The 114,370-nt window shown below is 61.6% G+C and carries 98 protein-coding genes, 1 other RNA gene and 4 pseudogenes; 41 read left to right on the forward strand and 62 right to left on the reverse strand.

What is annotated here, in order from left to right; genetic code table 11:
* Positions 1 to 142: 142 nt before the first annotated feature.
* Positions 143 to 646, reverse strand: a complete 504-nt coding sequence (locus ACZ889_RS02755; RefSeq protein ID WP_054888576.1) for a 2-thiouracil desulfurase family protein — start codon at positions 644 to 646, stop codon at positions 143 to 145.
* Positions 633 to 1,265: a 2OG-Fe(II) oxygenase gene (locus ACZ889_RS02760; protein ID WP_014861370.1), complete on the reverse strand. Its 633-nt coding sequence runs from the start codon at positions 1,263 to 1,265 to the stop codon at positions 633 to 635. The genes ACZ889_RS02755 and ACZ889_RS02760 overlap by 14 nt, the downstream gene beginning before the upstream one ends.
* A gap of 113 nt (positions 1,266 to 1,378) precedes the next feature.
* On the opposite strand from ACZ889_RS02760, the gene ACZ889_RS02765 reads away from it, so the two are divergent.
* Positions 1,379 to 2,131 (forward strand): DUF2059 domain-containing protein, encoded by a 753-nt coding sequence (locus ACZ889_RS02765; protein ID WP_047603666.1) that lies wholly within the window; start codon positions 1,379 to 1,381, stop codon positions 2,129 to 2,131.
* On the opposite strand, the gene bipL is transcribed toward ACZ889_RS02765, so the two are convergent.
* Positions 2,132 to 3,058: a phospholipase BipL gene (gene bipL, locus ACZ889_RS02770; RefSeq protein WP_161773850.1), complete on the reverse strand. Its 927-nt coding sequence runs from the start codon at positions 3,056 to 3,058 to the stop codon at positions 2,132 to 2,134.
* Positions 3,059 to 3,338: 280 nt separating this feature from the next.
* On the opposite strand from bipL, the gene ACZ889_RS02775 reads away from it, so the two are divergent.
* Positions 3,339 to 3,908, forward strand: coding sequence for a DUF6436 domain-containing protein (locus ACZ889_RS02775; RefSeq protein WP_180689110.1), 570 nt, complete (start codon positions 3,339 to 3,341; stop codon positions 3,906 to 3,908).
* Here the strand turns inward: ACZ889_RS02775 and ACZ889_RS02780 are convergent.
* A complete protein-coding gene (locus ACZ889_RS02780) occupies positions 3,887 to 4,453 on the reverse strand; it encodes a sugar O-acetyltransferase (RefSeq protein WP_020193688.1) in 567 nt (188 codons plus the stop codon). The genes ACZ889_RS02775 and ACZ889_RS02780 overlap by 22 nt on opposite strands.
* Before the next feature lie 86 nt (positions 4,454 to 4,539).
* Between ACZ889_RS02780 and ACZ889_RS02785 the strand changes: the two genes are divergently transcribed.
* On the forward strand, positions 4,540 to 6,906 hold the full coding sequence (locus tag ACZ889_RS02785) for a penicillin acylase family protein (protein WP_476257163.1): 2,367 nt from the start codon (positions 4,540 to 4,542) through the stop codon (positions 6,904 to 6,906).
* Between the two features lie 134 nt (positions 6,907 to 7,040).
* Here the strand turns inward: ACZ889_RS02785 and ACZ889_RS02790 are convergent, their stop codons facing one another.
* The 11 genes from ACZ889_RS02790 to ACZ889_RS02840 all read right to left on the reverse strand — a co-directional run bounded on the left by ACZ889_RS02790 (position 7,041) and on the right by ACZ889_RS02840 (position 19,246).
* A complete protein-coding gene (locus ACZ889_RS02790; protein ID WP_003248974.1) occupies positions 7,041 to 7,826 on the reverse strand; it encodes a MetQ/NlpA family ABC transporter substrate-binding protein in 786 nt (261 codons plus the stop codon).
* Positions 7,827 to 8,001: 175 nt separating this feature from the next.
* Entirely contained in the window at positions 8,002 to 8,832 is an 831-nt protein-coding gene (locus tag ACZ889_RS02795; protein ID WP_004575844.1) for a sigma 54-interacting transcriptional regulator, read from the reverse strand.
* A 64-nt stretch (positions 8,833 to 8,896) separates the two neighbouring features.
* A complete protein-coding gene (locus ACZ889_RS02800; protein ID WP_476257164.1) occupies positions 8,897 to 9,478 on the reverse strand; it encodes an alpha/beta hydrolase in 582 nt (193 codons plus the stop codon).
* 210 nt (positions 9,479 to 9,688) lie between these two features.
* The gene (locus ACZ889_RS02805; RefSeq protein WP_003248965.1) at positions 9,689 to 10,678 is read right to left on the reverse strand and encodes a sulfate/molybdate ABC transporter ATP-binding protein; all 990 of its coding nucleotides are present in this window, start codon (positions 10,676 to 10,678) and stop codon (positions 9,689 to 9,691) included.
* Between the two features lie 3 nt (positions 10,679 to 10,681).
* Positions 10,682 to 11,554, reverse strand: a complete 873-nt coding sequence (cysW, locus tag ACZ889_RS02810) for a sulfate ABC transporter permease subunit CysW (protein ID WP_010955698.1) — start codon at positions 11,552 to 11,554, stop codon at positions 10,682 to 10,684.
* Between the two features lie 11 nt (positions 11,555 to 11,565).
* Entirely contained in the window at positions 11,566 to 12,384 is an 819-nt protein-coding gene (cysT, locus tag ACZ889_RS02815) for a sulfate ABC transporter permease subunit CysT (protein WP_003248961.1), read from the reverse strand.
* A 185-nt stretch (positions 12,385 to 12,569) separates the two neighbouring features.
* Entirely contained in the window at positions 12,570 to 13,577 is a 1,008-nt protein-coding gene (locus ACZ889_RS02820) for a sulfate ABC transporter substrate-binding protein (protein ID WP_003248959.1), read from the reverse strand.
* A gap of 50 nt (positions 13,578 to 13,627) precedes the next feature.
* On the reverse strand, positions 13,628 to 13,810 hold the full coding sequence (gene oscA, locus ACZ889_RS02825; RefSeq protein ID WP_003248957.1) for a sulfur starvation response protein OscA: 183 nt from the start codon (positions 13,808 to 13,810) through the stop codon (positions 13,628 to 13,630).
* A 233-nt stretch (positions 13,811 to 14,043) separates the two neighbouring features.
* Positions 14,044 to 17,097 (reverse strand): efflux RND transporter permease subunit, encoded by a 3,054-nt coding sequence (locus ACZ889_RS02830; RefSeq protein ID WP_003248945.1) that lies wholly within the window; start codon positions 17,095 to 17,097, stop codon positions 14,044 to 14,046.
* Positions 17,094 to 18,161: an efflux RND transporter periplasmic adaptor subunit gene (locus tag ACZ889_RS02835; RefSeq protein WP_012054039.1), complete on the reverse strand. Its 1,068-nt coding sequence runs from the start codon at positions 18,159 to 18,161 to the stop codon at positions 17,094 to 17,096. Before ACZ889_RS02835 ends, ACZ889_RS02830 begins: the two co-directional genes overlap by 4 nt.
* Complete coding sequence (locus tag ACZ889_RS02840) at positions 18,158 to 19,246, reverse strand: efflux RND transporter periplasmic adaptor subunit (protein ID WP_012054040.1); 1,089 nt, start codon at positions 19,244 to 19,246, stop codon at positions 18,158 to 18,160. Before ACZ889_RS02840 ends, ACZ889_RS02835 begins: the two co-directional genes overlap by 4 nt.
* Before the next feature lie 344 nt (positions 19,247 to 19,590).
* Between ACZ889_RS02840 and ACZ889_RS02845 the strand changes: the two genes are divergently transcribed.
* Complete coding sequence (locus ACZ889_RS02845) at positions 19,591 to 20,559, forward strand: RHS repeat-associated core domain-containing protein (protein WP_152442327.1); 969 nt, start codon at positions 19,591 to 19,593, stop codon at positions 20,557 to 20,559.
* Positions 20,560 to 20,799: 240 nt separating this feature from the next.
* A complete protein-coding gene (locus ACZ889_RS02850) occupies positions 20,800 to 21,702 on the forward strand; it encodes an RHS repeat-associated core domain-containing protein (RefSeq protein WP_257645136.1) in 903 nt (300 codons plus the stop codon).
* Positions 21,703 to 21,810: 108 nt separating this feature from the next.
* Here ACZ889_RS02850 and ACZ889_RS02855 read toward each other — a convergent pair whose 3' ends face one another.
* The 7 genes from ACZ889_RS02855 to ACZ889_RS02885 all read right to left on the reverse strand — a co-directional run bounded on the left by ACZ889_RS02855 (position 21,811) and on the right by ACZ889_RS02885 (position 30,116).
* A complete protein-coding gene (locus tag ACZ889_RS02855) occupies positions 21,811 to 22,704 on the reverse strand; it encodes an ABC transporter permease subunit (protein WP_003253739.1) in 894 nt (297 codons plus the stop codon).
* The gene (locus tag ACZ889_RS02860) at positions 22,701 to 23,621 is read right to left on the reverse strand and encodes an ABC transporter permease subunit (RefSeq protein WP_003253736.1); all 921 of its coding nucleotides are present in this window, start codon (positions 23,619 to 23,621) and stop codon (positions 22,701 to 22,703) included. Before ACZ889_RS02860 ends, ACZ889_RS02855 begins: the two co-directional genes overlap by 4 nt.
* The gene (gene potA / locus ACZ889_RS02865) at positions 23,618 to 24,760 is read right to left on the reverse strand and encodes a polyamine ABC transporter ATP-binding protein (protein WP_003253733.1); all 1,143 of its coding nucleotides are present in this window, start codon (positions 24,758 to 24,760) and stop codon (positions 23,618 to 23,620) included. Before potA ends, ACZ889_RS02860 begins: the two co-directional genes overlap by 4 nt.
* 70 nt (positions 24,761 to 24,830) lie before the next feature.
* A complete protein-coding gene (locus ACZ889_RS02870) occupies positions 24,831 to 25,925 on the reverse strand; it encodes a polyamine ABC transporter substrate-binding protein (protein ID WP_014592781.1) in 1,095 nt (364 codons plus the stop codon).
* Between the two features lie 156 nt (positions 25,926 to 26,081).
* Positions 26,082 to 27,179 (reverse strand): polyamine ABC transporter substrate-binding protein, encoded by a 1,098-nt coding sequence (locus ACZ889_RS02875; protein WP_010955708.1) that lies wholly within the window; start codon positions 27,177 to 27,179, stop codon positions 26,082 to 26,084.
* Positions 27,180 to 27,347: 168 nt separating this feature from the next.
* Entirely contained in the window at positions 27,348 to 28,709 is a 1,362-nt protein-coding gene (locus ACZ889_RS02880) for an aspartate aminotransferase family protein (RefSeq protein ID WP_003253728.1), read from the reverse strand.
* 48 nt (positions 28,710 to 28,757) lie between these two features.
* Complete coding sequence (locus ACZ889_RS02885) at positions 28,758 to 30,116, reverse strand: glutamine synthetase family protein (protein WP_003253727.1); 1,359 nt, start codon at positions 30,114 to 30,116, stop codon at positions 28,758 to 28,760.
* Positions 30,117 to 30,690: 574 nt separating this feature from the next.
* Between ACZ889_RS02885 and ACZ889_RS02890 the strand changes: the two genes are divergently transcribed.
* Positions 30,691 to 32,067: a glutamine synthetase family protein gene (locus tag ACZ889_RS02890; RefSeq protein WP_003253725.1), complete on the forward strand. Its 1,377-nt coding sequence runs from the start codon at positions 30,691 to 30,693 to the stop codon at positions 32,065 to 32,067.
* 148 nt (positions 32,068 to 32,215) lie between these two features.
* Here the strand turns inward: ACZ889_RS02890 and argA are convergent, their stop codons facing one another.
* Positions 32,216 to 33,514, reverse strand: coding sequence for an amino-acid N-acetyltransferase (gene argA, locus ACZ889_RS02895; RefSeq protein WP_003253723.1), 1,299 nt, complete (start codon positions 33,512 to 33,514; stop codon positions 32,216 to 32,218).
* A 124-nt stretch (positions 33,515 to 33,638) separates the two neighbouring features.
* The gene (argE, locus tag ACZ889_RS02900) at positions 33,639 to 34,781 is read right to left on the reverse strand and encodes an acetylornithine deacetylase (protein WP_020193884.1); all 1,143 of its coding nucleotides are present in this window, start codon (positions 34,779 to 34,781) and stop codon (positions 33,639 to 33,641) included.
* A 116-nt stretch (positions 34,782 to 34,897) separates the two neighbouring features.
* Here argE and ACZ889_RS02905 point away from each other — a divergent pair, with 116 nt between their 5' ends.
* Complete coding sequence (locus ACZ889_RS02905) at positions 34,898 to 36,265, forward strand: CYTH domain-containing protein (protein ID WP_003253720.1); 1,368 nt, start codon at positions 34,898 to 34,900, stop codon at positions 36,263 to 36,265.
* Positions 36,266 to 36,396: 131 nt separating this feature from the next.
* On the opposite strand, the gene ACZ889_RS02910 is transcribed toward ACZ889_RS02905, so the two are convergent.
* Positions 36,397 to 36,867, reverse strand: a complete 471-nt coding sequence (locus ACZ889_RS02910; RefSeq protein ID WP_003253717.1) for an Lrp/AsnC family transcriptional regulator — start codon at positions 36,865 to 36,867, stop codon at positions 36,397 to 36,399.
* Between the two features lie 126 nt (positions 36,868 to 36,993).
* Between ACZ889_RS02910 and ACZ889_RS02915 the strand changes: the two genes are divergently transcribed.
* From ACZ889_RS02915 to ACZ889_RS02925, 3 genes are all read left to right on the forward strand, one after another.
* The gene (locus ACZ889_RS02915; RefSeq protein ID WP_003253715.1) at positions 36,994 to 37,299 is read left to right on the forward strand and encodes a hypothetical protein; all 306 of its coding nucleotides are present in this window, start codon (positions 36,994 to 36,996) and stop codon (positions 37,297 to 37,299) included.
* 185 nt (positions 37,300 to 37,484) lie between these two features.
* Positions 37,485 to 39,158, forward strand: coding sequence for a GspE/PulE family protein (locus ACZ889_RS02920; RefSeq protein WP_476257165.1), 1,674 nt, complete (start codon positions 37,485 to 37,487; stop codon positions 39,156 to 39,158).
* Positions 39,159 to 39,246: 88 nt separating this feature from the next.
* On the forward strand, positions 39,247 to 39,561 hold the full coding sequence (locus ACZ889_RS02925; RefSeq protein WP_003253711.1) for a DUF2388 domain-containing protein: 315 nt from the start codon (positions 39,247 to 39,249) through the stop codon (positions 39,559 to 39,561).
* A gap of 65 nt (positions 39,562 to 39,626) precedes the next feature.
* Here the strand turns inward: ACZ889_RS02925 and gcvP are convergent, their stop codons facing one another.
* The 10 genes from gcvP to ACZ889_RS02975 all read right to left on the reverse strand — a co-directional run bounded on the left by gcvP (position 39,627) and on the right by ACZ889_RS02975 (position 52,099).
* Positions 39,627 to 42,500: an aminomethyl-transferring glycine dehydrogenase gene (gene gcvP, locus ACZ889_RS02930; protein WP_476257166.1), complete on the reverse strand. Its 2,874-nt coding sequence runs from the start codon at positions 42,498 to 42,500 to the stop codon at positions 39,627 to 39,629.
* A gap of 196 nt (positions 42,501 to 42,696) precedes the next feature.
* Positions 42,697 to 43,080 carry a glycine cleavage system protein GcvH gene (gene gcvH / locus ACZ889_RS02935; protein WP_476257167.1) on the reverse strand — a complete coding sequence of 128 codons (384 nt, stop codon included), beginning with the start codon at positions 43,078 to 43,080 and terminating at the stop codon, positions 42,697 to 42,699.
* Between the two features lie 51 nt (positions 43,081 to 43,131).
* Positions 43,132 to 44,214: a glycine cleavage system aminomethyltransferase GcvT gene (gene gcvT / locus ACZ889_RS02940; protein WP_003253703.1), complete on the reverse strand. Its 1,083-nt coding sequence runs from the start codon at positions 44,212 to 44,214 to the stop codon at positions 43,132 to 43,134.
* Between the two features lie 127 nt (positions 44,215 to 44,341).
* A complete protein-coding gene (locus tag ACZ889_RS02945; protein ID WP_180689103.1) occupies positions 44,342 to 45,964 on the reverse strand; it encodes an ABC transporter permease in 1,623 nt (540 codons plus the stop codon).
* Positions 45,965 to 46,116: 152 nt separating this feature from the next.
* Positions 46,117 to 47,118 carry an extracellular solute-binding protein gene (locus ACZ889_RS02950; protein WP_003253699.1) on the reverse strand — a complete coding sequence of 334 codons (1,002 nt, stop codon included), beginning with the start codon at positions 47,116 to 47,118 and terminating at the stop codon, positions 46,117 to 46,119.
* Positions 47,119 to 47,286: 168 nt separating this feature from the next.
* Positions 47,287 to 48,504, reverse strand: a complete 1,218-nt coding sequence (locus tag ACZ889_RS02955; protein ID WP_162996151.1) for a 2-octaprenyl-3-methyl-6-methoxy-1,4-benzoquinol hydroxylase — start codon at positions 48,502 to 48,504, stop codon at positions 47,287 to 47,289.
* Between the two features lie 9 nt (positions 48,505 to 48,513).
* Complete coding sequence (locus ACZ889_RS02960) at positions 48,514 to 48,996, reverse strand: DUF4442 domain-containing protein (protein ID WP_129931907.1); 483 nt, start codon at positions 48,994 to 48,996, stop codon at positions 48,514 to 48,516.
* On the reverse strand, positions 48,993 to 50,192 hold the full coding sequence (gene ubiH / locus ACZ889_RS02965; RefSeq protein WP_476257168.1) for a 2-octaprenyl-6-methoxyphenyl hydroxylase: 1,200 nt from the start codon (positions 50,190 to 50,192) through the stop codon (positions 48,993 to 48,995). The genes ACZ889_RS02960 and ubiH overlap by 4 nt, the downstream gene beginning before the upstream one ends.
* A complete protein-coding gene (gene pepP, locus ACZ889_RS02970; protein WP_003253692.1) occupies positions 50,189 to 51,523 on the reverse strand; it encodes a Xaa-Pro aminopeptidase in 1,335 nt (444 codons plus the stop codon). Before pepP ends, ubiH begins: the two co-directional genes overlap by 4 nt.
* Positions 51,524 to 51,544: 21 nt before the next feature.
* Complete coding sequence (locus tag ACZ889_RS02975; protein ID WP_014592797.1) at positions 51,545 to 52,099, reverse strand: YecA/YgfB family protein; 555 nt, start codon at positions 52,097 to 52,099, stop codon at positions 51,545 to 51,547.
* 181 nt (positions 52,100 to 52,280) lie between these two features.
* Between ACZ889_RS02975 and ACZ889_RS02980 the strand changes: the two genes are divergently transcribed.
* From ACZ889_RS02980 to ACZ889_RS02995, 4 genes are all read left to right on the forward strand, one after another.
* Positions 52,281 to 52,463 carry a TIGR02449 family protein gene (locus ACZ889_RS02980; RefSeq protein WP_029886233.1) on the forward strand — a complete coding sequence of 61 codons (183 nt, stop codon included), beginning with the start codon at positions 52,281 to 52,283 and terminating at the stop codon, positions 52,461 to 52,463.
* Complete coding sequence (locus ACZ889_RS02985) at positions 52,460 to 52,780, forward strand: cell division protein ZapA (protein WP_003253687.1); 321 nt, start codon at positions 52,460 to 52,462, stop codon at positions 52,778 to 52,780. Before ACZ889_RS02980 ends, ACZ889_RS02985 begins: the two co-directional genes overlap by 4 nt.
* Positions 52,781 to 52,797: 17 nt before the next feature.
* Positions 52,798 to 52,977: non-coding RNA, 6S RNA (gene ssrS / locus ACZ889_RS02990), on the forward strand.
* Positions 52,978 to 53,101: 124 nt separating this feature from the next.
* Positions 53,102 to 53,710 (forward strand): 5-formyltetrahydrofolate cyclo-ligase, encoded by a 609-nt coding sequence (locus ACZ889_RS02995; protein WP_010955727.1) that lies wholly within the window; start codon positions 53,102 to 53,104, stop codon positions 53,708 to 53,710.
* A gap of 19 nt (positions 53,711 to 53,729) precedes the next feature.
* Here the strand turns inward: ACZ889_RS02995 and ACZ889_RS03000 are convergent, their stop codons facing one another.
* A complete protein-coding gene (locus ACZ889_RS03000) occupies positions 53,730 to 53,882 on the reverse strand; it encodes a hypothetical protein (RefSeq protein WP_003253683.1) in 153 nt (50 codons plus the stop codon).
* 178 nt (positions 53,883 to 54,060) lie between these two features.
* Here ACZ889_RS03000 and ACZ889_RS03005 point away from each other — a divergent pair, with 178 nt between their 5' ends.
* From ACZ889_RS03005 to ACZ889_RS03020, 4 genes are all read left to right on the forward strand, one after another.
* A complete protein-coding gene (locus ACZ889_RS03005) occupies positions 54,061 to 54,510 on the forward strand; it encodes an EVE domain-containing protein (protein WP_010955729.1) in 450 nt (149 codons plus the stop codon).
* Positions 54,511 to 54,605: 95 nt separating this feature from the next.
* Positions 54,606 to 55,565: an HlyD family secretion protein gene (locus ACZ889_RS03010; protein WP_003253678.1), complete on the forward strand. Its 960-nt coding sequence runs from the start codon at positions 54,606 to 54,608 to the stop codon at positions 55,563 to 55,565.
* Positions 55,562 to 58,282: a ribosome-associated ATPase/putative transporter RbbA gene (rbbA, locus tag ACZ889_RS03015; RefSeq protein WP_476257169.1), complete on the forward strand. Its 2,721-nt coding sequence runs from the start codon at positions 55,562 to 55,564 to the stop codon at positions 58,280 to 58,282. The genes ACZ889_RS03010 and rbbA overlap by 4 nt, the downstream gene beginning before the upstream one ends.
* Position 58,283: 1 nt before the next feature.
* Entirely contained in the window at positions 58,284 to 59,396 is a 1,113-nt protein-coding gene (locus ACZ889_RS03020; protein ID WP_014754797.1) for an ABC transporter permease, read from the forward strand.
* Between the two features lie 55 nt (positions 59,397 to 59,451).
* Here ACZ889_RS03020 and ACZ889_RS03025 read toward each other — a convergent pair whose 3' ends face one another.
* Complete coding sequence (locus tag ACZ889_RS03025) at positions 59,452 to 59,853, reverse strand: flagellar basal body-associated protein FliL (protein WP_180689100.1); 402 nt, start codon at positions 59,851 to 59,853, stop codon at positions 59,452 to 59,454.
* Positions 59,854 to 60,010: 157 nt separating this feature from the next.
* Between ACZ889_RS03025 and ACZ889_RS03030 the strand changes: the two genes are divergently transcribed.
* Complete coding sequence (locus ACZ889_RS03030; RefSeq protein WP_012054058.1) at positions 60,011 to 60,988, forward strand: NADPH:quinone oxidoreductase family protein; 978 nt, start codon at positions 60,011 to 60,013, stop codon at positions 60,986 to 60,988.
* Between the two features lie 165 nt (positions 60,989 to 61,153).
* Here the strand turns inward: ACZ889_RS03030 and ACZ889_RS03035 are convergent, their stop codons facing one another.
* The 5 genes and pseudogenes from ACZ889_RS03035 to trxA form a co-directional block, all read right to left on the reverse strand.
* Positions 61,154 to 61,804, reverse strand: a complete 651-nt coding sequence (locus ACZ889_RS03035; protein WP_012054059.1) for a gamma-glutamylcyclotransferase — start codon at positions 61,802 to 61,804, stop codon at positions 61,154 to 61,156.
* Between the two features lie 246 nt (positions 61,805 to 62,050).
* The gene (locus ACZ889_RS03040) at positions 62,051 to 63,019 is read right to left on the reverse strand and encodes a CDP-6-deoxy-delta-3,4-glucoseen reductase (protein ID WP_003253665.1); all 969 of its coding nucleotides are present in this window, start codon (positions 63,017 to 63,019) and stop codon (positions 62,051 to 62,053) included.
* Positions 63,019 to 64,486: pseudogene (ubiD, locus tag ACZ889_RS03045) on the reverse strand (4-hydroxy-3-polyprenylbenzoate decarboxylase). The gene ACZ889_RS03040 and the pseudogene ubiD overlap by 1 nt, the downstream one beginning before the upstream one ends.
* 207 nt (positions 64,487 to 64,693) lie before the next feature.
* A complete protein-coding gene (gene rho / locus ACZ889_RS03050; RefSeq protein WP_003253661.1) occupies positions 64,694 to 65,953 on the reverse strand; it encodes a transcription termination factor Rho in 1,260 nt (419 codons plus the stop codon).
* Between the two features lie 227 nt (positions 65,954 to 66,180).
* Positions 66,181 to 66,510 carry a thioredoxin TrxA gene (gene trxA, locus ACZ889_RS03055; RefSeq protein WP_003253660.1) on the reverse strand — a complete coding sequence of 110 codons (330 nt, stop codon included), beginning with the start codon at positions 66,508 to 66,510 and terminating at the stop codon, positions 66,181 to 66,183.
* A gap of 253 nt (positions 66,511 to 66,763) precedes the next feature.
* Here trxA and ppx point away from each other — a divergent pair, with 253 nt between their 5' ends.
* Complete coding sequence (gene ppx, locus ACZ889_RS03060) at positions 66,764 to 68,266, forward strand: exopolyphosphatase (RefSeq protein ID WP_003253659.1); 1,503 nt, start codon at positions 66,764 to 66,766, stop codon at positions 68,264 to 68,266.
* Here the strand turns inward: ppx and ppk1 are convergent.
* Positions 68,253 to 70,496 (reverse strand): polyphosphate kinase 1, encoded by a 2,244-nt coding sequence (gene ppk1 / locus ACZ889_RS03065; protein WP_180689099.1) that lies wholly within the window; start codon positions 70,494 to 70,496, stop codon positions 68,253 to 68,255. The genes ppx and ppk1 overlap by 14 nt on opposite strands.
* 213 nt (positions 70,497 to 70,709) lie before the next feature.
* On the opposite strand from ppk1, the gene ACZ889_RS03070 reads away from it, so the two are divergent.
* The gene (locus tag ACZ889_RS03070) at positions 70,710 to 71,354 is read left to right on the forward strand and encodes a DedA family protein (RefSeq protein ID WP_012054060.1); all 645 of its coding nucleotides are present in this window, start codon (positions 70,710 to 70,712) and stop codon (positions 71,352 to 71,354) included.
* A 501-nt stretch (positions 71,355 to 71,855) separates the two neighbouring features.
* On the opposite strand, the pseudogene ACZ889_RS03075 reads toward ACZ889_RS03070, so the two are convergent.
* Positions 71,856 to 72,482, reverse strand: a pseudogene (locus ACZ889_RS03075) (sterol desaturase family protein); the annotation flags it as partial.
* 112 nt (positions 72,483 to 72,594) lie between these two features.
* Between ACZ889_RS03075 and elbB the strand changes: the two are divergent.
* Positions 72,595 to 73,254 carry an isoprenoid biosynthesis glyoxalase ElbB gene (gene elbB, locus ACZ889_RS03080; RefSeq protein WP_180689098.1) on the forward strand — a complete coding sequence of 220 codons (660 nt, stop codon included), beginning with the start codon at positions 72,595 to 72,597 and terminating at the stop codon, positions 73,252 to 73,254.
* Between the two features lie 180 nt (positions 73,255 to 73,434).
* Here the strand turns inward: elbB and ACZ889_RS03085 are convergent, their stop codons facing one another.
* A complete protein-coding gene (locus ACZ889_RS03085; RefSeq protein ID WP_014592810.1) occupies positions 73,435 to 73,887 on the reverse strand; it encodes a YaiI/YqxD family protein in 453 nt (150 codons plus the stop codon).
* 166 nt (positions 73,888 to 74,053) lie between these two features.
* On the opposite strand from ACZ889_RS03085, the gene ACZ889_RS03090 reads away from it, so the two are divergent.
* Positions 74,054 to 76,909 (forward strand): class I adenylate cyclase, encoded by a 2,856-nt coding sequence (locus ACZ889_RS03090; protein ID WP_476257170.1) that lies wholly within the window; start codon positions 74,054 to 74,056, stop codon positions 76,907 to 76,909.
* 90 nt (positions 76,910 to 76,999) lie between these two features.
* On the opposite strand, the gene rnk is transcribed toward ACZ889_RS03090, so the two are convergent.
* The 3 genes from rnk to cyaY form a co-directional block, all read right to left on the reverse strand.
* A complete protein-coding gene (gene rnk / locus ACZ889_RS03095) occupies positions 77,000 to 77,410 on the reverse strand; it encodes a nucleoside diphosphate kinase regulator (protein WP_003253652.1) in 411 nt (136 codons plus the stop codon).
* A 146-nt stretch (positions 77,411 to 77,556) separates the two neighbouring features.
* Positions 77,557 to 77,781, reverse strand: coding sequence for a DUF1289 domain-containing protein (locus ACZ889_RS03100; RefSeq protein WP_003253651.1), 225 nt, complete (start codon positions 77,779 to 77,781; stop codon positions 77,557 to 77,559).
* A 1-nt stretch (position 77,782) separates the two neighbouring features.
* Entirely contained in the window at positions 77,783 to 78,115 is a 333-nt protein-coding gene (gene cyaY / locus ACZ889_RS03105; protein ID WP_004575827.1) for an iron donor protein CyaY, read from the reverse strand.
* A gap of 239 nt (positions 78,116 to 78,354) precedes the next feature.
* Between cyaY and lptM the strand changes: the two genes are divergently transcribed.
* Genes lptM through ACZ889_RS03135 form a run of 6 tightly spaced genes read left to right on the forward strand, consistent with a single transcriptional unit; the run spans position 78,355 to position 82,980 of the window.
* A complete protein-coding gene (gene lptM, locus ACZ889_RS03110; RefSeq protein WP_003253649.1) occupies positions 78,355 to 78,573 on the forward strand; it encodes an LPS translocon maturation chaperone LptM in 219 nt (72 codons plus the stop codon).
* Between the two features lie 9 nt (positions 78,574 to 78,582).
* Complete coding sequence (lysA, locus tag ACZ889_RS03115) at positions 78,583 to 79,830, forward strand: diaminopimelate decarboxylase (RefSeq protein WP_003253648.1); 1,248 nt, start codon at positions 78,583 to 78,585, stop codon at positions 79,828 to 79,830.
* Positions 79,831 to 79,834: 4 nt separating this feature from the next.
* The gene (gene dapF / locus ACZ889_RS03120) at positions 79,835 to 80,665 is read left to right on the forward strand and encodes a diaminopimelate epimerase (protein WP_003253647.1); all 831 of its coding nucleotides are present in this window, start codon (positions 79,835 to 79,837) and stop codon (positions 80,663 to 80,665) included.
* 13 nt (positions 80,666 to 80,678) lie between these two features.
* Positions 80,679 to 81,389, forward strand: a complete 711-nt coding sequence (locus ACZ889_RS03125; protein WP_003253646.1) for a DUF484 family protein — start codon at positions 80,679 to 80,681, stop codon at positions 81,387 to 81,389.
* On the forward strand, positions 81,389 to 82,288 hold the full coding sequence (gene xerC / locus ACZ889_RS03130; protein WP_003253645.1) for a tyrosine recombinase XerC: 900 nt from the start codon (positions 81,389 to 81,391) through the stop codon (positions 82,286 to 82,288). Before ACZ889_RS03125 ends, xerC begins: the two co-directional genes overlap by 1 nt.
* On the forward strand, positions 82,285 to 82,980 hold the full coding sequence (locus tag ACZ889_RS03135; RefSeq protein WP_003253644.1) for an HAD family hydrolase: 696 nt from the start codon (positions 82,285 to 82,287) through the stop codon (positions 82,978 to 82,980). Before xerC ends, ACZ889_RS03135 begins: the two co-directional genes overlap by 4 nt.
* Positions 82,981 to 83,160: 180 nt before the next feature.
* Here ACZ889_RS03135 and sutA read toward each other — a convergent pair whose 3' ends face one another.
* The 3 genes from sutA to glnK form a co-directional block, all read right to left on the reverse strand.
* The gene (gene sutA, locus ACZ889_RS03140; protein WP_003253643.1) at positions 83,161 to 83,490 is read right to left on the reverse strand and encodes a transcriptional regulator SutA; all 330 of its coding nucleotides are present in this window, start codon (positions 83,488 to 83,490) and stop codon (positions 83,161 to 83,163) included.
* A gap of 429 nt (positions 83,491 to 83,919) precedes the next feature.
* The gene (locus ACZ889_RS03145; protein WP_003253642.1) at positions 83,920 to 85,251 is read right to left on the reverse strand and encodes an ammonium transporter; all 1,332 of its coding nucleotides are present in this window, start codon (positions 85,249 to 85,251) and stop codon (positions 83,920 to 83,922) included.
* Positions 85,252 to 85,297: 46 nt separating this feature from the next.
* Positions 85,298 to 85,636, reverse strand: a complete 339-nt coding sequence (gene glnK, locus ACZ889_RS03150; RefSeq protein WP_002555808.1) for a P-II family nitrogen regulator — start codon at positions 85,634 to 85,636, stop codon at positions 85,298 to 85,300.
* 519 nt (positions 85,637 to 86,155) lie between these two features.
* Between glnK and ACZ889_RS03155 the strand changes: the two genes are divergently transcribed.
* Both ACZ889_RS03155 and ACZ889_RS03160 read left to right on the forward strand, forming a co-directional pair.
* Positions 86,156 to 86,422, forward strand: coding sequence for an accessory factor UbiK family protein (locus ACZ889_RS03155; RefSeq protein WP_003253640.1), 267 nt, complete (start codon positions 86,156 to 86,158; stop codon positions 86,420 to 86,422).
* Positions 86,423 to 86,776, forward strand: a complete 354-nt coding sequence (locus ACZ889_RS03160; RefSeq protein ID WP_004575824.1) for a gamma-glutamylcyclotransferase family protein — start codon at positions 86,423 to 86,425, stop codon at positions 86,774 to 86,776.
* Here ACZ889_RS03160 and ACZ889_RS03165 read toward each other — a convergent pair.
* Positions 86,730 to 88,799: a DUF4034 domain-containing protein gene (locus ACZ889_RS03165; RefSeq protein ID WP_257645189.1), complete on the reverse strand. Its 2,070-nt coding sequence runs from the start codon at positions 88,797 to 88,799 to the stop codon at positions 86,730 to 86,732. The two genes, ACZ889_RS03160 and ACZ889_RS03165, sit on opposite strands and share 47 nt — an antisense overlap.
* 262 nt (positions 88,800 to 89,061) lie before the next feature.
* On the opposite strand from ACZ889_RS03165, the pseudogene ACZ889_RS03170 reads away from it, so the two are divergent.
* Positions 89,062 to 89,148 (forward strand): annotated as a pseudogene (locus ACZ889_RS03170) (magnesium chelatase domain-containing protein); the annotation flags it as partial.
* A gap of 328 nt (positions 89,149 to 89,476) precedes the next feature.
* On the opposite strand, the gene ACZ889_RS03175 reads toward ACZ889_RS03170, so the two are convergent.
* From ACZ889_RS03175 to ACZ889_RS03200, 6 genes are all read right to left on the reverse strand, one after another.
* Positions 89,477 to 90,577 carry an SbmA/BacA-like family transporter gene (locus tag ACZ889_RS03175; protein ID WP_180689096.1) on the reverse strand — a complete coding sequence of 367 codons (1,101 nt, stop codon included), beginning with the start codon at positions 90,575 to 90,577 and terminating at the stop codon, positions 89,477 to 89,479.
* Between the two features lie 84 nt (positions 90,578 to 90,661).
* Positions 90,662 to 92,077, reverse strand: coding sequence for a TolC family protein (locus tag ACZ889_RS03180; protein ID WP_180689095.1), 1,416 nt, complete (start codon positions 92,075 to 92,077; stop codon positions 90,662 to 90,664).
* Positions 92,074 to 93,459 (reverse strand): peptidase domain-containing ABC transporter, encoded by a 1,386-nt coding sequence (locus ACZ889_RS03185; RefSeq protein WP_476257171.1) that lies wholly within the window; start codon positions 93,457 to 93,459, stop codon positions 92,074 to 92,076. The genes ACZ889_RS03180 and ACZ889_RS03185 overlap by 4 nt, the downstream gene beginning before the upstream one ends.
* A gap of 92 nt (positions 93,460 to 93,551) precedes the next feature.
* Positions 93,552 to 94,535, reverse strand: coding sequence for an IS5-like element IS2000 family transposase (locus tag ACZ889_RS03190; RefSeq protein ID WP_180689090.1), 984 nt, complete (start codon positions 94,533 to 94,535; stop codon positions 93,552 to 93,554).
* A 42-nt stretch (positions 94,536 to 94,577) separates the two neighbouring features.
* Positions 94,578 to 95,414, reverse strand: coding sequence for a cysteine peptidase family C39 domain-containing protein (locus tag ACZ889_RS03195; protein ID WP_476257172.1), 837 nt, complete (start codon positions 95,412 to 95,414; stop codon positions 94,578 to 94,580).
* A gap of 11 nt (positions 95,415 to 95,425) precedes the next feature.
* A complete protein-coding gene (locus tag ACZ889_RS03200) occupies positions 95,426 to 96,679 on the reverse strand; it encodes an HlyD family secretion protein (RefSeq protein ID WP_180690079.1) in 1,254 nt (417 codons plus the stop codon).
* Positions 96,680 to 96,857: 178 nt separating this feature from the next.
* Between ACZ889_RS03200 and ACZ889_RS03205 the strand changes: the two genes are divergently transcribed.
* The 6 genes from ACZ889_RS03205 to ACZ889_RS03230 all read left to right on the forward strand — a co-directional run bounded on the left by ACZ889_RS03205 (position 96,858) and on the right by ACZ889_RS03230 (position 102,906).
* Positions 96,858 to 97,100: a response regulator transcription factor gene (locus ACZ889_RS03205; protein WP_257645134.1), complete on the forward strand. Its 243-nt coding sequence runs from the start codon at positions 96,858 to 96,860 to the stop codon at positions 97,098 to 97,100.
* Positions 97,101 to 97,242: 142 nt separating this feature from the next.
* On the forward strand, positions 97,243 to 98,976 hold the full coding sequence (locus ACZ889_RS03210; protein WP_180689093.1) for a hypothetical protein: 1,734 nt from the start codon (positions 97,243 to 97,245) through the stop codon (positions 98,974 to 98,976).
* Positions 98,960 to 99,514: a toxin-activating lysine-acyltransferase gene (locus tag ACZ889_RS03215; protein ID WP_180689092.1), complete on the forward strand. Its 555-nt coding sequence runs from the start codon at positions 98,960 to 98,962 to the stop codon at positions 99,512 to 99,514. Before ACZ889_RS03210 ends, ACZ889_RS03215 begins: the two co-directional genes overlap by 17 nt.
* A 479-nt stretch (positions 99,515 to 99,993) precedes the next feature.
* Positions 99,994 to 100,269 carry a bacteriocin gene (locus ACZ889_RS03220; protein WP_161775482.1) on the forward strand — a complete coding sequence of 92 codons (276 nt, stop codon included), beginning with the start codon at positions 99,994 to 99,996 and terminating at the stop codon, positions 100,267 to 100,269.
* A gap of 179 nt (positions 100,270 to 100,448) precedes the next feature.
* The gene (locus ACZ889_RS03225; RefSeq protein ID WP_476257173.1) at positions 100,449 to 100,691 is read left to right on the forward strand and encodes a hypothetical protein; all 243 of its coding nucleotides are present in this window, start codon (positions 100,449 to 100,451) and stop codon (positions 100,689 to 100,691) included.
* A gap of 724 nt (positions 100,692 to 101,415) precedes the next feature.
* Entirely contained in the window at positions 101,416 to 102,906 is a 1,491-nt protein-coding gene (locus ACZ889_RS03230) for a YifB family Mg chelatase-like AAA ATPase (protein ID WP_185279827.1), read from the forward strand.
* A gap of 67 nt (positions 102,907 to 102,973) precedes the next feature.
* Here ACZ889_RS03230 and ACZ889_RS03235 read toward each other — a convergent pair whose 3' ends face one another.
* Together ACZ889_RS03235 and ACZ889_RS03240 are read right to left on the reverse strand one after the other, a co-directional pair.
* Entirely contained in the window at positions 102,974 to 103,342 is a 369-nt protein-coding gene (locus tag ACZ889_RS03235; protein ID WP_173881306.1) for a response regulator transcription factor, read from the reverse strand.
* Positions 103,339 to 104,331: a response regulator gene (locus ACZ889_RS03240; RefSeq protein ID WP_185279828.1), complete on the reverse strand. Its 993-nt coding sequence runs from the start codon at positions 104,329 to 104,331 to the stop codon at positions 103,339 to 103,341. The genes ACZ889_RS03235 and ACZ889_RS03240 overlap by 4 nt, the downstream gene beginning before the upstream one ends.
* Before the next feature lie 239 nt (positions 104,332 to 104,570).
* On the opposite strand from ACZ889_RS03240, the gene ACZ889_RS03245 reads away from it, so the two are divergent.
* On the forward strand, positions 104,571 to 109,619 hold the full coding sequence (locus ACZ889_RS03245; protein ID WP_476257174.1) for a trifunctional serine/threonine-protein kinase/ATP-binding protein/sensor histidine kinase: 5,049 nt from the start codon (positions 104,571 to 104,573) through the stop codon (positions 109,617 to 109,619).
* 54 nt (positions 109,620 to 109,673) lie between these two features.
* On the opposite strand, the gene ycaC is transcribed toward ACZ889_RS03245, so the two are convergent.
* Together ycaC and ACZ889_RS03255 are read right to left on the reverse strand one after the other, a co-directional pair.
* On the reverse strand, positions 109,674 to 110,300 hold the full coding sequence (gene ycaC / locus ACZ889_RS03250) for an isochorismate family cysteine hydrolase YcaC (protein WP_003253573.1): 627 nt from the start codon (positions 110,298 to 110,300) through the stop codon (positions 109,674 to 109,676).
* A gap of 73 nt (positions 110,301 to 110,373) precedes the next feature.
* Positions 110,374 to 110,736 carry a helix-turn-helix domain-containing protein gene (locus ACZ889_RS03255; RefSeq protein WP_012054076.1) on the reverse strand — a complete coding sequence of 121 codons (363 nt, stop codon included), beginning with the start codon at positions 110,734 to 110,736 and terminating at the stop codon, positions 110,374 to 110,376.
* A gap of 180 nt (positions 110,737 to 110,916) precedes the next feature.
* Between ACZ889_RS03255 and ACZ889_RS03260 the strand changes: the two genes are divergently transcribed.
* Together ACZ889_RS03260 and ACZ889_RS03265 are read left to right on the forward strand one after the other, a co-directional pair.
* On the forward strand, positions 110,917 to 111,903 hold the full coding sequence (locus ACZ889_RS03260) for a GlxA family transcriptional regulator (RefSeq protein ID WP_054888384.1): 987 nt from the start codon (positions 110,917 to 110,919) through the stop codon (positions 111,901 to 111,903).
* Positions 111,904 to 112,101: 198 nt separating this feature from the next.
* Positions 112,102 to 113,890 (forward strand): annotated as a pseudogene (locus ACZ889_RS03265) (monovalent cation:proton antiporter-2 (CPA2) family protein).
* Positions 113,891 to 114,370: the final 480 nt, after the last annotated feature.

Here is a 114,370-nt window from a genome sequence, read left to right on the forward strand (position 1 = left end):
CACAGTGCCACGGTGAACGGCAGGGGGAGGTTGGCCAGCAGGGCCGGCCTCTTCGCGGGTAAACCCGCTCCTACGGCGGCCTGGGTCCAACCCTCGATGTGTGTCCACCAGCGAGTTTACCCGCGAAAGGGCCGGCACAGGTTCAAGCAGATATATCAGCCAAAGCCCGCTGCGCCTGGTCCAGTTCCAGCTCGCTGAACACCTGCACCCCCGCCCGCCGCAACAGCGCCGTGGTTACCCCTTCCCCCGCCACTTTCACACCCCTGAAGGTGCCATCATAGGTCAACCGGTTGCCACACGAAGGGCTGCCAGACTTCAGCACCGCTACACGAATGCCATGCCGCCGTACCAGCTCCAGCGCCAACCGCGCACCCGCCAGAAACGCGGCACTGACATCTTCACCCGTCACCGTCAGCACCTGCGTGTCGCCATCGAGCACTGCGCTGCCCTGCCCTCCCGGGATCTCCGCTGGTGGCCGCGGTGTCGGCAAGCCGCCGGCTACCTCCGGGCACAACGGCACTACGCGCCCTTCGGCCTGCCACTGCTGCAACAAATCAGGATGACCGCTTGCCCGGCCGTCATAGCGTACTGGCTGCCCCAACAGGCAGGCGCTCACCAGCACCTTGGGCCTCTCAGAACGGGTCATTGCCACGCCGCCTGAACCAGCCGGTCAACGACAACCGCTCACGCCCGGCCGGCAGGACTTCGTGAGGCACTTCGCCCGACAGGAATACCACCAGGCAACCGGCCACTGGCTCGACATCGTGCTCGACACCGTCGGCCAGGAACATACGCAACTGGCCACCGTCATGCGATTGCCAACCTTCATTGAGGTAAAGCACCGCCGAGACCATGCGACGGTCATCGTCGCGGAAGCGGTCCAGGTGCCGGCGATAGAACGCCCCCGGTGGGTACAGGGCAAAGTGGCACTCAAAGTCTTCCAGGCCCAGGAAAAGGCCTTGGTTGATTGCCAGGCGCAGCTGATCCATGGCCGCCAGGTACTGGTCGCAGGCCTCGGCCTGCCCCGGGTCGATCCACTGGATCTGGTCACCGCGAATGGCTTCGCGCACCTCCTGGGTAGCACCCCGCCCAACCCCTGCGGGGTTCAGTTCGCCTTCGGCATCACGCCGCCGGCACTCGGCTGCCAGCGCGCGTACCAGGTCGGCAGGCAGAAAGTGCGCCTGCTGGGACCAGCCATGGGTGGCCAGATCGTCGACGACGGCCGCAAGCATCGGGTGTTCAGGGGATATGTGCATGGCGCGCATCATATCCATTCGCCCTGTCGCCGCACAGCGCCACTTGGCCGAGAAACACGCGGGTATCTCGACAAACCGGCGCCGGGCCAAGGACAATAGCCACCTGCCGACAGGAGTCCTGAATGCGCCGTCTGTTTTCCCTGATTCTGCTGATGATCTGCACCATGCCTGTCTGGGCAGACAACCTGGATCAACTGTACAAGGCCGCCGGCTGGCCCGACCAGCGCGCCCACTTCAACGATGCCCTGACCGCTGCCCAGGAGCGCTACCGCAACAGTTTGCCACCCGCCGTCTACCAGGCGCTGGTCAACAACAGCAACCAGCGCTTCCAGGCCCAGGCGGTGGACCGTCGCGCCCAGGCAAAGCTGCGCGCCACCCTGGCCAACCCGGCACCGGCCCTGGCCTTCTTCCAGTCACCGCTAGGGCGCAAAGTGGTGGCGGCCGAGCTCAAGGCCACCCGCAAGGACGAACTGGCCAAGAACGCCAAAGGCCTGCCCAAGATCCAGGCCAGCGACGATCGCCTGCTGGTCATCGGCCACCTGGCCCAAGCCCTGCCTGCGCGTGAAGCCGGCGCCGAAGTGAGCCTTGCCATCGCCGGTGTAGCCGCCGACAGCCTCAGCTCGATGATCCCCGGCCTGTTCGGCGGCGGCCAGGCCCAGAGCCTGCTGGATGGCCAGCGCCAGCGGTTGATGGGGCAGATTGGCGAAGACCTGAACAACACCCTGCTGTACGTCTACCGCGACCTGTCCGATGCCGAGCTGGAAGCGTTCGCCACCTTTGCCGAGTCGCCCGAGGGCAAGGCTTACTACCAGGCGGCCCTGGCCGCTGTACGCGCCGGCCTGGCGGTTGGCCAAAGCACCAACGACCTGAAGTGATCAGCCCAGGCGCTGGTCGATGAAGTCGAAGTAGCGCTGGCGGATACCCGGCAACTCGTTGGCCAGGTGGTGACGGGCCTCGGGCAGCATCAGGATCTGCGGCTCGGCAAACTTGGCCTTGAGCACTTCGAGGTTGTAGGGCCAGTCCACCGTGCCATCCGCCTCCCCCTGCACGATCAATGGCCGACGCGCACTGCGCGGCGCGGCCTCGATGCGTTTGACCCAGGCGATCAGTGCGCCCACCCAGGCCGTTGGCAGGCGACGCGGTTGCAGCGGGTCGGCCTCCAGGAACGGCAGGAAGGCCGGGTCGTTGGTGTTCTCACTGAAGCGCCGTTCGATGCCATTGACGAAGTGGCGCAGCACGCAATAACTGAACTTCGACCAGCGCCAGGAACATGGCCGCACCAGCGGGGCCAGCAGGATGACCTGGCCATCGACGGGGCTGCGTGCGCCCTGGTGCAGCAGATGGTCCACGGCAATCGCCCCCCCCGTGCTCTGCCCACAAAGGTGCCACGGGTGCGGCAGTTGCAGCGTGTGCGCCTGTTCGAACAAGGCCTCCAGCACCTGCTGGTACACCGCAAAATCATTGATGCTGGCCCGCTCACCGCTGGACAGGCCGTGGCCGGGCAGGTCACAGCTGATCACGGCGAAACCCTGCTTGAGTGCCCACTCGATCACATGTCGGTAGAGGCCCATATGGTCGTAATAGCCGTGCAGCAGGAACAGCGTCGCGCTTGGCTGCTCGGGCAGCCATGCCTGCCCGACCAGGTCGAACCCCGCTGCCTGAAAGCTGCCCAGCCAGCTGTGTGCCGGCAGGTTCAGGCCATAGAAGCGCTGGTAGTCCTGCGCTTGTGCCGACAGTGGCTGGCGAGTGGTGAACGGCGCCAGGCTGGTGCGCAGGCGGTCGGGGTGAAAGGCAGGGGGCATCGGGTACATCCACATTGATGCAAGTATTGATCTGGAATCTTCAGCTCTGGCCGGCGCCATGGCAAGCTTGCTCACCTCGAACAACCAGCACCGAACTAATTGTGGGAGCGGCCTTGTGTCGCGAGCGGGCCGCAAAGCGGCCCCAGCGATCTATGCATGATGCCGAGATCCTGGGGCCGCTGCGCGGCCCTTTCGCGACGCAAGGCCGCTCCCACAGGGATCGCGCCAGCTTTTAGAAATTGAGCAAGACAGTTGCTACCACAAGGGCCACCGACTCTTCATGAATAGCCGAATCATCAAACCGCTGTGCACGGTCATCGCCTTGTTGGTCGGCGCCGTAATTCTCTGGCAGGCCTACAGCGCCTTTCAGGCTCGCTACCTGCGTCCGTTCGACAACCAGGCCACGCTGTTCGACGGCAGCCAGTTACAGTTACCTGCCGAGCTGGCCGGTGCTGGCCCGATCCGCGTCGTGCATTTCTGGGACCCGGCCTGCCCATGCAACGTTGGCAACCAACAGCACCTGGGCGACCTTATCAGCCAGTTCGCTGGCCACGACGTTACCTTCCATGTGCTGCAAAAGCCCGGCAGCCACGGCCAGCTACCGGCCTATATCGGTAGCTTGCAACCCATCACCCACCTGCCCGGCAGCGAGCACCTGCCTGCGTCCCCGGCCGTGGCCATCTGGGACCGGCAAGGCCGACTGGCTTATTTTGGCCCCTACAGCGAAGGCGCCGTGTGCAACGCCAACAACAGCTTCATCGAGCCAATCCTCAAGGCTTTGCTCGACGGCCGCCAGGTCAACGCCTCCAATACCCTGGCGGTAGGCTGCTACTGCCCTTGGTCGGGCTGACGGACCCTCGCCGGGTTACCCACCACCGTAGCGCCCGCGGGCACATCCCGGGTCACCACACTGCCGGCGCCGACGATGGCGTTATCACCGATGGTCACCCCCGGCAGGATGATCGCCGCACCGCCGATCCACACGTTGTCGCCGATGGTCACCGGCCGCCCACTCTCCAGCCCGCTGCGCCGCACTTCAGGATCGAGCGGATGGTCGGCGGTGTAGATCTGCACGTTGGGGCCGATCTGACAGTCGTCGCCGATACGCACCGGCACCACGTCGAGGATCACGCAGTTGAAGTTCATGAACGTATTACGGCCAACGCTGATGTTGTAGCCGTAGTCGCAATAGAACGGCGGGCGAATCACCGCGCCTTCGCCAACCTGGCCAAAGTGCTCCACAAGCAGCCCGTGGCGTGCGTCGTTGAGCAGTTCGACACTGTTGTTGTAGCGGTGCATCCAGTGCTTGTTGGCGATCTGCTCGGCCTGCAGTTCAGGGCAGCCAGCATGGTAGAGCTGGCCGGTGAGCATTTTGTGTTTTTCGCTGAGGGACATGGAAACTCCTTCCTGGGGCTATGCTCTGTTCGCGAATCCGCCGATGATCGGACCACATTTTTCGTTTGAATGCACAAGGAGTCTGAATGAAGCGCAGCCTGACCCTGCTGGCGGTGGTAGTCACCGTTTCCGCTGGCGCCGCCGGTTACTGGTACGTGCAGGGGAAGCTGCCGCAGCGCGAGGGCGAGGTCGCCATTACCGGCCTGCAAGCGCCGGTCAGCGTGCGCTACGACGCCCGCGGCGTGCCACACCTGCAGGCACAGAGCGAGCCGGACCTTTACCGTGCACTGGGCTACGTGCATGCCCAGGACCGGCTGTTCCAGATGGAGATTTTGCGCCGCCTGGCCCGTGGCGAACTGGCTGAGGTGCTCGGCGACAAGCTGCTGCCCACCGATACCCTGTTCCGCAGCCTGCGCATACGCGAGCAGGCCGCGCTGATGGCCAAGCGGCAGGATCCGCAGGCGCCGGCATGGCAGGCCCTGCAAGCCTACCTCGAGGGGGTCAACAGTTGGCAGGCCAGCCACCCCAAGCCCACGGAATTCGACCTGCTCGGCATCACCCCGCGCCCGTTCACCGCCGAGGACACGCTGAGCATCGCCGGCTACCTGGCCTACAGTTTTGCCGCCGCGTTCCGCACCGAGCCAGCGCTGACCTACATCCGCGACCAGCTGGGGCCTGACTACCTGAAAATATTCGACCTTGGCTGGCAACCCGAGGGCGCACTGGGCACGCCACTGGCCGCTGCCGACTGGCAAAGCCTGGAAGCACTTGCGCGCTTAAGCAATGAGGCACTGGGCGACGCCGGCATCCCGCAGTTCGAAGGCAGCAACGCCTGGGCGGTCGCGGGTAGCCGCACCCGCAGTGGCAAGCCGTTGCTGGCTGGCGACCCGCACATCAGCTTCGCCGTACCTGCGGTGTGGTACGAGGCCGAACTGTCAGCGCCCGGTTTCAATCTCTACGGCTATTTCCAGGCACTCAACCCGTTCGCTCTGCTCGGCCACAACCGTGATTTTGGCTGGAGCCTGACCATGTTCCAGAACGATGACGTCGACCTGATCGCCGAAAAGACCAACCCTGCCAACGCCGATCAGGTGATGGTCGATGGCCAGTGGCGCACACTGGAAAAGACCGAGCAGACGATTGCCGTCAAAGGCGAGCAGCCTGTCACCATCAGCCTGCGCCGCTCGCCCCATGGCCCGATCGTCAACGACGTACTGGGCAGCACCACTGGCCCCACGCCAATCGCCATGTGGTGGGCATTCCTGGAAACCGAAAACCCGATCCTCGACGGCTTCTACCAGCTCAACCGCGCCGACACCCTGGGCAAGATGCGCGAGGCCGCCGCCAAGGCTCACGCGCCGGGGCTCAACCTTGTCTGGGCCAATGCCCGTGGCGACATCGGCTGGTGGGCGGCGGCAAAGCTGCCAATCCGCCCCGACGGGGTCGACCCGGCGTTCATCCTCGACGGCACCAGCGCCCAGGCCGACAAGCTCGGTTTCTACCCCTTCAGCGTCAACCCACAGCAGGAAAACCCGGCCCGCGGCTATATCGTCTCGGCCAACTACCAGCCACCGGCGGCGGTGCCGATACCGGGTTACTACAACCTGCCCGACCGTGGCCGCCAGCTCGATCGCCACCTGACCAACCCAGAGGTGAAATGGGACACCCAAAACAGCCAGGCACTGCAGTTGGACACCGCCAGTGACTATGGCCCGCGCACGCTTGCCCCGCTTCTGGCAACCCTGCGGGCGGTGGCAGAAGGTGATGAAGAGCAAGAGCTGGTCGAGCAACTGGCGGCTTGGGCTGGGGACTACCCGCTCGACTCGACCAGCGCCACGCTGTTCAACCAATTCCTTTATGAACTGGCATTCGCGGCCCTGCATGACGAGCTGGGCGATACCTGGTTCCCGGTGCTGATCAGCACCCGCGCCATCGACGCCGCCCTGCCACGCCTGGCAGCGCAAGCCGATTCACCCTGGTGGAACACCCGTGGTGGCAGCCAGCGAACGGACCGTACCACCGTCGTGCGCACAGCGTGGCAAAGCAGCTTGAAGCACCTGCGCGACACCCTGGGCAGTGATCCGGCCAGCTGGCAATGGGGCAAGGCCCATACCCTGACCCACAACCATCCGCTTGGGGTGAAAAAGCCGCTGAACCTGCTGTTCAACGTTGGGCCGTTCGCCGCACCTGGTACCCACGAAGTGCCTAACAACCTTTCGGCGAAGATCAGCGCTGCGCCATGGCCGGTAACCTATGGGCCGTCGACGCGGCGACTGATCGACTTTGCCGATGCCGGACAGGCCCTGACCATCAACCCGGTCGGGCAGAGTGGCGTGCCGTTTGACCGGCATTACGCGGACCAGGCTGAGGGGTATGTGCAGGGGCAGTATCAGCGGGCGCAGATGGGGGTAATCCCGGCGCAGACTACCTTACGGCTGGTACCCCCAAGGTAAGGGGCTGCTTTGCAGCCCGTTCGCAGCACAAGGCTGTCTCTACAGATGCTGCGTGTGCCTGCCCGTGCAGGGCAAAAAAAAACGCCGACACTATAAGGTGTCGGCGTTGGCGCATACCGGGGTTGCAAGCGAAATCAGAACGCCGGCAGTACGGCACCTTGGTACTTCTTGGCAATGAATGCCTTCACTTCAGGGCTGGTCAGGGCCTTGGCCAGTTTCTGGATGGCTTCGCTGTCCTTGTTGTCCGGGCGGGCAACCAGGAAGTTCACGTACGGCGAGTCGGCACCTTCGATCACCAGCGCGTCCTTGGCCGGGTTCAGGCCGGCTTCCAGGGCGTAGTTGGTGTTAATCATGTCCAGGTCGACCTGGTCCAGCACACGCGGCAGCATGGCCGATTCAAGCTCGCGGAACTTCAGCTTCTTCGGGTTCTCGGCAATGTCCTTTGGCGTGGCCAGGGCGTTTTTCGGGTCTTTCAGGGTGATCAGGCCAGCCTTCTGCAGCAGAATCAGGGCGCGGCCGCTGTTGCTGCCTTCGTTAGGGATGGCAACGGTGGCGCCCTCCTTCAGCTCGGACAGGTTCTTGATCTTCTTCGAGTAACCACCGAACGGCTCGACGTGCACACCGATCACGGTTTCCAGGTGGGTGCCCTTGCCTTCGTTGAAGCTCTTCAAGTACGGCAGGGTCTGGAAGTAGTTGGCGTCCAGGCGCTTCTGGTCCACCTGCACGTTCGGCTGTACGTAATCGGTGAAGACCTTGATCTGAAGGTCCACGCCTTCTTTTGCCAGGGTCGGCTTGATCAGTTCGAGAATTTCGGCGTGCGGTACCGGGGTAGCGGCAACCACCAGTTTCTCGGCAGCAGCGGCCAGGCCGGAGAACGACAGGGCAGCAGCCAGGGCAGTGGTCAGCAGGGTCTTCTTCATGGTGGTCCTTGTTCTGAATCTGGGCCATCGACGATGGCAAATCGGGTGCCCAACCGGTTCACCAGTGGGCTTGAGGCGGACGATACCCAAATTTTTTATTCCGCAACAATATCTTTTACTTAGCTGCTTATTCCAAGAACACAATACCATCAGCCTCTTTACCCATGAGCGATGTCTAACGCGCGGGGTCAGGCAGTTCGAGGTCTTCTGGCAGGATCTCTTCGCCGTCATTGACCAGCAAGGCAAAGTGGATGACGTTCTCCAGTTCGCGGGTATTGCCCGGCCAGAAATGCGCCTCCAGCACCCGCTGCGCCGCCTCGCTCACCAAGGGCACAGGCCGTTGCAGGCGCACGCTGTAGATGCCCACGAAGTACTCGGCCAGCGGCAGGATATCGCCCGGCCGCTCGCGCAGCGGCGGCAGTTCCAGCGCGCCCTCGCGCAGATACTGGTACAGGCGCTCGTTGAAGCGCCCTGCACGTACTACACGGGCCAGGTCGATGCTGGTGGCGGCTACCAGACGCACATCCACCGGCTGTGGCTGCTGCGCGCCCACCCGAGTGACCTCGCGGTTTTCCAGGGCCGCCAGCAGCTTGCCCTGGATGGCCAACGGCAAGTCGGCAATCTCATCCAGGTACAAGGTGCCGCCGCTGGCCGAACCGAACCAGCCGGCGCGGCTGCTGGCCGTACCGCCATGGGTGCCCGCGCTATAGCCAAACAGCTCGGCATCGGCGTAGGTGGGGCTGATGGCCGCGCAGTTGACCGACACGAACAGCCCTCCACGGTCGCTGGTACGGTGGATCTGCCGAGCCAGCAGCTCCTTGCCGGTGCCGGTCTCGCCTCGGATCAGCACCGGCAAAGGTTGTGGCGCCAGGCGCTCAAGGTCCTCGCGCAGCTGCTGCGAGCGCGGGTCGATGAACACCAGCGCCTTGGCACGAATGCTCAGCGGGCTCTTGTCCAGCTCGGGGAAGGTCAGCAGCGGCTGGCCGAACGGGTTTTGAAACGTCATGACGAACTCCCGCCCCAGGCCCGTAATGGCCAGGCGTCAGGCAAAGGGTGAACAGTAAGGGCGATCAGGCGCGGCGCAGTGCACGCTGCTCGATCCGGCTCTGCAAGCGATACAGGTAGGCGAAGCCTTGTTCCCAGCGCTCATGACCGGACTTGACGTTGATGTGCCCGGCATTGCTCAGCAAACCCGCTTCGGCGCCCCATGCCTGGGCCAGGTACAGCGCCCGTGGCACGTTCACGGCCGGGTCGTTGTCCGAGCTGACGACCTGGCTAGGGAACGGCAGCACCTCGGTAGGGATCGGCGCAAAGTTGCGCAGCACGGGTGCACAAGTGGGCCGTTCGACATCTGCCGGCGCCACCAGCAGTGCACCACGCACCTGCCGCAGCAAGGCTGGGCTTGCCTGCGATGCCCAATGGGCGACAGTGATGCAACCAAGGCTGTGGGCAATCAGGATCACCGGCGAGCGCTCGGCGGCAATCGCCTGCTCCAGCGCGTGCACCCAGTCCTGCCGCTGCGGGGTGAGCCAGTCTTGCTGTTCAACCCGAGCACTGTTGGGCAGGGTGCGCTGCCAGTGACTCTGCCAATGGTTGTCTGGCGATCCTTGCCAACCCGGCACAATCAGGTAGCGAATCGACTCATTGCGCATGGGGACGCCTCCAGTAAGTTTGCGTGCTTGGAGACAAGTATAGGGAGGGCGAAATATTCGTAAAGGAATAAGAAGATATTTATTAATACCCATAGGGAATAACAAGTGTGCTACCGCCACTCGCTTGTAAAAGGCTGTAAAGCTGCCCTGTCAAACGTTCAGGCAAGAAAAACCCGGGACCATGCCCGGGCTCTCTTTTCCTTGTGCGACTCAGATATCCGCCACCTTCTGCCAAACCTTCGGCCGGAAGAACAACGTCTCTCCCCGCGCCAACCCGGTCAGGCTGTCATGGTCTTTCACCACCTCGGCCTCGATCAGCTCGCTCTGCCCTTCCACCTTCAAGGTCACCCGCGTGGTCGCGCCCAACGGCCGAATGTCGCGCACCTCGGCCGCATGGTGCCCTTCGGTCTCATGCCGCGACAGCGACACCTCGTGCGGGCGAAACAGCACGTGATGCCCTTCGCTCAAGGCCAGGCGGTTGGAGTCACCGAGGAAGTGATAGACGAAATCGTTGGCCGGCTGATCGTACACCTCACCCGGCGAGCCGATCTGCTCGATCACGCCCTTGTTCATGACCACGATGCGGTCGGCTACTTCCATGGCTTCTTCCTGGTCGTGGGTAACGAACACCGACGTCAGGTTGATATCCTCGTGCAGCCGCGCCAGCCAGCGCCGCAGCTCTTTTCGCACCTTGGCATCCAGCGCACCGAACGGCTCGTCCAGCAGCAGCACCTTCGGCTCCACCGCCAGGGCACGGGCCAGGGCGATACGCTGACGCTGGCCACCGGAAAGCTGCTCGGGGTAGCGGTCGGACAGCCAGTCCAGTTGCACCATGTTCAGCAGCTCATGCACCTTCTCGGCAATCTTGCTCTCGCTCGGGCGCTCGCCCTTGGGCTTCATGCGCAGGCCGAAGGCAACGTTGTCGAATACGCTCATGTGGCGGAACAGCGCGTAGTGCTGGAACACGAACCCGACGTTACGGTCACGCACGTCATGGCCGGAAACGTCCTCGCCATGGAACACGATATTGCCCTGGTCCGGGGTTTCCAGGCCGGCAATGATGCGCAGCAGGGTGGTCTTGCCGCAGCCGGACGGGCCGAGCAAAGCCACCAGCTCGCCGCTGTTGATGTCCAGGTTGATAGCGTTCAGGGCCTGGAAGCTGTTGAAGCGCTTGCTGACGTTACGAACTTCGATCGACATGAATCATTCCTCCGCGGCGCTGTGGCGCAGGCGGTTAATACGGTTCTCGCTCCACTGCTTGAGCAGCAGGATGAAGAGCGCCAGGATCAGCAACAGGCTGGCCACGCTGAAGGCCGCGACGTGGTTGTACTCGTTGTAGAGGATCTCCACATGCAGCGGCAAGGTGTTGGTCACGCCACGGATGTGGCCCGACACCACCGACACCGCGCCGAACTCGCCCATGGCCCGCGCGGTACACAGCACCACGCCGTAAATCAGGCCCCATTTGATGTTCGGCAGGGTCACGTGCCAGAACATCTGCCAGCCGTTGGCACCGAGCAGCCGTGCAGCCTCCTCCTCTTGCGTGCCTTGCTCCTGCATCAGCGGGATCAGCTCACGGGCCACGAACGGTACGGTAACGAAAATGGTCGCCAGGACAATGCCCGGCAGGGCGAACACGATCTGGATATCGTGGTCCTGCAGCCACGGCCCGAGCAGGCCTTGCGCGCCGAACATCAGCACGTAGACCAGGCCGGCGATCACGGGCGACACCGAGAACGGCAGGTCGATCAGGGTGACCAGAATGCTCTTGCCACGGAAGGTGTACTTGCTGACGCACCAGGCGGCGCTTACGCCAAATACCAGGTTCAGCGGCACCGAGATAACCACGGCGAGCAGGGTCAGCTTCAGCGCCGACAACGCATCGGGTTCGAAGATCGCCTCGAAGAAGGTGCCAAAACCGTTCTTCAGCGCCTGCGATACCACGATCACCAGCGGCAGCAGCAGGAACAGGGCGAACACCAGCCAGCCAAGGCCGATCAGGATACGCCGTGACGTGGCGCTGCCACGGCGGGCGGCGTTGGCTGCGGCACTTGCACTCAGGGATGAACTGGACATGCCGGCCTCCTTCAAGGGGTTTCGATGCGGCGCTGCAGCAGGTTGATCAGCAGCAGCAGGATGAAGGAAACCACCAGCATCAACACGCCGATGGCGGTCGCGCCGGTGTAGTCGTACTGGTCGAGCTTGACCATGATCAGCAGCGGCAGGATCTCGGTCTTCATCGGCATGTTGCCAGCAATGAAGATCACCGAACCATATTCGCCCACGCCACGGGCGAAGGCCAGGGCAAAGCCGGTGAGCCATGCCGGCAACAGGGCCGGCGCCAGGATGTGGCGGAACACCTGCAGTGGCTTGGCCCCCAGGCAGGCTGCGGCCTCTTCCACTTCACGTGGGATGTCGGCCAGTACCGGCTGCACCGTACGCACCACGAACGGCAGGGTCACGAAGGTCAGTGCCAGGGTGATGCCCAGCGGGGTGTAGGCGATCTTGAAGCCCAGGTCGGTAGCGAACTGGCCGACCCAGCCCTGCGGCGCGTACAGGGCAGTCAGGGCGATACCGGCAACTGCGGTGGGCAAGGCGAACGGCAGGTCGATCATCGCATCGATGATCTTGCGCCCGGGGAAGGTGTAACGCACCAGCACCCAGGCCAGCAGGGTACCGATCACACCGTTGATGATGGCGGCGAACAGGGCGGTGCCGAAGCTCAGCTTGAGCGCAGCGATCACCCGCGGCGCACTGATGATGGTCCAGAACTGCTCGAAGGTCAGCTGCGAGGCATGGATGAACATGGCCGCCAGCGGTATCAGCACGATCAGGCTGAGGTACACCAAGGTGTAGCCCAGCGTCAGCCCGAAGCCGGGTATGACGGGGGAGATACGACGCGACATAAATATCCCTGGTTGAACGCACTAAGCCCGGAAACAATCCCGGGCCGGTGCAAGCTTTTGAATCCTGGGGCTGCTTGGCAGCCCATTCGCGACACAAGGCCGCTCCCACAGGGGATCATGGTTCCTTGTGGGAGCGGCCTTGTGCCGCGAATGGCCCGCAACGCGGCCCCGCTTTCCTTTGGCCCTTACTGTGCCTGATAGATCTGGTCGAACACACCGCCATCATTGAAGAATTTCGGTTGTGCAGTCTTCCACCCACCAAAGTCCTTGTCGATGGTCACCAGGTCCAGTTTCGGGAACTGCTTGCCGAACTCCGCAGCGACTTTCTCGTCACGCGGGCGGTAGAAGTTCTCGGCGGCAATCTTCTGCCCGGCCGGGCTGTACAGGTGCTTGAGGTATTCGGTGGCAATCTCGGTATTGCCCTTCTTCTCGGCGTTCTTGTCGACCACGGCCACTGGCGGCTCGGCCAGGATCGACAGCGACGGCACGACGATGTCGAACTTGTCGGCACCCCCGTCTTCCTTCAGGGCCAGGAAGGCCTCGTTTTCCCAGGCCAGCAACACGTCGCCCTGGCCATTGTTGACGAAGGTGATGGTCGAACCACGGGCGCCGGTATCCAACACCGGTACATGCTTGAACAGCTCCTGCACATAGGCCTTGGCCTTCTCTTCGCTACCGCCGGCCTTCAGGCCGTACGCCCACGCTGCGAGGAAGTTCCAGCGCGCACCGCCGGAGGTTTTCGGGTTCGGGGTGATGACCGACACGTCCTTCTTGATCAGGTCGCCCCAGTCCTTGATGCCTTTCGGGTTGCCCTTGCGCACCAGGAACACGATGGTCGAGGTGTACGGGGTGCTGGCGTCAGGCAGGCGGGTCTGCCAGTTCTCGGGCAGTGTCTTGCCAAGCTTGGCCACTTCGTCGATGTCACCGGCCAGGGCCAGGGTCACCACGTCAGCGCGCAGGCCGTCGATCACCGCACGGGCCTGCTTGCCCGACCCCCCATGGGATTGCTGGATTTTCACCTTGTCACCCGGATGGGCCTGTTGCCAGTGTTTGATGAACTCAGCGTTGTACTGCTGGTACAGCTCACGGGTCGGGTCGTAGGACACGTTGAGCAGTTCGTAGTCCTTGGCGATGGCGGAACCGGCAAAAACAGCACTGGCCAGAGCGGCGAGCGCATAACGGCGGATGGACATGGTGAAGCTCCCGATTGGCATTTTTCTAGTTTTGGATGTTGTGGCGCCGATCAGCCGGGCTTGTTGCCGGGCTGTTGCAGGCGGAACTTCTCCTTGCGCTCGATCTGTACGACCTGAGCGTTGTGCACGGTGATCTCCACCGCACCGAAACGCAGGTCGCGCAAGGCGCTCTGGATTTCACGCAAGATGGTGGCTTCGTCCTGACCGTCGATGCTACGCAGAGATGCACTCATGCTCGTTCTCCTTGGAGTGAGGGCGCCGGGCAGAGGTTTGAAGGGGATTTGCGCCTGGCTTGAGGGCAATAGTAGTGAGGCGGGATTATTCTTAAAAATACTGTTTAAGAATTTTTATATAACCATTTAAAAGCACACGCCCCTTGTAGGAGCGGGTTTACCCGCGAATACGGTGGTCGATGCACCATCGCATTCGCGGGTAAACCCGCTCCTACAAGGGGCCATATGGGCCTTCAGGCGTGTTTCTGCGGCTCGCGGATCTTGTACCAGGCCACGTACAGCGCCGGCAGGAACAGCAGCGTCAGCAAGGTCGCCACGATGATCCCGCCAATCATGGCGTAGGCCATGGGGCCCCAGAACACCTCGCGTGCAATCGGGATCATGCCCAGGCTCGCCGCCGCCGCGGTCAGCAGGATCGGCCGGCGCCGATGGTTGGTGGCCTCCACCACCGCATCCCACGGCGACAGGCCCTGGGCTTCGAACTCGTCGATCTGGGTCACCAGGATCACCGAGTTACGAATGATGATGCCCGCCAGCGCAAGGATGCCGAGGATCGCCACAAAGCCCATCGGCGTACCCGTAGGCACCAGCGCCAACACCACGCCAATCAGCCCCAGCGGCGCCACGCTGACCACCAGGAACAGCTTCTGCACGCTGTGCAACTGGATCATCAGGAAGGTCGCCATGAGGAACAGCATCAGTGGGATGACCTTGGCGATCGGCCCCTGGGCCTTGCTGCTTTCTTCAACCGTACCCCCCGTGGCCACTTCGTAACCGACCGGCAGCTTGCTGGCGAACTCGTCAATTTTTGGCTTCAGCTGGGCCACCAGGTCAGTGGGCTGGATCTCGCCATTGACTGAGGCCTTGATGGTGATGGTCGGCTTGCGGTCGCGGCGCCACACCAGCGGCTGTTCCAGTTCGTAGCGCACGGTGGCGAACGACAGCAGCGGGATCGACGTGCCGTTAGGGGTGAGAATTTGCAGGTTCTGCAGGGTATCAGGCGAGCCACGCTCGCTGTCTTCGGCGCGCGCGACCACATCGACCAGGTAGATGTTGTCGTTGACCTGGGTGATCTGCACGCCACTGACGATGCTGTTCATCACATTGGCAACATCTTCGGACGACAGCCCCAGCTGGCGTGCCTTGTCCTGGGCAATTTCCACGCGCAGCACCTTACCCGGCTCGTTCCAGTCGTAGATCATCTCGCCGATGTGCTCGTTCTGGTCGAGCAAGGTGGCCAGCTCGATGGCGTGTTTGCGCACCTGGTCGATGTCGGCACCGCTGACCCGGTACTGGATCGGCCGGCCTACCGGCGGCCCCATCTCCAGCGATTGCACGTTGGTGCCGACGCCGACGAACTCTTCGTGCAGGATCTTCTGCAGGCGGTCCATCATGGCCTCACGCTCTTCGAAGCCCTTGCTGACAATCACCAGCTGCGCGTAGTAAGGGTTCTGCAACTGCTGATCGAGGGGCAGGTAGAAGCGGATCGCGCCCTGGCCGATGTAGGTACTCCAATGCACCAGGTCCGGGTCGTCCTTGATCCGTGCCTCGAAGCGGTCGACCACCTTGCGCGTCTCCTCGATCGAGGCGTTCTGCGGCAGGTTGAGGTCGACGAGAATTTCCGGGCGGTCCGAGGACGGGAAAAACTGGTTCTGCACAAAACGCATGCAGAAGATCGCCAGGGCAAACAGCACCACGGTGCCGATGATGGTCAACCAGCGGTTGCGCATGCACCACAGCAACCCGCCTTCAAATGCCCGCCCGACCCGGCCAGGCTCAGCCTCGTGAGCCTTGAGCTTGTCGCCTTTGAGAATATGCACGCCAAGCACCGGCGCGAAGAACACAGCCACCACCCACGACACGATCAGGGCCACGGCAATCACCGCGAACAGGGTGAAGGTGTATTCACCCGCAGAGCTGGCGTTGAGGCCGATAGGCACGAACCCGGCCACGGTCACCAAGGTGCCGGTAAGCATGGGGAAGGCTGTGGAGGTGTAGGCGAACGTCGCCGCCTGCTCCTTGCTTTCACCCATTTCCAGCCGCGTGACCATCACCTCCACGGTAATCATCGCATCGTCCACCAGCAGGCCAAGCGCAATGATCAGCGCCCCCAGCGAAATACGCTGCATGGTGATGCCGCTGTACTCCATGAACACGAACACCATGGCCAGCACCAGCGGGATCGAGCAGGCCACCACCAGCCCGGCGCGCACGCCAAGACTGACAAAGCTCACGGCCAGCACGATCACCACCGCCTCGAACAGCGCGCTGGTGAAACCGCCGACCGCCTGCTTGACCACCACGGCCTGGTCAGAAACGGTGTGTACACCGACACCCACCGGCAGGTCCTGGACCACCTGGTCCATGCGCTTTTTCAACGCCGCACCGAACACCTGGATGTTGCCGCCGGCCTTCATGCCGATGGCCAGGCCAAGGGCTGTCTGGCCGTTGTAACGGAACATTGGCGAGGGTGGGTCGACATAGCCGCGCTCGATGTCGGCGATATCAGCCAGGCGGAAGAAGCGGTCGTTGATCCTCAAGTTGACGGATTGCAGGTCTTTTTCCGAGGCAAACTGCCCGGACGTGCGCACCGAGATGCGCTCCGGGCCGGCCTCGATCATGCCGGCCGGCGTCACCGCATTCTGCGCTTGAAGTGCCTGCATTACCTGGCGCTGGTCAATGCCCAGGGCAGCCAGCTTGCGGGTGGAGAAGTTCAGGTACAGCACTTCGTCCTGGGTGCCGACCAGCTCGATCTTGCCGATGTTGGGTACATCGCGGACCTCGGCCCTTGCCTGTTCCACGTAGTCCCGCAGTTGGCGCAGGGTCAGGCCGTCAGCGGTAAAGGCATAGATCGAACCGAATACATCACCGAATTCGTCGTTGAAGCCCGGCCCCTGGATACCGGCGGGAAATTCGCCACGAATGTCCTGGATTTTCTTGCGCACCTGGTACCAGATTTCCGGGATGTCCTTGGCCTTGGTGGTGTCGCGAAGGTACACGTAGACCGTGGACTCGCCGGGGCGGGTGTAGCTTTTGGTGTAGTCGAGTGAATCGAGTTCCTCGAGCTTCTTCTCGATACGGTCGGTGACCTGGTAGAGGGTTTCGTCCTGGGTTGCACCGGGCCAGCGGGTCTGGATGACCATGGTCTTGATGGTGAACGACGGGTCTTCCTCACGGCCCAGGTTGAAGTAGGAAAAAATCCCCATCAACAGGCCAACGAACATCAGGTACCAGACGAACGATTGATGCTTGAGCGCCCAGTCGGACAGGTTGAAGCTTCCTTTCATTGCGCATCCTCGTCGAAGATGACCTTCTGGCCAGGCTTGAGGCTGTTGACGCCGGCAGTGACCACACGCTCACCGGGCTGCACGCCGGCGCTCAGTACGATGCTGTCATCGGTGCGGTCGATCAGCGCCACGTCACGGGTGGCCACGGTCTTGTGCTGCGTATCGATCACCCACACCTGGGTCTTGCCGTCGCGCTCGAGCAAGGCACTCAAGGGCAGTTCGCTGCGCGGGGACACTTCCGAGCTAAGGGTCACACTGATGGCGGTGCCAAGGTGAAAGGCCGCCGGTGTGCTGGCCAGGGTCAGGCGAGCACGGCGGGTCCGGGTGGTGGCATCGGCCTGGGGCTCCAGTTCGCGCAGGCTGGCCGTGGTGTTGATGGTCGGGTCCAGTTGCGAAGCAACGGTGAAGGTCAGGCCTTTGCTCAACTGCTCGGCCAGATCGATCGGCAGGTCGATTACCGCTTCCTTCACGTCCGGCCGGGCCAGGGTCACCACGGCTTGCCCGGCGGTAACGGTTTGCCCGGCTTCGGCCTGCCACGCGGTAATCACGGCAGCGTGGTCGGTACGCAGGGTGCTGTAGTCGAGCTGGTCGCGGGCCTGGCTGACGGCGGAGCGCGCCTGCTCCAACGCCGCGCTGGTGGTTTTCAGGTTGGTCTGGGCAATATCCAGCTGTGCCTGGGCGCCTACCCCACGGTCATACAGCTGCTGCTGGCGACGGGCATCGGCCTGGGCGTTGATCCACTGTGCCTGCACCTTGGCCAGATCGCCTTCGGCGGCGCGCAGCTGGTTCTGCTGGTCGGTGGGGTCCAGGGTGGCCAAGGTGTCACCCGGTTTCACCTGGGCGCCCACGTCCAGCCAGCGCCGGGCAATGCGCCCGGAAACCCGGAAGCCCAAGGTGCTTTCGAAGCGCGCCTGGATACTGCCGGCGAAGCGGCCCAGCTGCGACTGCACCTGGGGTTCGACCTTGACCGACAGCACTGGCCGGATCGCCTCTGGTGCCTCTTCTTCGCTACTGCAACCGACCAGCAGCACCCCGGCCGACAGCATCAGCAGCAGACGCTTCATAGCTCACCCCCTGGGCCCTTGGCGTCGACCTTCTGTACCTGCATGCCGGGGTGCAGCAACTGGCCGCCATTGACCACTACGGTCTCGCCGGCTTTCAGGCCGCTGGCGACCACGATCTTGCCGGTGAGGTAACGGCGGATTTTGACTTTGCGCAGTTCCACCTTGTCGCCCTCGCCCACCACCCACACGGCAGGCTCATGCAAGGCCTTGGTCAGCGCGGACCACGGCAGCTCGATGCTGGGCCGGCCCTGGGCATTGGTGGTGGCAGTAACCGGTGCCCCCAATTGCATCCCGGGCGGCACGTCCTTGAGCCCCACCTTGACCTGCACGGTGCCGCTTTGCGCCGACACGGTGGGGGTTATTTCGCGCACGAAGCCACGGGCCTGGACCTTGGGATCGTCCAGCAGGCTCACGACTACCCCGGCATCGCTGGGCGGCGCCACCAGCAGCGACTCGTAGACGTTGAACACCGCATCGCGGTCGCCATCGACGGCCAGGCTGAAGATCGGCATGGTCGCCTGCACCACCTGGCCGACCTCGGCCTGACGCTCGGTGATCACCCCGGCAGCCTCGGAGACCAGTGCGGTGTAGCTGAGTTGCTCGTTGGCATTGGCCAGTTGCGCCTGGGCGGCCTTGAGTGCGCTCTGATTGCTGCGCAGCGCGGCCTCGGCAGCATCGTACTCGCTCTGGCTGGTGTAGCCCTTGGGCAGCAGTTTTTGCTGGCGCACGAAGGCCGCACTGGTCTGGGTGACCCGCGCCTGCGCGGCGAATACCTCGGCCTTGGCCGAGTCGACATTGTTCTGCAGGTCTTTCGGGTCAAGCCGGGCGAGCACCTGGTTGGCCTTGACGTGATCGCCCACGTCGACGCTACGCGAAATGATCTTGCCGCCGACGCGGAATGACAAATCGGTCTGCACCCGCGCCTGCACGTCACCGGTCAAAGTGACCCTGGCAGCGAAATCGGTGGGTTGTACCTGCTGCACACCCACCCGAGGCAGCGTCTTGGGGACCTCTTCCTTGCTACAGCCGGTGAGCATGTACAACAACCCCAGACAGATGACCGACAGCGGACGCATCAACGCCATGCTGGCTCCTTGCTTGCGCACAAATGATTTGTGGGATGCGACTGTGAGCGTAGTTCAGGGTTCGATAAACATCACTGGCGGGGGCCATGCTGGCATTTTTGTTGCCGGCCCCGGCGGTTTCATGGCGAAAGGGCCGAGCCGAGCCGAAGCAGCCGCCTCGGAAAGGAAAAATCCGGGGCCTGCAATAGGGCTCGGATTCAGCAAGATGGCTTACTGATGACCTGACATTTCTACCAGTAGCCGGGCACTCCCCGCCACTGCACACTGTGTTCAAACTGATGTTTTCACCTGTGCGAGCAATAACCAGACAGCGCTCGGCTCAATGTCGAATCCCAGGAGGCCCCGTGGCCGCTGCAAAAAAAACACTGCGCTTTTATCAGAACAGCCGTATTGCTACCGAAGTCAAAGACGCTCTGACACATTCGGTCTTCCGGCATGCGGGTGGTCTTTTAGCGCAACGCGCCTCAGTTGCTGACGAAGGTCACTTACTTATGGGCGTTAGCAATACTGACACCGTCATGACCGAGTTAGGGCATGCCGCGCTGAAGACGTATCCCTACAGCCCTTATGGCCACTGCCCCGCCCGTAGCGAATCGAATACCCTCTTGGCATTCAACGGCGAGCCGCTGGACTTGGCAACCGGCTGCTATGCGCTCGGTAATGGGTATCGTCTGTATAATCCCACGCTCGAGAGGTTCTACAGCCCAGATAATCTTAGCCCATTCGGGAAAGGTGGGTTGAACGCTTATATGTATTGTGCGGGTGACCCGGTAAATCGCGTTGATCCCACAGGGCACTTAAGTTACGGCGTCATTTTGTCGGGGCTTCAATTAACCGGACTCGCTGCCATGGTTGCTGGAGTCGGGATGACGATCACTGGGGCAGCGATAAAAGACAAAAAACTAATGTGGGCTGGAGGAGCAGTTTTCGGATTAGGCCTAACGATGATGGGTGCTGGGGATTCTATATTGCACAGAATCCTCCCCCATTACTCTGCCAGGCCAACGCAGCCCCCTCGCCGCAGCCTTAATTCTATGCCTAGGTCGACAAACGATCAGCGAGTTCCAGCCTTCGCCCCCCCACGAGTTTTCACTGATAGTATGCCGGCACGTCAACCGGCTAATGCGCAAACGTCTCGACGACATCCTGAAATTTTACCTCTACCGACTTTCCACCAGGTAGTGCAGGAACCTCCGCCAACTTACCAACAAGTAATTGACGAACCTCCACCGACGTACCAAGAAGTGGTGCAAGCCGCTCATTCAACTTCATCTATGCGCGACACCGTAAGGACCTCCGGCCAGCGTGAATAATCAAAGAATCCACTGAGGATACCCGCGAAAGCGGCCGGTGCAGGTCGAAGCAGCCGCCTGGCAGATAAAACAATCCCAAGGCATGCGATACGCGGCAGGTTCAGCACACTTGATGACCTGACATTTCTACCAGTTGCCGGGCATTCAACCCCACCGCACACTGTGCTCAACCTGATGTTTCCACCTATGCGAGCAATAGCCAGGTAGCGCTATGCTCAACTTCGACGCCCTGGAGGTTTCGTGGCCGCTCCAACACAAACACTGCGCTTCTATCAGAACAGCCGTGTTTCTACCGAAGTCAAAGGCTCTCTGACACATTCGGTCTTCCGGCATGCGGGTGGTCTTTTAGCGCAACGCGCCTCAGTTGCTGACGAAGGTCACTTACTCATGGGCGTTAGCAATACTGACACCGTCATGACCGAGTTAGGGCATGCCGCGCTGAAGGCGTATCCCTACAGCCCTTATGGCCACTGCAACGCCCGTAGCGAATCGAATACCCTCTTGGCATTCAACGGCGAGCCGCTGGACTCAGCAACAGGCTGCTATGCGCTCGGTAATGGGTATCGTATGTATAATCCCACGCTCGAGAGGTTCTGCAGCCCAGATAATATTAGCCCATTCGGGAAAGGTGGATTGAACGCTTATATGTATTGTGCGGGTGACCCGGTAAATCGCGTTGATCCCACAGGGCACTTAAGTTTCGGTATCATTGGGGCGGGGCTTCATTATACTGCACTCGCCACCGGGCTTGTGGGAAGCGGGCTGGCGATCGCTGGAATGATTACAAAGTCCAAAAAACTAGAAATGGCTGGAGGATTTCTTTCCTTAGTAACCCTACTGATTATAGGTGCCGGGCAACTTGCCATGCTAAAAATGCGCACCATTAACGCTGCTCGGTCGGCCCCTCTCCCTGAAAATTTACCACCTTCTCACAGTCAAGCTATAAATCGCGCAAGGCCTAGTGTCCCTACAGAGCCCCCACCACCTTCTTACAGTGAAGCTACAGCAGCCTTGGAAGCGGCTCATGCAGCGGCTGCTCGAGCCCTTAACCCTAATGCAGGTACGTCCAGCGGGCCTGTTAACAACAACGGCAGTACAAGCGCATTTGCCACCCAGATCAGCATGGGCAATCTACGCCAATAATCATGATATGCCGACTGAGCTAAGAAAATCTGGTGAATATCAGCCAGGCAATTTCGGAGCTTGTACGAGCCTGTTCGCGGCACTGGCTCGCCGCGAACAGGCTCTATATCAGGCTGAAGCCGTGAGCTGGCTCGGGCGCTTGACCTGCGGCTGCGAAGCGTTGGCTGCAGCACCCTCTTCGATCGCCTGCTGAATCGCCTTGCGACGACGCTCTTCGGCCTGGCGGCTGAAGTACCAGACGAAGAAGGTCACCAGCGATACCGACAGCAAGATCAGGCTGGCCACGGCGTTGATCTCCGGTTTCACACCCAGACGCACCGCCGAGAACACTTCCATCGGCAAGGTGGTCGAGCCAGGCCCAGAGACGAAGCTGGCCAATACCAGGTCGTCCAGCGACAGGGCGAACGACATCATGCCGCCCGCCGCCAGCGATGGCGCGATCATCGGGATGGTGATCAGGAAGAACACCTTCCACGGCTTGGCACCCAGGTCCATCGCCGCTTCCTCGATCGACAGGTCCAGCTCACGCAGGCGAGCCGACACCACCACCGCCACATACGCCGCACAGAACGTTGTATGGGCGATCCAGATGGTGACGATACCCCGCTCCTGCGGCCAGCCGATCATCTGCGCCATGGCCACGAACAGCAGCAACAGCGACAGACCGGTAATCACTTCGGGCATTACCAGCGGCGCAGTGACCAGGCCACCGAACAGCGTGCGGCCCTTGAAGCGGGTGACGCGGGTCAGCACGAAGGCCGCCAGGGTACCCAGCGCCACTGCCGCCACCGCCGTGTAGCAGGCGATTTCCAGCGAGCGCATCACCGAACCCATCAGCTGGGTGTTGTCGAGCAGGCCGACGTACCATTTGATCGACCAGCCGCCCCACACCGTCACCAGCTTGGAGGCGTTGAACGAGTAGATCACCAGGATCAGCATCGGCAGGTAGATGAACAGCAAGCCGAGCACCAGCATCAGCTTGGAGAAACTGAAGCGTTTCATGCGCGGCCCTCCATCTCTTTGGCCTGGCTACGGTTGAACAGCAGGATCGGCACGATCAGGATCGCCAGCATCACCACCGCCAGGGCGGATGCCACCGGCCAGTCACGGTTGTTGAAGAACTCCTGCCACAGCACTTTACCGATCATCAGGGTTTCCGGGCCGCCGAGCAGTTCCGGGATCACGAACTCGCCCACCACCGGGATGAACACCAGCATGCAGCCGGCGATGATGCCGTTTTTCGACAACGGTACCGTGATCTTCCAGAAGCTGTTGAAGGTGCTCGAACCCAGGTCGGAGGCAGCTTCGAGCAGGCTCGGATCATGCTTCACCAGGTTGGCGAACAGCGGCAGGATCATGAACGGCAGGTACGAATAGACCACGCCGATGTAGACCGCCAGGTTGGTGTTGAGGATCTGCAACGGCTGGTCGATCAACCCGGTCCACAGGAGGAAACCGTTGAGCAGGCCGTTGTTGCTGAGGATACCCATCCAGGCATAGACGCGGATCAGGATCGCGGTCCAGGTTGGCATCATGATCAGCAACAGCAGGACCGTCTGGGTCTCCTTCTTGGCGTTGGCAATGGCGTAGGCCATCGGGAAGCCGATCAGCAGGCACAGCAGGGTGCTGAAGAACGCCATCTTCAACGAACCCAGGTAGGCCGAGAGGTACAGCTCATCCTCGGTCAACAGCCCGTAGTTGGCCAGGTTGAGGACCAGCTGGATCTTGTCTTCGACGTAGGTGTAGATCTCGGTATACGGCGGAATTGCCACGTCAGCTTCGGCAAAACTGATCTTCAGGACGATGAAGAACGGCAGCATGAAGAACAGGAACAGCCAGATGAACGGCACGCCGATCACCAAGTGCCGCCCCTCCGGGACCAGACGCTGGAAGGCTCGCTTGAGCTTGCGCAGTTTCATGACCGCAGTACCACGCCGCTGTCGTCTTCCCACCATACGTACACTTCATCGCCCCAGGTAGGACGGGTACCTTGGCGCTCGGCGTTGGCAACGAACGACTGCACGATCTTGCCACTCGGCAGCTCCACATAGAATACCGAGTGGCCACCCAGGTAGGCGATGTCGTGGATCTTGCCGCGCGACCAGTTGTGCTCGCAGGTTGGCTGCTGGGTGGTGACCAGCATCTTTTCCGGGCGCAGGGCGTAGGTGATGTGCTTGTCTTCCACCGAGGTGGTGATGCCGTGGCCCACGTAGATCTTGCGCTCCAGCTCCGGGCTGGCAATGATCGCGTAGCCTTCGGCGTCGTCGACCACGTCACCTTCGAACAGGTTGACGTTACCGATGAACTCGCACACCAGGCGGCTGGTAGGTGTCTCGTAGATGTCCACTGGCGAGCCGATCTGGGCGATCCAGCCCAGGTGCATGATCGCGATGCGCTGGGCCATGGTCATGGCCTCTTCCTGATCGTGGGTCACCATCACGCAGGTTACTCCCACGCGCTCGATGATCTCGACCAGCTCCAGCTGCATCTGCGAACGCAGTTTCTTGTCCAGTGCACCCATCGGCTCGTCGAGCAGCAGCAGTTTGGGGCGCTTGGCCAGCGAGCGGGCCAACGCCACACGCTGACGCTGGCCGCCCGACAACTGGTGCGGCTTGCGCTTGGCGTACTGGGTCATGTGCACCAGCTTGAGCATCTCGGCCACGCGGGCATCGATCTCGGCCTTGGGCATCTTGTCCTGCTGCAGGCCGAAGGCGATGTTCTGCGCCACGGTCATGTGCGGGAACAGCGCGTAGGACTGGAACATCATGTTGATCGGCCGCTCGTACGGCGGCATGTCGGTGATGTCGACGCCATCGAGGAAGATCCGCCCTTCGGACGGGCGCTCGAAGCCGGCCAGCATGCGCAGCAAGGTGGACTTGCCGGAACCGGAGCCGCCCAGCAGGGCGAAGATCTCGCCCTTGCGGATTTCCAGGGACACATCGTCCACGGCTACCGTTTCGTCGAACTTTTTCGTGACCCGGTCGATCTTGACCAGCACCTGCTTGGGTTGCTGGCCACCCTCGAGGGCTTTTTTATAGGCACCGGAGGCAACTGCCATGAGTGAAACTCCCAACAAGATTTTTGTGCCCGCGTGGCCTGTTCTACGGTGCCGTCGCGGGTCTGGATTTTTACTTGCCCGACTTGACCTTGGTCCAGCTGCGGGTCATCAGCCGTTGCACCTTGGGTGGCAACTCTGAGTTCACGAACATCTTGTCCAGCACTTCCTGCGGTGGGTAAACCGCGGCGTCAGTCCTTACGGCCTGGTCCATCAGGGCGCCAGCCTTGGGGTTCGGGTTGGCGTAACCGACGTAATCACTGACCTGGGCGATAACCTCAGGTTTCAGCAAATAGTTGATGAAGGCATGCGCCTCTTTGACGTTCTTGGCGTCCTTGGGGATCGCCAGCACGTCGAACCAGAGGTTGCCGCCTTCCTTGGGAATGGCGTAGGCCAGGTTCACGCCCTTCTTCGCTTCTTCAGCGCGGGCCTTGGCCTGGAACACATCACCCGAGAAACCTGCCGCGACGCAGATGTCGCCATTGGCCAGGTCGGTGATGTACTTGGACGAATGGAAGTAGGTCACGTAAGGGCGCACCGCCAGCAGTTTCTGCTCGGCCTTGGCGTAATCCTTGGGGTCGGTGCTGTTGGGGTTCAGGCCCATGTAGTTGAGCACTGCGGGGAGCATTTCGTCCGCCGAGTCGAGGAAGGCCACACCGCATTTGGAGAGCTTCTTCATGTTTTCGGGTTCGAACAGCACGGCCCAGGAGTCGATGGTGTCCACGCCCAGCGCGGCCTTGACCTTGTCGACGTTGTAACCGATGCCATTGGTACCCCACAGGTAAGGCACCGCGTACTCGTTGCCCGGGTCGTTCTTTTCCAGGCGCTTCATCAACGCCGGGTCGAGGTTGGAATAGTTGGGCAGCAGGTTCTTGTCGAGCTTCTGGAAGGCGCCCGCCTTGATCTGCTTGCCCAGGAAATGGTTGGACGGCACCACCACGTCATAGCCGGTGTTGCCGGCCAGCAACTTGCCTTCCAGGGTTTCGTTGGAGTCGAACACGTCTTGCACAGGCTTGATGCCCGTGGCTTTCTCGAAATCCGCGAGTGTGGTCGGGCCGATGTAGTCGGACCAGTTGTAGAAGTGCACCGTCGGCGCCGCTTGGACGCTGCATGCCAGCGTCAGGCCCGCGCCGGCCATCAAGGCCTTGCGGAATACAGAAATAGACAAGTGGGGGTCCTCACAATCAGTGCCTGGGTAGCGACAATGCTGCCGCACACGCAAAACCGGCGCGCAACTTAACTTCGCAGCCTCGATGCCGCAATCATCAATTACCTTTCAATGGCTCTGGGCCGGAAAACCCGGCCCAGAGCTGCCGCATCGGGCTTACTTGCCCGACTTGATCTTCGTCCAGCTGCGGGTGATCACTCGCTGCACAGAAGCGTCAGGCGCAGCGATCGCGTACAGCTGCTTCTTCACTTCGGCAGGCGGGTAGATGCTTGGGTCGCTGGTGATGTCTTTGTCCACGAACGGGGTGGCAGCAGCGTTACCGTTCGGGAAGCGCACGGCGTTGGTGATTTCAGCCATGATTTCCGGCTGCATCAGGAAGTTCATGAACTCGTAGGCCGCGTCTTTATGCTCGGCATCTTTCGGGATGGCAACCATGTCGTAGAAAGTACCGGCACCTTCCTTCGGAATGACGTAGTCCACTTTGACCTTGTCGCCCGCTTCATGGGCACGGGCCTTGGACTGCTCCAGGTCACCCGAGTAACCGACGGCTACACAGATGTTGCCGTTGGCCATGTCGCCGATGTACTTGGACGAGTGGAAATAGGTGATCGAAGGACGGATCTTGAGGAACAGGTCCTCGGCGGCCTTCAGGTCTTCTTTCTTGGTGCTGTCGGTCGGCTTGCCGAGGTAGTGCAGCGCAGCCGGGAGCATTTCGGTCGGGGCGTCGAGGAAGCTCACGCCGCAGCTCTTGAGCTTGGCGATGTTCTCAGGCTTGAACACCACATCCCACGAATCGATCTTGTCCACGCCCAGGGCAGCCTTGACCTTTTCCGGGTTGTAGCCGATGCCGATCGAGCCCCACATGTAAGGGAAGGCATGCTTGTTGTCCTTGTCGCTGGCATCGCCAACGGCCTTGAGCAGGTCGGGGTCGAGGTTCTTCCAGTTCGGCAGCTTGGACCGGTCCAGCTCCTCGTACACGCCCGCCTTGATCTGCTTGGCCAGGAAATTGTTCGAAGGCACGACGATGTCGTAGCCCGACTTGCCTGCCAGCAGCTTGGCTTCCAGGGTTTCGTTGCTGTCGAAGACGTCGTACTTGACCTTGATCCCTGTCTGCTTCTCGAACTTGGCGATGGTGTCCGGAGCGATGTAGTCCGACCAGTTATAGACGTTCAACACTTTGTCTTCAGCCTGAACAGCGGAGGCCATGGCACCCATCAGGGCGGCGGCCAGCAACGTCTTGCCCATTTTATTCATGCGTAATGCTCCAGAATTTTTATTTAGCAACTGTCCAGCAGCCAGAACCCACGGTGCAGAGCGCGCGGCGACTGAAACAGTCGCTAGTCTGGCAAGTTACAAGGCCCTGTATCAAGGAAAGCAGGGCCATGTAACGACTTAATGTCACAACGCTAGCCTAGCAAACGCTTATCGAATCGCCTCAAGGGTCAGGTCCAGGCACTTGCGCGCCTTTTCCACCAGTTCGTCGATCTCCGCATGGCTGATTACCAGCGGCGGCGCGATGATCATGGTGTCACCCACCGCACGCATGATGAGCCCGTTCTCAAAGCAGAAGGTGCGGCAGATCATGCCCACGCCCTTGCCCTCGTAACGGCTGCGGGTGGCCTTGTCCTTGACCAGCTCGATCGCACCCAGCATGCCCAGGCCGCGCACTTCACCCACCAGTGGATGGTCCTGCAGCTCACGCAAACGCTTTTGCAAATACGGTGCCGCTTCCGTGCGCGCCTTCTCGACAATTTTCTCGTCACGCAGGATGCGCAGGTTTTCCAGGCCCACCGCGGCCGCCACCGGGTGACCGGAGTAGGTGAAACCGTGGTTGAAGTCGCCGCCTTCGCTGATCACCTTGGCCACGGTGTCACGCACAATCACACCGCCCATGGGGATGTAACCGGAGGTCAGGCCTTTCGCGATGGTCATCAGGTCGGGCTTGAGGTCGTAGTAATCAGAACCAAACCACTCGCCGGTACGGCCGAAACCGCAGATCACCTCGTCGGCGACGAACAGAATGTCGTACCTGGCGAGGATCTCCTTCACCTTCGGCCAGTAGGTTTGCGGCGGGATGATCACGCCACCTGCGCCCTGGATCGGCTCGGCGATGAAGGCAGCGACGTTGTCTTCGCCGACTTCGAGGATCTTCTTCTCCAACTGCTCGGCGGCCCAGACACCGAATTCGTCAGGGGTCATGTCGCCACCCTCGCCGAACCAGTACGGCTGAGGGATGTGTACGATGCCCGGAATCGGCAGGCCACCCTGCTCGTGCATGCCGCTCATGCCGCCCAGGCAAGCACCGGCGAAGGTGGAGCCGTGGTAACCGTTGATGCGGCCGATGATGGTCTGCTTGTGCGGTTTGCCCTTCAGCGCCCAGTAGTGGCGCACCATGCGCAGCACTGTGTCGTTGCCTTCGGAGCCGGAGCCGGTGAAGAACACATGGGTCATACCTTTCGGCGCCACGTCGGTGATCGCCTTGGCCAGCTCGAGCGCAGGCGGGTGAGCGGTCTGGAAGAACAGGTTGTAGTACGGCAGCTCGCGCATCTGTTTTTCCGCCGCCTGCACCAGCTCTTCACGGCCGTAGCCGACCGCCACACACCACAGACCGGCCATGCCGTCGAGAATCTTGTGCCCCTCGCTATCCCACAAATGCACACCCTGGGCCTTGGTGATGATGCGCGGCCCCTTCTCCTTCAGTTGCTTGTAGTCACTGAAAGGTGCGAGGTGATGCTCCCCGCTCAGGGTTTGCCATTCACGGGTTTGCGGGTTGTTGACGCTCATGTGCTTCTCCGTTATTGGACCGCCGCGCTCCTGCGGCACCAGGGTTGATCAGACAGCGAACAGCAGGAACTCACGCTCCCACGAACTGATGACACGTTTGAAGTTTTCGTGCTCGGCGCGCTTGGTCGCGACATACCCGGTAATGAATTTCTTGCCCAGGTACTGCACCAGCGCACGGCTGTTTTCCATGCGTTCCAAGGCATCTTCGATGGTCAGGGGCAGGCGCAGGTTGCGGCGTTCGTAACCACGGCCCTGCACTGGCGCGCTGGCCTCGATGCCTTCGACCATGCCGATGTAGCCACACAGCAGGCTGGCGGCGATGGCCAGGTATGGGTTGGCGTCGGCGCCCGGCAGGCGGTTTTCGACGCGCCGGCTTTGCGGGCCGGCATCCGGTACACGCAGGCCGACGGTGCGGTTTTCTTCGCCCCACTCCACGTTTACCGGCGCCGAAGTGTCGGGCAGGAAGCGGCGGAACGAGTTGACGTTGGGCGCGAACAGCGGCAGCGCCTCGGGGATGAACTTCTGCAGGCCACCAATGTGGTTGAGGAACAGCTCGCTCATGCTGCCATCTTCATTGCTGAAGATGTTCTTGCCGGTGGCCACGTCGACCACACTCTGGTGCAGGTGCATGGCACTGCCCGGCTCGCCGGTCATCGGTTTGGCCATGAAAGTGGCAGCCACGTTGTGCTTGAGCGCCGCCTCGCGCATGGTGCGCTTGAACACCAGGATCTGGTCGGCCAGGTGCAGAGCGTCGCCGTGACGGAAGTTGATTTCCATCTGCGCCGTGCCGTCTTCGTGGATCAGCGTGTCGAGGTCCAGCTGCTGCAGCTCGCACCAGTCGTAGACGTCTTCGAACAGCGGGTCGAATTCGTTGGCAGCTTCGATCGAGAACGACTGACGGCCGGTTTCCGGGCGACCGGAACGGCCTACCGGGGGCTGCAGCGGGAAGTCCGGGTCTTCGCTGCGCTTGGTCAGGTAGAACTCCATCTCCGGTGCGACGATCGGCTGCCAGCCCTTGTCAGCGTATAGCTTGAGCACTTTCTTCAGCACGTTGCGCGGCGACAGTTCGACCGGGTTGCCCTTCTTGTCGTAGGTGTCGTGGATGACCTGTGCGGTTGGCTCGATGGCCCACGGCACGAGGAACACGGCGTTCTCGTCAGGGCGGCAGATCATGTCGATGTCTGCAGGGTCGAGCAGTTCGTAATAGATGTCGTCGTCGACGTAATCGCCGGTCACGGTCTGCAGCAGCACGCTTTCGGGCAGCCGCATGCCTTTTTCAGCGATGAATTTGTTGGTTGGCGAAATCTTGCCGCGCGTGATGCCGGTCAGGTCGCTGATCATGCATTCGACTTCGGTGATCTTGTGCTCTTTCAACCAATCGGTGAGCTGGTCGAGGTTGTTACTCATAAATACCTCAGGAGGTAAGGTGGTCCGCGACTTGATTCTGGATGGAGTCGATTGCTAAAGCAAAAACCCACGCGCAGAGCCACAGTGGATACACTGAAATCAGCTGTGTCCGTAATGAGTTCAAAAGGCAGGAAGACGAAGCGAAGGGCGGCAAGCCGCTACGAGGACGGGTCCGGGAACGCCAAACGTCAATTATTGCGGCCAGGGCGACCACGCCATTGACGAAGCTTGCAAAAACGACGGAAGTACCCGATTGCACTGCGCACGCAGTACTTTCAGGTCGCGGCAAGCGGACCATGTGACCCTCGTATTATTGTGTTCTGGGTTGTGACCGAGCTTAGCCTTGTTCATTTTTTTACACAACACTTCCGTAAAAAATAAAACACGGCACGTTTGAGATCACCCTTTCAGGCAGAAATAGCGGATAATGGCCTGCCCCGATATGCAGCAAATCTGCCGTAGATGTGCCATTTCAGGGCGTCATGGGGTTGGCTTGACATCAGTATGGCTTTTCGGTTGACTGGTCCTGCAAGCCCCCCTTGATTGATATTTTTAACAACAAAGGTGTTGCATCATGTCGGTACCCCCGCGTGCCGTTCAGCTTAACGAAGCGAACGCGTTCCTTAAGGAACATCCTGAGGTTCTCTACGTTGACCTTCTGATTGCAGATATGAATGGTGTGGTGCGTGGCAAGCGCATAGAGCGCACCAGCCTCCACAAGGTTTACGAGAAAGGCATCAATCTGCCGGCCTCCCTCTTTGCCCTGGACATCAACGGTTCCACCGTCGAAAGCACCGGGCTGGGCCTGGACATCGGCGATGCTGACCGCATCTGCTATCCAATCCCCGACACGCTCTGTAATGAGCCGTGGCAAAAACGCCCTACCGCCCAGCTGCTGATGACCATGCACGAGCTGGAAGGCGAGCCGTTCTTCGCCGACCCGCGTGAAGTGCTGCGCCAGGTGGTGAGCAAGTTCACCGATATGGGCCTGACCATCTGCGCCGCATTCGAGCTGGAGTTCTACCTGATCGACCAGGAGAACGTGAATGGCCGCCCGCAGCCGCCGCGCTCGCCAATCTCGGGCAAGCGCCCGCAGTCGACCCAGGTGTACCTGATCGACGACCTCGACGAGTATGCCGACTGCCTGCAGGACATCCTCGAAGGCGCGAAGGAGCAAGGCATCCCGGCCGACGCCATCGTCAAGGAAAGCGCCCCGGCGCAGTTCGAAGTCAACCTGCACCACGTGCCCGACCCGCTCAAGGCCTGCGATTACGCGGTACTGCTCAAGCGGTTGATCAAGAACATCGCCTACGACCATGAAATGGACACCACTTTCATGGCCAAGCCCTACCCGGGCCAGGCTGGTAACGGCCTGCATGTACACATTTCCGTGCTGGACAAAGATGGCAACAACATCTTCACCAGCGAGGATCCCGAGCAGAACGCCGCGCTACGTCACGCTGTCGGCGGTGTGCTCGAGACCCTGCCCGCGTCCATGGCGTTCCTCTGCCCGAACGTCAACTCGTACCGCCGCTTCGGCGCGCAGTTCTACGTACCGAACGCGCCAAGCTGGGGCCTGGACAACCGCACCGTGGCCCTGCGCGTACCGACCGGCTCGCCGGACGCCGTGCGCATCGAGCACCGCGTGGCCGGTGCCGACGCCAACCCGTACCTGATGATGGCTGCGGTGCTGGCGGGCGTGCACCACGGCCTGACCAACAAGATCGAGCCGGGCGAGCCGATCGAAGGCAACTCGTACGAGCAGCTGGAGCAGAGCCTGCCGAACAACCTGCGCGATGCCCTGCGCGAGCTGGACGACAGCGAAATCCTGAACAAGTACATCGATCCGAAGTACATCGACATCTTTGTCGCGTGCAAGGAAAGCGAGCTGGAAGAGTTCGAGCACTCGATCTCCGACCTCGAGTACAACTGGTACCTGCATACCGTGTAAACGAAAACGCCGCCCCCCATTGTGGGAGCGGCGTCGCGATAGGGGCGAAAGTGCCCCCAATATTTGCGCATCAAGCTGATAATGTCGGGGGCCGCTTTGCGGCCCTTTCGCGACGCAAGGCCGCTCCCACATGAGCTGCGGTACAGGCTTACAAGGGCTTCTCGAAAATCTTCGAATTGCGCTGGTAGTTGTACAGCGAAGCCCGCGCCGCCGGCAGCCGCTCCACGCCACTGGGCGCAAAGCCGCGCTCGCGAAACCAGTGCGCAGTGCGCGTAGTCAGCACGAACAAAGTACTCAAACCCATCTGCCGTGCCCGGCTCTCGATGCGTTCCAGCAGCTCATCGCCACGTCCGCCATGGCGGTACTCTGGGTTCACCGCCAGGCAAGCCAGCTCCCCGGCCTCGGAATCGGCAATCGGGTACAGCGCCGCACAGGCGATGATCATGCCCTCGCGCTCGACCACGCTGAACTGCTCGATCTCTCGCTCCAGCACTTCGCGCGAACGGCGCACCAGGATGCCCTGCTCTTCCAGCGGGCTGATCAACTCCAGCAGGCCACCGACGTCCTCGATGGTCGCCTCGCGCACCACTTCGAACTGCTCCTGCGACACCAGCGTACCGCCACCGCCCCGGGTGAACAGCTCGGTGAGCAGCGCGCCGTCCTCGGCATAGCTGACGATGTGGCTGCGCGCCACACCGCCTTTGCAAGCCTCGGCCGCAGCATCCAGCAGTTCGCCCTGGTAGTCGCTGCCTAGACGCTGCAGATGCGGAGCAACCTGCTGCGGGCGCAGTTCACGCACCAGCCTACCGTCAGCGTCCAACAGGCCCGGCTCGGCGCCGAACAGCAGCAACTTGTCGGCGCCCAGTTCGATGGCCGCGCGGGTAGCCACGTCTTCGCAGGCCAGGTTGAAGATTTCCCCGGTAGGCGAGTAGCCCAAGGGCGACAACAGCACGATGGAGCGCTCGTCGAGCAGGCGGCTGATGCCCTTGCGGTCGACGCGGCGCACTTCGCCAGTGTGGTGGTAGTCCACGCCTTCGAGCACGCCGATCGGCCGCGCGGTGACCAGGTTGCCGGAGGCCACGCGCAGGCGCGAGCCCTGCATCGGCGAAGCGGCGATGTCCATCGACAGCCGCGCTTCAATGGCCAGGCGCAGGGCGCCGACGGCATCGATCACGCAGTCCAGGGTGGCCGCATCAGTAATACGCATACCCCGGTGGTAGTGCGGGGTCAGGCCGCGATCGGCCAGCCGGCTTTCGATCTGCGGGCGCGAGCCATGCACCAGCACCAGCCGCACGCCCAGGCTGTGCAACAGCACCAGGTCGTGGACGATGTTGCCGAAATTAGGGTGTTCCACCCCATCGCCAGGGAGCATGACCACGAAGGTGCAGTCGCGATGGGCATTGATATAGGGGGATGCATGACGCAGCCAGTTGACGTAATCGGGCATGACAGGGCCTGTGGATAAGTGGACGGAGAACGGCGATGCAGGGGGCGTTCAGGATCATCGTCGGAACAGGCTTGCGGTCACGCGCGGTCTCCTCTAGGCAGGAACGAATCAGTTCGATTGACGTTTAGTGCAGGCAATAGTGCCGGATCAGGTCACGCAATAGACGCACGGTAGGCTCGATTCGTGACATTTCAAGGTATTCGCCGGGCTGGTGGGCACAGGCAATGTCGCCAGGGCCCAGCACGATGGTCTGGCAGCCCAGCTGCTGAAGATAAGGTGCTTCGGTGCCGAACGCCACCGCTTCAGCGCGATGGCCGGTCAGGCGCTCCGCGACCTGTACCAGTTCGACATCGGCAGCCTGCTCGAACGGCGGCACCTCCGGGAACAGCGGCGCATAGTCGATGCGCACCTCATGGCGCTCGGCCACGGGTACCAGCTTTTCGCGAATGGCCGCGCGCAGCTGGTCCACGTCCATGCCCGGCAGCGGCCGCAGGTCGAACTCCAGGGCGCACTGGCCGCAGATACGGTTGGGGTTGTCGCCGCCGTGGATGCAGCCGAAGTTCATGGTCGGGGTCGGCACGGTGAATTGCGGGTTGCTATAGGTTTGTTGCCACTGCTGGCGCAGGCCCATCAGCTCGCCCATGACCGCATGCATGGCCTCCATGGCGCTGCGGCCCAGGCTTGGGTCCGACGAATGGCCGCTGCGACCGAGGATGTCGATGCGGTCCATGAGGATGCCTTTGTGCATGCGGATCGGCCGCAGCCCGGTAGGCTCACCGATTATCGCTGCACGGCCCAGTGGCTGGCCGGCCTCGGCCAGGGCACGGGCGCCGGACATGGAGCTTTCTTCGTCGCAGGTGGCAAGGATCAGCAGCGGTTCCTTGAAGTCGTGCTCCAGCAGCGGGATGACCGCTTCGATGACCAGGGCGAAAAAGCCCTTCATGTCGCAGCTGCCCAGGCCGACCCAACGGCCATCGGTCTCGGTCAGCTTCAGCGGGTCGCTGGCCCACAGCTGTTCGTCATAGGGCACGGTATCGCTGTGCCCGGCCAGCACCAGCCCTCCCGGGCCGGTGCCACGGCTGGCCAGCAGGTTGAACTTGCCGGGGCTGACCTGCTGGATATCGCACTTGAAACCCAGGTCGCCCAGCCAACCGGCCAGCAGGTCGATAACCTGGCGGTTGGACTGGTCCAGCGCAGGTTGGGTACAGCTGACCGAAGGCGCGGCGATCAAGGCGGCAAACTGGTCTTTCAGCGTCGGCAACGGCATGCGCGTACTCCTCGGAAACGTTGCCCATCATAGGACTATCCGCTGTCTGGAATAAACCGTTGAGGGCTGACTGCTGTAGACTCTCTGCCAACCACGCCCCCTCTTTCGAGTCTGTGATGCACAAAGAAACCGAACTGAAGCTCCGCGCCAGCCGCGAGACCCTTGCCGCCCTGCGCGAGCACCCTCTGCTGAAAAAGCGCAACAAGTCCGGCTGGCAGACCCGTGAACTGCTCAACCAGTACTTCGACACCCCCGAGCGTGAGCTGTCCGCCGCCCGTGTCGCCCTGCGCCTGCGCCGCGATGGCGACGCTGTCATCCAAACCCTCAAGTGCCGCGGCCAGAGCGTGGCTGGCCTGTCAGAGCGCAACGAGTACGAATGGAACCTGGACAAGGTCAAGCTCGACCTGAAGAAGCTGGACGCCACCTGCTGGCCCGAGCAACTGGCCAACCTGGACAAGAAAACCATCAAGCCGCTGTTCACCACCGACTTCAGCCGTGAATACGCCGAAATCGCCTGGGGCCGCGGCAAGAGCAAGGTGGTGATCGAGGCCGCGCTGGACCAAGGCTTCGTGATCGCCGGCAAGCGCAAGGAAGAGATCTGCGAGCTGGAGCTGGAGCTGCGTGAAGGTGAACCGCAAGCACTGCTGGAACTGGCTGCAGAACTGGCCGCCAGCCTGCCGCTGATGCCGTGCGACATCAGCAAGGCTGAGCGCGGTTACCGCCTGCTGGAACCGGACAGCTACGAGCTGGACCTGCCGCACACCGCGCTGGAAGCCGAAATGGCCTTGGACGACGCCTATGCCGCCCTCGCCTGGCAACTGCTGGGCAGCAGCCAGCGCCTGGCCGAGCAGTACCGCCACAACGGCCACTGGCGCCTGCTCCAGGACTGGGTCGAGTGCCTGAGCGAGCTGCGCGCACTCACCGCCAGCCTGGGCCAGGCAGCACCGCGCGCCACCACCCGCGACCTGCGCGCCAGCCTTGATGCCTTGCTTGAAGACTGGCGCCCGCTGGTTCAGGCCGGCAACGATGACGAAGACATCCGTCGCGCCGCGCCCGAGCAGTTCGCCGAAGAGCTGGAAGACGTACGCTGGGGCCAGTTCTCGCTGGAAACCTCACGCTGGCTGATGGCCCGGACCTGGACCGCTGAGCGCAAGGGCCGCGGCGAACGCCAGGGCAAGGCGCAGTTGGCCAGCTGGCTGGGTCACCTGCTGGGTGAGGAAGGCCGCGCGCTGAAGCTGCCGCTGTACACCCAGCGCCCGGAAGACCTGGCTGAGCAGCTGCCACGTATCGAGCAACTTCTGGCTTGGCTGCACCACGCCCGCCAGGTGCTGGAAGCGCCGCAAATGGACCGCTTGTACGGCGACCTGAAAAAGCTGCACGAGCTGGCCGAGCAGCCCATCAGCGATGAAGTGCTGGAAGCGCGTATCGAACAGGCTCGGGCGGTGGACCAGAGCCGCGGCTGGAAGCACCTGCTCAAGGCGTGATACCGCGTCGCCTGCTTCGCGGGTAAACCCGCTCCTACAAAGGGTTCGCGCCAGGCGTGAGGCCGGTGTAGGAGCGGGTTTACCCGCGAATGACCACATCGGTGTAGGAGCGGGTTTACCCGCGAATGGCATCAACGCGATAGCGGCAGGCTAGTGGTGGACTTGATCTCGGAAAGCGCCACAATCGAATTCACCTCCTGAATCCCCGGCACGTTCGACAGTTTTTCGAAGAAGAACCGCTCGTAGGCCTCGATGTCCGACGTGACGATTCGCAGCAGAAAATCCACAGCCCCCATCAGCACATAACACTCCAGCACCTCAGGGAACCCGCGGATCGCCTCGGTGAACTCGGTGAAGTTGGAGCGCCCGTGGGCGTTCAGTTTCACTTCGGCGAAAATCTGCGTGTTCAGGCCGACCTTCTTGCGGTCCAGCAAGGTCACCTGCCCCCGAATCACCCCCTCTTCCTTCAAGCGCTGAATGCGCCGCCAGCACGGCGATTGCGACAGCCCGACGCGCTCGGCGATCTGTGCACTGGACAGCGAAGCGTCCTCCTGCAGCAGTTCGAGGATGCGACGGTCGTAGGCGTCCAGCTCGCTGTGCATTGTTTATTCTCCACATCAGATTTTTTTGAATAAAAGAATTCACCAATAAGGCGAAATCACCCAATCATAGCGAAAAAAAACCGCCACCAACGTGCAAGAATTTCTCCCTCATTTGCGGAGACCAGCATGAACGCACAGCCCCGTACCGACGCCTGGGCCGCCACCAACGCCCACAGCACCGTGCACTATCGCCTGCAGGCCGAGGCCGAGCCCGATAGCCTGTGCCGGGTGCTCAACCTGTTCGCCTTGCAGTTCCTGACCCCGCATAGCGTGCAGGTCAGCCAGCAGGATGACTGGCTGGATATCGAAATCGGCATTGGCGGGTTGAGCTGGCACCGGGCCGAGGTAATTGCACAGAAACTGCGTAACCTGGTGTGTGTGGGTGAGGTGAGCCTGACCAACTTGCAGCGAGTGGCGTTGGCAGTGGTCTGAACCATCCTCTCTGCCGGGCCGGTACCGCATAGCACTCAAGGCCCGTGCGATCCCTGTAGGAGCGGGTTCACCCGCGAAGCGTCCGGTACAGGCGCAGCAAAATCCCGAAACCTTTCACCTCCGATAGCCTCCCGCCGCCCGGCTAGCCTTGATCAGCACTACCCGATCAGGCACGGACGCCAACCATGCACACCCCCGACAACCCCGCACTCGACCTCAAGCGCGTGCTCCAGGCCCTGCTCGCTGACCAGCACCTGCACGCCAGCGATACCCTGCAAGTACTCGAACACGCCGCTGCCCACCCCGCTAGCCACCCGCTGGAGCACATCGCCGCCTGCAGCCTGGAAAGCCGCCAGCACCCCGGCCAGCCCCTGGACTTGGAGCACCTTTGCCAGTGGCTGGCCGACAAGGTCGGCCAACCCTACCTGCGCATCGACCCCATGCAACTCGACCTGCCCCAGGTCTCCGGCCTGATCTCCCCAGCCTTCGCCCAGCGCCACGGCATCCTCATCGTCGCCGCCGATGCCTCCAGCGTCACCGTCGCCAGCGCCCAGCCTTTCCAGGATGACTGGCAGGCCGACCTGGCCCGTAGCCTCGGCCGGTCGATCCGTCGCGTACTGGCCAGCCCGCAGCAGATCCGTCAGTCAGCGCAGTCGTTCCACCGCCTGGCCCAGTCGGTAAAAGGCGCGCAATATCAGCAGTCGGCCAGCCTGGGGGAACTTGAGCAATTGCTTGAGCTGGGCAAACGCCAGGCCGAGGCCAGCGCAGACGACGCACACATTGTGCATATCGTCGACTGGCTGCTGCAGTACGCCATCGAGCAACGCGCCAGCGATATCCACCTGGAACCACGCCGCGAACAGGGCCAGCTGCGCTACCGCATCGATGGCCTGCTGCACACCGTCTATGCCTTCCCCGCCGGGGTCACCCTGGCCCTCGTCAGCCGCCTGAAACACCTGGGCCGCATGGACGTTGCAGAGAAGCGACGGCCGCAGGACGGCCGGCTGCAAAGCCGCCTACCCGGTGGTGGCGAAGTGGAGCTGCGGCTTTCGACCCTACCCACCCCATTTGGCGAGAAACTGGTGCTGCGCCTGTTCGACCCGCACCAGTTGCAAGAGGGCTTCGACCGCCTTGGCCTGCAAGGCCAGCAACTGGCCCAATGGCAGCGCCTGCTACGTCAGCGCCAAGGCATCATCCTGGTCACCGGCCCCACCGGCTCCGGCAAAACCAGCACGCTGTACACCAGCCTCAAACTGCTGGCCACCCCACAGGTCAACCTGTGCACCATCGAAGACCCGATCGAGCGCCTGGAGCCTGCCTTCAACCAGCTGCAGGTGCAGCCCGCGCTGGACCTGGGGTTTGCCAACGCGGTCAGGGCTATGCTGCGCCAAGATCCCGATATCATCATGATCGGCGAAATTCGCGACCGCGAAACCGCCCTGGTGGCAGTTCAGGCAGCGCTGACCGGGCACCTGGTACTGTCGACCCTGCATACCAACGACGCCTGTGCAGCAATCACCCGCTTGCAAGAGCTGGGTGTGGCCGACTACCTGATCAAGGCAACGCTTATCGGGGTGATGGCCCAGCGCCTGGTGCGGACCGTGTGCACCGACTGCCAGGCAGGTTCATCAGCCACCTGCCGCGCCTGCCGCGGCACCGGCTTTCAGGGGCGCACAGGATTGTTCGAACTGCTCGAGCCCAGCGACACCTTGCGCGCATTGATCGGCCCTGATGCCGACCTGACCCGTTTGCGGCAACAGGCACTGGCCGATGGCCTGGTTGACCTGCGCCATTGCGGCGAGGCCAAAGTGGCCGCTGGGCAGACCCGTGCCGAGGAAGTGCTGCGTGTCTGCAACTGACGAAAAGTCCTTTGTATTCAAGGAACTTGCCTCGCCCGAAAAGATCCAAGCGCGCATCTTCAACCATCACCCTTCGAGGTGTTTCAACATGCGTCTCAAAACCGCCATTGCCGCCGCTACCTTGCTTTCGCTGCCTCTTGGCTCGGCCATGGCCGATACCTTCTGGCGTAACGTGATGACTTCCGGTGCTACCACGGCATCGAGCTACCTGACCTCGCGGGATCACAAGCTGGTAGTGGCCGCACAGGATGACGCCAGCAGCTTCGTCGCCAGCGAAGGCGCGATCCGCGGGCCGTTCCTGGAAGCGGCCATGCGCGAGGCACGGGCAGAGAACCCAGGGATGCAGGCTTCCGACATGGAGTTGGCCAATGCCATCCTGGCCAAAAATGCAGTAGCCGAGTAACCGCGTCGCCTGCTTCGCGGGTAAACCCGCTCCTACAGGCACCCGCGAAGCATCCAACATCAACCTCAGCGATAAGCCTCCACCGGCACACACGAACAGAACAGGTTCCTGTCCCCATACACGTTGTCTACCCGGTTCACCGCCGGCCAGTATTTGTGCTGGCGCACGTGAGCACTGGGGGCCACCGCCTGCTCCAGGCTATACGGCCTGTCCCACACCCCCAGCACATCAGCCAAGGTATGCGGTGCATGTTTCAGCGGGTTGTTCTCCGCTGGCCAGTTGCCCTGCTGTACTTCGTCAATTTCCGCCCGAATCGCCAGCATCGCCTCGACGAACCGGTCCAGCTCGGCCTTCGATTCACTCTCGGTCGGCTCCACCATCAGCGTGCCCGGCACCGGGAACGACATGGTCGGTGCGTGGAAGCCATAGTCCATCAGGCGCTTGGCCACGTCCTCTTCGCTGATGCCTGTCAGCGCTTTCAACGGCCGCAGGTCGAGGATGCATTCATGCGCCACGCGCTGGTTGCGCCCGCGGTAGAGCACCGGGAACGCCGCGCCCAACTGGCTGGCCAGGTAGTTGGCCGAAAGGATAGCCACCTCGCTGGCGTCGGCCAGCTGCGGGCCCATCATGGCGATATACATCCAGCTGATCGGCAAGATGCTTGCGCTGCCCCAGGGCGCGGCGCTGACCGCGCTGTTGTTCGGGTCCAGCCCAGGCACCGGCACCACCGGGTGGCTGGCGACGAACGGCTTGAGGTGCGCGCGGATACCGATCGGCCCCATACCCGGGCCGCCGCCGCCGTGGGGAATGCAGAACGTCTTGTGCAGGTTCATGTGTGAAACATCGGCCCCAATGTCTGCGGGGCGCGCCAGGCCCACCTGGGCGTTGAGGTTGGCACCGTCCATGTAAACCTGGCCGCCGTGCTGGTGCACCACATCGCAGATTTCGCGTATCCCCTCTTCGTACACGCCGTGGGTCGAGGGGTAGGTAATCATCAGGCACGACAGACGCTCCCCGGCCGCGTGCGCCTTGGCTTTGAGGTCAGCCAGGTCGACGTTGCCATCGTTGTCGCAATCGACGATCACCACGTCCATGCCGGCCATCTGTGCCGACGCTGGGTTGGTGCCGTGGGCCGACGACGGGATCAGGCACAACGTGCGCATCGGCTGATGGCGGCTGCGGTGATAGCGCGTAATGGCCATCAGGCCGGCGTATTCACCCTGAGCACCGGAGTTGGGCTGCATGCAGATCGCATCGAAGCCGGTGATCGCGCACAGCCAGCTTTCCAGTTCGTCGATCATCGCCTTGTAGCCTGCCGCCTGGGCCGCCGGAGCGAACGGGTGCAGCTGGGCAAAACCGGGCCAGGTGATGGGGATCATCTCACTGGTGGCGTTGAGCTTCATGGTGCACGAGCCCAGCGGAATCATCGACTGGTTCAGCGCCAGGTCCTTGTTCTCTAGCTGCTTGAGGTAGCGCAGCATCTCTGTTTCGCTGTGATGCAGGTTGAACACGGGGTGGGCGAGGAATGGCGTGCGTCGCACCAGGCTGGCGGGGATGCCTTCAGGCAGGGCCAGCTGGTCGAGGGCGGTGATTTCCAGGCCATGATCCACCCCCAGGAAGATGTCGAGCAGGCGCAGCACCGTCTGTTCGTTGCAGGTTTCGTCCAGGCTCACGCCCAGGTGCCCGCGACCGAGAATGCGCAAATTGATGTGCGCGGCCTCGGCGCTTTCAATGATGGCAGCCTGGGCACCACCAACATTCAGGGTAAGGGTGTCGAAGAAGTGCTGATTGAGGCGTTTGATGCCTTTGGCCTCAAGGCCGGCAGCCAGGATGAAGGTCAGCCGGTGCACGCGCTGCGCGATGCGTTGCAGGCCTTCCGGGCCGTGGTACACCGCGTAGAAGCCGGCGATGTTGGCCAGCAGCACCTGGGCCGTGCAGATGTTGGAGTTGGCCTTTTCGCGGCGAATATGCTGCTCGCGGGTTTGCAGGGCCATCCGTAATGCAGTGTTGCCACGGGCATCGCGCGATACGCCGATGATGCGCCCCGGCATGGCCCGCTTGTAGTCGTCGCGACAGGCGAAATAGGCCGCGTGAGGCCCGCCGTAGCCCATCGGTACACCAAAGCGCTGGGTCGAGCCCAGCACCACATCGGCGCCCAGCTCTCCGGGCGGTGCCAGCACCACCAGGCTCAGCAGGTCAGCGGCTACGCAGGCCAAGGCCTGTTGGCCGTGCAAATGGTCGATCAGCGGGCGCAAATCGCGCACTTCGCCGTGGGTGTCGGGGTACTGCAGCAAAGCGCCGAACACCGAGTGTTTGGCAAGGTTATCCACAGAATCGACGATCAGCTCGAAGCCGAACCCCTCGGCGCGGGTCTTGAGTACCGAAAGGGTCTGCGGGTGGCAGTGCTCGTCGGCGAAGAAGGCGTTGCTCTTGTTGCGTGCCACCCGCTTGGCCAGGGCCATGGCTTCGGCGGCAGCGGTGGCTTCATCAAGCAGCGAGGCATTGGCCAGAGGCAGGCCGGTGAGGTCGATGACCATTTGCTGGAAGTTCAGCAGCGCCTCCAGCCGGCCTTGGGCAATTTCGGGTTGGTAGGGCGTGTAGGCGGTGTACCAACCGGGGTTTTCCAGCACGTTGCGCAGGATGACCGTGGGGGTGATGGTGCCGTGGTAGCCCATGCCGATAAGGCTGGTCCAGACCTGGTTCTGTTCGGCATAACCGGCCAGCTTGGCCAAGGCGGCTTGCTCGTCCAGTGCCGCTGGGAGGTCGAGGGGGCGATTGAGGCGGATGTCTGGGGGAACGGTCTGCTCGATCAGCTCGTTGCGGCTGGCGATACCCAGCGCGTTGAGCATGGCCTGCTGCTCTGTGGCATCGGGGCCCAGGTGGCGGCGCAGAAATGGGTTGAGCTCTTGCAGTTGATGCAGGGATGGCGACTGGGACATGACGACGCTCTCTTCCTAGACCAGGCCTCATGGAGACTTACAAGTCTAGGAAGGGATTGCCGATTGTGCGGGGAAACTTGTCTGCAGGCCCGGCCTCTTCGCGGCTGAAGCCGCTCCCACAGGGGCTGCACCCGTCTCGAATGCAGCGCTGTACCTGTGTAGGAGCGGCTTTAGCCGCGAAGCAAGCGACGCGGTCTTACTCGCCAATCAGCGCCTGGTAGCCAGCCGCATCCAGCAACTTGTCCAGCTCGGCCGGGTTGCTTGGCTTCAATTTGAAGATCCACGAACCGTAAGGCTCTTCGTTGAGCAGTTCCGGGCTATCGGCCAGCTCTTCGTTGACCGCAATCACTTCGCCACCGATCGGGGCATAGATGTCCGAAGCGGCCTTGACCGACTCCACCACACCTGCAGCGTCGCCAGCGCCAAACACTTTGCCGACTTCAGCCAGTTCGACGAACACCACATCACCCAAGGCTTGCTGGGCGTGATCGCTGATACCCACGGTCACACTGCCGTCGGCTTCCAGGCGAGCCCACTCATGGCTTTCGGCAAAACGCAGTTCGGCGGGGATATTGCTCATGTCTTGAATTCCTCGATTGGCTCAGCGGTACGCCCGCCGGTTATAAATTGTTCAGATCAGGATCTTGCCGTGGCGCACGAAGGTCGGTTTGACCACCCGCACCGGGTACCACTTGCCGCGAATTTCCACCTCGGCCCGATCACCGGTAGCCATAGGCACGCGCGCCAATGCAATGGACTTGCTCAGCGTAGGCGAGAAACTACCACTGGTGATCTCCCCTTCGCCAATGCCGGCAACACGCACGACCTGATGGGCGCGCAGTACACCGCGCTCTTCCAGCACCAGACCCACCAGTTTTTCCTGCACGCCGTGCTCGATTTCCGCAAGCAGGCCGACACGGCCGATGAAGTCGCGCTCGGCCGGTTCCCAGGCGATGCTCCAGCCCAGGTTGGAGGTGAGCGGGGTGTGGTTTTCGTCGATGTCCTGGCCGTACAGGTTCATGCCGGCTTCCAGGCGCAGGGTATCGCGGGCGCCCAGGCCGCTTGGGGCGATACCGGCGCCGACCAGGTCGTTGAAGAAGGCCACCGCCTGATCGCCCGGGAAGATGATCTCCAAGCCGTCCTCACCGGTATAGCCGGTGCGGGCAATGAACCAGTCGCCGTCAGCAACGCCCTCGAACGGGCGCAGTTCGCGGATGAGTGCAGCGCGCGCGGGGCTGAGCAGGGCCGCGACCTTTTCGCGGGCCCGCGGCCCCTGGATGGCAAGGATGGCCAGATCAGGGCGGACCTGGAAGTCCACGGAAAACCCGGCACGCTGCGATTGCAGCCAATCGAGCACCTTGGCACGGGTGGCGGCGTTGTTGACCAGGCGATAGCCGGTTTCCGTGCGGTAGACGATCAGATCATCGATTACACCGCCCTGTTCGTTCAGCAGTGGGCTATACAGCGCCTTGCCGGTGTCGTCGAGGCGGGCCACATCGTTGGCCAGCAAGCGCTGCAGCCAAACAGTGGCATCAGTGCCGTCGACATCGATCACGGTCATATGGGAGACATCGAAGACGCCGCAATCGCTGCGCACCTGGTGGTGCTCCTCGACCTGCGAGCCATAGTGCAGGGGCATGTCCCAGCCACCGAAATCGACCGTCTTGGCGCCTAGCGCCAGGTGCAGGTCATACAAAAGCGTGCGCTGTCCCATGGGTTTCTCCTTCCGGGCGTGGCGAAGCGGCGGCGGTCGATGACGTTGGGTCGTCAGCTTTTCTTGTTACTCACACCCGCCGCGCGAATGCCGCGCATTGTAGCCGCAAGGTCGCAAACTGACATCCTCAGTGACTGTGACCGGGTCGACGTGCCGAACGGCGAATCAGGCCGATGACCGGCAGCAGCCCCACCAATACCAAGGTCAATGCCGGCAGCGAGGCGCGCGCCCACTCGCCTTCGCTGGTCATCTCGAACACCCGCACGGCGAGGGTGTCCCAGCCGAACGGCCGCATCAGCAAGGTGGCGGGCATTTCCTTGAGCACATCGACGAACACCAGCAGCGCGGCGCTAAGTGCCCCCGGCACCAGCAGCGGCAGATACACCTTGAAAAACAATCTTGCGCCGCCAACACCCAGGCTGCGCGAGGCTTCAGGGAGTGACGGGCGGATGCGCTCCAGGCTGCTCTCCAGCGGCCCGTAGGCCACCGCGATGAAGCGCACCAGGTAGGCCAGCAGCAACGCCGAGAGGCTGCCTAGCAGCAGCGGCTTGCCGGCGCCGCCCATCCAGCTGGACAGCGGGATGACCAGGTGGTTGTCGAGGTAACTGAAGGCCAGCATGATCGATACCGCCAACACCGAACCGGGCAGGGCATACCCCAGATTGGCCAGGCCAACCCCGGCGCGGATTCCGCCCGTCGGTGCCTGGCGCCGGGCGAAGGCCAGCAGCAGCGCCACGCATACCGTGACCAGCGCCGCCATGCTGCCCAGGTACAGGGTGTGCAGCACCAGGCCGATATAACGCTCGTCCAGGTCATGCCGGCCGCGTTGCCAGAACCACGCCAGCAACTGCAGCAGCGGGATGACGAAAGCGCAGGCAAACACCAGCAGGCACCAGCCACTGGCCAGCAGCGCCTTGAGGCCGCGCAGGTGATACAGCGCCTGCGCGCGCGGCCGTTCGTTGCCGCTTCGGCTGGCACCGCGGGCGCGGCGCTCGCCGTACAGCACCAGCATCACCGCCAGCAGCAGCAGGCTGGCCAACTGGGCCGCACTGGACAAGCTGAAAAAGCCGTACCAGGTCTTGTAGATGGCCGTGGTGAAGGTGTCGAAGTTGAATACGGCCACTGCACCGAAGTCGGCCAGGGTTTCCATCAGCGCCAGGGCGATACCGGCACCGATCGCCGGCCGAGCCATGGGTAAGGCCACCCGCCAGAAAGCCTGCAGGGGCGATAACCCAAGTACCCGCGCCGCCTCCATCAGGCCCTTGCCCTGAGCCAGAAAAGCCGTGCGCGCCAACAAGTAGACATAGGGATAGAAGACCAGCACCAGGACGGTGATTACCCCACCAGTGGAACGCACACGAGGCAGGCGCATTGGCCCGAACACCTCGCGCAGGGCGCTTTGCACCGGGCCGGCAAAGTCCAGCAGGCCGACGAAGACGAATGCCAGCACGTAGGCCGGGATGGCGAACGGTAGCATCAGCGCCCAGTCCAGCCAGCGTCGACCGGGGAAGTCGCAGAGGCTGGTGAGCCAGGCCAGGCTGACGCCCAGCACGGTGACACCCACACCCACACCCACCACCAGGGTCAGGGTATTGCCGAGCAGGCGCCCCATCTGGGTGTCGAGCAGGTGGGACCAGATCTGCAGGTCGATGGATTGCCAGGACAACAGCAGCACGCTCAGGGGCAGCAGCACCAAGGCGGCGATCAGGGAGACCGGGAGGTACCAGCGGCGTTGGGGGGTGTGGGGCAAGGCTGAAATCTCGAGTGCGATTGCGACCGCTGCGCGGTCGTTCGCGGGTAAACCCGCTCCTACGGGGACCGCGCAAGGCAGTGCAGATCCCGTAGGAGCGGGTTTACCCGCGAAAGGGCCCTAACGGGCCCAAAGAGGATAAGGCCTGGCGCTTAGTTGTAGCCAGCCCGATCCATCAGGCGAATGGCTTCAGCCTGGCGCTTGCCGGCAATTTCCACCGGAATGCTGTCGGCCTTGAAGCTGCCCCACGCCGCCACTTCCTCCGATGGCTTCACCTTCGGGTTGGCCGGGAACTCCTGGTTGATATCAGCAAACAGCTTTTGCGCTTCTTCGCCGGTCATCCATTCCACCAGTTTCTTCGCGGCCTCCGGGTGTGGCGCATGCTTGGTCAGGCCAATACCCGACAGGTTCACGTGCACACCACGGTCACCCTGGTTGGGCCAGAAGATCTTCACCGGCAGGTTCGGGTTCTGCTTGTGCAGACGGCCGTAGTAGTAGGTGTTGACCACGCCCACATCACACTGCCCGGCCTCGATGGCCTGGATCACCGCGTTGTCGTCGGAGAACACATCGGTGGACAGGTTGTTGACCCACCCTTTGACGATTTGCTCGGTCTTGGCCTCACCGTGGGTTTCGATCAGGGTGGCGGTCAGCGACTGGTTGTACACCTTCTTGGCCGTACGCAGGCACAGACGGCCTTCCCACTGTTTGTCAGCCAGGGCTTCGTAGGTGCTCAACTCCTCGGGTTTGACCCGCTCGGTGGAGTAGATGATGGTGCGGGCACGCAGGCTCAGGCCGGTCCAGTCATGGGACGAGGCGCGGTACTGCGACGGGATGTTCTGGTCGATGACGTCGGACTTGATCGGCTGCAGGATGCCCATCTGCTCGGCCTGCCACAGGTTGCCTGCATCGACGGTCAGCAGCAGGTCGGCCACGCCGTTGTCGCCCTCGGCCTTGATGCGCTGCATCAGCGGGGCTTCCTTGTCGGTGATGAACTTGATCTTGACCCCGGTCTTGGCGGTATAGGCATCGAACACCGGCTTGATCAGCTCGTCGATGCGCGAGGAGTACACCACCACTTCGTCCGCTGCCTGGGCAGTGCCGCCGAACAGGGTCAGGGCCAAGGCGGCCAGTAGGGGCTTGCGTGGCAACATGAAATGCACTCCTCGATCGTATGAGAGGTGCGAATGGTAGTGAATCCCATTTTCTGGCTCACCTACCTAGCCGTTACCGGATGTTGCAAAGGGCTGCCACAGGTGATTGCGCCACACTGTGGGAGCGGCCTAGTGTCGCGAAAGGGCCGCAGAGCGGCCCCGGCACTCTCAAGCCTTGGCCAGATCTGGCAGGTCACCACTCAAACCCAACGCCTGGCGCACAAACAGCGCCTTGGCCTCCGGCATCTGCTCCACCAGTTTCAACCCGCTGTTGCGCAACCAGCGCAACGGCAGCGGATCGGCCTGGAACAACCTCTCGAAGCCCTCCATCGCCGCCATCAACGCCAGGTTGTGTGGCATGCGCCGGCGCTCGTAACGGCTCAACACCTTCACATCGGCCAGTCTCTCGCCGCGCTCGCAAGCATTGACCAGCACCTCGGCCAGCACCGCCGCGTCGAGGAAGCCGAGGTTCACACCCTGCCCGGCCAGCGGGTGGATGGTGTGCGCGGCATCGCCAATCAATGCCAGGCCTTCACCCACATAGCGCTTGGCGTGGCGCTGACGCAGCGGCACGCATACCCTTGGGTCGGCCTGCAACACGTCGCCCAGGCGGCCCTCGAAGGCACGCCCGAGGGCTTGCAGGAAGGCCGCTTCATCCATCGCCATCAGCTGCTCGGCATGCTCCGGAGTGGTCGACCATACGATTGAGCACCAGTCTTGCTGGCCATCGCGGCTCAAGGGCAAAAAGGCCAATGGCCCTTCGTCAGTGAAGCGCTGCCAGGCCGTGGCCTGGTGCCCGGCGCTGCAACGCACGCTGGTGACAATGGCATGGTGCAGGTAGTCCCATTCGCGGGTTTCGCAGCCGGCCAGACGCCGCACCGCCGAATTGGCACCGTCGGCAGCGATCACCAATGGCGCACGCAGTTGCCGGCCATCCGCCAGGGTCAGTAGCCACTCATCGCCGGAGCGACGCAATTGCTCCAGCCGCGCATTGGCCAGCAGGCCGATGTCGCTGTCGTGCAGGCGCTCCAGCAGGCCGTCCTGCACCACCCGGTTCTCGACGATATGGCCGAGCACCTGGGCATGCACACTGGCCGCCGAGAAGTGAATCTGCCCGGTGCCGCTGCCATCCCACACATGCATGTCGGAATACGGCGTGGCGCGTCGCTGGGCAATGCCGTCCCAAGCGCCAAGGCGCTCGAGGATGCGCTGGCTGGCCGCCGATAGCGCGCTGACACGCGGCTCGAACGGGGCCTGGGCATCGAAAGGTACGACCGTCAGCGGGCCACCGTCGAGCAACAAAATTTGCAGGCCACTGTGGCGCAACGCCAAGGCCAGGGCGCTGCCGACCATACCGGCACCGACAATCAACAGATCTGCGCGCATTTCCATGCCTTACGCCAGCCTCGCTTGCGGCTTGAGCCGCACGTATAGGGTTTTATCGACCCGCGCCACCAACTCGCCGGCGCCATCGCGGATATCGACCTGCAAACGCGGCAGGCATTTCTTGCCGGTGGCGGCCTGCTGGCGGATTTCGTCCAGCAGCGCATCATCGACGTGGAATTCGGCATACACCGGGCCTTTGCCCGGCGAGATGAAATCGATGCTGGCGGCCTTGTCCCAGACGATGTAGTCACGCCCCAGCTGCTCGATCAACAGCAGCATGTAGAACGGATCGACCATGGCATACAGGCTGCCACCGAACTGGGTACCGACGTAATTGCGGTTCCAGCGAGTCAGTTTCATCGCCACCTTGACGCTACGCAGGTCCGGGCTGATGTGCTGCACACGAATACCGGCACCCAGGTACGGTGGGTAGAGGTTCAGCATCCAGCGCAGCATGCGCGCCCGGCGCGCCAGTTTACGCGGGTTGCTCATGCCTGGCCCCGCGGATCAGGGCGGGTGCCCAGGCCCATGGCCTGGCGGGCGAACCAGCTTTTTGCCGGTGGCAGCAGGTCGAGCCCAAGCAGGCCAAGGTTGCGCCCGGCAGCCAGCAACGGCTGATTGCTGCCAAACAGGCGGGTGACCTGGTCAGAGAAGCCGATGGTCATCGCCTGGTCCAGGCGCTGGCGCTGATGATAGGCCTGCAGCGTGGTCAGGTCGCCAGGCTGCTGTGGCCCCGCCAGCAGCGCCTCGGCCAGGGCCTGCACGTCACGCAACGACAGATTGAAACCCTGGCCCGCGATGGGGTGCAGGCTGTGTGCTGCGTTACCCAGCACCACCAGGTGCGGCCGCACCTGCTCCTGGGCCTCGATCAAGGACAGCGGATAGAGGTGCCGTGCGCCTACCTGCCGCAGCGCGCCCAGGCGGTACCCGAACACACCCTGCAGTTCGCGCAGGAAGCTGCGCTCGTCGATGTCGGCCAGGCGTCGCGCATCCATGCCCTGACGGGTCCACACCAGTGCGCAGCGGTTTTCCGGCAACGGCAGCAAGGCCATGGGGCCCTCTTCGGTGAAGCGTTCGAAAGCCTGGCCGCCGTGGGCCTCACCCGGGGTGATGTTGGCGATCAACGCGCTCTGCTGGTACGGCGTGTGGCGCACATGGATACCCAACTGCTCGCGCAGGCCAGAGCGGCCACCATCGGCCAGTACCGCCAGATCACATTCCAGCTGGGTGTCGTCGTTCAGCAGCAGGCGGTAACCGCGTTCGATGGCCTGCATCGAGGTCACTTCGGCCGGGCAGCGCCAGCTCACCACCTCGCTGTCCAGCCCTTGCCACAGGCACTGGCCGAGCCAGGCGTTTTCCACCACATAACCCAGCGCCGGCACGCCCTCTTCCAGGGCATCCAGGCGGGTGGCGCCAAAGCGACCACGGTCGGACACGTGAATCTGGCGAATAGGCTCGGCGCGGCGGCCGATGGCCTGCCACAGGCCCAGTTGCTGATAAATCTGCTGGGTGCCGAAGGACAAGGCCGACGAGCGCGCATCGTAGCTGGGCTGGTAGCTGTCGCCGGGGGCGAACGGCTCGATCAGAAGGATCTTCCAGCCGCGCGCCTTGGCGCCGGCCTGCAGGGCCAACGCCAGGCTTGCGCCAACCAGGCCACCGCCGATGATCGCCAGGTTTACCCGGCTCATGCCACGGCCTTGCGGGCAGCCTGCATCAGCGCCTCGATCTCGGCGACCGTACGCGGCACGCCCGAAGTCAGGATTTCACAACCTTGCCTGGTCACTACCACGTCGTCCTCGATCCTTACCCCAATGCCGCGCCACTTTTTGGCCACGGCCTGATTGTCGGCGCCAATGTAGATACCCGGCTCCACGGTCAGCGCCATGCCGGGTTCCAGTACCCGCCACTCGCCGCCCACCTTGTACTCGCCCACGTCGTGCACATCCATGCCCAGCCAGTGCCCGGCGCGGTGCATGTAGAAGGCGCGATAGGCTTCGCTGTCGATCAGCGCCTGCACATCACCTTCGAGCAAACCCAGCTCCACCAGGCCCGCGGTGATGACCCGCACGGTCGCCTCATGGGCGTGGTTCCAGTGTTTGCCAGGGGCTATTTCGGCAAACGCCGCCGCCTGAGCCTTGAGCACCAGCTCGTAGATGGCCTTCTGCTCGGGTGAAAACCGCCCACTGACCGGGAAGGTGCGGGTGATGTCGCTGGCATAGCAGTCGATTTCGCAGCCGGCGTCGATCAGCACCAGGTCGCCATCCTTGAGCGGCGCATCGTTCTGTTGATAGTGCAGGATGCAGCCATTGCGCCCGGCCGCAACGATCGAGCCGTAGGCCGGCATCTTCGCCCCGCCCTTGCGGAATTCGTAGTCCAGCTCGGCTTCCAGGCTGTACTCGTGCAGCCCGGCGCGGCAGGCCTGCATGGCCCGCACATGGGCCCGCGCAGAAATGTCTGCAGCAGCACGCATCACCTTCACTTCCGCCGCCGATTTATACAGGCGCATATCATGCAGCAGATGATCCAGCGCAACGAACTCGTTCGGTGGCTGGGCGCCCAGGCGTGCCTTGGAGCGGATCACGTTGATCCAGTCCATCAGCCGGCGGTCGAACTCCGGGTTGCTGCCCATGGCGCTGTAGACCCGCTCGCGGCCTTCGATCAGGCCAGGCAGGATCTCGTCGATATCCGTGATGGGGAAAGCATCGTCAGCGCCGAAATCGCGCACCGCCCCTTCCTGGCCGGCCCGCAGGCCGTCCCACAGCTCGCGCTCGGGGTTGCGTTCACGGCAGAACAGCACGTACTCGCCATGCTCGCGCCCTGGAATCAAAGCAATCACCGCCTCGGGCTCCGGGAAGCCGCTGAGGTACTGGAAGTCGCTGTCCTGGCGGTACACGTGCTCGACGTCGCGGTTGCGGATGGCAACCGCAGCGGCGGGCAGAATGGCGATGCTGTTGGGGACCATCTGCGCCATCAGCGCCTTGCGCCGACGGGCATACTCGGCCTTGGGAATGTGGCTCATGGGCAGACTACCCCTGGTTGATCAGTGCAGCGAGGGCTTGGGTGCGGGTGCGGCCGGCTTGGCCAGTTCGGAGAACAGCAGCAGGGGCGCCACACGCAGGTATTCCATGACTTCCATGTAGTCGCTCTCGCCGTCTTCGGACTCTTCGAGCGCTTCCTGGACCTGCGAAATGGCCACCAGGTCCTGCAGCACTTCCTTGGCCTCATCGGACAAGTCCTTACCGCCAGCGTTCAGGCCGAAACCGGTCACGAAGCCTTGGCACCACTGGCCCAGAGCGGTGGCGCGATCGCTCAGTGCAGCATCATCGGAAGGCAGCAGCAGGACGATCGCCATGTCGTCGCTGGTCAGCTCGCCCTTGACCATTTCCTGCAAGCCGACCAAGGCATTGCGGACACTGTCACCAGGCTCGATTTCCAGCAGTTGGGCGGCATCGGCCAACCAGGCATCGGCATCGAAGCCGGCGCCGGCGCAGCTGCGGCCAATCAGCAGGCCGTGCAGTTCGGCCGGGGTGACAGGATGGCCATTGCTCGAGAGCAGCATGGCGAAAGCGTTGTAGGGCGATTGAGTATTGGGCATGGGCAGCTAGGCGCCAGACGGCGCAATGTCTAGAATGAAGACCTTGTATCCTAGCACCGGCAGGCGCGCCAAGACCATCGGCACTGGCCGTTGCCGCCCAGGGAGAGGCATCATCGCCAGGTGAGTCAACGACGGAGCGAATCGAGTGCAACCCACGCAAGAGAACGACCTGCAGGCACTGATGAGCCGATTCGAGTTGCTGATCGAACGCGTCGAGCAACTAAAACGGCAAAATGCACTCCTAGTAGCTCAGGAAAAATCCTGGCGCGAAGAGCGCGCCCACCTCATCGAAAAGAACGAGATCGCCAAGCGCAAAGTCGAGTCGATGATTTTACGCCTCAAGGCTCTGGAGCAAGACTCATGAGTTCAAGCAATAGCGTCACCGTGCAGATCCTCGACAAGGAATACTCGATCATCTGCCCGCCGGAAGAGCGCAACAACCTGGTCAGCGCTGCGCGCTACCTGGACGGCAAGATGCGCGAGATCCGCAGCAGCGGCAAGGTGATCGGTGCCGACCGCATCGCGGTGATGGCGGCGTTGAACATTACCCACGAAATGCTGCACCGCCAGGAAGACCGCAACGATGCGCCGGTCAGCGGCACGAACCGCGAACAGGTCCGCGACCTGCTGGATCGGGTAGATAAGGCTTTGTCCGACGACACGGATACCAAAATCGGCTGAGATTGGTATACTGGCGCCACTCCCTGGGGGATGCGCCAGTCGGTTATGTCCCTGAGCCGATACGCACAACCACGGGGGTTGCACGCTGGGGCCGGTGTGCATGTCCGCCCGACGGAAAGCCTTAACGCCCCCTGCAATCTCCACCTTGAACTTTCGGGTTCAAGGGCTACACCGATAGCGGTCTTATCGGGGAGCCTGAATTTTCTTGCCCGCCCCCAAGGCGGGCAATTCGTTTTGGCCGACTTTTTTCAAGCTTTGTACGACGATTCACCGCGCAGGCACTGTTCGTACAAAGCCAGCACATCTGGGATTGCCCGTGCCATGACCGAAAACGTGCCGCTCACCCGCCCCCAGCTACGTCGCCTGCTTCGCAATGCCCGCCGCGCCCTTACCCCTGCCCAGCAACGCCAGGCCACCCTCGGCCTGTACCGCCAGCTGGCGCAACACCCCTTGTTCCGCCGCGCCCGCCACATTGCCCTGTACCTGCCCAACGACGGTGAAATCGACCCTCGCCTGCTGATGCGCGAAGCCCAGCGTCGCGGCAAGTGCATCTACCTGCCGGTGCTGCATGCCTGGCCGCGCACGCGCATGGTGTTCCAGCGTTTTGAGCAGGGTGAGAAGCTCAAGCCCAACCGCTTTCGTATTCCAGAGCCGATTATCGATCGCAAACGCCAGCGGCCAATCTGGGCGCTGGATCTGATTCTGCTACCGCTGGTCGGTTTTGACGAAGTGGGCGGCCGCTTGGGTATGGGCGGTGGCTTCTATGATCGCAGCCTGGCCTACCAGGCGCGTCGGCAAACCTGGAAAAAACCGTTGCTGCTGGGGCTGGCGCATGAATGCCAGAAGGTCGAGCGGCTGGCGCAGGCCAGTTGGGATGTTCCGCTGCAGGGCACGGTCTCGGACCGTGGCTGGTACCTGGCGCCACGTTGAGCGGCGCCAGCGGGGGGTATCAACGTTGTGGCTGGCTGGCGTCGACCGGCATCTGATAGGCGTTGTCCAGCTTGCGCTCCCAGAACCCTTGCGCATAACCGGTAGTGACCACACCCAGGCCAAAAATGAACACCAGGATCCACAGCAGATCCGGCTTTTTACGTTGATTCATCGAAGATTGCCCCCCAGGCAAACTGTTCAGTACTCGGCGATATTCTGGGTACCGCCGGCGCACGCGCTTTAAACGGGGCGCATTTTCCGACAACATGCGTCCGCACGCAAACCTTGACGCCAACCGGCTGTCGGTTTCGTGCAACAGGTTATTTCAAACCTTTTCAGGAACAGCATCCATGGCTTATTGGCTGATGAAATCCGAGCCCGACGAGCTCTCCATCGAAGCCCTCGCACGCTTGGGCGAAGCACGCTGGGACGGCGTGCGTAACTATCAGGCGCGTAATTTTTTGCGGGCCATGAGCGTGGGTGACGAATTCTTCTTCTACCACTCCAGCTGCCCGCAACCCGGCATCGCCGGCATTGCCAGAATCACCCGCGCGGCCTACCCCGACCCGACCGCGCTGGACCCGGAAAGCCATTATCACGATGCCAAGGCCACGACCGACAAGAACCCGTGGAGCGCGGTGGATGTGGCCCACGTACAAACCTTCCCAAGGGTGCTGGAACTGGGGCGGCTGAAACAGCAGGCCGGTCTGGTCGAGTTGCCGCTGGTGCAAAAAGGCAGCCGCCTGTCGGTCATGCCGGTAACGCCCGAGCAATGGGCGGTGATTGTCGCGTTGCGCTGAATGCGCAGCTAAGGTCAAGGGCTTGACCGATATCAACACGCCACACATGGCCGCCAGGCATGATGTACCGTGCATGACCGCAAGGATGCAGAACGATGAACCGATACGCCCCTAGAATCTTCGCCACTGCACTGATCGCACTGCTCGCTGCAGCCGGCGGGCTGGGGTACTGGAAGTCGCTCCACGACCAGTTGCCCGAAGGCCTGAGCATGGGCAACGGCCGCCTTGAAGCCACCGAAGTGCAGATCGCCAGCAAGATCCCCGGTCGCCTGGCCGAAGTACTGGTCGATGAAGGCGACAACGTGACCCGTGGCCAGCTACTGGCACGCATCGACACACGCACCATGGAAGCCCAGCGCAGCCAGGCCGAAGCCGAAGTGCTGCGCGCCCGGGAAAACTACGCCGCCGCACAGGCCACCGTGCAACTGCGCCAGAGTGAACTGCTGTTGGCCAGCCAGGAGCTCAAGCGCGTACGCGAAATCTTCCAGCGCAAGTTCGCCAGCCAGCAGTTGCTCGACCAACAGCAGGCGCGCTTTGACACGGCCAACGCAGCAGTAGTCGCTGCCCGCGCCCAACTGGCAGCGATCAAGGCCGCCATTGGCGCCGCCGAAGCCCAAGTGGCGCAGCTCACCAGCGAAATCGACGACAGCAGCCTGCGTGCGCCCATCAACGGCATCATCCAGCTGCGCCTGGCCGAACCAGGTGAAGTGCTGGGTGCCGGCGGCCGTGTGCTGATGCTGATCGACCCCAGCGACCAGTACATGAACCTGTACCTGCCGGCGTCCACCAGCGGCCGGCTGACCGTAGGCGACCAGGCGCGCATCGTGCTCGACGCCCTGCCCGAGCGCGCGCTGCCGGCCAAGGTGGCCTTTGTCGCAGCCAAGGCCCAGTTCACCCCCAAACAGGTGGAAACCCGCGACGAACGGCAAAAGCTGGTGTTCCGGGTCAAACTGCGCCTGAGCGACCCGGGCGCCGTACCGCAAGCCAAACCAGGCATGCCAGGCGCCGGCTATGTACGCACGGCTGAGGTGGACTGGCCGGCCAACCTGCAATGAACGCCCCGGCGCTGCTGGCCGAAGGCATCAGCCACCGTTACGGCGACCTGATAGCCCTCCACCCACTAGGCTTCAGCCTTCCTGTGGGTACCCGATGCGCGCTGATCGGCCCTGACGGGGCTGGCAAATCGACCCTGCTGGGGCTGATCGCCGGCGTGAAACGCCTACAGCAGGGAGAGCTGCAGGTGCTGGGCGGCTCGATCCGCCAACGCCGCCATCGCACGGCGCTCTACCCCAAAGTGGCGTTCATGCCGCAGGGGCTGGGCAACAACCTGTACCCGGAACTGTCGATCAGCGAGAACATCCGTTTTTTCGCCACCCTGTTCGGGCTGGGCCGCCGCGAGAGTGAGCAGCGCATGGCCAATCTGTTGCAGGCCACCGACCTGCAGCGCTTTGCCCAGCGCCCGGCCGGCAAGCTGTCGGGTGGCATGAAGCAGAAGCTGGGCCTTTGCTGCGCGCTGATCCACGAGCCAGACCTGCTTATCCTGGACGAGCCGACCACCGGCGTCGACCCACTGTCGCGGCGGCGCTTCTGGGAGCTGGTTGAACAGGTTCGCGCACAACGCCCGCAACTGACCCTGCTGGTGGCTACCGCCTACATGGAAGAAGCCGAACAGTTCGAGCATTGCCTGATGCTCGATGGCGGCCGGCTGCTGGCCGCCGGCCCTAGCCACGAACTGGCTGCAGTCACCCCAAGCGGCAAACTGGATGACGCCTTTACCCATTACCAGGGCGCGGGCAAGGCGCAGCATCAACCACTGGCAATCCCGCCGCGCCAAGCCACGGACGGCCCGGTCGCCATCGAGGCACATGACCTGACCCTGCGCTTTGGCGACTTCACAGCGGTGAACAAGGTCAGTTTCGCCATTGGCCGCGGGGAGATCTTCGGCTTCCTGGGTTCCAACGGTTGCGGCAAGACCACCACCATGAAAGTGCTTACCGGCCTGATGCCGGCCAGCGAGGGCAGCGCCAGCCTGCTGGGTCGCTCGGTGGACGCCAGCGACCTGGCCACACGCAAGCGGGTCGGCTTCATGTCGCAGAGTTTCTCTCTGTATGGCGAGCTCAGCACCCGGCAGAACCTGGCCCTGCATGCCCGCCTGTTCGACTTGCCCAAAGCCGAGAGCGCCCAGCGCATCGATGAGCTGATCGCGCGCTTCGACCTCGCCGCTATCGCCGACCAACCGTCTGGCGCCCTGCCCCTTGGTTTGCGCCAGCGCCTGTCGCTGGCAGTGGCGGTTCTGCATCGCCCGGAAGTCTTGATCCTCGACGAACCGACCTCCGGCGTCGACCCGGCCGCCCGCGACGACTTCTGGCGCCTGCTGGTAGAGCTGTCCCGCGAGCAGGGCGTGACCATTTTCCTCTCCACCCACTTCATGAACGAGGCCCAGCGCTGCGATCGTATTTCGCTGATGCACGCCGGGCGGGTGCTGGCCTGCGACACGCCCGATGCCCTGCAGCACCAGTACCAGGGCGACACGCTGGAAGACGCGTTCGTCCGCTGCCTGGAACAGGCCCAGGAACTGGCGCCAGCCGCCACCGACAGCAGCGTGCTGGAACAGGCGTCCACCCCCACCCTACCGCTGCGCCAGGGCTTCAGCCTGCGCCGCCTGCTGGCAGTGGCCGGCCGTGAGGGCAAGGAGCTGCTGCGCGACAAGGTGCGCCTGGCCTTCGCCTTACTGGGTGCAGTGTTCATGATGGTGATCTTCGGCTACGGCATTTCACTGGATGTGGAAAACCTCGCCTTTGCCGTGCACGATCAGGACCAGAGCCCGCAAAGTCGTGCCTACCTCGAAGCCTTCCGTGGCTCACGCTACTTTGCCGAACAGGCACCGATCCGCGACAGCAGCGAGCTGCACCAGCGCCTGCAACGCTCGGAAATCAAACTGGCACTGGAGATTCCGCCAGGCTTTGGCCGCGACCTGTACGCAGGACGCCAGCCGGTGGTGGCTGCCTGGCTCGACGGTGGCATGCCGTTCCGCGCAGAAACCAGCCGCAACTACGTGGAAGCCGTGCACCAGGCCAACCTGGAGCAACTGGCAAAGGCCAGCCCACGACCGCAGCCGCGCCAGGAGCTGGTGCGCCTGGAAACGCGTTTCCGCTACAACCAGGATGTGGTCAGCGTGAACGCCATCGGCCCGGGCGTGATGGCACTGATACTAGCCTTCATTCCGGCCATGCTCACGGCACTGGGCATCGTGCGCGAGAAGGAGCTCGGCTCCATCACCAACTTCTACGCCACACCCCTCACCCGCCTGGAATTCCTGCTTGGCAAGCAGATGCCCTACCTGGCTGTGAGCCTGGTCAACCTGGCGCTGCTGGTGGCGATGAACCGCTGGCTGTTCGCCGTACCGCTCAAGGGCAGCGTACTGGCTTTGGCATGTGGCGGCGTGGCCTACCTGCTGGCAACCACCAGCCTGGGCCTGCTGATTTCGGCATTCACCCGCACCCAGATCGCCGCCATTCTTGGCACCATGATCATTACCAGCCTGCCGACCATCCAGTTTTCCGGGCTGATCGTGCCACGCTCGTCGCTGGACGGCGCGGCAGCGGTGATGGGCCAGTTGTTCCCGGCGGGCTACTTCCTCGACATCGCAGTCGGCACCTTCACCAAGGCCTTAGGCCTGCGCGAGTTGTGGCCGCAGTGCCTGATCCTGCTGAGCTTCTTTGCCGCATTCACCGGCCTGAGCCTGGCAATGCTGAAAAAGCAGGAGGCCTGACATGTCGCGCCTGAACCACACCCTGCGCCTGGGCCTGAAAGAACTGACCAGCCTGCGCCATGACAGCGTCCTGCTGCTGTTCCTGCTATATGCCTTCAGCGTGGCGATCTACATGCCGGCAGCCGGCTCGGTGATCGGCGTACACAACGCCAGCGTGGCGGTGGTGGATGAAGACCATAGCCTGCTCTCGCGCAAGCTCAGCGAAGCCCTGCAACCGCCCGAGTTCCAGCCAGCCGTGCCGCTGCCTCCGCAGCGCCTGGACCAGGCCATGGACAGCGGCCAGTACACCTTCGTCATCAACATACCGGTGAACTTCCAGAGCGACCTGCTGGCCGGGCGCTCGCCGGAGCTGCAGATCAACGTCGATGCTACAGCCATGAGCCAAGCGTTCATGGGCGCCGGCTACATCGGCCGCATCTTCGAGCGCGAGCTGCTCGACTACAGCCAGCGTGGTAACGAGCAAAGCCCGGTGCTGATCAACCCCAAGGCGCTGTTCAACCCCAACCTGGAGGGGGGCTGGTTTCTGGCCGTGATCCAGATCGTCAACAACATCACCATCCTGGCGATCATCCTCACCGGGACCGCGCTGCTGCGCGAGCGTGAGCATGGTACCCTCGACCACCTGCTGGTGCTGCCGTTGACCGCGCTGGAGATCATGCTGGCCAAGATCGGCAGCAACGCGCTGGTGGTAGTGATCTGCACCTGGATTTCTTTGGTGGTAGTCGTCAAAGGTGCACTGGGCGTGCCGCTGTCTGGCTCGATGGGGCTGTTCCTGGCCGTGACCGCGCTGTACCTGTTCGCCAGTACATCGCTGGGCATTTTCCTCGCCACCCTGGCGCGCTCGACGCCGCAGTTCGGCCTGCTGGCGATCCCGGTGATCATCCCGATGCTGTTGCTGTCCGGCGGCAGCACACCTCTGGACAGCATGCCGCAGTGGCTGCAGTGGGTGATGCAAGGGTCACCCTCAACGCACTTTGTCAGCCTGAGTGCCGCAATCCTGTTCCGGGATGCCGGGTGGGCGGTGGTATGGCCGGATATCCTGGCGCTGGGCCTGATCGGCCTGGTGTTCTTCAGCGTGGCCCTCGCGCGGTTCCGCCGTACCCTGACGTCCTGAGCAAGGACGAGGGCCTGCGCAATCCCCACGGGGCCGGACTGGCAACTATCAGCGGTTATTGCACGATCAGGTTGTTGAACAGCAAGTCTTCAACGATCGGCTTACCCTCTTCCGCCTCCAGCACCTGCTGCACCTGTTTCAGCGCCTCTTGGCGAAGATGCTCCTTGGCCTCGACGTTGCTCATGCTGTCCACCGTCTGCTGGGTGAACAGTGCCACCAGCTGGTTACGGATCAGCGGTTCGTGGTGCTTTACCGTCTTGGCCGCTTCGTCGCCCGTCACGCGCAGGGCCACGTCAGCCTTGTACACGCGCAGCCGCGGGCTGCCGTCGAGCGCATAGTTGCCAACGAAGGGCGGGCTCAGACTGATGTAGGCGACCTTGGGCACCCCTTCCTTGGCTTCCTCGGCCATGGCCGCAGCCGGCAGCAGCGCCAGCACCATCAAGATCCACGCTTTCACGAATTCGCTCCTCAATACAGTTGGCGCCAGCTTACCCAGCACACCGCTCAAACCCAAGCCCGGGCTTATGCCGGCCCATCAGGGCGGGCCATGCTCGTTGACCTGCCAAGCGGCCCTCCTACACTTATCGGCCACTACCCGCAAAGGAATAGCCCCGATGAAAGCTGTGTTGTGCAAAACCCTGGGTCCGGCGCGCAACCTGGTGCTGGAAGAGGTGGCCAGCCCACTGCCGAAGAAGAACGAGATCCTGCTGGACGTGCAGGCTGCCGGGGTCAACTTCCCCGACACCTTGATCATCGAAGGCAAGTACCAGTTCCAGCCACCGCTGCCGTTCTCTCCAGGTGGCGAGGCAGCAGGCGTGGTGGCCGCCGTCGGCGAAAAGGCCGGCGCGTTCAAGGTCGGCGACCGGGTCATGGCGCTCACCGGCTGGGGTGCGTTCGCCGAGCAAGTGGCGGTGCCGTTCTATAACGTTCTGCCGATCCCGGCGAGCATGGACTTCACCACCGCTGCGGCCTTCGGCATGACCTACGGTACCTCGATGCACGCTCTGCGCCAGCGTGGCCAGTTGCAAGCCGGCGAGACCCTGCTGGTACTGGGCGCTTCCGGCGGGGTGGGCCTGGCGGCGGTGGAGATCGGCAAGGCCATGGGCGCGCGGGTGATCGCGGCGGCCAGCAGTGCCGAGAAACTGGCCGTGGCCAAGGCTGCCGGGGCGGATGAGCTGATCGACTACAGCCAGGCCAACCTGCGCGAAGAAATTAAACGCCTGACCGGTGGCCAGGGCGTGGACGTGATCTATGACCCGGTCGGTGGCGAGCTGTTCGAACAAGCGGTGCGCGGGTTGGCCTGGAATGGCAGGCTGCTGGTGGTGGGTTTTGCCAGTGGCAGCATTCCACAGCTGGCGGCCAACCTGGTGCTGCTCAAGGGCGCGGCGGTACTGGGCGTGTTCTGGGGGGCATTTGCCCAGCGCCAGCCGGAGGACAACGCGGCCAACTTCCACCAGCTATTTGCCTGGCATGCCGAGGGCAAGTTGAAGCCGCTGGTGTCGCAGACTTATCCACTGGCAGAAGCCGGGGCTGCTATCGAGAAGCTGGGGCAACGGCAGGCTGTGGGTAAGTTGGTGGTGCTGGCCAGGTAAGGCAGTACCGGCCTCTTCGCGGTCGCCTGTAGGAGCGGGTTTACCCGCGAAAGGGCCGGGCCTGCCGGCCAATTCCACCCGCCGTTCACCGTTGTCGCCACCACCGTATTCGCGGGTAAACCCGCGCCTACAGGGATTACCCGCGAAGAGGCCGGAACAGGTTGCTCACACTTCGCGCAGATTGTGGCAACGCCTGAATCGCGCTTCCAGGTTGCGATCGGGCATCTGGTGACTGCGCAGTGCATTCAAGGTCTGCTCGACATAGTCACGCGTGGTGCCATAACGCCCCTTGGCACTGGCCAGGATCTGGCTGAGCAAGGTATCCGGCAAGTTACCGGCATAGCACGGCAGATGCCGCTCCAGTACAAAGCCCAAGGCCTGCACCTTGCTACCATCGCCCAGGCGACAGTTGAGCCAGTGCGGCCGGTATGCCGGATAGGGCATCTCGCGTTGCCACAGGGCCATCAGTGAGTCGTCCAGGTTGCGTTCATCCAGCCGGTAGGCAAAGCCGCTGCAGGAGCCACCGCGGTCCAGGCCAAACACCAGCCCGGGCGTTTCCGGGGTACCGCGATGTTCATGCGACCACAGGTACAAGCCACGGTGATAACCATGTACCCGCGCGCGCTGGCGCTCCACCGAATTGCACTCCGGGCGCCAGATCAACGAACCATAGGCAAACAGCCACACCGGCCCACCCTGATGCCTGGACATGGTTGTTTTCATGGAGCTGAACAACTGTTCGCGAGTATGTTGCTGACCGAAATCAAGTGCCGGAGGGTATGAAACTTCCCAAGACATACTTTCAAGTGCCGACATAAGCTGCCGCCATTATTCCTGTGAACTACGGATGTAGCGAGATTCGATTACGCTGCGGCCCCAGGCCGCTTTACCAAGGGCGCTTGCAGTAACCATAGGCCAGAATTGCAGGAATACTCAAGCCCTTGAGCACGCGTTTCATACACGGCTCCGACGACTGGGAAGTACTGTTTCAGCAGCGGTGAAAGTTATTGGCCAAGGCGGTAACAATTACCGCCTTATACCGACACTTTCAAACTTCGGTTATTAACCGCGCGGCGCGTAGGCAAACACATCAGCACGCATGCGGTGCGCATCCATACCGGCTTCGACCAAGGCGTCGAGCGTGGCATAGATCATGTTCGGTGAGCCGCTGGCATACACATGCACGCTATTGAGGTCGGCAATGTCGTCGCAGACCGCTTCATGCAGCATGCCGCAGCGGCCTTCCCAGCCACACAGGTCGCTGACCACTTGATGCAGGAACAGGTTAGGCAGACGCTGCCATTCGTCCCAGTGCTCGATCTGATAGAAATCCTCCGGCCGGCGCACCCCCCAGTACAGGTGTACCGGGTGCTTGAAGCCCTGAGCCCGGCAGTGCTCGACCAGGCTGTGCATCTGGCCCATGCCGGTGCCAGCGGCAATCAGCACCAGCGGCCCGTCAGGCAGCTCGGCCAGGTGGGTGTCGCCAAACGGCATTTCAATGCGCGCCAGGCCATCTCGCCTCAGCTGGTCGATCAGTTGCACCGCACTGGGCTCACGCGCCAGCACATGCAGCTCCAGTTCACGCCCGGCATGTGGCGCGGACGCCAGCGAGAAAGCTGCCTGCTTGCCGCCCTCACGTTCGATCATCAGGTATTGCCCCGCGTGATAACGCAGAGGTTTACCGGCAGGCGCACGCAGGCGCACCCGCCAGACGTCGCCGCCGACGTCGACGCACTCACTGACGCTGCACGCCAGCTTGCGCACTGGCAGCTCGCCCAAGGCAAGCACACCGTCCCAGAGCAACACGCAGTCCTCCAGCGGTTCGGCAATGCAGGTGAACAACTCACCATGGTCGCGGACTTCGCCATCCTGGCGAACCCGTCCTTCAACCAACAACGCGGCGCAAACATGGCAATTGCCATTGCGGCAGCTGTTTGGGCAGTCATAGCCCAGCCGCCGTGCTCCATCCAGGATCCTTTCCCCGGGTTCAAGCGCCAGCACCGCCCCGGACGGCTGCAACGTTACCTGCATCAATCTATTCCCAACTGATCCCACAGCTCATCGATACGGCGGGTGACGGCCTCATCCTTGACGATGACCCGGCCCCATTCGCGTGTAGTCTCGCCCGGCCACTTGTGAGTAGCGTCCAGGCCCATCTTCGAACCCACGCCCCGACACCGGTGACGCAAAGTCCAGGTAGTCGATCGGGGTATTGTCAATCATTACCGTATCACGCTTGGGGTCCATGCGCGTGGTAATGGCCCAGATCACATCGTTCCAGTCACGAGCGTTGATATCGTCATCGGTGACAATAACGAACTTGGTGTACATGAACTGTCGCAGGAACGACCACACACCCAGCATTACGCGCTTGGCGTGGCCTGGGTACTGTTTCTTCATGGTCACCACCGCCATGCGGTACGAGCAGCCTTCCGGCGGCAGGTAGAAGTCGGTGATTTCCGGGAACTGCTTCTGCAGGATCGGCACGAAAACTTCGTTCAATGCCACGCCGAGAATGGCCGGCTCATCTGGCGGCCGGCCGGTGTAGGTGCTGTGGTAGATCGGTTTTTGCCGGTGGGTGATGCGCTCGACGGTGAACACCGGGAAACTGTCCACTTCGTTGTAGTAGCCCGTGTGATCGCCGTACGGGCCTTCCGGGGCCATTTCGCCCGGGTGGATCACCCCTTCCAGAATGATCTCGGCGGTTGCCGGTACCTGCAGGTTGCTGCCACGGCACTTGACCAGCTCGGTGCGATTGCCTCGCAGCAGGCCGGCGAAGGCGTACTCAGAAAGAGTGTCCGGTACCGGGGTCACGGCGCCGAGAATGGTCGCCGGGTCAGCGCCCAGCGCCACGGCGACCGGAAACGGCTGGCCGGGGTTCTTCTCGCACCACTCTCGGTAGTCGAGGGCGCCGCCACGGTGGCTGAGCCAGCGCATGATCACCTTGTTGCGGCCGATCACCTGCTGGCGATAGATGCCCAGGTTCTGGCGGTCCTTGTTCGGGCCACGGGTCACGGTGAGGCCCCAGGTAATCAGCGGCGCCACGTCGCCAGGCCAGCAGTGCTGAATCGGCAGCGTGCCAAGGTCGACATCGTCACCCTCGACCACCACTTCCTGGCACACCGCGTCCTTGACCACTTTTGGCGCCATCGACACGACCTTCTTGAAGATCGGCAGCTTCGACCAGGCGTCCTTCAGGCCCTTGGGCGGCTCGGGCTCCTTGAGGAAGGCCAGCAGCTTGCCGATTTCCCGCAGTTCGCTGACCGACTCGGCGCCCATGCCCATGGCCACCCGCTCCGGAGTACCGAACAGGTTGCCCAGCACGGGGATGTCGAAGCCGGTGGGCTTTTCGAACAGCAATGCCGGGCCCTTGGCGCGCAGGGTGCGGTCGCAGACCTCGGTCATTTCCAGGACGGGGGAGATCGGTACCTGGATGCGCTTGAGCTCGCCGCGCTGTTCCAGGCCACGGATGAAGTCGCGCAAGTCGCGATACTGCATGCAGGAGCCTCGTGTTGGCCGTATCGGTCGGGGTGCAGAGTGTAGCGCCGTTCGGGCCTTGTTTGGGGGTGAAAATGCATTGGGGCCGCTTTGCACCCCTTCGCGAGCAAACCCGCTCCTACAAGGGCCGCAATGACCTGTGTAGGAGCGGGCTTGCCCGCGAAGGGCCGCAAGGCGGCCCCAATCAATCCAGCCTGAAACGCTCGCTTACTTGCGCTTCATCGACAGGAAGAACTCATCGTTGGTCTTGGTCTGCTTGAGCTTGTCGACCAGGAACTCGATGGCAGCGATTTCGTCCATCGGGTGCAGCAGCTTGCGCAGAATCCACATACGCTGCAGCTCGTCGTCAGCGGTCAGCAACTCTTCGCGGCGGGTGCCGGAGCGGTTGATGTTGATGGCCGGGAACACACGCTTCTCAGCGATGCGGCGGTCCAGCGGCAGCTCCATGTTGCCGGTACCCTTGAACTCTTCGTAGATCACTTCGTCCATCTTCGAGCCGGTTTCAACCAGCGCAGTGGCGATAATGGTCAGCGAACCGCCTTCCTCGATGTTACGCGCAGCACCGAAGAAGCGCTTGGGCTTCTCGAGGGCGTGGGCGTCGACACCACCGGTCAGCACCTTGCCGGAGCTCGGGATCACGGTGTTGTAGGCACGTGCCAGTCGAGTGATCGAGTCCAGCAGGATAACCACATCTTTCTTGTGCTCGACCAGGCGCTTGGCCTTCTCGATCACCATCTCGGCAACCTGCACGTGGCGGGTTGGCGGCTCGTCGAAGGTGGAAGCAACCACTTCGCCACGCACGGTGCGCTGCATTTCGGTCACTTCTTCCGGGCGCTCGTCGATCAGCAGGACGATCAGGTGGCACTCGGGGTTGTTGCGGGTGATGTTGGCCGCAATGTTCTGCAGCATGATCGTCTTACCGGCTTTCGGCGGGGCAACGATCAGGCCGCGCTGGCCTTTGCCAATCGGGGCGCACAGGTCGATGACGCGACCGGTCAAGTCTTCGGTGGAGCCGTTACCGGCCTCCATCTTCAGGCGCTTGTTCGGGAACAGCGGCGTCAGGTTTTCGAACAGGATCTTGTTCTTCGCGTTTTCCGGGCGGTCGAAGTTGATGGTATCGACCTTCAGCAGGGCGAAGTAACGCTCCCCTTCCTTCGGTGGGCGGATCTTGCCGACGATGGTGTCGCCGGTACGCAGGTTGAAACGGCGGATCTGGCTGGGCGAGACATAGATGTCGTCTGGGCCGGCCAGGTAGGACGCATCAGCCGAACGCAGGAAACCGAAACCATCCTGGAGAATCTCCAGCACGCCGTCACCCGAGATCTCTTCGCCGCTTTTCGCATGCTTCTTCAGCAGGGCGAAAATCACGTCCTGTTTGCGCGAACGGGCCATGTTTTCGATGCCCATCTGTTCGGCCATTTCCAAAAGATCGGTAATCGGCTTTTGCTTGAGTTCAGTCAGGTTCATAAGGGGAATGACGTAATCATGTAAGAAGGGAGAATTAAGCTTCTGGCTTAATGAGGCCGCGCCGCTGGATGGCGACAGGATCGCGTACTGATTCGAATTAGGGATGCTTCGGCGACGGCATGTAGAGGGCACTGGAAAAGCAGTGCGAGGCCGAATGTAACACTTGCTTTTTTCTGCGTCTAGTGCTCTGAAAAAGAAAAGCCCCGCATTTGCGGGGCCTTTTCACATCACAGGTGGGCGTCGAGGAATGCGGCCAGCTGCGATTTGGACAGTGCACCAACCTTGGTGGCTTCGACGTTGCCGTTCTTGAACAGCATCAGCGTCGGGATACCACGCACACCGTGCTTGGCCGGGGTTTCCTGGTTCTCGTCGATGTTCAGCTTGGCGACGGTCAGTTTGCCCTCGTAGGTGGAAGCGATGTCGTCCAGAACCGGAGCGATCATCTTGCATGGACCGCACCATTCAGCCCAGTAGTCGACCAGTACCGCGCCTTCGGCCTTCAGGACATCGGCTTCGAAGGAGGCGTCGGTGACATGTTTGATCAGATCGCTGCTCATGGATATCTCCAGGGTCGTAAGCAAAAAACGTGGCCCATGATAGCCGCACCTACGCCGGACAGGAAGCCACGGACGATTGAGTGTAACTATAGTTGCGCAAGACGCCGCGAATCGAAACTGTCATATGGCCGTCATAGAATCGAATGGCACATTGCCTTGCATCAAGGCCAGTACAACGGCTGAGTGTCACGCGTTGGCGATAGCCTGCTATCGTGGCACGATTGCCAGGTTAACGACCGAGAACAACCAGATCATGCCGCATACCATCGCGAAGAACCTGTCCCTGATCGCCGCCATCGACCTTGGCTCCAACAGTTTTCACATGGTCGTGGCCAAGGCCCACCATACCGAAATCCGCATCCTTGAGCGGCTCGGCGAGAAGGTTCAACTGGCCGCAGGCATCGACGAAGAGCGCATGCTCAGTGAAGAAGCAATGGAAAGGGGCCTGGATTGCCTCAAGCGCTTTTCCCAGCTGATCAACGGCATGCCGGCAGGCGCCGTGCGTATCGTCGGCACCAACGCCTTGCGCGAAGCGCGCAACCGTAACGAATTCATCCAGCGCGCCGAAGCCATCCTCGGCCACCCGGTGGAGGTCATCTCTGGCCGTGAAGAGGCGCGCCTGATCTACCTGGGCGTGTCGCACACCCTGGCCGACACCCCCGGCAAGCGCCTGGTGGCCGACATCGGCGGCGGCAGTACCGAGTTCATCATCGGCCAGCGCTTCGAGCCGCTGCTGCGCGAAAGCCTGCAGATGGGTTGCGTGAGCTTTACCCAGCGCTACTTCCGCGACGGCAAGATCACCCCGGCCCGCTATGCCCAGGCCTACACTGCCGCGCGTCTGGAACTGATGAGCATCGAAAATGCCCTGCACCGCCTGACCTGGGATGAGGCCATTGGCTCATCCGGCACCATTCGCGCCATCGGCGCGGCCATCAAGGCCGGCGGCCTGGGCAATGGCGAGGTCAACGCCGAAGGCCTGGCCTGGGTCAAACGCAAGCTGTTCAAGCTGGGCGAGGTCGACAAGATCGACTTCGACGGCGTCAAGCCAGACCGCCGCACTATCTTCCCGGCGGGCTTGGCGATTCTCGAAGCCATCTTCGATGCCCTTGAACTGAACCGCATGGACCACTGCGACGGCGCCCTGCGCGAAGGTGTGCTGTTCGATCTGCTTGGCCGCCACCACCACGAAGACGTGCGCGAACGCACCCTGAACTCGCTGATGGAGCGCTATCACGTGGACCAGGGCCAGGCTGCGCGCGTCGAGCGCAAGGCGTTGCACGCATTCGACCAGGTGGCCGACGCTTGGAACCTGAAAGACGGAAACTGGCGCGATCTACTGGGCTGGGCCGCGAAAGTGCACGAAATCGGGCTGGACATTGCCCATTATCACTACCACAAGCACGGCGCCTATCTGATCGAGCACTCGGACCTGGCAGGCTTTTCCCGGGAAGATCAGCAGATGATGGCCCTGCTGGTACGCGGCCACCGCCGCAACATCCCCAAGGACCGTTACGCCGAACTGGGTGATGAAGGGGTCAAGCTGCTGCGCCTGTGCGTGCTGCTGCGCTTTGCCATCCTGTTCCACCACATCCGCGGCACTCAGCAAATGCCAAAGGTAGAACTGCACGGCGGGGACAACAGCCTGGATGTAGCCTTCCCTGACGGTTGGCTGGAGCAGAACCAGCTGACCCAGGCCGACTTCGCCAACGAGGCGGAGTGGCTGGCCCGGGTCGGCTTCGTCCTCAGCGTACGTTGAGGACCGGGTTGCTCAGGCGCTCCAGCAAGGTCGCCTGAACGCTGCGCGGGTTCTGGTTGCCGGTCGGGGTGCTGCGCACGTAGCGCCCGTCTGGCTGCAAGGTCCAGGCGTGGGTATTGTCGGTCAGGTAGCCTTCCAGCTCCTTCTTCACCCGCAGCAACAGTTTCTTGCCTTCCACCGGGAAGCAGGTCTCGACACGCTTGTCGAGGTTGCGCTCCATCCAGTCGGCGCTGGACAGGTAGATCTGCTCTTCGCCGCCATTGAGGAAGTAGAACACCCGCGTGTGCTCGAGGAAGCGGCCAATGATCGAGCGCACCTGGATGTTGTGCGAAACCCCCGGAATGCCCGGGCGCAGGCAGCACATGCCACGCACCACCAAGTCGATTTTCACGCCTGACTGGCTGGCCTTGTACAGCGCCTTGATGACTTTGGCGTCGGTCAGCGAGTTGAACTTGGCGATGATGTGCGCCGGTTTGCCTTCGAGGGCAAACTGGGTTTCCCGCGCGATCATGTCGAGCATGCCCTTTTTCAGGGTGAACGGCGCATGCAGCAGCTTCTTCATGCGCAAGGTCTTGCCCATGCCGATCAACTGGCTGAACAGCTTGCCGACGTCTTCGGTGAGCGCATCGTCAGAAGTCAGCAGGCTGTAGTCGGTGTACAGGCGGGCGTTGCCGGCGTGGTAGTTGCCGGTGCCCAGGTGCGCGTAACGCACGATCTCGCCCTGCTCGCGGCGAAGAATCAGCATCATCTTGGCGTGGGTCTTGAAGCCGACCACACCGTAGATCACTACTGCACCGGCCGCTTGCAGGCGGCTGGCCATCTGCAGGTTGGACTCTTCGTCAAAACGCGCACGCAACTCGATCACCGCAGTGACCTCCTTGCCGTTACGCGCCGCGTCCACCAGGGCGTCGACGATTTCCGAGTTAGCCCCCGAGCGGTACAGGGTCTGGCGCACGGCGAGCACGTGCGGGTCCTTGGCGGCCTGGCGCAACAGGTCGACCACTGGCGTGAAGGACTCGAACGGGTGCATCAGCAGGATGTCCTGCTTGCTGATCACACTGAAAATGTTGTCAGCGTTCGCCAGCAGCTTGGGGATCGCCGGGGTGAACGGTGTGTATTGCAGTTCCGGGTGGCTATCCAGGCCGGTGATGCTGAACAGGCGGGTGAGGTTGACCGGGCCATTGACCTGGTACAGCTCGCTTTCGCTGAGGCTGAACTGCTTCAACAGGTAGTCCGACAGATGTTTCGGACAGGTGTCGGCCACCTCCAGGCGCACGGCGTCACCGTAGCGGCGCGAGAACAGCTCGCCGCGCAGCGCGCGGGCCAGGTCGTCGACCTCTTCAGAGTCCAGCGCCAGGTCGGCGTTGCGCGTCAGACGGAACTGGTAGCAGCCCTTCACCTTCATGCCCTGGAACAGGTCGTCAGCGTGCGCGTGGATCATCGACGACAGGAACACGTAGTTTGCGCCCGGGCCGCCCACCTCTTCCGGCACGCGAATAACCCGCGGCAGCAGGCGTGGTGCCGGAATGATCGCCAGACCCGAGTCGCGACCGAAGGCGTCCACCCCCTCGAGCTCGACTATGAAGTTGAGGCTCTTGTTCACCAGCAGCGGGAACGGGTGAGTCGGGTCGAGGCCAATCGGGGTAATGATCGGGGCAATTTCGTCGCGGAAGTAGCGGCGCACCCAGGTCTTGAGCTTGGGTGTCCAGTAGCGGCGGCGGATGAAGCGGATCTGGTGCTTTTCCAGCTCAGGCAGCAGCACGTCGTTGAGGATCGCGTACTGGCGCTCTACCTCGGAGTGCACCAGTTCGCTGATACGCGCCAGCGCCTGGTGCGGCTGCAGGCCATCGGCGCCGGCCTGTTCACGGGCGAAGTTGATCTGCTTTTTCAGGCCGGCGACGCGAATCTCAAAGAACTCGTCGAGGTTGCTGGAGAAGATCAACAGGAACTTGAGGCGTTCCAGCAGCGGGTAGTTCTCGTCCAGTGCCTGCTCCAGCACCCGGATATTGAACTGCAGTTGCGAGAGTTCGCGATGAATGTACAGGCTGCTGTCGTCCAGGCCAGGGACGGCGATGGCCGGCGGCGGCGCGGGCACCGGAGCCACAGGCTCGACCACCTGTTCCGCTACAGGCTCGGCCACCGGAGGCAGGTCTGGCGGGGTCTGCAGCATCTCTTCTGGAAGCTCCTGAGCATCCTTGATCGCGACAGGGCTTAGCACTTCATTATTCATCTGGCGTTCCTGAGGACGTTAACGCCCTATCATCTATTGAGCGGCAAGATAAGCGCCCATTATGACGCCCGTGTTACACACATGGGCAAGCCGTGGCAAGTGGCCTCTGGCATTGTCTGCGCTGGAAATGTTCACGTCGAGACACATTTGGACACTTTCACGAACGCGCGCGAAGGGGTAGGCTGCGCGTTCATTTCGCCAGCACCTCAGAAAATGCTTCAACAATTCCTGCAGGATTTCGGCTACTTCGCCCTTTTTCTAGGCACCTTCTTTGAAGGCGAGACCATTCTGGTGCTTGCGGGATTCCTTGCGTTCCGCGGTTACATGGATATCAATCTGGTATGCCTGGTGGCCTTCTTCGGCAGCTACGCGGGCGACCAGTTGTGGTACTTCATGGGCCGACGCCACGGGCGCAGGATCCTGGCGCGCAAGCCGCGCTGGCAGGCAATGGGTGACCGGGCGCTGGACCACATCCGCCGCCACCCCGATATCTGGGTGCTGAGCTTCCGCTTTGTCTATGGTTTGCGCACGGTCATGCCGGTGGCCATCGGCCTGTCGGGTTACCCGCCTCGCCGCTACCTTCTGCTGAACGGGATTGGCGCGGGCATCTGGGCAGTGGCCTTGGGCGCCGCCGCCTACCACTTCGGCGCCATCCTCGAAGGCTTGCTGGGCAACGTCAAACGTTACGAGCTATGGGTGCTTGGCGGCCTGGTGGCGCTGGGCGGCCTGCTGTGGCTGCGCCGGCGCTTCCGTACTTTGCGCGCGGAGCGCAGGGCGGCGAGCCAGGCCCAGCCCCCAGAGGCTGAGCAGGCTGTAAGCCACGAGCAGAAACCAGGCCAACGGCGCGACCACCGCTAAGCCCAAGGCGCCGGCCAGGTACAATGCCGGCGCATTCAGACACAACCGCGCCAGCTCCAGGCGTGCAGACCAGGGCCGGTTCTCCAGCAACGCGCCCAGCACGAACAAACCAAACGCCATCAGTGACCAGCCGAGCACCAGCGCGGCGGCCGACACCCGGTCGGCCACGTCCATCAGGTAGCTGCCCAAGGCCACATAAACCACGAACTGCGCCGCCACATAGGCTTGTTGCCCGCGCCCCAGGGCAATCTCGAACTTGCGAAACAGCGCCAGGTCCTGCTTGGCCTGTGGGTAGCGTGCGGCCACATCGGCCGGGCGCCAGCCGGTAGGCATGAACCAGATACGCAGCTTGTCCCACAGGCTGGTGGTGCGCCGGGCGTCGTGCCAGAGCTGGGCATAGAACTGCAGGTTGGCCCATAGCGGGTTCCAGCTGGCCAGCGGCGTGGTCACCCCGAACACCACCGGCTCGGCCGGGTCCTCCTCCTTGAAAGTGCCGAACAGACGGTCCCAGAGAATGAACACACCACCGTAATTGCGATCCAAGTAAGCAGGGTTTTGCGCATGGTGGACGCGATGATTGGACGGCGTGATCAACACCCACTCCAGCCAGCCAAGCTTGGGAATATGCCGGGTATGTACCCAGAACTGATACAGCAGGTTGAGCGAGGCCACGGTAATGAACACCAGTGGCGGCACGCCCAGCAGCGCCAGCGGCAGGTAGAACAGCCACGAGAAGATGAACCCGCTACTGGTCTGGCGCAGCGCCGTGGTGAGGTTGTACTCCTCGCTCTGGTGATGCACCGAGTGCGCAGCCCACAGCACGTTGCGCTCATGCCCCAGGCGGTGCAGCCAGTAGTAGCAGAAGTCGTACAGGACAAAGGCGAGCAACCAGACCCACCCTGCCTGCGCCGGCAATTGCAGCAGCGCCAGGTGCTCGAAGGCCAGGGCATAGGTGACCAGCCCTACGCCTTTGGTCAGCAGGCCGGTACTGGTCGACAGTGCGCCGGTACTCAGGCTGTTGATCGAGTCGGCCAGGGTGAAATTGTGCTGGCCGCGCACGCGGTCGGCGACCAGCTCTACGGCTATCAGCACAAAAAAGAACGGCACGGCCAGCAGTATCAGGTCCATGGGCGCGACCTCAGGCGTTATCCACCAAGATTAGGCCGCCCCCGCAGGAATCCCTATGGCGACATCTGCCAAACTAGAGGACATTTAGCGCCTCGACACTGGAGTAATGAGCATGACAAAAAAAGTAGCGGTGATTCTTTCCGGCTGTGGCGTGTATGACGGCGCCGAAATCCACGAAAGCGTGATCACGCTGCTGCGCCTCGACCAGCGCGGTGCGCAGGTGCAGTGCTTCGCGCCGAACATCGCACAGATGCATGTAATCAACCATCTGACCGGCGAAGAAATGCCCGAATCGCGCAATGTGCTGGTGGAGTCGGCGCGCATCGCCCGCGGCGAGGTCAAGGATATCCGTGAGGCCAAGGCCGCAGACTTCGATGCGCTGATCGTGCCGGGCGGTTTCGGGGCAGCAAAAAACCTCTCCAACTTTGCCGTGGAAGGCGCCAACTGCAGCGTGAACCCAGACGTGCTGGCCTTGGCCGAAGCCTTTGCCGACGCCTGCAAACCCGTTGGCCTGATCTGCATCTCGCCGGCGCTGGCGGCGAAGATCTACGGGCCGGGCGTGGTCTGCACCATCGGGAGCGATGCCGGCACTGCAGCGGCTATCGAGAAGATGGGCGGCACCCATGAAGCGTGCGATGTACACGACATTGTCGAAGACACCCAGCGCAAGCTCGTGACTACCCCGGCGTACATGGAGGCCAAGTCGATCAGCGAGGCGGCGGGCGGGATCTACAAGCTGGTGGACCGAGTGCTGGAGCTGACGCACGAGTAAATTACTGCGTTGGCTTCTTCGCGGGCATGCCCGCTCCCACAGGCCCAGCGCAGGCTTCAAGGCCACGCGGTACCTGTGGGGCAACTGCGCGATCGCCTGTAGGAGCGGGTTTACCCGCGAACACCGGCAGAGCCGGTGCCATCCACCGCGCCAGCCTGGGCTGTCGCCTACAGGAATCTGTCAGCCTTTCGAGAGCCGGGCAATGATCCGGTCCAGTGCATTGGCAAACGCCTGTTTCTCGCGTTCGCCATAGGCCGCCTGCCCGCCCCCCACCTGGCCCTGCTCACGCAGCTCGGTGAACAGGTTGCGTGCCGCCAAACGGTCGCCCATGTTGCGCTCGTCGAACTCACGCCCACGCGGGTCCAGTGCGGCCACGCCCTTTTTCACCAGGCGGTCGGCCAGCGGCACATCACTGCAGATGACCAGCTCGCCAGGCACGGCGTGCTCCACAATGTAATCGTCGGCCGCATCCATGCCGCTGGGTACCACGATCAGACGCACGATCGCAAACGCCGGCTTGGCCACAGCCTGCCCCGCCACCATCACCACCTCGAACTTGCGCTTGAGGGCGAACTTGACGATCAGATCCTTGGCCGCCTTGGGGCAGGCGTCGGCATCGATCCATACACGCATTGGACACTCTCTACATGAACTCAATGCGCCCATCATGCCTGAAGCGCAGCGAAAGCTGGAGCAGACCAGCGCTGGAAAAATGGCGCCAAAATTTCAATTACCGCTTATCCGACCCTGCCACTCAGGCTAAACTCGCCACAGCTTCAATGGCCTGCCCGAGCGCGCAATGAACCACCCTCACGAAATCCGCCCTGACCTGGACGAAGGCATCGACCGCAAGGTCCTGGCGACATTGCGTGCGCGCTTCCTGCATCTCAACCAGGGCCGACTGCAGCGGGCAAAGGAAGGCCTGTCAACGCGCCAACAACAGGTACTGTCATTGCTGCCACTGCTGTTTCACGTGAACCACCCGCTATTGCCGGGTTACGTCTCCGGCAGCACCCCCGCGGGCGTATCGGCTTACGAGCCAAGCGCCGAGCTGGTGGCAGATGCCCAACGCCTGGCCCGCTCGTTCACCTACAAGGCCCAGCATGGCAACCCGCCACGCCCGATCCACGGCCTGTTCCTGATGGGCAGCCTGGGCTCGCTGGCGCAGGCCGAGCACAGCGACATGGACCTGTGGGTGTGCCATGCACCCGGCTTGCCCGAACAGCTGCTGGGTGAGCTGCGCCGCAAGTGCCAGCTGCTGGAGGCCTGGGCGGCAAGCCTGGGCGCCGAAGCACACTTTTTCCTGATCGACACACAGGGCTTCGCCCAGGGTCAGCGCGATGGCCAGCTCGGCTCCGACGACTGCGGCACCACCCAGCACTACCTGCTGCTGGACGAGTTCTACCGCACCACCCTGTGGCTGGCCGGGCGTACGCCGCTGTGGTGGCTGGTACCGGTGTACGAGGAACACAACTACTACAGCTACACCCAGACGTTGCTGTCCAAGCGCTTTATCCGCAGCCAGGAAGCCCTTGACCTCGGCAACCTGGCGCACATTCCGCCCGGTGAGTTCGTCGGCGCTGGCCTGTGGCAATTGTTCAAAGGCATCGACTCGCCCTACAAATCGCTGCTCAAACTGCTGCTGACCGAAGCCTACGCCGGCGAACACCCTGCGGTGCGCTGCCTGAGCCTGGACTACAAGCAGGCAGTGTTTGCCAACCAGCTCGACCTCGACGAGCTGGACCCCTACGTGATGGTCTACCGGCGCATCGAACGTTACCTGCTGCAACGCGGCGAAACCGCGCGCCTGGAGCTGGTAAGGCGCAGCCTGTACCTGAAGGTGAACAAGAAGCTCAGCGACCAGGGCCGCAGCCATGGCTGGCAACGCCGGCTGCTGCAGCGCCTGGCCGACGAGTGGGGCTGGGACCAGCGCCAGTTGGCCCTGCTGGACAGCCGCAGCCAATGGAAAGTGCAGCAGGTTGCCGTCGAGCGGCGTGAGCTGGTGGCCGAGCTTAACCTCAGTTATCGCTTCCTCAGCCAGTTCGCTCGCACCCAGAACGCCAGCAGCCGCGCCGACCAGCGTGACCTCAATGTGCTGGGCCGGCGCCTGTACGCAGCCTTCGAGCGCCGCGCCGGCAAGGTCGAAGTGATTAACCCCGGCATCGCCCCTGACCTCGCCGAAGGCACCCTGACGCTGGTCCAGGCACCCAACCGCAAGGAGCCGGGCAGCTACCACTGGGAGCTGTACAGCGGCAACCTGAGCACCCATGAGGTGCAGCACTTCAGCCCGATCAAACGCTGCCGCGAGCTACTCGAACTGCTGACCTGGGCCCATCGCAACGGAGTGATCGACAGCAGCACCCGCATGGCGCTGCATCCAGGGGCCAGCGACCTTGGGGAATTCGAGCTGTTCAACCTGCTGGGCTGTCTGCGGCAAAGTATCCACCTGCCCTTGCCGACCGTCAGCGAAGTGCGCCTTTTGCAGCCCAGCGTTGCCGATGAGGTGTTGTTGCTGATCAACGTCGGCGTCGACCCGCTGCGCCACCACCGCGAGCTGAACGTTTTGATGACCACAGAGCGCACCGACGCGTTGAGCTACGCTGGCGTGCGCGAAAACCTGGTGCTGACCCTGGACCAGGTCACCGTCAACAGCTGGAACGAGGTGCTGGTCCAGCGCTATGACGGCGAACACGCGCTGGTGCGCTGCCTGCGCGACTTCCTCAACAGCCCGGCGCAGCGCGGCCACCGGCCAAGGGTGCGAGTACGCTGCTTCTGCCAAAGCCGCGCCCAGCCGATCGGCCAGCGCGTAGAGGAAATTTTCGACACCGCCCAGCTGCTGCGGGATCAAGGGCTCCACCACCGCTACCTGCTGCAAGTGGCCCACCACACCCATGTGCTGGAGCTGTTGCCCGAGCATGTCAGCCTGACAACCCTGGCCGAGCATGAGGCGCTACTGGCCTACCTGGGCGAAGAGCGAGGCACCTACAGCCCGCTGTACCTGGATGCCAATGCGCTGCAGGACCACGACCTGCGCCTGGTGCTGGAGCAAGGCCGGCCAGCCTGCATTCAGGTGTTCTACCGCCTGCAGGGCGGCTTGGCCGATGTGTATGTGCTGGATGAATACAACGCATTGTGGCAACAACGCCTGCCGCTGCATGACGAAGCGCATCTGCTGTTGCCACTGCAACGTTTTCTGCGCTCGGTGGTGATGCGCCGCGATGCCCGCCTGCCCCTCGATAGCCTGCGACCCGCCTCGCTGGATATCCACTACGCGCAGCTGCTGCCCACCGGCCCAGGCAAGGCACGCAACATCGAGCCGCGCCTGGCCCCGGCCGAGGGCAGCGACCAGCCTTACTATGAGGTACAGGCGATTATCCAGGCGGGTGTAGCGGGCGTGGCGCATGTGACGCTGTACTGCGACCAGCAGGAGTTTTCCGAGCTGGAACATGGTGAGCAGCTGTATGCGGTGGTGGCCAGGCAGATCATCGGTCAGCGCCGTGGCACAGCGCAGTACCGGTGCTATATCACCGACCTGGATTTGTCCGAGTTGCTGGATGACCGGCTGGGGGCAACGCAGGCCTACCTGAGCTACAAGCGGGTGCTGGAGCAGGCTTTGAATGAGGGGTTGGAGCAGGTTTTGGCGGAGGGCGCCTGAACTCGCAGCACAAGGCGGCGACAAAAGAGTGCATCTCTCTGTAGCAATAGCCTTGCGCTGCAAACGGGCCGCGAAACGGCCCCCTGGCCCTTACAGGTCGTAATCGCCCGCCGCCTCCGGCTGGTACTCCACTTCCAGCAGCTTCAGCTTGAGGGTCTTGCCCCCCGGTGCCGGCCAGTCGATCTGCTCGCCCACCGACAGCCCCAGCAAAGCGCAGCCAATCGGCGCCAGGATCGAGACCTTGCCTTCCGGCCCGGCATCCTTGGGGTACACCAGTGTCAGGTGGTAGTCCTTGCCGCTGGCTTCCTCACGGCAGTGCACCCGCGAGTTCATGGTCACCACGCCCGCCGGCACTTCCTCGTGACCGACCACCTGCTCGGCGCGGTCAAGCTCGTCCTGCAGGGCGAGCACACCCGGCGTACTCTCGTCGAGGCTGTCGATCAGACGCTCCAGACGTTGTACGTCCAATCGGGTGAGGATGAGGGAAGGCTTGGTGCTCATGATCCAGTCAGACTCCTTTGAACAGGCAGTTTTCAATGTGCAAATAAAGCAAAACCCCGCCCAAGGGCGGGGTTTGAGAAGGCTTTGGCGTCACCGACGCAGAACCCGACACTACCACAGCCGGGCAAATACTCAAGCCCCTGCGCTCAGTGTGCCTTAGCCTGCTCGCGCAAGACCTGGGCCTCGCGGCAGATCTGCCGGCGCCGTTCGTCATCGGCCGAGCGCCATTCGCGAATGTGCTCGACATGCCGATGGCAACCGGTGCACACCCGCTGTTCGTCCAGCCGGCATACGCTGATGCACGGTGACGGCACTGCAGGGCTGACGTTGCTGTAAAGCGGCTTGGGCGGCCGGGCCTGGGCGCTACTCATGTCAGATTTCGTCGAAGTCCAGCTTCTCGCCGGCCCGCTCCCAGACGATACGCTCGAGCATTTCACCCAGCAACTCTTCGCTCTTTTCGCACACCCACTTGCCGCTGTCTTCGTCGTAATCGAAGTGGAAACCACCGGAGCGGTCGGCAAGCCACAGCTGGCGCAGTGGCTCCTGACGGCTGAAGATCAGCTGGGCGCCGCCCTCGAACTTGACGGTCAGGACACCGGCGGAGTTCTCCATGTCCAGGTCCAGACCGCTCTCGTCGAACAGATCTTCCAGGGCCTGTTGGGTCGCGTCGACCAGATCATGGAAACGCGCTTCACTCAAACTCATTGCAGGAACCTCGAAATTGGCTGCGTTACAGGCAAGCCGGGCAAGATACGGGCGCTTGCCGCCGAATGCAAAGGTTTAGCCGTTGCGTTCACCGGCCTCTTCGCGGGCGAGCCCGCTCCTACGGGGGGCTGCGCAGAGGCTAAGCATAGCCCGCCCGGCGGACCGGTCCTTGCATAGGCAAGCCGCCGGTCGCTCGGTATACTCGGGCGCAATACTGCATTTTTCTAAGGATTTCACCCATGAAGCGCCTGATTTCCTCCTTCGCGGCGCTGGTCGCTGTTGCCTGCCTCGTTTCGGCCTGTGGCCAGAAAGGCCCGCTGTATCTGCCTGAAGATGGCGATAACGGCAAAGCGCACACGTCGCACCAGCACCAGCCAAAAGCCAAGCCGGCCCCGGCACAAGAACAGCAGCCCGAGCTGCAGTCCGAGTCCGAGTCCGAGCAGTCGCCAGCGCAGTAAGGAAACCAGATGAACGCTTTCAACTACCGCGACGGTGAGCTGTTCGCGGAAGGCGTGGCCCTGTCGGCCATTGCTGAACGTTACGGCACCCCCACCTATGTGTACTCGCGCGCCCACATCGAGGCCCAGTACCGTAGCTACGCAGACGCCCTGCAAGGCACCGAGCACCTGGTGTGCTTCGCGGTCAAGGCCAACTCCAACCTTGGCGTGCTGAACGTGCTGGCGCGCCTGGGCGCAGGCTTTGACATTGTTTCCGGTGGTGAACTGGAGCGTGTACTGGCCGCTGGCGGGCGTGCCGACCGCGTGGTGTTCTCCGGCGTTGGCAAAACCCGTGAAGACATGCGCCGTGCCCTGGAAGTTGGCGTGCACTGCTTCAACGTCGAATCCACCGACGAGCTGGAGCGCCTGCAAGTAGTCGCCGCCGAAATGGGCAAGGTTGCCCCGGTGTCGCTGCGGGTCAACCCGGACGTCGATGCCGGTACTCACCCGTACATCTCCACCGGCCTTAAAGAAAACAAGTTCGGCATCGCCATTGCCGATGCCGAGGCCATCTACGTACGCGCCGCACAGCTACCGAACCTGGAAGTGGTCGGTGTCGACTGTCACATCGGCTCGCAACTGACCACCGTCGAGCCATTCCTCGACGCCCTCGACCGCCTGCTGGTGCTGGTCGACCGCCTGGCCGAGTGCGGCATACACCTGCGCCACCTGGACCTGGGTGGCGGTGTCGGCGTGCGCTACCGCGACGAACAGCCACCACAGGTGGCCGACTACATCAAGGCCATCCGCGAACGCGTGGGCGAGCGCGACCTGGCCCTGGTGTTCGAGCCTGGCCGCTACATCGTCGCCAACGCTGGCGTGCTGCTGACCCGCGTGGAATACCTCAAGCACACCGAACACAAGGACTTCGCGATCATCGATGCAGCGATGAACGACCTGATCCGCCCGGCCCTGTACCAGGCCTGGATGGGTGTCAGCGCGGTCAAGCCACGTGCAGGCGAAGGCCGTGCCTATGACCTGGTCGGCCCTATCTGCGAGACTGGCGACTTCCTCGGCAAGGACCGCGTACTCAACCTGGCCGAAGGTGACCTGCTGGCCGTAGAGTCCGCGGGCGCCTATGGTTTTGTCATGAGCTCCAACTACAACACCCGCGGCCGTTGCGCTGAAATCCTGGTCGACGGCGACCAGGCGTTCGAAGTACGCCGCCGCGAGACCGTCGCCGAACTGTATGCTGGCGAAAGCCTGCTGCCGGAGTAAGCCCATGCTGCTGCGTTTTACCAAGATGCATGGGCTGGGCAACGACTTCATGGTCCTGGACCTGGTCAGCCAGCACGCGCACATTCAGCCCAAGCACGCCAAGCAATGGGGTGACCGCCACACCGGCATCGGCTTTGACCAGTTGCTGATCGTCGAGGCGCCGAACAACCCGGAAGTGGACTTCCGCTACCGCATCTTCAACGCCGACGGCTCCGAGGTCGAGCAATGCGGCAACGGTGCGCGCTGCTTTGCCCGCTTTGTGCTGGACAAGCGCCTGACCGCGAAAAAGCGCATCCGCGTGGAAACCAAGAGCGGCATCATCGTGCTGGACGTGCAGAACGACGGCCAGGTGAGTGTCAACATGGGCCCGCCGCGCTTCATCCCTGCCGAAATTCCCTTTGTCGCCGACGCACAGGCGCCAAGCTACCCGCTGGAAGTTGACGGCCAGTTGTACTCGATAGCCGCCGTGTCCATGGGTAACCCGCACGCCGTGCTGCGTGTCGACGACGTGTTTACTGCGCCTGTGCATGAGCTGGGCCCGAAGATCGAAAACCACCCACGCTTCCCACAGCGGGTGAATGCCGGCTTCATTCAAGTCATCGACCGCCACCGCGCCAACCTGCGCGTGTGGGAACGCGGCGCCGGCGAAACCCAGGCTTGCGGCACCGGCGCCTGCGCCGCAGCCGTGGCGGCGATCAGCCAGGGCTGGATGGATTCCCCGGTGTCCCTCGACCTGCCCGGTGGTCGCCTGCACATCGAATGGGCCGGCCCCGGCAAGCCCGTGATGATGACCGGCCCGGCCGTACGCGTCTACGAAGGACAGGTTCGTCTCTAAACGAGTAACCGCCATGACCGATCAGCCCAAGGTTGTACCCAAGCAGTCCGCCGAGCTCGATGCCGAAGCGGTGGTCGCCTACCTGCGCGCCCACCCCACCTTCTTCGCCGAGCACGACGAGCTGCTGATCGAACAGCACATCCCGCACCAGCGAGGAGACAGCGTGTCGCTGGTGGAACGCCAGCTCAAGCTGCTGCGTGACCGCAACATCGAAATGCGCCATCGCCTGTCGCAACTGATGGACGTGGCCCGCGACAACGACCGGCTGTTCGACAAGACCCGCCGGCTGATCCTTGACCTGCTCGATGCCGGCAGCCTGGAAGAAGTGGTAATGGCGGTCGAAGACAGCCTGCGCCAGGAATTCCAGGTGCCCTTCGTCAGCCTGATCCTGTTCGGCGACAACGTCGCGCCGGTGGGGCGCTGGGTCAGCAATGCCGAGGCGCAGCAAGCCATCGGTGCCCTGCTGGGCGGTGGCAAGACCGTCAGTGGCAACCTGCGCGAGCACGAGCTGGCTTTCCTGTTCGGTGAAGAACAGCGCCGGGAAGTAGGCTCCAGCGCCGTGGCAGCTCTTGAGTACCAAGGGCTGCATGGGGTTCTGGCCATCGGCAGCCGCGACCCGCAACACTACAAGAGCAGCGTCGGCACCCTTTTCCTCGGCTATATCGCCGAAGTGCTCGGCCGCGTTGTGCCACGCGTTACCCAGACCCTGCGCTCGGTACGCTGATGAAACGCCAGCTGGAGGCTTATTGCGCACACCTGCGCAACGAGCGCCAGGTGTCGGAGCACACCTTGCTGGGCTACCGTCGCGACCTGGAAAAAGTCATCGCCTACTGCAAAGAACACGGCATTGCCGAGTGGCAGGCGCTGCAAATCCAGCAACTGCGCCAGCTGATCGCCCGCTTGCACCACCATGGCCAGTCCCCGCGCAGCCTGGCACGCCTGCTGTCGGCAGTGCGCGGCCTGTACCGCTACCTCAACCGCGAAGGCCTGTGCCAGCACGACCCGGCCACCGGCCTGAGCGCGCCCAAAGGTGAGCGTCGGCTGCCCAAGGTACTGGATACCGATCGCGCACTGCAGCTGCTCGATGGTGGCGTCGACGACGACTTCATTGCCCGGCGTGACCAGGCGATCCTCGAGCTGTTCTATTCCTCAGGCCTACGCCTATCGGAACTGACCAACCTCGACCTTGATCACCTCGACCTCGCCGCTGGCCTGGTGCAGGTACTGGGCAAGGGTGGAAAAGCCCGCGTACTGCCGGTGGGGCGCAAGGCTCGCGAGGCGTTGCAGGCCTGGTACCGCTTGCGCGGCATCGGCAACCCACGCGACCGTGCAGTGTTCATCACCCGCCAGGGCAATCGCATCAGCCCCCAGGCAGTTCGGCTGCGGGTAAAGGCCGCCGGTGAGCGTGAGCTGGGCCAACACCTGCACCCGCACATGCTTCGCCATTCCTTCGCCAGCCATGTGCTGGAATCATCCCAGGACCTGCGCGCGGTGCAGGAGATGCTCGGCCACGCCGACATCAGCACGACGCAAATCTACACCCACCTGGACTTCCAGCACCTGGCCGCGGTGTACGACAGCGCCCACCCTCGGGCCAAACGCAGCAAAGGCACAGACTCATGAGCATCAAGCTGATCACCTTCGACCTCGACGATACCCTGTGGGACACCGCGCCGGTGATTGCCACCGCGGAAGTCGTGCTGCGCGACTGGCTCGAGGCCAACGCACCCACCCTCGGCAGCGTGCCGGTGGAACACCTGTTCGCCATCCGCGAGCGCCTGGTGCAAGCAGAGCCCGGCCTCAAGCACCGCATCAGTGCCCTGCGCAGGCGCGTGCTGTTTCATGCCCTGGAAGAGGTCGGCTACAGCGAGCAGCACGCCCAGGCGCTGGCCAACGAAGGCTTCGAAGTGTTCCTGCATGCCCGCCACCAGGTGGAGATCTTCCCAGAGGTGCAGCCGGTGCTTGAAATCTTGCGCCATCAATACATCCTGGGCGTGGTCACCAACGGCAATGCCGACGTCAGCCGGCTAGGGCTGGCGGATTACTTCCGCTTTGCCCTGTGCGCCGAGGACCTGGGCATCGGCAAACCAGACCCTGCACCATTCCTTGAAGCGTTGCGCCGCGGCGAGGTGGACGCGGGTGCGGCAGTGCACATCGGCGATCACCCTGGCGATGACATTGCCGGTGCCCAGCGCGCCGGGTTGCGGGCGGTGTGGTTCAACCCGCAAGGCAAGGCCTGGGCTGGCGATCAGGCGCCGGACGCCGAGATCCAGCGCCTGTCGCAACTACCTGACGTGCTTGCACGCTGGCGCTGACGGGGCCGCTTTGCGGCCCATTCGCGGGCACGCCCGCTCCCACAGGGACCGCGCAGGTCCTGAACCCTGTGGTGAACCTGTGGGAGCGGGCATGCCCGCGAAGAGGCCGGCACGGGCAACACAAAACCCACAGGCGTAAAAAAGCCCGCAGCGACGGCGGGCTTTTTTGCGATCAGCCACTCAGATAGGGCGGCTGCCGTACTTGTTGTCCGGCTTCTTGGGCGGGTCAGCGACCACGTTGGCCTCGACTTCCTGCACCTTGCCACCACGAGAAAGGAATTCTTCCATCGCCTTGGCCAGTGCATCACGCTCTTTCTGCTTGGCTTCCATGCTCGGCATCTCGTCTACCGAGACTGCTGCCTTGGATTTGCCCTTGGCAACGGGTGCCGGGCTGCTGTCGTCATCGCCAGCGTCTTCCACGCCGTCGTCAGCCGCCCCTTCAAGGACCTCATCACCCTCGTCTTCGTCGCCTACTTCGAGGTCATCATTTTCCAGATCGTCGTCGCTCATGTTCTACCTCATGACTTGCGAAAAGCAGGTTGGTTATAGACCAGTGCAGCCGTAGACCGGCAGCCACCAGTGAAAATTCAACTGGCCGTGGGTTAGGCCACTGCCCTTGGGTCGGCACTCCTGATGGGAGGCGGCACCCAGCAGGCCCTGCTCCTGGCAGGACCTGACAAATCCATTAGCCCCTGCTGGCCACACGCTATTGGCAAGCCTAGCAAAGGCTGGCGAAGTGTGTGGACTACTCGTCAAACACCCTTCGGCGCGCATTCTAGCGCGCCCGTGGAAAAAGCAAAGCACCATAAACGCCCTGTGGCTTGTAAGTTTTTTACCTACGTCACGAACGTGCCGAATAAACCGTTTGCCGTGCGGGAAATGCTGAAAAACTGGCAAAAAAATGCCCGGCAAGCCGGGCAATTTTTTACCGCGTCGCAGTTACAGGTTGTAGCCGCGCTCGTTGTGCTGAGCCAGGTCAAGGCCGACCGACTCTTCTTCTTCGTTGACCCGCAGGCCCATCACCACATCCAGCACCTTGAGAATCACGTAGGTGACGATGGCGGTGTAGACCACGGTGAAAATCACACCTTTGGCCTGGATCCAGACTTGCATGCCGATGTCGGTGACGGTACCGAAGCCGCCCAGCGCCGGGGCCGCGAACACCCCCGTGAGGATGGCACCGATGATGCCGCCAACACCGTGCACGCCGAAGGCATCCAGGGAATCGTCATAGCCGAGTTTGCGCTTGAGCGTGGTGGCGCAGAAGTAGCAGAGCACACCCGATACCAGGCCGATAATCAGCGCACCAATCGGCCCGACGGTGCCCGCAGCCGGGGTGATGGCAACCAGGCCAGCAACCACGCCCGAAGCGATGCCCAGAGCACTTGGCTTACCGTGACCGACCCACTCGGCGAACATCCAGCCCAGGGCGGCGGCGGCGGTCGCGATCTGAGTGACCAGCATGGCCATGCCGGCAGTACCGTTGGCGGCAGCAGCAGAGCCTGCGTTGAAACCGAACCAGCCGATCCACAGCATCGCTGCGCCCATCAGGGTATAGCCGAGGTTGTGCGGGGCCATCGGCGTGGTCGGGTAGCCCTTGCGCTTGCCCAGTACCAGGCAGCAGACCAGGCCTGCGATACCGGCGTTGATGTGCACCACGGTGCCGCCAGCGAAGTCCAGTACGCCCCAGTCCCACATCAGGGCACCGTCACCGCTCCACACCATGTGTGCGATCGGCGCATACACCAGGGTGAACCAGATGCCCATGAATACCAGCATCGCCGAGAACTTCATGCGCTCGGCAAAGGCGCCGACGATCAAGGCCGGGGTGATGATGGCGAACGTCATCTGGAAGGTGATGAACACCGCTTCAGGGAACAGCGCGGTGGCCGAGGTCAGGCTGTTGGGCGTGACGCCGCTGAGGAAGGCCTTGGAGAAGCCGCCAACGAAAGAGTTGAAGTTGAGCACGCCCTTTTCCATACCGGCGGTATCGAAGGCCATGCTGTAGCCGTAGACGACCCAGAGAATGCTCATCAGGCCGGTAATTGCAAAGCACTGCATCATCACCGACAGCACGTTCTTGGAACGCACCATGCCGCCATAGAACAGGGCCAGGCCTGGAATGGTCATGAACAGCACCAGCGCCGTTGCGGTCAGCATCCAGGCGGTGTCGCCGGAGTTCAGCGCTGGGGCAGCTTCCTCTGCCAGGGCAAGCCCGGGCATTACGAGGGACAATAGGGCTCCTAGCCCTGCGATCTTACGCAGAGTCATGTTGTTTTCTCCTGGGGCGTTGGGTTTGGTGAGGCTTTGTTGCTGCTTAAATCGCGTCGGTATCGGTTTCGCCGGTACGGATGCGGATTGCCTGCTCCAGATTCACCACGAAAATCTTGCCGTCACCAATCTTGCCGGTGTTGGCTGCCTTGGTGATGGCTTCGATTACCCGATCAAGGTCCTTGTCATCGATGGCGACATCGATCTTCACCTTGGGCAGGAAATCGACCACATATTCAGCACCGCGATACAGCTCGGTATGGCCCTTCTGCCGACCGAAACCTTTGACTTCGGTGACGGTGATGCCCTGCACGCCGATTTCCGACAACGACTCGCGCACGTCGTCCAGCTTGAACGGCTTGATGATGGCTGTGACTAGCTTCATGAAACTCTCTCCCGATTTGGTGGACTTGCCCCAGGAAAACAAACCCGTCTCAAGTCTAAGCGCAGCGGTTGGCTTTGTAACGCGTCGTCGGCATCCGGCTCCGCGTGCGCACTGCCTGGTCACAAGGAACTGCTTCAGTGCATGGCTCGTACAGGTCTTTGCAGAAACCTTGCCAGTTCGGACAAAGCGCCGAAAAACAGAGCGTTATGTGATTTGGTCGGGATTGGCCAGTCGCCAGCATTGGAAACATGCACAATTTCGGTGCGCCGAGGCGGGGCAAGCTGCGCGAAAAATGTGCAACTGATTGAAAACCGCACGCGCTCTTTGTGGGGGCGGCCTTGCGTCGCGATGGGGCTGCGAAGCGCCCCTACGATTTGTGCCTTGGTGCCGATATTGCCGGGGCCGCTGTGCAGCCCAATCGCCACGCAAGGCCATTCCCACAAAGGCCAATGTGCACTCAGGCGCCAGGTTTGTGCGTGCTACACTGGCGGCCATTTCTCCGTTTCAGTGGACAGCCCCATGCTCGCGCCCAAAGCCCTTCTCGATGCCCTGAGCGACCAGGCCTCGCGCCTGTTCAGCAGCGATGCCGCCCAGCCCCGTGCGGAACTGGAAAGCCAGTTCAAAGTGTTGATGCAAGGTGCCTTCAGCAAGCTGGACCTGGTCAGCCGCGATGAGTTCGACAGCCAGATGGTCGTACTGGCGCGCACCCGCGCACGCCTCGAGGCCTTGGAAAAACAGGTAGCCGAGCTGGAAGCGCGGCTGAACCCAACTTCACAGGATGAGTGAATGCAGCCCTCCAGCGCATACCCGGTACTGTTGTTTTCCTACGGCACCTTGCAGGATAAAGCCGTGCAACTGGCCAACTTTGGCCGTGAGCTGAACGGCCAGGCCGACCGTATGCCGGGCTACCGCCTGGACTGGGTCGAGATCACTGACCCGGACGTACTGGCGACCAGCGGCAAGTCCCATCATCCCATCGTTTCCCCCAGCAGCCAGGCCAACGACAGCGTGGCCGGTATGGTCTTCCAGATCAGCGAAGACGAACTGGCAGCGGCGGACCGCTATGAAGTTGCCGACTACAAGCGTGTCGCCGTCACCCTCGCATCGGGCCTGACAGCCTGGGTTTATGTGCGCGCCTGAGCCCCTCCGATGCAGGTTGAACCCGTAACGACTCGGCGTGGGTAAAGGCCTGTTTCGGTGGTAGCTCGCTTGCATGCAAGGTGCCACGGAACAACGCCGCCCCGCACTGAGTAAACAACGTCTTCACCCGGTTGTGCGAATTGAGGATCTGGGCCTGGATATCACCAATGGCCGTATCCCTTGGTTGCAAGCTGGCCGCTCGGTTGACCCATTCGATGGCGGCAAAGCGGCTTTGCTTGCGGGTGCCACGCCCCTGCATCCAGGCCAGCCCCAGTTCGGCGCTGGCACGCCCTGCAAGCCACGGGTCCGGGTGCTCGACCAGGCTCAGCAGGTAAGCAACCGCCTCGGTCCGCTCCTGCGCCTCACCAAACCGGCGTAACAAAATCCCCAGATGCAAACGCGCACGCGCGTTGATCTGCGGGTTGCCCAGCGCGTCGACAAGCAGGCGCCTGACCGCCAGCATGGCACTGCGCTCGTTCAAATCCTCATCGCCGTCCATGCGCAGGCAGGCCAGGTTGTATTTGGCCTGCCTGCTGCCCGCCTCCACCGCACGCTGCAGCCAGTACCCGGCGGCCTCGTCATCCAGGTAATGCGCCGGGGTGTTGGCCAGACAGCCATGGTGCAGCTCGTACAAGGCCAGGGCAGCACCCGGCAGGTTCAGTTCGGCGAAGCGTTCGTACAGGTAGCAGGCCACTTCATGCCGGTTGGCTGCCCACAGCACCCGTGCCACTTCAAGCACTTCGAACCCCGGTGCCTGGCCCGCGCACTGGCGATTCACCGCCCGTTGCAACCATAGCCTTGCCTGCTCGGCCGAGCGTGGCAGCGCCCACAGCCCAAAACGGTGCCCGGCCGCGCGTAATGCACAGGCAGCAGCATGTGAACGGCCGTCACACAGGCGCTCAATAGCGCCGTGTAGCAGTTGCCTCTCATCTACCATGCCATCGCGCAGTATCAGCTCGACCAAACAGCGAAACGGCACGCCCATGGCGCGGATGGCGCCAAGATCGGCATTGCACGCCACGCTCGCGGCAAAGTCGCGCATAGCGCCAGCATGGTCGCCCAATGCCCTGCTGTGCAGCGCCCCCCGCCATGCCAGAACGACAGCACGTTCCCTGGGCCTCAACGGGCGTTGTGACCAGTCTTCGAACACGTGCTGCCAGTCGGCGACGGCCTGCACCTTGTCAGCCTGTGGCAGCTTCAGCCGGCCTTCGACAGCCATCCAGCGCAGCGCATTACGCAAACGCTCGTCCCAGGTTGCGCACAGCGGGCCATTGACCAACAGCTCGAACGCATCGAGGCTGCCGCCCCAGCGGGGCAGCAGGTACACAGCAAGGGCCTGGATCGCTTCGAAGCAACCGGGGCGGGCGATCAGCGCATGGCGCAGCCAGTAATAGCGAGGGTCCTCGTTTTCATGGTCGACCCGCTTGCCCAGGTAGTGCGGCAGCGCCTGTGGCAGCTCGGCCAAGGGCAACAACCCATGCCTCACCAGCAACGGCGCTGCAGTTTCCTGTACCTCTACATCGGCATGGGCACTGGGCCTGAAGCGTGCAGGCTCCCCCTGGAACAGTTGGAGCAACCAACCAGGCTCATGGAGCTGCGCACTGATGCGCAGCATGCCAATGGCCGCTGCCACGGGGTGCGCAGAGCGGTCCATTGCACGCAACAGGTGCGCGGTGGCGGATTCACAAATTTGCGCGACCGCCAGCAAGCGTGCAGCGTTGCGTGGGCCATCAACCTGCACCTGGCAGGCCCGGTGGAAGCAGTGCATACCCATTACCACTTGTGGGTGGTAAGCCCTGGGGCACGCGTCAATCCAGGCTCTGAGCACTTGGCTCAGGGCCCTGTCGCCCTGGTTTTCCTGGTCGAGCAGCATGTGCCCTTCAATGGCCGCCAGGTAGGCCGGGAACTCGCCGGGCGGGGCTTGGCGCCATTGAGCCTCAAGCCTGTCGAAAAAGCGGTTGAGTTCAACGAATGCACTGGCCTGCACCAGTTCGCGAATTGCCTGGTGCGTGCGGGTGAGCATTTGCACGGTGCAATACCTCAAGTCCATTTGAAAGAAGACGCAGTGCCATCCCATGGCAACTGCGGTTGCCCAACAACACTAAGTCATACCTGACGACTGCGCAAAGCCTATTGGATCCATTTTTGCCGAAGCGCATGAAAGCGCAGGGAAAACCCCTGCCCTGAAAAACCACGACGCACACTTGTTGCGCCTGCCATGGCAGCACTGGCTATTCTTTGCCCAGCCGCAGGAAGCGGCATTTTCCAGCAACAACGGAGTGTTCATGTCTCTAGCTCTCGTCCACAGCCGCGCCCAGGTAGGCGTGCAGGCACCGGCGGTCAGCGTCGAAACCCACCTGGCCAACGGCCTGTCGGGGAAGTTGCGCCCGGTGCAGAGCGGCGGCGGCAGCAGGTTTTCGAAATAGCTGCAAAAATTCGGACTAGATACGACTAGTTAGAACGCTGCAACATCCACATCAAGCTGAATACCACCTTGACCATTTTAAAAATGGCAGTCAGGCAAAAAGCTAGCGGCCTATAACTTTAGGATCCGCCTGCTCCACCAAATCCTCCACAGAGGTAACCGCTGAGCACGAGATTGCCAAAGGTAGATTCTCATCTATCAAACGCCCCGATACTTTTAATGAATAGAAACTCTTCAATAAACCAAAAAATTTAGACTGATTGTGGCTTGCCTGATCATTTGACAAATATCGTTGGATGGCAAAGATCAGATGTGTCAGTTCGGGACAGCGCCGCGAGCGCGCCGTCAAATGAATTTAAGCGATCTGTCGTAGCCTTCCAGTCGGCCAGACGGTGATACGCATTGATGAACCAACTAAGGTTTCCACACAAATTTCCGAATGCCGAGTTAATCTGCATAACATCACCGAACATAATGGCCCCGGAGAAGAACCTCGGCACTGCCAGCAGGCTGCTGAGAATCAATGAAAGCTGGCTGTAACTCTCGGTAAAGAGAGAGAGGCGCATCTTCACTCGGATGGTGCGGCGCATGTTTGCTAGGCTCACATCGAGTTTTTCGCTAATGCGCTCCTTCTCGCAGTTTCGGCCTATAGAATCTCCCTGGACGAAGGAGCCGTCACGAAAGCGGAAAAGAAAATAGCGAAGATCGGCTTCGGAACGCTGCTGGTTGTTGCTCAATGACACCAGCTTGAAACCAATTTTTTGACTGATATAAGTTCCCAGCAGGGCATATATTATGGCAGCCCAGAACATGTAGGCTGGAATATCCACGCCCCACAACAGCGCGTCGCCAGAGATGCCAATCAGCACGATGCTGAAGGACACAACGCTGACTAATGTGTAGAGCAGACCACAGGCAAGATCGATGGTCTCGAATGTAAATTTGTTGATGTCCTCTGCAATCCGCTGGTCAGGGTTATCCACGCGGTGTTCAACATGCTTCGGTCGCTCGGATTCAACGATCCATGCCGAGAGGTAGTAGTTAGTCAGCCAGCGTCGCCAGCGGAGGGCGAACACGTCAACTAGATATGTGATAACTACAGAGCGGACGACGGAGAACAGAATGATCCCGAGAAACACTAGCACCAGAACGTAGAATCGCTGTGAGTCGAGTTCCTGAATCGCGTTGTAGAAATGCTTGTACCATTCGTTTATTGCTAGAGAAGTCGCCACGGCGAGCAGAGAAAGGATAAACAATACTATTAACGAGCACCAAGCAAATGTTTTCTCCTCGCCCCGCCAATACAGCGATAGCACGTAGAACGTTTTGTGATAAAACGAAGGGATACCAAGGACTTCCTGCTCCTTGTCCGGCATGTTCGCACTCATCAGGACCTCGCAGTTTATCTTATTTATTCGGCCATTTTTATAGTACTTAAATTGCGCGCTCTAAGATGTATTTCATAACGTCCAGAAGCCAAGCCGCCCCAGACTTGCTGCCAGCCTCAATCGAGCCACATGCCAATTATTTAAGGTCCTGATGTTTTGCTGTTCGGCGCTTGCATAGGCAGTTGTGGCATTAAGTAGTTCGGTCATGCTTCCTACGCCCGACCGGTATCGACCCTGCACAACTTGTAATGCTTGGACAGCTTGCTCTACCCACTTTTTGGTGGTTTCAAGTGCTTGCGTCTCAACGACCAAAGCCTGATAGCTGGCCCATAGTTCCAAGGCAATGCGCTGCTCGACTTCCGCCAGCTCCGCTTTGCTGGCATCGACTCGGGCTCGGGCGCTACGTACTTGGTAAGTGCGCTCGAACCCTTCGAACAAGGGGATATCGATTTGCAATCCGACACTGTTATCGCGAATGCGGCTATCTCCGTAGTAAGCTGCGGACTGTTGGGCCTGCGCATACGAAACAGACGCAACAAAAGAAATACTGGGACGACCCGCAGCTTCCTGCTGCTTGACCGTCGCTTTAGCCGCTTCCAGCTTGGCTCTGGCAGCGATAAGTAACGGATGTCCCTCGCTAGCCTGCGCAAGCAACGCTTCGACGTCATCGACAAAGTTCCTATCAGGAACCCTCGCCAGACCAGCGGTCAAAGTAATCGGTGTTTCCGGTGGCAAGCCCATGCGCAGCGCAATCTGCCCTTGAGCACTGCGCACCACCCCTTGCTCACGGACTTCGCTCAGCATGGCTTGGGTATACGCTGTTTGCGCCTGCAGGCAATCGGACAAAGCCGCCGCCCCGGCTTCATATTTGGCGCTGGCGTCTTTCAGATTTTCTGCCGCGAGCGCAGTAACCTGTTGCGCCGCGCGTTGGCTATCCTGTGCTGCCAGGGTGTAGTAATACAGTTGGGCTACTTGCATGAATGTCTGTTGCAGTTGGCTGTCTTTGGAAGCATTAGCGGCGACCAACAGCTGATGGGCATTGCGCAGGGTCGCCTCTCGCCGGCCAAAGTCGAACAATACCCAACTCAGGTTCAGACGATTCTCAAGCCGCCGCTGGTACCCTTCGGTGGAGTAATCCTCCATCTGTTTATAATTGGTGTGATTGCGTGCAAAAGTGATCGCCGAACTGGCACCAAGCCTAGGCAAGTACGCTGACCGGGCCACTCCTACCTGTGCAGCGAGAGCCCTCGCCTCAGCCCATGCCTGTCGTGTTAGCGGGTCGTGACAAAGAACCTCCTCGATCACTACTCCTAGGCTCAACGGCGGACGAGTCGGGATTTCATTGCATGGTCTAGACGTGAGATGGCCTTCAGGAAGCCAGTCAGCAAAATCTCCTTGTTTGCTCCGCAGGACATCCCTTGCGATCGCACCACCAGCCCAGACACAGGCCAACGTCAGCAGCACACCGGCAATAGCTGCACGAATCATGCTGCGCCTACTTCGTCGGTAGGCTGCTTTTCCATTACCCTACAGTCCTGAACAATCCGCCCCCCTTCGAGACGAATCACACGGTCCGCTGAAGCGATCGTCTCCGCTCGGTGAGCGATGATGATCCGAGTCACATCCAAGGCTTTTATCGCTAAATTTACGCGTTCCTCGCAGCCTGAATCTAAATGGCTGGTAGCCTCATCGAGAATCAGTATGTCGGGGCGTTTGTACAGGGCTCTTGCTAGTAGCAAGCGTTGTTTCTGCCCACCGGACAAAACGGTGCCCATATCGCCTACAAGCGTGTTGTAGCCCATCGACATCGCCAATATGTCCTCATGCATTGAAGCATTTCTGGCGCACTCCATGGCCCAGTTCAGATCAGGACTAGGCTCGAAGAAGGTGATGTTTTCCATCAGCGAGCCGGCGAAAAGGCAATCATCCTGCAGTACCGTGCCGATCCTGCTGCGCCAGATATCAATATGGAGGTGACGCTGGTCGCTCTCGCCCATGTAGATATGCCCCATTGTAGGTTGCAGTATCCCAAGCATCAGGTTGACCAGCGTGCTCTTTCCGCATCCCGAAGCACCAGTGATTGCGATGGATTGTCCTGGAGAGATATTCAGGTCGACTCCATCGAGCACCCAAGGTTCTTGATCCGAATAGCGATATCGCAAACCTTGGATGCTGATATCGAGCGCAGTCGGTGTCCAAGCAGTCATAGCCAGACTATTGTGCGTCTCCTCGGGGGGATGCAGTACGATGTCAGCCAAGCGCTCGCCTTGGAGACGCAGCATGTGCAACTCGAACAAGTGATCCACAAGACTGGCCACGCGGCCGACGAACTGTCCTTTGTAAGCCATGAAGGCCATCAGCACGCCGACACTGAACTTGTTGTCCAAAACCAAGGAGGCGCCAAATCCGATGGCAAGAAGGTTTTCAAGGCCGAAGATCAAACTGTTGAATTGGGCGTAAAGCAACTGCAGCTTCTGGGTGCGCAATCCCGCGTTGATCTGCGTCACCAACAGGCCGAGCCAGGTCGCACGACGCTCGTTCTGACGCTGAAACAACTTCAGCGTACGCATGCCCCGCAGCGTTTCCAGAAAATGGCTGTCTACTCGTGCGGCATGGACGATTTGCTCCTCGCTAGCCCGCCGAAGGGGTTGGTACCAGACCCAGCGTATTAAAATGTATAGTGCCATCGCTAGCACCGCGATCATGGCTAGCAGCGGGCTGTAGACTAACATCAGGATCAGGGTAGCTAGGCTCATTAGCCCATCGAGGATTGTGGAAAAGAAGGTAGCCGTCAGGGTCTGTTGTATTTTACCCACTGAGCCGAAACGCGAGACTACATCCCCTAAGGAAACTCCGAACAAGTCGCTCATCAGTCGAAAATGGGCAGCTTAGGGATGCCGAAAAGCCCGATTTTCAGTCGCTGATTATTGGATAACCAAGGCAAAGCCTTGGTTATCTGGACTCACGGGCGCACCTCTCCCGCAGCAGGCAATAATTGCCGGCGCACCATCCACAGATTCGACAGGGCAAACAGCGTGGTCAGTTGCGCCGTGTTCTTGGCCAAGCCACGAAAACGAGTCTTCACATAGCCGAACTGGCGTTTGACCACCCGGAACGGGTGCTCCACCTTCGCACGCACTTGCGCCTTGGCCTTTTCGATCTTGCGCTTGGCTTGGTAGAGCACGCTGCGTTTGCTCAAGTGCTTGTAGGTGCTGCGGCGGGCAGCGACCTGCCATATCACCTGCCGTCCCTCGTGTTCTGGCCGCTTTTCCAAGCCTGTGTAACCCGCATCCGCACACACGACATTCTCTTCGCCATGCAATAGCTGAGCGACCTCCGTCACGTCAGCTACGTTCGCGGCGGTACCATGAACGTGATGCACCAGACCCGATTCAGCATCCGCGCCGATGTGGGCCTTCATGCCGAAATAGTACTGGTTGCCCTTCTTCGTTTGATGCATTTCAGGATCGCGCTTGCCTTCCTTGTTCTTGGTCGAACTGGGCGCGTGGATGATGGTAGCGTCGACAATGGTGCCCTGGCGCAACGACAGGCCCTTGTCTTGCAGGTAATTGTTGATGGTTTCCAGAATGCCGGCCGCCAACTGATGCTTCTCCAGCAGGTGCCGGAAGTTCATGATCGTCGTGTCTTCGGGGATCGGAGCGCTGAGCGTCAGACGAGCGAACTGGCGCATCGAAGTGATCTCGTACAGCGCCTCTTCCATGGCGGGATCGCTCAAAGAGAACCAATTCTGCAGCAGGTGAATGCGTAGCATGGTTTCCAGAGGATAAGGCTTGCGGCCACCGCCAGCCTTTGGGTAGTGAGGCTCGATCAACGCCACCAGTCCACTCCACGGAACCACCTGTTCCATCTCGGCCAGGAAACGCTCGCGACGGGTTTGCTTGCGCTTACCGGCGTACTCGAAATCGGAAAAGCTCATCTGGCTCATGGGATGGCGGACTTGTAGAAGGCAGTTGGACGGAGGGCTATTTCAGCACAGGTCAGATGGGCTGTGCTGACTTGATCGGAGAATCCCTAAGTGACGTTTTTCAAAGTAGTGGATGGGCAGACGCAACAAGTGACTAAAGACGTTTGCCTGCCATTGCACGCCTAAAAGAGTGCTGATATATATTGTTACCCAATCCCGGACAAGGCTGACGACCTGCTTCATCAGCAAGAGCAGGGCGAAGCCGATCATGAGAGTGGCTAAAAGGTCACGATCCAAAGTTACGAGCACATTGTCGATAGTCCACTGTAGTAAAAGGGGGCTGACCAGCGAGAAAACCTCGAGCGCAAGAGCCAGAAGTAGCACTTGCCCTAGCGCCCGATAAAGCCCACTAACATGGCCCATCATGTGTATCAACCCGATCCGGGTCGGCGGCGATTGCTGCTGAAAGTCACTTTCGGGCCAGACCTCCATGGCAACACCTGTGAATCCCTTACTAACCTCGTTCAGACTCAGTTGACGAACACCTTGGGCGGGGTCGTGCAGAGTTAAGCGCTGACCATCGACAGCCTTCAATACTACGAAATGGTTGAAATTCCAGTGCAGCACACAAGGTAGTTTTAGTTTGTCAAGTTCATTCAATTCAACTCTAACTGCTCGCGTTCCAAACTTCAGTCGGTCAGCGGTCTGAATCAGATGTTTGAGGGTCGACCCCTTGAGCGACACGCTATACCGACGACGTAATTCCATAAGTGTGGTGTGATAGCCGTGGTAGTTGGCAATCATCGCCAGGCAAGCCAATCCGCATTCAGTCGCTTCCGTCTGCAGGACCAGTGATAAACGTCGCCCAAGGCGTAGGCTAATTGCGTCGAGATAGCTCATTTCTATTGGACCTACAGTTTGCCAGCCACGGTGTAAAGCGGCTCGAGCACCCACTCGTAAAGCTGACGTTTCTCTTGGAGAACATCCGCCTTAACCAACATGCCCGACTGCAATGGGTGGTGCTCCCCATAGGCAACCACTGACTGCTTATCGATATCTACGCGAATGCGATATATCTGCTCACCATCAGCCCCAAGCCCCGGCACACTTCCAGTCATGCTGCTGAGTTCGGTGACTGAAAGTGTAGAGCGGGAGATTGATCGAACATGCCCTTGGTATTGACCAAACTTCTGATAGGGGTAGGCTTCGTAGCGAAGTAACACTGTGTCGCCCGTTCGGATAAACCCGATGGCTCTACTTGGCACATAGAGTTCCGCTTGCAAGATGGAGTCGTTGGGTACGAGGCCCATTAGCAAGCGAGTGCTGTCAACAGTCTGACCAGGATCGGCGAGGATAGAAGTAGCGACTCCTGATTCAGGAGCAGTAATGAGCACTGAGCGCTTTGCTTCGCTTTCGATGAGTTCCTGTTCTACGGAGAATAATACACGACGAATACTAGACAGTTGATTTTCATGCAATGCCGGTAACCCAGAGAGCTCATTCTGCCGCTCGACCAACTGCTGGCGCAGCAATGTCATCTCGCGTATCAGGCCTTGCAGGGCCTGCCGTTCACCAAGCAACTGCGCCTGGCGTTGTTGCAGCTGATCCATCGAAATGTAGCCTTTGTCCATCAATCCTTGATAACGCTCAGCCGCATTGCCGGCCAAGACGACGAGTTGTTCCTGATTGCTTAATTGGTGCGCTAGTGTAGTTCGCTCCTGGTGCAGGCTTGCCAACTTGCTCTGCAGGCTTAGTCTATCCTCGGCCTGCAGCTGCTCTTGCTTGATGAGCTCCTCGTTCAACGAGCGACGACGTTGTGAAAGTTTCTCGCTGACACTGGCCTGCACTAGGCCGGAATCGCTGAAGCGTTCGCTGGATAATCTGAACAGTGGCGCACCTCGATCAACCTTCTGTCCTTCTTCGACAAAGCGCTCGAGCACAACACCATATTGTGGGGAGTGGACCCTGATCAACCCGGAAGAAGGGACAAGCTGCCCCGCTACTGTACTTCGTTTGGTATAGCTTCCATAAATGAAGAAGACCACTACCATCGTAGCGAGCAGCATCGCAATAAAAGTAAGCAGGCTGAACGAAACAGGACGAATCAGCACAATCTCACCGAGCCAGTTTATTCCCCGTGCGGAGATCGCTTCGGGCCGAAACAAAGACGCCTTGTCTGTCACTCACGCACCTCCACCTTTGGGAAGCCTCTCTAACACACTGCAATACAATTTATATTCAAATTCTTGTTGGATTCATTGGTTTCCATGCAAGCATGGATGGGCGCCGATAGCCTTCGGCGGCTAGCGCACTAGCCATTTTCAGCACACGCAAGGACATATTTTGAATATTACAGAGAGAGAGCGCGACGTCATGCTCCTAGTAGGCCAAGGCAAAACCAACAAACAGATAGGTCTTGATTTAGGCATTAGCCACAACACGGTAAGAGACCATGTTTCTTCGTTATTCAAAAAGCTGAACGTGAAGAGCAGAACCGAACTTGCGATTCTCCTAGCTACATCAGCCATCCAACAGCCAGCGCATGCAAAATTAGCAGCAACCGAACCAATTCTGCCAAAAGAATAAATTTTGGCAACCCCTACGCCTGTAGGGTACCAATACGATGCGGTTTAGCTGTAGCTTTAAAGAAGATGACTTCCGTCAAACGGTTTTTCATTGCACCTTGGTTTGGTGCAGACTAATAACAATTACGACCGTCACTTTATACATGACTATTTCAACTCGCAAGGTACTTGCCGACCTGCACGAAATTTTCCTGGATTTCGAATGTCAGCCAGTCGCAGGCTGCAAGGTAGTATTTCTCAATCCATCACTGCCCGGTCCGGGTTGCATGGCGACTTTGTGTGAGGCTTACAGCTATATGATAAAGCCTTCTGGACAGCGCGACGGTAATAGTGGACCAGCCAAGATATTCAAGGCAGAGCGCTATGGTGGCGATGGCATTCTGAACAATGGTGGTGGTGCGCGTTGCGGCTTCGACGGGATTTGGCAACTCAAAGGCCTAGGGGCCAATCCTTTAGTTGGACACGACGTCGACGCTGGCCATGGCGACGGCAATTTATCGCTCGTCACCGCATTTTATGAGACGATATGGGCCGAAATCATTCAAGCAGTGCTGCCCTATGGCGCTGCAAGATCCGTCGCTATTCTCGACACCGGGCTAAAGTACGAGACTATGCAGGGTCCGCAAAAGCGTGCCTTGCTCGTGCGCGAACCGGTAGTACGACCGGCACACTTCATTCGATCCATCTACTTCAAGCAGAAACGCCGGGATACTCTTGGGGAGGATGCACAGCGGGTTAAGGAGGCAATAAATAAACTTGTTGACTTCCTGCCCGACCCTATAAACTTGGACCAAGCCGAAAGTTTGCCAAAACGGCTAAAAAATGGGCTGATTGAACTCGCGGGCCGATATGCCAAGCAATTTGCTGCAGCGAGGGCCAAGCACATAATTCACTACAATGTCAGTGCCTCAAATGTCTCGATACAGGGCGGATGGCTGGATCTTAGTGGCGTCTGTCTTTTCACTGATTTCATCAACGGCGATCGGTTGAGCCTCGATCGGTTCAATAGAGAGTATCAGCCTGCTCTGCAAAGCATTCACAGCCTATGCTACTACCTTAGCAAATATGCTGTGGTAAGTGCCGATACATCCTTAGCACTATGGGAGGCTGCCGCAGTACATTTTAGGGATATGTACACACGTCACTTGCGTCTTTACCAAGCCTCCCAAGCGGGCTTCCCTCTGTGGCTATTGATCTGTTTAGAGAACACCACTGAATTTCAGGAGTTTAGCCGATGCCTTGACATCGTGCTACAGCTTGATAATTTTAGTGTTACTCCCATTTCCCATGAAAGCGGGTGGGAGGGCTACGTGCGCTGGACGTTTCGACTGTATCTGGAACTTCTGAACGGGTGCTCTAGGGATTCAGCGGAAGCTGAATTGTTATGGCTAGATTTGGGTGAACCAGAAGTTGACATGTTACGCATGTGTTATCGCCAACTCTTCGAAAAAATTTCACAGGCCGCGTGCGCACGAGGGATAAGCAGTCAGAACCTTTATCGTTGCATGGTGTTCAATGTTACCCGGCTGAACCATAGCCACCAGATGATGCATGACCTAAAGCCCCTCATTGAAGCTATCGATTGCTATGAAGAGAGTGAAAAAAAATCGGCTTTTCAGCGGTTGAATGATGATGCTGTTCTTGCAGCCAGGTTTAATCTGGGTAATGAACACAGTTTATCCGTTCCGTTCTGGCTATGCGAACAACAATCGATCTGGTTCGATCCACTGACCGGTATATTCATGCTGGAGGGAGCAGCGGCAGGAGCATTAACGGCATATGAATTATTGGCGCTGTCTAACAGACAGATTAATATTCGTAAAGCGCTCGACTTCTACCGCGGGGCCTGGAATGAAATACATGAAGAAACACTATGAATTGAGGAAAGCTTGTCTAAATCAAAAATTGAAGGACAGAGCTTCTGCATTGGGATACGCAGTGATGATAATGTCCAGATGCCATCGTTCCTCCAGTTTTCAAATACGGACGCTCCAGTACTGGCTGGCACCTGCAATCGAGCACGAACAAATACTATTCTTATACGATCGGACGTCCATTCCGATAGGTTTCGTGATATGGGCCCACTTGGCTCCCGACAGTGAACACCGATTGCTCTACGACCCCGCTTTTTTATTACATCCATCAGAATGGAATGAAGGAGGACGGACTTGGATCATTGACTTCTGCTTTCCTTGTGGCGCCATCAGGGAATCGTTGGCCATGTTAAAAATATTTTTCCTCGAGAGCGGCATCAAAAGCGTCTTCTGGGCACGGCGGCGAATTGATTACTCCATCAGGAAAGTCAGTGGTTTCAATATTGCAGGACCAGTGGGCGCGCGGTCCAAGATGACACCATGGAATCGCAGTGAAGGTGTGACTCTGTATTCATTGAAAAGACAAAATGACATTCAATGAGCTCTCAATGCTTAATGCCCTTTGGCGGTTTATTTGCGTCATTTCACCATACCCCCCTTTCGGCTAGGTACTACTGGCGTGTTAGCCTGCTTGCACTGTTCATATTGGTCGGCGATACGATCATGCTATGTCACACCGACAGAAAGCCATTGAGCTAGTCAATGTCGCGAAGCGCGATAGTAACCTTACCGCCGTACACTCTATCCACCGTAAGCACTCTGTTAAAGGCTTGCTTTGCTCGTCGAATAGGACAGCTGAATTGAGGCTAATAAAACTTTCAAGGATTGCGGCCGCCGGTTTCTATCGAACTGTTACTGACATGCACTGAAATAATTAACATGAATTATGCAACATGCTTTGCCACCTTATAAAAGTAAAATAGTTGCTCGCTGGTCTGCAAATCAAATTGAAATGCAAAATACAATTCCTGTGTGAACATTAATCTAAAATCACCATTTTCAATGGGAGGCTATTAAAGAATGCGAGACCTATCAGAAAAAGAGCTGTCTCAGATTTCCGGAGGCGACAAGGGCGATACATTTTTTGAAAATGTCGGTGCGACGCTGGGAGGAGCCTTAGGTGCAGCCATCGGATCGAGAACGCCAATTGGTGCAACGGGTGGTGCTGCAGTAGGTAGTGGCTTAGGCGCTATAGGAGGTGGAACGGCTTACAATGCTGTCAAGGATGCTGCCAATGCTTGGGATCCTTCCGGATTTTCTGGAACATCATTCTTTCCGCAAACCAATGGTAGCTGAGTAGTCTGGTCGATCTGTGGCGCAAGCTTCTTGAGCCTAGCGCCACTATTAGGTAGTTATATTTATCGAAAAATCACATAGCCATTCAATGTGTCACGACGTGCAGAATTGGCAAAAAATGTGAGCCTGAAGAATTACGCCTATAAATTTACGATTAACGCACCATGGAAATAGACAATATGACCACCACGTTAAGTAGGCTGAAATTGCTAGCCCAGCTCAAGTATGACCCGATGAAGGCCTTAGCCCTTTGTGAGAAACTAATCGTGGCTTTTTTGACGATACTAGTATTTTTTTATTTATTAGAAATTTTCGGTCTTGTCCGCGATCTCTTATTTGGAGCCGCAGGCAGTGGGACTTTGGGTTTCTTAGCAGTGGCCATGAAGAAAAATGTATTACGACAATGCATTTTCAAAACTTGAATTGCCAGCCGAAATAGAACTTAGCTCGATAGAGAGCGGCCTGTTAAAAATGGGTTTTTGTAAAAATAAGAGCGGAGGATTCTCGAGAAAGGAAAATAAATTCAGCATGCTCCATCAATGCAAAAGTGAAATTATACATATTGAACCTGGCAAAGATACGATGCGTATAAGCGGGCCATACGAAGACCTGCAAAACATCTATAAGATATTTTGCAGTTAAGTGCCTCGGAGTGGCTCTCCACAGAAAAGGGCCGAATTTTTATCATCAGACTTGAGCACGAGTGCCATAGCAGAAGCTAGCTTGCGACTGATGGGGCTGTGCTCCGGTACCGAAACGCATTAACCAGATGAGCGCGGTGTTCGGTGCGGCCAAGCCGTAATGAGCTCATTCGTTCGTCAACCTCCGGCGCTAACACGATGAAATGGCCGGGGCACAACGGCGTATATCATCAAGCAGATCACGTTCCAGATTTCCTTTCTCAACCGCTACAGGTGTGCCGAACACCGCAAGCTCCGGCGCAAGGCAATTTGCCCATAAAACTAAGCCATAGCTGGTACCTGCGTAAAATCTATTGGATCCATTTTTGCCGAAGCGCATGAAAGCTCAAGGAAAACCCCTGCCCTGAAAAACCACGACGCACACTTGTTGCACCTGCCATGGCAGCACTGGCTATTCTTTGCCCAGCCGCAGGAAGCGGCATTTTCCAGCAACAACGGAGTGTTCATGTCCCTAGCCCTCGTCCACAGCCGCGCCCAGGTAGGCGTGCAGGCACCGGCGGTCAGCGTCGAAACCCACCTGGCCAACGGCCTGCCTCATCTCACCCTGGTCGGCCTGCCGGAAACCACAGTCAAGGAAAGCAAGGACCGGGTGCGCAGCGCCATCGTCAACTCCGGGCTGAAGTACCCGCAGCGGCGCATTACCCAGAACCTCGCCCCCGCCGACCTGCCCAAGGATGGCGGCCGATATGACCTGGCCATCGCCCTGGGCATCCTCGCCGCCGACGGCCAGGTGCCGATTGCCACCCTGGCCGATATGGAATGCCTGGGCGAACTGGCGCTGTCGGGAAAATTGCGCCCGGTGCAGGGCGTGCTGCCGGCGGCACTGGCGGCACGCGAAGCAGGCCGGGCGCTGGTGGTACCACGGGAAAACGCCGAGGAAGCCAGCCTGGCCGGCGGGTTGGTGGTGTATGCGGTGGGCCACCTGCTGGAGTTGGTCGCCCACCTGAACGGCCAGGTGCCGCTGCCGCCCTACGCAGCCAACGGCCTGATCCTGCAGCAACGCCCCTACCCGGACCTGAGCGAAGTGCAGGGCCAACTGGCAGCCAAGCGCGCCTTGCTGCTGGCTGCGGCCGGGGCGCACAACCTGTTGTTCACCGGGCCGCCTGGAACCGGCAAGACCTTGCTCGCCAGCCGCCTTCCTGGGCTGCTGCCACCGCTGGACGAGCACGAAGCGCTGGAAGTGGCGGCAATCCAGTCGGTCAGCGGGAAAGCGCCGCTGAACAGCTGGCCACAGCGCCCCTTTCGCCATCCCCATCACTCTGCGTCCGGCCCGGCGCTGGTCGGTGGCGGTAGCCGACCGCAACCAGGTGAAATCACGCTCGCCCATCACGGCGTGTTGTTTCTCGACGAACTTCCGGAGTTTGAGCGGCGCGTACTGGAAGTGCTTCGCGAGCCACTGGAGTCAGGTGAAATCGTGATTGCCCGTGCCCGCGACAAAGTGCGTTTCCCCGCGCGCTTCCAGCTGGTGGCGGCGATGAACCCCTGCCCTTGCGGCTACCTGGGCGACCCCACTGGCCGCTGCCGCTGCAGCACCGAGCAGATCGCGCGCTATCGCAACAAGCTGTCCGGGCCACTGCTGGACCGCATCGACCTGCACCTGACCGTGGCTCGCGAGAGCACTACATTGAACAACCAGCCTTGCGGTGAAACCAGTGCCGATGTCGCCGTCAGGGTGGCTGAAGCGCGGGAGCTGCAGCACAGGCGACAAGGTTGTGCGAATGCATTTCTCGACCTTGAAGGTTTAAGGCATCACTGTGGGTTGGTAGCGGCGGACCAAGTCTGGCTGGAAGGGGCCTGCGAACGGCTGACCTTGTCGCTACGGGCGGCGCACCGGTTGTTGAAGGTGGCGCGGACGTTGGCGGACCTGGAGGGATGCGAGAAGATTGGCCGGACGCACCTGGCCGAGGCCCTGCAGTACCGGCCGGGGAGCAGTTAGATTGCCAGGGCTGTGATGCCCCCTGCAGGCGCGGGTTTACCCGCGAAGAGGCCGGCACAGCCGTACCTCACTGACCGCCAGCCAAAGCCTCTTCAACCACCTTCAGCAGCACCTCTTCAGAAAACGGCTTGCCCAGGCAGGCCAGTGCCCCAAGGCCCATCGCTGCCCGCACCGAGCCATCGTCCCAATGTGCCGACATGCAGATCACCGGCAAGCGCCTCCCCCGCTGTGCCAGCTCACGCTGTACCTCCAGCCCGCTCATCCCCGGCATTTTGAGGTCCAGCAACACACAGCCCGCCTCGCCCGCCAGTGGCGAGGCCAGGAATGCGTGCCCGGCGGAAAACGACAAGGTCTCGAACCCCGCCGAGCGCAGCAGGTTAGCCAGGCTTTTGCGCACCGAGGCATCGTCGTCGACGATGCACACCCCTCTGCTCATGCGCCGCCCAGGCTCGCAGACCGCGCTCCGAGGAGGTTGTGCATGGCCGCAAGCTCCAGCAGCGAGCGGGACTGCATCTTGTTCATGATGTTCTTCTTGTGCACCTTGGTCGTCACCTCGCTGGTGCCGATCTGCCTGGCGATCTGCTTGTGCGACAAGCCGCCGACCACCAGCGAGAAGACCTGGCGCTCACGCTGAGTCAGGCGCTGGTACTTTTCCTCGACCTGCCGCGCCTGCAGCCACTTGCGGCCTTCGCCCACGGCCCGGGCGCGCACTGCCTGCAACAGGGTCAGCAACTGGTCTTCATCGAACGGCTTGGTCAGAAACTCCACCGCCCCGGCGCGCATGGCCTGGACGGTCATCGGGATGGTGCCGAAGCCAGTCATGAACACGATCGGCCAGGGCAGCGCCAGCCGGCACAGCGCATCCTGTACCTCCAGGCCGCTTGTACCCGGCAAGTGCATGTCCAGCAGCAGGCAGGCACAGGGGGTTTCCAGGCGGGCCTCGAACAGCGCCTCGGCACTGGCAAACAAGTGGTGCGGGATGTCCTGCGAGCGCAACAGCCGGCCCAAAGCGGTGCGCACTGACGGGTCGTCATCCACCACCAGCACCGGCACATTCACGCGCTCATCGAGCGGCTCGACAGTCTCGGCAAGGCTGCGCAGCAATGACCGGCCCAGTGCCTGACCAGGCACTTCGAGGCTGATCTGCGCGGCCAGGCGATAGCCCCGGCGCGGCACGGTCTGGATCAGGCTACGGTCGCCAAAGGCCTTGCGCAGCAAGGACACCTGCACCTGCAAGTTATTGTCCTCGACCACCGTGCCGGACCACACCTGGCTGAACAACTCGTCCTTGCCGACCACGCGGCCCTTGGCCCTGATCAGCGTGGCCAGCACGTCGAAAGCGCGCCCACCCAACAGGATCGGCTCGCCGTCGACAAAGACTTCGCGCCGCTCCAGCGACACCTGGGCATTGCCTATTCGGATCATGGCTTCCTCGCGCGGGCACAGGCGTTTTCGCTGTCCGGGGCAGCCTAGGCCAGCGTACGCGTTCAGACAATTATCCCGAGGGATAGGTTGGCCAAAGGACTATACAAAAGCCCGCCAGCCCTCAGGGGACGATAACGGACAACAGCGTGCCCGTTCCTGCCAAGCAGGCTGTAACCCGCATCCACGCTGGGCCCGCTGCGTATACTCGCGCCTCAGGATGTCGCTAGCGGGGGTGCTTTATGCTCGATGAACGCCTTGCCCACAGGCCCATCGATTACGACCAGTCAATCGACGAGGGCTGGCTGAACCGGTGCGAGATCAGCGCGCTGGGCCAGGAAGGTGAGCTCAGCTATTTCCGCCTGCGCGACCCCGCTTCACATCAAGCCTGGATCGCCGTGCGCGCGCCGCTCGAGGCACCTTCCGCCTGTCAGCGCCTGGAGCGTGACTACCGCCTGCAACTGGACCCGCAGTGGGCGGTGATCCCCTCGGCGTTCGTGCGCTCGGCCGAAGGCCCCTTGCTGGTGTACCCGGCCGGCCTCTCAGTCGCCGACCTGATCGCTGAAGGCCCTGCGGCGCTGGAGCCGTTTCTAGACATCGCGGTGAACGCTGCCCATGCGTTGGCGCAAGCGCACGAACGCAATGCGCTGCACGGTACATTGCAGCCCGAACATGTGTACCTGCGCGCCCACCAGCGGGTGCGCCTGGGCTTCTTTCGCGCCGACCCAGCAGAACGGATCAGCGAACAGGGCACCCCGCTCGGCAACTGGGCCTACCTGGCGCCGGAGCAGGTTTGCCCGCACGGAAGCAGCAGCGACCGACGCAGTGATATCTATGCCCTGGGGGCAATCCTCTACCAGTTACTGGTAGGCGAACTGCCGCTGGCCGGGCGCGACACCCAGCACTGGCGACAGCTGCATGCTGGTGTGCAGCCGCGGGCGGCCAGCGAAGTGGACAGCAAGGTGCCGCCCCCCCTCAGCCTGGTCCTGGCAAAGGCCTTGGCCAAAGAGCCGGACGCCCGCTACCAGAGCGCGCGCGCCTTTGCAGTGGACTTGGCTCACTGCCAGCGGCAGTGGGCCGCCCACAAAACCATGGCACCCTTCACCCCAGGCTGCGCCGACCCGGTAGCGCCCGACCACGCACGCCTGTATGGCCGCAGCGCCGAGCAAAAGGCTATCGCCCTGCTGCTCAAGGCCTTGCATCGCGACAGCAAACCACAAGCCCTGGTCATTTACGGCGCTGCTGGCATGGGCAAGTCGAGCCTGGTCAAAGCAGCTCTCAAGGCCAACGCCGAAGGTTACTGGGCCGTCGGCACGTGCAACAGCCACGCCCAAGCAGTGCCCTACACGCCCTGGATCGAAGTACTCGGTGCCCTGACTACCCAGTTGCTGGCCAAGAACAGTCAGGACCTCGTCACCCTGCGTCGCGAAATCCAGCGCCGCATCAAAAGTCATGGCCGTCTGCTTGGCAAGCTGGCCCCGGACCTGCAACTGATTCTCGGCCCCTTGCCCCAATTACCCGCCAAGCCCACGCGCCTTGCGTTGCACAAGGAACTGCACGCGATCATTGAATTCCTGCAGGTTTTCAGCCGGCCTGGCCAACCGCTGGTGCTGTTCTTCGACGACTTGCAATGGGCCGACGACGCCACCCGGCAACTGCTGGCCCAACTGCTGGCTAACGTGCCGGCTAACCTGCTACTGATTGTCACCCAGTGCAACGATACGCCCACCACCAGCGCACCGTTGGCCATACCCGCAACGGTGCGAAGCACCACGCTGAACCTGCGGCCACTGGCCGTGGGGGCAGTGACCGAGCTGATTGGCGAGCGCTTCCATGTTGCCCCTGAAGACGCATATCAGCTGGCCGAACGGGTGCACGGCAAGACGGCGGGCAACCCGTTTTTCATCAACCAGATCCTCAGGGCCATGGTCGAAGACCAGCTGTTCATCTTCGACACCCAGGCCATGCGCTGGTCATGGTGCCTGCAGGCCGTGGCCCGGCACTGCTATTCCGACAATGTCGCCGACTTGATGGTCCACCGCCTGGAGCGCCTGACGGCACCGCAACGCGACCTGTTGCGGGTCGTCAGCGCGGCGGGCAGCCACTGCGATGAACGCCTGCTTCGGCAGGTACTCGCCCAACCGCCGGGCGAACCGTTGAAAGCCTTGATTCGCGCCGGTTTCCTGCAACCGGGCCAGAATGGCTTAGGCTGCACTCATGACCGGGTGATGGAGGCCGCTTATGCACTCACGCCCGTGCACGAGCGCGCCTCGCTGCATGCACGCATCGCCCTGGCCATGCGCCAGGCTTGGCCAGGGCGAACGCACGAGGTGTTGTTCGAGCTCGCCAGCCAGCTGCAACGCGCCAGCCCATGCGGGTTTGCAGCGGATGACTGCGAAGCGTTCCTGCAGCTTTTACGCGAAGCCGCATCCCGCGCACGCGACACCGGCGCCTTCGAACAGGCCGCTGGCTACCTGCACACCGCCGAGCAGTTGCTGCACCACAGCGCCACGCTGGAAAGCCGCGCCACGCATGGCTTTGCCGTCGCCTGCATGGCGACGGAGTGCGACATGCAACTGTCGCGAACGATCGCAGCGCAGGCCCGCCTCACTGAATGCCGCCAGCGTGCCCGCTCGGTGTTGGACCAGGCGCGGGCGTGCCGGCTGCAGGCACTGCTGTACACCTTGCACGGTGACTATCAGGCGGCTATCGACAGCGCCCTGGACGGCCTGGACTTGCTGGGCATAAGCCCCGTGCGGGGCGTCGACTGGCAAGAGGTCGAGGCCAGTCATGCCCATGTGCAGGCGTTGATCGAACAGAAGGACCGGCATTGCCTGGAGTCACTGCCGCGCACCGATTCGGAGGAAGTGACGGTTGCCATCAGCCTGCTGGCCACTCTGTCATCATCCTTCTTCGTGAAGGACGACATCTGCTTCCTGCACCTGGCCAAGCTCATGGAGATGTCGCTACTGCACGGCGTTGCCCCTGGCAGCACCTACGGCATGGCCTGGTACGGCGTGATGATTGCCGAGCGTTTTGGCGCTTACCATGATGGCCATGCCTGTTGCCTGGCCGCGCTCAAGCTGATCGAGCGGCACGGTTTCGACGCTGATCTGACCAGCGCGTTGCTGGCCCTGGACCAGGTCAGCGCCTGGACCTCGCCCATGGAATTCGCCCGACGTACCGCGCTGGACGCGGTCGACTCGGCGCGCCTGAGCGGTGACCTGGCGATGAGCTGCTATGCCTGCAACCACCTGGTTTCAGATTCGCTGTTCATGGGCCGCTACCTGCCGGACGTGGTCGAGGAAGTGGCGCAAGGCCTGGCCACTGTGCGTCGCCACGGCTACGGCGATATCGAGCAGATCCTGCTGGCCCAGCAAGCGTTCGTCGCCAACCTGAGCGGCACGCCCTGCCCCGCCCCGGCCACTGCCTCGAGATCGCCCACCACGCGGTTCTTCCAGCACCTGTTCGCCGCCATGTGCGCCTTCTACATGGGCAATATCCCGAAGGCCATGCGCGACCTGGCATTGGCCGGTGACAACAGCTGGGCGGCACCGGCGCACATCAACCTGGCTGACTATCATCTGTTCCGCGGCCTGGCCCTGGGCAGCCCCGAGGCCCCGGGCAGTCTTGCCGACAAGCTGCGCCAGTTGCAGGCCCTGCGCGAGCGCTTCAGCCGCTGGGCCGGCTTCAACCCGGCCACCTTCCGCAGCAAGCAGTTGCTGATCGAGGGCGTCATCGCCAAGCTCGAAGGCAACGGCCTGGCCGCGATCCGCTGCTTCGACCAGGCGCAAATCGCCGCCACCGCTGCCGGTTTCATCCACGAGCAGGCACTGGCCCATGAACAGCTGGCCGAGGTGTGCATCCCCAGCGGCCTGATTTCCGGCGCCAACCTGCACCTGCGTATCGCCCGCGACTGCTTCCATATCTGGGGCGCGACCGGCAAGGTGCACCAGCTTGAGACGTTGCATCCGTTTCTGCGCACCCAGCCGATTCAGGAGACCTATCGGGCCACCCACCAGGCCAGGCTGGACCTCGAAGCCGGCATCGAAGCCGCGCGGGCGCTGTCCGAAGAAGTGCTGCTCGAAGGCCTGATCGAAACCCTGATGGGCCACCTGACCCAGCACTCCGGTGCCGACCATGGCGCGCTGCTGATTGTAAGCGGCGCCGAATTCCAGATGGCCGCCCTGGCCTACATCGACGATGCCGGGCTGCACGTGAGCATGGACAACTGCCAGAAGTTCATGACCCAGGCACCGCTGTCAGTCATCAACACCACCATGCGCACCCGCAAACCGCTGGTGCTCAACGATGCCCTCAGTGAGTGCCCGGAGGCCTTCCGCCAACAGCTGCAAGCACGCAACGCCCGCTCGGTGCTGTGCCTGCCGCTGGTGATCCAGGGCGTGCTGATCGGCCTGGTGTACCTGGAAAACCGCCTTGTGCCCAACCTGTTCGGCGGTCAGCGCCTGGCCATGCTGGAAATCCTCGCCTCACAGGCAGCGGTGTCGCTACAAACGGCCAAGTTCTACACACGCCTGGCCGAAGAAAACCAGATCCGCGCACAGATGGAGGCTGAGTTGCGCCGCTCGCGTGCGGAACTGGCGCGCAGTGCGCACTTGCAGGCGATGAATGAGCTGTCAGCGTCCATCGCCCACGAGATCAGCCAACCGCTACTGGGCATCGCCTCCAATGCCGCGGCCAGCCTGCGCTGGTTGAAACGCCCCAATCCCGACCTGGAAGAAGCAATTGCCGGCCTGGAAGACATCCGCAACGACAGCGAACGGGCCGGCAACATCGTGCGGGCGCTGCGGTCCCTGGCCAAGCAGTCACCGATGCAACTCAAGGCGGTGAAGCTGGACGAATTGATCCGCGAGGTGGTGCGCCTGACCTCGGCCGACGCCGCCAAGGGCAAGGTGGATGTGCAGACGCAGCTGAAGGCCGGGGTGTGCGTGACAGCCGACCCGGTGCAGTTGCAGCAGTTGGTGTTCAACCTGATTACCAATGCCCTGGAAGCGTTGTCGGGGTATCGCAGTGACGGGGTGCTGAAGATTGCGTCGGCGGTGGTCGAGGATGGGGTGGAGGTCTGCGTGGACGACAACGGGCCGGGTATCGCGGCGGACGAGCGGGAGCGTGTATTCGATGCCTTTCACTCCACCAAGACCGGTGGCATGGGGATGGGCTTGGCGATCTGCAGTTCGGTGGCCCAGGCCCACGGTGGGCAGTTGCAGGCGCTGGTGTCGCAGTTGGGTGGATGCCGGATTCGTTTCAGTCTGCCTGTGCGTCACGCATAGCCTGTGCCGGCCTCTTCGCGGGTTTACCCGCGAAGAGGCCGATTCAGGATTACATCAACGCGAGGCCAGCGCCGCGTAGCTGTTCATCAGGTTGCGGTAGTTGGGAATACGCTGCGACAGCAGGTTGCCCAGCCCTTCGATGTCGTTGCGCCAGTCGCGGTGCAGTTCGCAGGCCACCGAGAACCAGTTCATCATCTGCGCACCCGCCTGGGTCATGCGCACCCAAGCCGCTTGCTGCACGGTTTCGTTGAAGGTGCCCGAGGCATCGGTCACCACGAACACTTCAAAGCCTTCCGCCAGCGCCGACAGGGTCGGGAATGCCACGCACACATCGGTCACCACACCGGCGATGATCAGTTGCTTGCGGCCCGTGGCCTTGATTGCCTTGACGAAGTCTTCGTTGTCCCAGGCGTTGATCTGGCCCGGACGGGCAATGTACGGCGCATCCGGAAACATTTCTTTCAGCTCGGGCACCAGCGGGCCATTCGGGCCTTGCTCGAAGCTGGTGGTGAGGATGGTCGGCAGGCCAAAGAACTTGGCCAGGTCGCCCAAGGCCAGCACGTTGTTCTTGAATTCGTTGGGCGAAAAATCCTGCACCAGCGAGATCAGACCGGTCTGGTGGTCGACCAGCAGCACCACGGCGTCGTCTTTGTTCAGGCGCTTGTAATCGGGTTGGCTCATGGGGGTGACTCCTTGGGTTGGGATAACGGGCCGGCACTGTCCGCAGGGGGTTATACCGGTGGATAGCTTCGGCTTATGAAAGTACCTGCGCCTGCCGCCAGGCCTTGGGTGGCTGGCCGACCAGGCGGCTGAAAGCGCGGGTGAAATGGGCCTGGTCGCAAAAACCGCATTCCAGGCTCACATGGGTGATAGGCGCCTCGGTGGCGAGCAAGCGCTTGGCCTTTTCCATGCGCGCCAGCAGGCGCCAGGCCTGCGGCGAAAGGCCGGTGTTGACTTTGAAGGCGCGGGAAAAGTGGCTGCGTGTGAGGTTGCATACCGCAGCGATCTCAATGATCGACAACGGGCTGTGCAACATCAGCTCCTTGGCCCGGCGCAGCCGCGCGGGCGTGAGTGCGCCGGGGGTTTGCAGCGGCGCTTCGGGCGTCCCAGGGTACATGGCGACTCTCCTGTTCAATGCAGAAAGTCTCGCCCCCGGCACATGACGAAGTCCTGAGCCAAACCTGAATTGTTGTTAATTGTGCGCTGCTGGCCCTGGGCGTTTTGCCGATATCTTAAGATGCGTTTCGTATTCAGCTTCTGGCCGCTACCTGCGGCCGGCATTCAAGGCGACAGAGGCATGCAGGAAAAACCCGCCCACCGCACCGTGGCCATGGTGCTGTTCAACGATGTGCTACTGCTGGATGTCACCGGCCCCATGGATGCATTCGCCATCGCCAACCGGTTCTTGCCTGCAGCACGGCAATATCGGCTGCTGACCTTGGCCGAGGGGCAAGCAGTGGTGCGCGGCTCATGCGGCCTGAAGGTGGTGGCAGACCAGCGCCTGGAGGACTTGCCGGAGGCCGTCGACCTGTTGCTGGTGCCGGGCGGCCCAGGGGCCTATGACACCGCCCTGCCAGGGATCGAGCGCTGGCTGCCCAAGGCCGTACGCCAGGCGAAGCGCTTCGGCGCCATCTGTACCGGGGTGTTCCTGCTGGGGCGGGCCGGGTTACTGAATGGCTATCGCTGTACCACCCACTGGAACTACGTGGAGCGCCTGGCACAGGCGTTCCCCGAGGCCAAGGTGGAGACCGAGCAGATCTACGTGATGGACCGCTGCCTGATCACTTCGGGCGGTATCACTGCAGGGATCGACCTGGCACTGGCGGTGGTCGCCGAGGACCATGGCAAGGCGCTGGCCCTGGAAGTGGCCAAGGTACTGCTGGTTGCCCGCCACCGTCAGGGCGGGCAGACACCCTACGGGCCGTTGCTGGCTGCGGTACCACGCGATGACTCGCCGATTGCCCGGGTACAGGCCTATATCGTCGACCACATCGAGCAGGCGTTCACCGTGCAGAAAATGGCCGAACTGGTGGCCATGAGCGGGCGCAACTTTGCCCGGACGTTTCAGCGTGAGGTGGGCATTACGCCGCTGCAGTACCTGCAGAATGCGCGCATCGATCGTGCGCGCAAGCTGCTCGAATGCGGTGACCTGCCGATGAAGGTGGTGGCGGCGCAGTGCGGGTTTGGCAGTGACCGACACATGCGCAAGGTATTCTTTGAGCGAATTGGCATGACGCCGGCGCAGTATCGGGCACAGTTTGGTGGCGGTGAACAGTCGGATTAGCGCTGCCTTCCTCGCGGGCGCGCCCGCTCCCACAGAGACAGCACAGGCCTTGAGCCCAGGTAAGCGCTGGCACCGATTGTCACTTTGAACAGGACAATGTTTCTTCCCGTCAGATGATTGTTTGCCCCCTCCCTACCCCTCAGAATTGTCCGTCAAACTGTTCGAACGCTGCCCCGGCAGCTCATGGAGTACGAGCCAATGCCACACGAAGGCAGCCTTCTGCAAACCGCGGTGATCTTCCTGCTTGCCGCCGTCCTCGCCGTCCCCCTGGCCAAGCGCCTGCAACTGGGTGCCGTGCTCGGCTACCTGCTCGCCGGTGTGGTCATCGGCCCGCAAGCACTTGGCCTGATCCGCGACACAGAAAGCGTGGCGCACATTTCCGAACTGGGCGTGGTCTTGCTGCTGTTCATCATCGGCCTGGAACTGTCGCCCAAACGCTTGTGGCTGATGCGCAAGTCGGTGTTTGGTGTCGGCACTGCCCAAGTGGTGCTGACCGGCGCAGTCATCGGCGCCATCGCCCTGTTCGGCTTCAGCCAGACGCTACCTGCAGCCATCGTGCTCGGCCTGGGCCTGGCGCTTTCGTCCACCGCCCTTGGCCTGCAGAGCCTGGCCGAGAGCAAGCAGCTCAATGCACCGCACGGCCGTCTGGCGTTCGCCATCCTGTTGTTCCAGGACATCGCCGCGATCCCGCTGATCGCCTTGGTACCGCTGCTGGCCGCCAGTGGCCCGGACACCAGCCAAGGCGACAGCCTGCAAACACGGCCTGAAGGTATTCGCCAGCATCGCCGTGGTGATCATCGGCGGTCGCTACCTGTTGCGCCCAGTGTTCCGCACCGTGGCTCGCACCGGCCTGCCGGAAGTGTCTACTGCCACCGCACTGCTGGTGGTGATCGGCACCGCCTGGCTGATGGAAGAAGCGGGTATCTCCATGGCCCTTGGCGCTTTCCTCGCCGGCCTGCTGCTGGCCGACTCGGAATACCGTCACGAGCTGGAATCGCAGATCGAACCCTTCAAGGGCCTGCTGCTGGGGCTGTTCTTCATCAGCGTGGGCATGGGCGCCAACCTGCACCTGTTACTGGAAATGCCGCTGGTGGTGCTGGGCCTGACCCTGTTGCTGGTGGCCGTTAAGCTGCTGTTGCTGATAGGCGTCGGCCGCCTGGTCGGTGGCCTGAACAGCGCCAGCGCCCTGCGCCTGGGCATGGTATTGGCGGCCGGTGGCGAGTTCGCCTTCGTGGTGTTCAAGCTGGGCAAGGACCAAGGCCTGTTCGATACCCAGACCTACGACCTGCTGCTGATGACCATTACCCTGTCGATGGCCATCACCCCGCTGCTGATGCTGGGTTGCGCCCGCGTCCTCAAGCGCCCGCAGCCGGCGCGTGAAGTGCCCGAGCAGTACAAGCAGATCCAGACTGATACGCCGCGGGTGGTGATCGTCGGCATGGGCCGCATGGGCCAGATCGTCGCGCGCATCCTGCGGGCGCAGAAGATCCCGTTCATTGCCCTGGAAACCTCGGTGGACACCATCGAGATGACCCGCATGTTCGAACAGGTACCGGTGTTCTACGGCGACCCGCTGCGCCCGGAGGTGTTGCACGCCGCCAAGGTGGGTGAAGCGGAGTATTTCATCATCACCATTGATGACCCTGAAGCCGCCATTCATACCGCCGCACGGGTGAAGCGCCTGTACCCACACCTGAAGGTGCTGGCCCGGGCGCGCAACCGCCAGCATGTGCACAAACTGGCGGATGTGGGCGCCGAGCCGATTCGCGAGACGTTCTACTCCAGCCTGGAAATGACCCGCCGGGCACTGGTGGGGTTGGGCCTGAGCGATGAACAGGCGGCGGACCGCATTGCACGGTTTACTCAACATGACGAAGAGGTGCTGGAGGCCCAGGGGCAAGTGCGTGATGACCGGGCCAAGGTGATGCAGACGGCCAAGGAGGCGCGGGTGGAGTTGGAAAGGTTGTTTGATTCGGATGCGGATTGAGGCCTTTTGGCGCGTGCCTTGAGGGTTGTAGTGCCTGTGAGATCGGGCGCCGCCCGCGCGGCGCTTCGCGGGTAAACCCGCTCCTACGTTTGTTTCGGGCCAGTTATTCCTGTGGGACGCGCACGCGAGCCCCCCTGGCGCACGCCTCGATATCGCGTCGTACAAACAAGGCGGTCGCGCGCGCCTGGCACAGGAGGGACTGGCCCGAAACAAACGTAGGAGCGGGTTTACCCGCGAAGCGCCGCGCGGGCGGCGCTCGATCTCATGGGCGCCCAAAAACTATCGCCAGGCACCTGGAAGCCATCCTGCAATTTCCTGACGATCACCTCGCCGCCATTACGCGAACACACAAAAGCCATCACAAAATCGTCTAATTCTCAGCTGGGTCCTACTTCCCCGCGAACCATTTCCTACGTTCACGCCAATCCCAAGGAATTATCCTACACACCGTGTCGACGCCCGTCTGATTGTCCAGGGAAG

The organism is Pseudomonas sp. TE3895 (assembly GCF_056278855.1).

Excerpts from the sequence above, each read along its gene's own strand:
- ACZ889_RS03225 (WP_476257173.1), top strand. The coding sequence starts at position 100,449 with ATGACCACCACGTTAAGTAGGCTGAAATTGCTAGCCCAGCTCAAGTAT.
- ACZ889_RS03240 (WP_185279828.1), bottom strand. The coding sequence starts at position 104,331 with ATGATCCGAATAGGCAATGCCCAGGTGTCGCTGGAGCGGCGCGAAGTC.
- ACZ889_RS02975 (WP_014592797.1), bottom strand. The coding sequence starts at position 52,099 with ATGCCCAATACTCAATCGCCCTACAACGCTTTCGCCATGCTGCTCTCG.
- ACZ889_RS02880 (WP_003253728.1), bottom strand. The coding sequence starts at position 28,709 with ATGAGCGTCAACAACCCGCAAACCCGTGAATGGCAAACCCTGAGCGGG.
- ACZ889_RS03180 (WP_180689095.1), bottom strand. The coding sequence starts at position 92,077 with ATGATTCGTGCAGCTATTGCCGGTGTGCTGCTGACGTTGGCCTGTGTC.
- ACZ889_RS02795 (WP_004575844.1), bottom strand. The coding sequence starts at position 8,832 with ATGACGTTTCAAAACCCGTTCGGCCAGCCGCTGCTGACCTTCCCCGAG.
- ACZ889_RS02765 (WP_047603666.1), top strand. The coding sequence starts at position 1,379 with ATGCGCCGTCTGTTTTCCCTGATTCTGCTGATGATCTGCACCATGCCT.
- ACZ889_RS02860 (WP_003253736.1), bottom strand. The coding sequence starts at position 23,621 with ATGAAACTGCGCAAGCTCAAGCGAGCCTTCCAGCGTCTGGTCCCGGAG.
- ACZ889_RS03030 (WP_012054058.1), top strand. The coding sequence starts at position 60,011 with ATGAAAGCTGTGTTGTGCAAAACCCTGGGTCCGGCGCGCAACCTGGTG.
- ACZ889_RS03165 (WP_257645189.1), bottom strand. The coding sequence starts at position 88,799 with ATGCTCACCCGCACGCACCAGGCAATTCGCGAACTGGTGCAGGCCAGT.
- ubiH (WP_476257168.1), bottom strand. The coding sequence starts at position 50,192 with ATGAGCCGGGTAAACCTGGCGATCATCGGCGGTGGCCTGGTTGGCGCA.
- ACZ889_RS02995 (WP_010955727.1), top strand. The coding sequence starts at position 53,102 with ATGACCGAAAACGTGCCGCTCACCCGCCCCCAGCTACGTCGCCTGCTT.
- xerC (WP_003253645.1), top strand. The coding sequence starts at position 81,389 with ATGAAACGCCAGCTGGAGGCTTATTGCGCACACCTGCGCAACGAGCGC.
- ppk1 (WP_180689099.1), bottom strand. The coding sequence starts at position 70,496 with ATGAATAATGAAGTGCTAAGCCCTGTCGCGATCAAGGATGCTCAGGAG.
- ACZ889_RS02920 (WP_476257165.1), top strand. The coding sequence starts at position 37,485 with ATGCACACCCCCGACAACCCCGCACTCGACCTCAAGCGCGTGCTCCAG.
- ACZ889_RS03190 (WP_180689090.1), bottom strand. The coding sequence starts at position 94,535 with ATGAGCCAGATGAGCTTTTCCGATTTCGAGTACGCCGGTAAGCGCAAG.
- ACZ889_RS03255 (WP_012054076.1), bottom strand. The coding sequence starts at position 110,736 with ATGTACCCTGGGACGCCCGAAGCGCCGCTGCAAACCCCCGGCGCACTC.
- ACZ889_RS02830 (WP_003248945.1), bottom strand. The coding sequence starts at position 17,097 with ATGAAAGGAAGCTTCAACCTGTCCGACTGGGCGCTCAAGCATCAATCG.
- trxA (WP_003253660.1), bottom strand. The coding sequence starts at position 66,510 with ATGAGCAGCGATCTGATCAAACATGTCACCGACGCCTCCTTCGAAGCC.
- ACZ889_RS03100 (WP_003253651.1), bottom strand. The coding sequence starts at position 77,781 with ATGAGTAGCGCCCAGGCCCGGCCGCCCAAGCCGCTTTACAGCAACGTC.
- lysA (WP_003253648.1), top strand. The coding sequence starts at position 78,583 with ATGAACGCTTTCAACTACCGCGACGGTGAGCTGTTCGCGGAAGGCGTG.
- ppx (WP_003253659.1), top strand. The coding sequence starts at position 66,764 with ATGCCGCATACCATCGCGAAGAACCTGTCCCTGATCGCCGCCATCGAC.
- ycaC (WP_003253573.1), bottom strand. The coding sequence starts at position 110,300 with ATGAGCCAACCCGATTACAAGCGCCTGAACAAAGACGACGCCGTGGTG.
- ACZ889_RS02800 (WP_476257164.1), bottom strand. The coding sequence starts at position 9,478 with ATGCGCAATGAGTCGATTCGCTACCTGATTGTGCCGGGTTGGCAAGGA.
- ACZ889_RS03020 (WP_014754797.1), top strand. The coding sequence starts at position 58,284 with ATGTCGCGCCTGAACCACACCCTGCGCCTGGGCCTGAAAGAACTGACC.
- ACZ889_RS02805 (WP_003248965.1), bottom strand. The coding sequence starts at position 10,678 with ATGTCGATCGAAGTTCGTAACGTCAGCAAGCGCTTCAACAGCTTCCAG.
- ACZ889_RS02785 (WP_476257163.1), top strand. The coding sequence starts at position 4,540 with ATGAAGCGCAGCCTGACCCTGCTGGCGGTGGTAGTCACCGTTTCCGCT.
- ACZ889_RS02890 (WP_003253725.1), top strand. The coding sequence starts at position 30,691 with ATGTCGGTACCCCCGCGTGCCGTTCAGCTTAACGAAGCGAACGCGTTC.
- ACZ889_RS02960 (WP_129931907.1), bottom strand. The coding sequence starts at position 48,996 with ATGAGCAACCCGCGTAAACTGGCGCGCCGGGCGCGCATGCTGCGCTGG.
- ACZ889_RS03005 (WP_010955729.1), top strand. The coding sequence starts at position 54,061 with ATGGCTTATTGGCTGATGAAATCCGAGCCCGACGAGCTCTCCATCGAA.
- argE (WP_020193884.1), bottom strand. The coding sequence starts at position 34,781 with ATGCCGTTGCCGACGCTGAAAGACCAGTTTGCCGCCTTGATCGCCGCG.
- ACZ889_RS03035 (WP_012054059.1), bottom strand. The coding sequence starts at position 61,804 with ATGTCGGCACTTGAAAGTATGTCTTGGGAAGTTTCATACCCTCCGGCA.
- ACZ889_RS03000 (WP_003253683.1), bottom strand. The coding sequence starts at position 53,882 with ATGAATCAACGTAAAAAGCCGGATCTGCTGTGGATCCTGGTGTTCATT.
- bipL (WP_161773850.1), bottom strand. The coding sequence starts at position 3,058 with ATGCCCCCTGCCTTTCACCCCGACCGCCTGCGCACCAGCCTGGCGCCG.
- sutA (WP_003253643.1), bottom strand. The coding sequence starts at position 83,490 with ATGAGCGACGACGATCTGGAAAATGATGACCTCGAAGTAGGCGACGAA.
- elbB (WP_180689098.1), top strand. The coding sequence starts at position 72,595 with ATGACAAAAAAAGTAGCGGTGATTCTTTCCGGCTGTGGCGTGTATGAC.
- ACZ889_RS02775 (WP_180689110.1), top strand. The coding sequence starts at position 3,339 with ATGAATAGCCGAATCATCAAACCGCTGTGCACGGTCATCGCCTTGTTG.
- lptM (WP_003253649.1), top strand. The coding sequence starts at position 78,355 with ATGAAGCGCCTGATTTCCTCCTTCGCGGCGCTGGTCGCTGTTGCCTGC.
- ACZ889_RS02855 (WP_003253739.1), bottom strand. The coding sequence starts at position 22,704 with ATGAAACGCTTCAGTTTCTCCAAGCTGATGCTGGTGCTCGGCTTGCTG.
- ACZ889_RS03175 (WP_180689096.1), bottom strand. The coding sequence starts at position 90,577 with ATGCCGGACAAGGAGCAGGAAGTCCTTGGTATCCCTTCGTTTTATCAC.
- ACZ889_RS02915 (WP_003253715.1), top strand. The coding sequence starts at position 36,994 with ATGAACGCACAGCCCCGTACCGACGCCTGGGCCGCCACCAACGCCCAC.
- ACZ889_RS03040 (WP_003253665.1), bottom strand. The coding sequence starts at position 63,019 with ATGCAGGTAACGTTGCAGCCGTCCGGGGCGGTGCTGGCGCTTGAACCC.
- ACZ889_RS02985 (WP_003253687.1), top strand. The coding sequence starts at position 52,460 with ATGAGTTCAAGCAATAGCGTCACCGTGCAGATCCTCGACAAGGAATAC.
- ACZ889_RS03185 (WP_476257171.1), bottom strand. The coding sequence starts at position 93,459 with ATGAGCGACTTGTTCGGAGTTTCCTTAGGGGATGTAGTCTCGCGTTTC.
- ACZ889_RS03125 (WP_003253646.1), top strand. The coding sequence starts at position 80,679 with ATGACCGATCAGCCCAAGGTTGTACCCAAGCAGTCCGCCGAGCTCGAT.
- ACZ889_RS03215 (WP_180689092.1), top strand. The coding sequence starts at position 98,960 with ATGAAGAAACACTATGAATTGAGGAAAGCTTGTCTAAATCAAAAATTG.
- ACZ889_RS02780 (WP_020193688.1), bottom strand. The coding sequence starts at position 4,453 with ATGTCCCTCAGCGAAAAACACAAAATGCTCACCGGCCAGCTCTACCAT.
- rnk (WP_003253652.1), bottom strand. The coding sequence starts at position 77,410 with ATGAGCACCAAGCCTTCCCTCATCCTCACCCGATTGGACGTACAACGT.
- ACZ889_RS02955 (WP_162996151.1), bottom strand. The coding sequence starts at position 48,504 with ATGCGCGCAGATCTGTTGATTGTCGGTGCCGGTATGGTCGGCAGCGCC.
- ACZ889_RS02790 (WP_003248974.1), bottom strand. The coding sequence starts at position 7,826 with ATGAAGAAGACCCTGCTGACCACTGCCCTGGCTGCTGCCCTGTCGTTC.
- gcvT (WP_003253703.1), bottom strand. The coding sequence starts at position 44,214 with ATGGGACAGCGCACGCTTTTGTATGACCTGCACCTGGCGCTAGGCGCC.
- cysT (WP_003248961.1), bottom strand. The coding sequence starts at position 12,384 with ATGTCGCGTCGTATCTCCCCCGTCATACCCGGCTTCGGGCTGACGCTG.
- ACZ889_RS02760 (WP_014861370.1), bottom strand. The coding sequence starts at position 1,265 with ATGCGCGCCATGCACATATCCCCTGAACACCCGATGCTTGCGGCCGTC.
- ACZ889_RS03155 (WP_003253640.1), top strand. The coding sequence starts at position 86,156 with ATGCTCGCGCCCAAAGCCCTTCTCGATGCCCTGAGCGACCAGGCCTCG.
- ACZ889_RS03135 (WP_003253644.1), top strand. The coding sequence starts at position 82,285 with ATGAGCATCAAGCTGATCACCTTCGACCTCGACGATACCCTGTGGGAC.
- ACZ889_RS02925 (WP_003253711.1), top strand. The coding sequence starts at position 39,247 with ATGCGTCTCAAAACCGCCATTGCCGCCGCTACCTTGCTTTCGCTGCCT.
- ACZ889_RS03210 (WP_180689093.1), top strand. The coding sequence starts at position 97,243 with ATGACTATTTCAACTCGCAAGGTACTTGCCGACCTGCACGAAATTTTC.
- potA (WP_003253733.1), bottom strand. The coding sequence starts at position 24,760 with ATGGCAGTTGCCTCCGGTGCCTATAAAAAAGCCCTCGAGGGTGGCCAG.
- ACZ889_RS03260 (WP_054888384.1), top strand. The coding sequence starts at position 110,917 with ATGCAGGAAAAACCCGCCCACCGCACCGTGGCCATGGTGCTGTTCAAC.
- ACZ889_RS02980 (WP_029886233.1), top strand. The coding sequence starts at position 52,281 with ATGAGCCGATTCGAGTTGCTGATCGAACGCGTCGAGCAACTAAAACGG.
- rho (WP_003253661.1), bottom strand. The coding sequence starts at position 65,953 with ATGAACCTGACTGAACTCAAGCAAAAGCCGATTACCGATCTTTTGGAA.
- ACZ889_RS02905 (WP_003253720.1), top strand. The coding sequence starts at position 34,898 with ATGCACAAAGAAACCGAACTGAAGCTCCGCGCCAGCCGCGAGACCCTT.
- ACZ889_RS02820 (WP_003248959.1), bottom strand. The coding sequence starts at position 13,577 with ATGTCCATCCGCCGTTATGCGCTCGCCGCTCTGGCCAGTGCTGTTTTT.
- ACZ889_RS02950 (WP_003253699.1), bottom strand. The coding sequence starts at position 47,118 with ATGTTGCCACGCAAGCCCCTACTGGCCGCCTTGGCCCTGACCCTGTTC.
- argA (WP_003253723.1), bottom strand. The coding sequence starts at position 33,514 with ATGCCCGATTACGTCAACTGGCTGCGTCATGCATCCCCCTATATCAAT.
- ACZ889_RS02875 (WP_010955708.1), bottom strand. The coding sequence starts at position 27,179 with ATGAATAAAATGGGCAAGACGTTGCTGGCCGCCGCCCTGATGGGTGCC.
- ACZ889_RS02910 (WP_003253717.1), bottom strand. The coding sequence starts at position 36,867 with ATGCACAGCGAGCTGGACGCCTACGACCGTCGCATCCTCGAACTGCTG.
- ACZ889_RS03145 (WP_003253642.1), bottom strand. The coding sequence starts at position 85,251 with ATGACTCTGCGTAAGATCGCAGGGCTAGGAGCCCTATTGTCCCTCGTA.
- ACZ889_RS03195 (WP_476257172.1), bottom strand. The coding sequence starts at position 95,414 with ATGAGCTATCTCGACGCAATTAGCCTACGCCTTGGGCGACGTTTATCA.
- pepP (WP_003253692.1), bottom strand. The coding sequence starts at position 51,523 with ATGAGCCACATTCCCAAGGCCGAGTATGCCCGTCGGCGCAAGGCGCTG.
- ACZ889_RS03085 (WP_014592810.1), bottom strand. The coding sequence starts at position 73,887 with ATGCGTGTATGGATCGATGCCGACGCCTGCCCCAAGGCGGCCAAGGAT.
- ACZ889_RS03220 (WP_161775482.1), top strand. The coding sequence starts at position 99,994 with ATGCGAGACCTATCAGAAAAAGAGCTGTCTCAGATTTCCGGAGGCGAC.
- rbbA (WP_476257169.1), top strand. The coding sequence starts at position 55,562 with ATGAACGCCCCGGCGCTGCTGGCCGAAGGCATCAGCCACCGTTACGGC.
- ACZ889_RS03245 (WP_476257174.1), top strand. The coding sequence starts at position 104,571 with ATGCTCGATGAACGCCTTGCCCACAGGCCCATCGATTACGACCAGTCA.
- ACZ889_RS03230 (WP_185279827.1), top strand. The coding sequence starts at position 101,416 with ATGTCCCTAGCCCTCGTCCACAGCCGCGCCCAGGTAGGCGTGCAGGCA.
- ACZ889_RS03160 (WP_004575824.1), top strand. The coding sequence starts at position 86,423 with ATGCAGCCCTCCAGCGCATACCCGGTACTGTTGTTTTCCTACGGCACC.
- glnK (WP_002555808.1), bottom strand. The coding sequence starts at position 85,636 with ATGAAGCTAGTCACAGCCATCATCAAGCCGTTCAAGCTGGACGACGTG.
- ACZ889_RS03090 (WP_476257170.1), top strand. The coding sequence starts at position 74,054 with ATGAACCACCCTCACGAAATCCGCCCTGACCTGGACGAAGGCATCGAC.
- gcvP (WP_476257166.1), bottom strand. The coding sequence starts at position 42,500 with ATGTCCCAGTCGCCATCCCTGCATCAACTGCAAGAGCTCAACCCATTT.
- ACZ889_RS02835 (WP_012054039.1), bottom strand. The coding sequence starts at position 18,161 with ATGAAGCGTCTGCTGCTGATGCTGTCGGCCGGGGTGCTGCTGGTCGGT.
- ACZ889_RS03235 (WP_173881306.1), bottom strand. The coding sequence starts at position 103,342 with ATGAGCAGAGGGGTGTGCATCGTCGACGACGATGCCTCGGTGCGCAAA.
- dapF (WP_003253647.1), top strand. The coding sequence starts at position 79,835 with ATGCTGCTGCGTTTTACCAAGATGCATGGGCTGGGCAACGACTTCATG.
- ACZ889_RS02885 (WP_003253727.1), bottom strand. The coding sequence starts at position 30,116 with ATGAGTAACAACCTCGACCAGCTCACCGATTGGTTGAAAGAGCACAAG.
- ACZ889_RS03070 (WP_012054060.1), top strand. The coding sequence starts at position 70,710 with ATGCTTCAACAATTCCTGCAGGATTTCGGCTACTTCGCCCTTTTTCTA.
- gcvH (WP_476257167.1), bottom strand. The coding sequence starts at position 43,080 with ATGAGCAATATCCCCGCCGAACTGCGTTTTGCCGAAAGCCATGAGTGG.
- oscA (WP_003248957.1), bottom strand. The coding sequence starts at position 13,810 with ATGAGTGCATCTCTGCGTAGCATCGACGGTCAGGACGAAGCCACCATC.
- ACZ889_RS03010 (WP_003253678.1), top strand. The coding sequence starts at position 54,606 with ATGAACCGATACGCCCCTAGAATCTTCGCCACTGCACTGATCGCACTG.
- ACZ889_RS02755 (WP_054888576.1), bottom strand. The coding sequence starts at position 646 with ATGACCCGTTCTGAGAGGCCCAAGGTGCTGGTGAGCGCCTGCCTGTTG.
- cysW (WP_010955698.1), bottom strand. The coding sequence starts at position 11,554 with ATGTCCAGTTCATCCCTGAGTGCAAGTGCCGCAGCCAACGCCGCCCGC.
- cyaY (WP_004575827.1), bottom strand. The coding sequence starts at position 78,115 with ATGAGTTTGAGTGAAGCGCGTTTCCATGATCTGGTCGACGCGACCCAA.
- ACZ889_RS02840 (WP_012054040.1), bottom strand. The coding sequence starts at position 19,246 with ATGGCGTTGATGCGTCCGCTGTCGGTCATCTGTCTGGGGTTGTTGTAC.